Here is a 115,343-nt window from a genome sequence, read left to right on the forward strand (position 1 = left end):
GCAGGGTGGTGGCGCCATTGTGCAGGGTGTTGGCCGGGATCGGTTGCTGGTTCAGCAGTGCCAGATGGGCGATGTGCAGCTGGCGTGCCACCTCGCGGATGGCCGTCACCATGGGCTGGCGGTCGCCTCGGCCACTCTGGCGACGCTGGTAGCCACTGCGTTGATACCCTGGCTCATCGGCTATAAACAAGGGCGAGGGCCAGGCCATGCGGCCGCCTTCGCCGGTTCGATAGGTCCCTTCGCGTTCCACTTCGTTGATGAAGTAGATCAGGCGATTTTCATCCCCGGAAGCCAGCTCGCGAAAGGCGACCCCCACGGCCGCAAAGTGCGAACGTCCGGCCGGGCGAACATGGCGGACCTGGCCGGCAATTTTCAGCTGGGCGCCATTCGGGAAAGTGATGGCAATTTCCGGCAGCCATATATCGCGGCGAAACGGCGCACTGTGACTCAGTGGTACTTCCAGCTGACAGCCGCTGGCGGAGAGATCACGAATCCCCGCTTCAATGGCAGGTTGATCGGTAAATATCCTGACTCGGACGCTGGCCTGCATGCCTCGAATGAAGGGCATGCGCACATTGCGTCGTTTGGAGCTGGTAGACATTCGACCGGGAAAATGACACCGCAGCTCCAGAGTGTCAGCGTTGCGGTGGGCGGCGAGCACTTCGAAGGCGTCGAATTGCAGCGCCTCGGAGGCGGTTTCGGCGCGCAGGATCAGATCGGTCAGATTCAGCTCACTGGCATCGAGCGCCTGGGCATCTGTCAGCGCAAGTGTCAGCGTATTGTGCTCCGGCTCGATCTGGCTGATCGAGGCGGGAAAGGCGATTGCCGCCGCAGACAGGGTGATCGACAGCACATGCGTCTCATCGCTCAGCGACTCGACCACCGTGGCGATATGATGGGTATCGCTGATTTCTATCTGCTGGCGAGGCTGACTTTCGCGCGTCTCCATGACATCGTCCGTGGCTTGCGGGGCAGGGGGCGACAAAGACCCCGAACAGTTTTATCGGCCGATGACAGCAGTACTTTAAACGCCGGGTAAACGATTATTGGGTCGACCAGCTCCTGCCACCGGAGGGTGTCTGTCCGGTGGGACATTGGATGCCGCTGGTGGAGTATTCCACCGAACCATCGGGATGTCGGCAGACTTTGGCGCCTCCCCGGGATTGGCCGTCATACCCCTTGAGGCGATAGCTGTCGGGGATATGGTTCGAGCGCCAGTGCTCGAGCTGGGAAGGCGGCAGCACCACGCCGATGTCGACATCACGACGGGGGTCGAAATGACGATAGCCGTGCGTGCCGAAGTGACGATGTCTCGGTTGTTTCCAGGTGGGGCGCTCGAGCGGCGATGCGGGTGGCAGTATGCCTCCCTCGGTGACCACGACCTGCTGGGCGCTCGCCTGAAGGGGCAGCACAAGCAGCAGAGCAGTCAGCAGCGATAGACCGTAACGGTGGGAGGGACCCGATGACATCGGCATGGTGTTCTCCATGAAGAGTGACCGTCGAACGAGGGCGGTCCATGAGTGCATGATCGGCCGCCGCGGGCGCACCTTGAGCCTGAATGGCCGCGATGGTCTGCCATGATCCGCAAAGGGACATGTTACCCTGGCGCATGGCGCTGCGTGACGCCGTGAAAGTCTACGTCGGAAATTTCTCATGAATGTGCAATCTCCCCAGTCGGAACCTCTGTGGCAGTGGCGTTATCGATTGAGCCTGGCCCATCACCGTGGGCTGCTGTGGCTGTCGGGGTCACCGCACTGGACGCGACAGCAGGCCCGGTTACTGGCCGGGGAAGCGCATGTGCTCTGGGTCGGGGGACAGCCACCGGCAGATGGCGGGATCGAGGCACTCGCTCCGGGGCAGGCCCGGTCACGGCTGGGGGGCGAAAATGATCTGGTGGTGTTCGATGCGCATGACGACCAGGGCAGTGGATTCGATCCTGATGCCTTTGGCGCACTGGCGGGCACCGTGCGCGCTGGCGGCCTGCTGTTGCTGCTCACGCCTGCACACTGGGGCAGTCGGGCCGATGCTGATCACCTCCGGCTCTGCGACGAGGCAACGCCACCTGAGACGCTGAGTCCGCGCTACCTTGCGCGACTGGCGCGGCTGCTGAGGCACTCGCCCAAAGTGGCCCGCTGGCAGCAAGGGGAGGCCACGCTTCATCTGCCGGTCGTGGCGGAGGCCTCCAGACCGGGCGACCAACCCACTGATACGGACTGCCTGACAGCGGATCAGGCCGAGGCCGTACGACTGCTGGGGCGGTTGAGGCGTCGGCGGCCACTGGTGCTGACCGCCGATCGCGGCCGCGGCAAGAGTGCCGCGCTTGGCATCGCTGCGGCCCGGCGACTGCAGGCGGGCGAGAGAGAGCTGCTGGTCACTGCGCCACGCCCGGCAGCGGTTGAACCGCTGTTCGAACGCCTGATGGCACTGCTGCCCACCGGGCAGCGTGAGGGCAATGCGTTCTGCTGGCCGTCGCCGGATGGCACACTTCACCAGGTGCGCTTCATTGCCCCTGATGCGCTGACCGAACAGCTCGAGAGCCTGGGGGGCGCGGGCGCCACACTCCTGGTCGATGAAGCGGCCGCACTGCCGGCACAGCTGCTGACCCGCTGGCTCAGGGCCTTTCCACGCATCGTCTTTGCCACCACCGTGCATGGTTATGAAGGCAGTGGGCGCGGCTTTGCCCTGCGCTTTCGTGATCAGCTTGATCGCCATGCGCCGCAGTGGCGCCATTTTGAAATGACAATCCCGGTGCGCTGGGCGCCCGAGGATCCACTGGAACAGCTCACCGCCGAACTGCTCTGTCTGGATGCGACCGTGACGCCGCTGCCGTGGCCTGTCGAGCTGGAAGCCGTGACGACTCGCCGGCTGGATCGCGACGATCTGGCGCATCACGAAGCTGAATTGCGACGCCTGTTCGGCCTGCTGGTACAGGCCCACTATCGCACCACGCCGGCTGATCTGCGCACTTTGCTGGTGGCGCCCGGGGTCAGTCTGGAGGTGATCGAGCAGCAGGATGTATTGCTGGGCGTGGCGGTATGCAGCGATGAGGGCGGCTTTGAAGCGTCCCTGGCCGAACGGATCGCCCGGGGCGAGCGGCGACCGCGCGGGCATCTGCTGCCACAGTCGCTGGCGGTGCATGCTGGTGTGCAAGAAGCTGCCGAGCAGCGCTGGCGTCGTGTAATGCGGATTGCCGTCCATCCCGAGGCTCGCCACGGCGGTCTCGGACAGGCACTGTTGCAAGCCGTCGCCTGCCGGGCCCGCGACGAAGGGATAGCACTGCTGGGGGCAAGTTTCGGTGCCGAACCCGGGTTGATGCGCTTCTGGCAGCGGGCGGGATTTGCGCCGCTGCGCCCTGGGCTGACGGCGGAAACCTCCACCGGAGAGCATGCGCTGATGGTGGCGCGTGCGCTGACGACTGAGGGTGAGACGCTGCTGGCGGCGCTGCAAGACGCACTGCGTGAGCAGTTGGGCGAGCTGCTGCTGATTGAGCTGGCTGGGCTCGATCCCGGTGTGGCGGCCACGCTGCTGGCGCAGGTCGCCGTGACGCCCGACCCCCTGACTTCAGCTGAGCGCACTCGCCTGACACGTTTTACGCAGGGTCGCGCGCCGCTGGTGCCGGTGCGACCGCTGCTGCGTCGTATCCTGTTGATGGCGCTGATCAGGCACGCACAAGACGCGACTACGAGCGAAGATGACTCGATACAGCTGGCCTCATTGACCGGTGTGCTCTGGCAGGGACGCTCGCTTGACTGGCTGGCCTCGCAGCACGGACTGGCCGGACGGCAGGCAGCGCTGGACTGGTTGCGGGCACGCAGCGGCGAATTGACGGTGTCACCTGTCTGAGTGGGCGGGGCTGATGATGCCTGCGGGATGGCGTATTCTGACATCACCATGGCTGGCACACGGTTGTCGGCCTGTCCAGTCACCCATACCGGTAGCCAGGAGACGGCGTGAACGAACATCTCGAAACCATGGAACCGACGCTGCTGTGGCGTCACTTTCGCACCTTCTGCAATACCCCACGCCCCTCGGGCAAGGAAGAGGCCCTGGCCAGGAAGATTGAAGCCTGGGCCGATGAGCGCGGGCTTCACCACGAGCGTGACGAGGCCGGCAATCTGCTGCTGCGCAAGCCGGCCTCGCCGGGATATGAGCAGGCATCAGGTGTGGTGTTGCAGGGCCATCTCGACATGGTTTCCCAGGCCGCTCCCGGCGTTGAGCATGATTTCGAGCGTGATCCCATCGAAACTCATGAGGAAGGTGGCTGGCTGCACGCACGCGGCACCACCCTGGGGGCCGACAATGGCATTGGTGCGGCCGCCGGACTGGCGATTCTCGATGATGAGCAGCTCACTCACGGGCCGCTGGAAGTGCTGCTGACGGTCGAGGAAGAAGCGTCACTGGTCGGCGCCATCAAACTGCGCGAACAGTGGCTGCAGGGTCGTCTGTTGCTCAATCTCGACTCCGAGGATGAGGGACAGGTCTATATCGGCTGTGCCGGTGGGGCGAGCGTTTCGACCGAGGTCACGTTCGATGAAGCCCCGCTGGGCGAGGGCATGGCCGGCCTGAAGATTGGTGTCCATGGGCTTCAGGGCGGCCACTCCGGGCTCGATATCCACAAGGGGCTGGGCAACGCCAATCGGCTGCTGGCCCGGCTACTCAACCATCTCGCTGTCGAAGGGCTGCAACTGGCCGATTACGACGGTGGCACCATGGGCAATGCCATCACTCGTGAGGCGTGGGCGACGGTAGCGTTCCCCCGAGACCGGCTCGATTACGTGACCGATGAGATCGAGCGCTTCGGCCGGCTGTATCGCGAGGAGCTGGAAGGCGTCGATGAGGGGGTGACGGTCAGCCACGAGCCGGCTGCACCTGACCGGGCGGTTGCCGCTGATGACAGCCGCCGGATCGTGGGGGTCATGCATGCCCTGCCCTACGGTGTGGCGGGGATGAGCCGCTCCGCGCCAGGCGTGGTGGAAACTTCCAACAATATGGGCATCGTGCGGCTGGCGCAGGGGAAATTCCGGCTACAGCTGATGGTGCGCTCGCTGCGTGACAGCGCCCGTGACGAACTGGTGGCGCGGTTGTGCACACTGTTGACCCTCACCGGCTTCGAGCCCCACACCAACCAGGGCTATCCGGGCTGGACCCCGGATCCGCAGGCGCCACTGCTGGCACGATTCGAGCGGGTGCACGAAGCGACCACCGGCGAGGCACCCGAGGTGAAGGTCGTCCATGCCGGGCTGGAGTGCGGCCTGATCGGGGCCAAACACCCCGAAATGCAGATGATCTCGTTCGGCCCCACCATCCGTGGCGCGCACTCGCCGGATGAGCGGGTTGATATCGGCGCGGTGCAGAACTTTTACGCCGTGCTGCGAGCGATGATCGAGGATCTCGCGCAGCAGTAACCGCCGTTCAGCGACCCGGTGCCTGAGCCGCGTCGGGTCGCTGGCGCTGCCTGCTGAGTCACCAGGCCGGGCCCGCCCTCGGCAGTCATGGGCGAAACTTTAGGGTGAAAGCGGAATAAGCCGCAAAATCCTGCCCATTCTCTCTCATGCCATTGCCCTGACTCATGCCAGGCTGTGCATCATCGAACGCTGTCGGTCCGTACCTGTCGTCGGCGGGCATCCGGCGCAGGTCGCTTGTGACAAGTCATGGAGAGAGGCATGGGGGTACAACGTTTCATCGGGATCAATGGGCGTGATGCCATGCGGCAGGTACGCGCCACGCTGGGCGATGATGCCCTGATCCTCTCCAATCGTCCGGTCGAGGGCGGCGTGGAGATCATTGCCATGCCGGAGCAGGATCACGCCCAGTCACTGTCGCAGTTCGAAACGCCACCACCGCCTTCGGACGAAACCCCGCCCTCCGAGCCTCCGCCCAGCGAGGCACCGGTGCCCGTGGAAGCGCCCGCACAGAGCGATCCGGCCCCGCCTGAACCGATACCGCCTTCCGGTGAAGACGACAGCACGCTCGGCATGATGCAGGCGATGAACCGCCAGTTGCTCGAGGAGATGCGCAGCATGCTGCGCGAGCAGGGTAACCCTGCGAGGCAGACGGCTGCCGATGCGCGTCAGCGGCTGGTGGGGGCATTGCGTCGACGACTGATCAATGCCGGTTTCAGCGCTGCGTTGGCCGGTGAACTGCTCGAAGGCCTTCCCGAGGAGCTGCTGACCCCACCGGAGGACGAGCAGGATGAGGCGGCGACCGCGCCGCTGATGGCCTGGCTGGTGCGTCAGCTGGGCGAGCGATTGACCACCCTCGATGACGAGGGCGAGCTGTTTGACGAGGCCGGCGTGTTCGCCCTGGTGGGGCCGACCGGGGTGGGCAAGACCACGACCACTGCCAAGCTGGCGTCGCGTTATGTGATGCGCCATGGTCCCAAAGAGGCGGCGCTGGTGACCACTGACAGCTACCGGATCGGCGCCGCCGAGCAGCTGCGTATTTATGCCCGGCTGCTGGGGGTGGAGGTGCATGCGCTTGATGCCGAAGGTGATCTCGGCGCCCTGCTGGAACGCCTGGCCCAGCCGCGTCGGGCTCTGCTGTCGCGGGGGGCCGGTAAACGCATGATGGTGATCGATACCGTTGGCATGAGTCAGCGCGATCAGCGTCTGATGGGCGAAATCGCCCGCCTGGGCGCCTCTACGGTACCGACGCGGCGGGTACTGGTGCTCGATGCCGCTCGCCATGGTGACACTCTGGAGCAGGTCATCGATGCCTGGCAGCAGGCTTCGACCCGAGCCGGCGCGCCGCTGTGGGGCTGTATTCTGACCAAGCTCGACGAGGCGGCACGACTGGGCAGCGTGCTGGATGTGGTGATTCGCCATCGTCTGCGACTGTGTTATGTCTCCCGCGGTCAGCGCGTGCCCGAGGACCTGGAACCCATTGATGGGGAGGCACTGTTGCGTGAGGCCCTGTCGCTGGATCAGGCCTCTCCCTTTGCCTTCGATGAGGTCGATCTGGCGGCACATCCCCAGGAGAGCCGCCAGCGTTCGCTCTCGCGTGATGTGTTGCGTGAGGGCAGTGCGCTGGAAGCCACTTTTGAAACATTGCGCACCCACAATCTCGGTATGACCCTGCTGGAGCAGGGCTGGCGGCAGGCCGATCGTGATGCGGGCAGTGAGGGCCGCTCCGGATTTGCCCGGCTGATGGCGGCGACGACCCAGCAGACGTTGTTGGCCAGTAGTGATCGGCCTCATGCGCTCTGGTGGTCGAAGGAGAGCTCGGTCAGTGGGGCGGATCAGATGATGCCGCTGGTGACGCTGGATCAACATGGCATGCCTCAGCCGCTGGTGTGGCCGCGGCATGCGCTGCCGGCCGGGGCGCCCGAGCAACTGGCCTGGGCTGAACAACTGGGGGTGGAGTGGCAGCTTTTGATGCAGTTGCCGGATATTGTCGAACTTGATCGACTGGATGGGCAGGGCTGCGCCTGGCTGGCGCCGGTCAGCGGCAGCCGACGTGTACTGCATGGCGGCGCGCGTCAGCCGCTGTCGAAGTTGATGGCGCTGGGCGAGGCGGACGAGCCAATCATGGTGCGCCACCAGGGGAAGCGGGCGGCGCTGCAGCTGACCCGGCTGGAGGTTACCCTGACACCGAATCGCGAGGCCTCGCATGGGCTGCCGGTTACGGCCTGGTATGGAGAGCTGCGTGATCCGGATGAGGGGCGTCGACTGGCGCGTCGTTACTGGCTGGGCACCAGCCGGACGGGGCGTGATGCTGTCTCTCGGATACGCTGCTCGCTGGCACTGGAGCAGTTGCCACTGCTCACCCGTCAGGCATGGCAGGCACTGGAGGCACGCGGCATGGCGCGCGCTGATCGCGAGCAGCGCTGGCAACTGGCCGCGGCACTGGCATCGTTGGCGTTGCGGCTGGGTCTTGAGGAAGCCGACTGGGCCATGGACGTACGGGCGCGCCTTTCACGAGTGGCGCAGCGGCGTTGCGGCCGGCGTCCGAAAGCGCTGCTGGAAGGCCTGCTGGATGCCTTCAATGCCCGCGAGGCTCTGAGTCGCGCAGGCGCGGTACAGCCGATTACGGCAGCGGCTTCGGCATGAGCGATCAGGCCGCAGGACTGAGGGCCTGGCATCAGCGCCAGCGCAGTGCGACACCGGCCACCCCGGTGGTGGTGCTGGGAGATCCGACCACTGATGAAATCGATCGGGCGCTGGCGACGCTGCCCAGCCCGGGCGGCCAGGGCTGGAGACCGGTGACGATCGAGGCAGCGGGCGGCGGCTATCGACTGCTATGGTTTGATGCCTTCTCCTCTGATGTCGCCGAGATCTACCGCTTGCTCAAACGTTTGCCCGGTGAGTATTCGCAATCACCGGTGCTGCTTCTGGTCAGCGCCGAGCCGGATGCGGCGACGTCGCAAATGCTCTCCAATCTGATGGAGACCGCCCATCGTTTTCTCGGGCTGACCCTGACCCGCGACAGCGCGCGCTGGCTGGCGGCCCATCGCTGAATGTCCTGTCATCGGCTGATGGGGTAGACGGCTCGGCAGTTTGATGGAATACTTCGCAGCCTCAGTATTAACGACAAATGCATTCTCCATTCATCCTGCCGACGGATGGCACTGCCGGGCGTTCACGAACGGCAGGCCGGCGGACTCTCTTCATGCAACGCATACCTTTCGATCACTGGCTGCTGGCACTGCGGACGGTACTGGCTGTCTGGCTGGCCCTTTATGTGTCATTGCGACTGGATCTCTCCCAGCCCGCCTGGGCGATCCTGGCGGTCATGATCGTGACCCTGCAGCCGGTCATGTTTACCGGCGGTACGCCGCCGATCGGCATCATTATCGGCCGCAGTCTGGCGCGCTTCTTCGGTACCCTGTTCGGTGCCATCGCCGGACTGGTGCTGATTGCCTGCTTTGCCCAGCAGCCCATGCTCTATCTGCTCTTTGCAGGGGGGTGGCTGGCGCTGTGTACCTATTATGTGATGCTCGAGGCGGATGAAACGGTCGCCTATGTAATGATGCTCAGTGGCTATACCGCGACGCTGGTATCGCTGACCGCCATTGGCACCGGGGTTGATCAGATCTGGTCGGTTGCCCTGTCGCGCTTTACCGAAACCTCGGTGGGTATTGGCGCAGGGTTGTTGATGCATATCGTGATTGCCCCACGCTTCGGTAGCCGCAGCCTGCCGGAGGCGTTGTCCACACTGCTGAGCGAGGCGGCCGGTGATAGCCTGGTGGCGCTGGAGGGTGAGCGTTCACGGGAGACTCGGGATCGGCATTTCACGGCGCTGCTCGGGCACTATCAGCAGTTCGAAAAACTCTGTGGCCTGACCCGGCGTGAAACACGCCGTTATCGGCAGTTCATTCCGGCTCTGGATCGCTTTGCCAGCGACAGTCTGGCACTGATTACGGCTCTGCGGGAGCTGGATGAGGCGCTGCGCCGATTGCGGGCGCGGCCAGGGGGCGAAGACCGGCTCGCGCAGCTGACCGAATACGTCACCCCGCTATTGCATGACATTCGTCACCGACCCGACGGTGAGCCCGCCACCCGGCTGGCGCTGCCCGAGTTCGACTGGTCGCAGGCGGTGCAGGGAGATGCCGATCTGCGCATTGATGCCGAACTGGTTCATCAGCGGCTGAATGAGGTGCTGGGGCTGTTGCAGCATGGACGGCGGCTGCGACATGCGCTGGATAACCCTGGCCAGTCACGCGTCAAGAGTCTGCCCCGGGAGCGGCGTCCGCGCGCTCCTCATAACGAGCATTTCGTGGCTCGCTACAACGCGCTGCGGGTCTTTATTGCCTTCGAGCTACTGGGACAGTTCTGGATTCACAGTGGCTGGCACTCGGGCTATCTGGCCATGATGCTGCTGAGCGTCTTCACCGTGCTCTTTGCCCGGGCGCCCAACCCGGCGGCGATCGTCTATCAGTTCATGTGGGGGTCGATTGCGGCAGTGGTGCTGGGCGGCATTATCCTCTTTCTGATCCTGCCGGTGATCAACGGCTTCCCGCTACTGGCGCTCACACTCGGCCTGCCGGTGATGATCGGGACCCTGGTCACGCCCTATCCCCGCTGGTCATTGCTGGGGCTGTCCGGGGCCGTGACGATGATGACCCTGCTCAATCTGCATACCACCTACAGTTTTACACCGGCGCGCTACATCAACGGTGGCCTGGCATCGATCATTGGCACCATTGTCACCATGATCACCTACTCGCTGTTTCGTCAGCGTACCCCTGCCGAGCGCATGGCCACGCTGCTGGAGGCGTACTGGGCGGGGCTGGCACGCATCGCCGGCACCCGGTGGCTGCCCAATCGGGCACGGCTGGAGAGCCGGCTCTATGATCGTCTCGGTCGGCTGGTGGCGCTGGGAGGAAACGAGCAGTGCCTGCGTGAGGCCATCGATCTGCATGCGCTGGCGCTATGCGTCTGGCGGCTGCGTCATCTGCGCAACACGCTGGGAGAACATCAGACGGCCATCGAAACCTGGCTGCGTGAAGTCAGCGCCCAGCTGGAACGAACGTCACGACATGAGCCGGCACTGTGGCATCGTTTCGCCGCCCAGGCCGAGGCGTGGGCCGCCCGACTGCATCATGAAACACAGCTGCCGGTGGCAGTCATCGGGGAGCTGGTCATGCTGGCACACCTGATGCGAAACGCACCCGGTACCCGATTGGAAGCGGACAGTCGTCGGGGCGCCACCACCGGCGCAACAGTCGCCGGGGGAGAGGCGTAATGTTCGACGAATGGGCCTTCATGGGGTTTCTGATACCGCCGCTGGCCGTGCCGGTCTTCGTGGCGCTGGCGCTCTATCTGCTCACCCGGCGACTGCTCGTGCGGCTGGGGTGTTATCGCTGGCTGTGGCATCCCGCACTGGTGGATGTCGCACTTTATGCATTATTGCTGTGGGCAGTACTGGCGCTCTCCGGTGCGCTGCCCATTGCCGGTACCGGAGAGGGATAAAATGATGGCCTTGCCCCTGAAACTGCGACGCATGCTGCGCATTCTGCTGACCGTGGTCATAGTCCTGGCCGCGCTGCTGGCTGTACGTCAGATCTGGCAGCACTACATGCATGACCCCTGGACCCGTGATGGTCGTATCCGCGCCGATGTCATTCATCTGAGCACGGATGTCTCCGGGCTGGTAGGCACCATCAGCGTCAGGGACAACGACTTTGTCCACCAGGGCGATGTGCTGTTTACCATTGATCGACAGCGCTACCAGCTGGCACTGGATCAGGCACAGGCCAATCTCGAACAGCTCGGTCAGGAGCGTGATGAGGCGAAGGCCAACTACGAGCGGCGGCGTCGACTGCAGAATTATGTCTCCGACGAGGATCGCCAGAACGCCCGCTTTACCATGCTGGCCGACGAGGCGGCGGTGCGTCAGGCGAGGGTCAAGGTCCGTCAGGCGAAGCTTGATCTTGAGCGTGCCACGGTTGAGGCACCGGTGGATGGCTATATCACCAATCAGCATCTGCGGGTCGGTGAGTATGTCACCGCCGGCAGCAATGCCATGACGCTGGTCGATGCACACAGCTTTTACGCGCTGGGCTACTTCGAGGAGACCAAACTTTCCCGGGTTCATGTCGGGGCCCCGGCGCGGGTGCAGTTGCTCTCCAGCGATCAGCCGATTCGTGGTCATGTGGAAAGCTATGCCCACGGCATTACCGATAACAGCCTGAGCAGCCAGTCCGGTGCTCAATCCAGTGGTCTGGCTTCGGTGAATGCGTCATTCGACTGGGTGCGTCTCTCCCAGCGTATCCCGGTAAGGATTGCGTTCGATCAGGTGCCCGAGAATATCAAGCTTTCCAATGGGCTGACGGCGACCATTTATCTGGATGCCGGTGCGGCCGCGCGCAATGACTTTCCTGACTGGCTCAAGCCGTTGCGCCATCTGTGGGAAGCGCTGATCAGCATTTGAGTCGATTCTGATAAAAGCACTTGTTGTCTTGCAGGGTGTTTAAAAACGCACCCTCATGATCAGCATGGCGGGTTGACCCTGGTGGCGGCTGCACAGGTACGCGGCTTTTATCCTGTGGCTACCAGGATGGCTATGGCAGGGCCGCTGTGCCGGTCATGGAGGACCGGTAATTTCAGTCTGGGGAATACAATATCTTTTAATGTATGTCTTTAATATCCGGCGAGTTTCTATTCCCGGTTGATACCATCAGCAGCATACGCAGTATCCTTGCGCTCGGTCACTTTCCCGGAAGAGGAAGACACGACTCCTGAATTTTCGATGTCAGGAACAGAGGTTCCAACCAGCCAATCACTATTCGAAGATGCTCTGATAGCGCCCAACAGGAAGAGAAGCGCCAGAAGGGTCAGTGTTAGATAGATGATGAGAATGGTCAATGTAACACCCCCGATTTTTAATTGATGCAGGAATGCAGTGCGAATTGAACCCGGCGATTTTTCTGAAACAGAAAACAATACTCTGTATTTCAAACGTTATGCCGTTCCGACCTTTTATTATAAAACGATGTTTCTGTATTATTTAATGTAGCTGGGCGGCGCGTTGTATTAATTTTTCATTTTATAAAAAATAACCGTAAATTGATTCTTCAGTTTTAAATCTTTGGTCGTAAGGTTTGACCTTTTCCCTGTTTTTTTAAACCTCTGGTATGAGTCTCGCATTGCTTTTGCACATTGCCGGGTGTTATCAGCACCCGCGCCGGATTGAAGATATGCCAATTGTGCTTTTCGTTTGTATGCCTCTTTTTTTGGCGTCCCTGATGAGTCTATCTTTCAAAGAGTGCGGCTCGCCCGTATGAGTTCGAAGAACAGCAGCTGGCTTTATAAGTAAGCGTCATGAAAAAAGTCCGGGTCGATAATCGACCTGATTTTTCATCATGCCAAAAATATTACCAGCGTACGCCTTTGGCCCATTATTTCCGGGCTTCAGGCAGTCACCGAACATTATCCGAACAAGGGATTCGGCCTAGGGGATAGCCTGAGGATTGACACAATGCAAATGACCTTTCAATCAAGCTATGGCAGGCTGCGCCACTCTCGATGGTATGAACGGATATTGCTGAGTTTCCGTACCAATCTCGTGTTGGGCTTTATACTCACCACGATCGTACCGGCTTTTTGGGAATGGGGAAGGGACTGGAATGCCCTGGGGGCGGTGACCACTATCGTGGCGAGCGGTATCGCTTATCTGGTGGCGATTAGTGCGGTACATGCCATTTCCCGTTTTCCCGGAACTTCCGCCTTTTTTTATATACTACCTTTCATGACAGTAGCCTACCTTTTGATGGGCATACTGCTGGCGGCTTGCCAACTCGCCTTTTCCCCGGAACCCATGATCGTTTCGTATGTGATTTCACTGGTGGCTGTTTACACTGGTTATCTGATCGGAAATCGTTATCGTGTGCGCAAGATCGCAATTGTACCCAGAGGACGGGTTGAGGATTTCTGTAAACAGCACGTTGTAGATTGGCGTTGGTTAAGGGAGCCTGACCTGAAGGATTTGCGTGTTAATGGTATTGTTGCAGACCTGAAAAGTGAGATGACGCCTGAGTGGCAGCGTTTTCTGGCAGATTGCATGATTCGGCGTATTCCCGTTCATGATGCCCAGCGTTTTCATGAAGAGCTGACTGGCAAGGTAGGGCTCGATCATATTTATCAGAATCCGTATGGATTGCTGGTGACCAATAATAATTATGAAATTTTCAAGAGAGCTGTCGATTTTTTTGTAGCGCTGCTGATGCTGCCAGTGATTCTACCTGTAATTGGTATTGCTGCCGTGTTAATCAAGCGTGATGATCCGGGTCCCATATTCTTCAGACAGACAAGGTCGGGGTTTCAGGGGCGTGAGTTTGATGTTTACAAATTACGCAGCATGTATGTAAATCCGGGTGATCAGACACCTACGGCCGATGGAGAAGATCCCAGGATTACGCGTATTGGCAAAAAACTGCGCAAGTATCGAATTGATGAGTTGCCACAGCTTTTCAACGTGTTGAAAGGCGATATGAGTCTTATCGGGCCTCGCCCCGAAACACCTTCGTTGACAGCAGCTTATGAAAGAGACATTCCTTTTTTCCGCTATCGACATGTGGTGCGTCCGGGAATCACCGGATGGGCACAAATAGAGCAGGGATACGTTTCTGAAGTAGAGGGATCAAAACGCAAGCTTGAATACGATTTTTACTACATCAGGAATTTTTCCTTCTGGATCGATATCCTGATTCTGATACGCACTATAAAGACAGTATTTACCGGCTCAGGTGCCCGTTAGGTCCTGTCTGAAAATTACTGCGCTCGGCAATACGGCGTTAAAATTCGGCTCAAGATGCTCATTTGCACGGTGTGAACGGGCACGCCAGCCCGGTCGTGCCTTCGCCGTTTTTTTGCCTTGCCTGGCCATCGCTCGACGGCTTTTCAGACAGGGTCTGGGACGCATGGTTGACGTTTCAAACAGGCAGAGGTCAGTTAGGCATTATCGACTCTGAAAGACTGTTGATAGTGCATCGGGCGGTGTCGTTATCGGAACTTCCTTGGCAACTACGGCAAAGCCGCGCCTCTGTTGCCGGCATGAGCTGCCTTGACTGAGGCATTCAATGCAGGCGTCTGACCTTCGTCGTGAGATTTGGCTGCATCCTGTGCAGTGTTACGCGCTTGAGTACCACCTGATAGGCATCGGGAGGCTGCAGACAGGTCTGCAAGGCAGTGTGACGGGTGACTGGCAGGGGCAGAAGTCGGCAAGGCCTTGATGGACCTGCCAGCATGGGCGCCGATAAGCGATATAAGTCGCTGTGCAGGGCGGAAGGTCAACCAATCAAACGAAAACGCCACGGTGCATCGCGATCCACTGGCTCGGCGTAGTCGATACCCACTCGTGGGCCGGTGCGCACCGCACTGTCTGACACAGGCGTGCCGGCTGCAAACCAGAGTCCCTGGCCGCTGCAGAGATCGGCGCGATTGAAGGCCGAGCGGGTGATGCCCAATGCCTGGGAGAGCTTGCCCGGCCCGTTGCCCAGCTCGCGTCCGGCGCGGCCATTGCGTCGGGCGATCATTGCCGCTTCACCGTGGACCGGCACGATGGCGCGCAGCAGCACCGCACCCGGCTGGCCATCGGCGTCGGTGACCACATTGAGCAGTTCATGCAGGCCATAGATCAGATAGACATAGGCGTGTCCGGGCGGGCCGTAGAGCACTCCGTTGCGCGGCGTGCGCCCGCGCGACACATGGCAGGCGCTGTCGCGCTCGTCGCCGTAGGCTTCGGTTTCGACAATCCGCGCAATCAGCATGCCTTCAGCGCTGTCATGCACCAGCTCACGACCCATCAGGTCGCGCGCTACCGTGAGCGAGTCGCGGGCAAAGAAACTGCGCGGCAGTGGTGTCGGGCGAGCGTCGGGCTCCTGCATGCGTGGCTCCGTAACGCGGAAGGTGAGTCGTTTCAGTGGTCGATGAGGCGAAAGCGCCGCGGTGCATCGCGATCGATCGGATCAGCGTAGTCGATACCGATGCGCGGCCCGGTGGTCACGGCACACTCTGTTATCGGTTCGCCGGCGGTGAAAAAGAGCGCGCCCTGGCAGCAGAGATCAGCACGGTCGAAACACGCACGCTCGATCCCCATTGCCCGGGTCAGCTTGCCGGGGCCATTGGCCAGTTCGCGTCCGCTGCGACCACTGCGCCGGGCCACCATCAAGGCCTTGCCGGCCAGCGGTGTCACGGCCCGAATCAGTACGGCACCGGGTGTACCCTCGGGGGCGACGACCACATTGAGCAGCGTGTGACCGTAGACGCAGTAGACATGTCCATGACCCGGCGGACCGTAAATGGTGGCATGTCGCCGTCGACTGCCCCGGGCAGCGTAGCAGGCGCTGTCCGCTTCGGTGCCGTAGGCCTCGGTTTCGGTGATCCGGCCCACCAGCAGTCCGTCGGCACTGTCATGGACCAGTTCGTGGCCCAGCAGATCGCGCGCGATCCGGTCGGGATCACGATCGAAAAAGGCCGTGCCGAGGGCGCGCCCCCTGAGTGTCGCAACATCGACCATCCGTGGCGGCCGGCTCAGGGCGCCAGCAGATAGCCGCTGCGATGACTGTGATGCCCGGCAATGTCGGCCACAATCATGCCGCGGGTGGCCATGCGTCGCTGGCTGCGAGCATACATCATGCCTCCCTGAGGCGCGCGCAGTGCGTGCACCGTGTCATCGATCGGATCGATGATCTCGGCGAGCAACTGATCCTGTTCGACCACATCGCCGGGTGTGGCATGAAAGACCAGTACGCCAGCGGCCGGTGCCTTGAGAAAGTCCATGGCTGCCAGCTCGGTCGCCGGATAGCACAATTCGGGCAGTACCGGAGCGTCGCCATCAATCAGGCCGGCGTGCATCAGCCAGTGAATGATCGCCTCGGCATCCCGCTCGGCCAGTTCATGGCTGACATCGTCCTGCCCACGTAATTCGAGAGTGATCGACTCGCTGCCATAGGGGATCGGAAAGCGGTCGCCGAAGCGCGTACGCAGCTGCTCCCATACCAGTGTGAAGCACTCATCGAATGACTGGCCGCCGGAATCGGTCGCCAGCATGCTCGCCTTCGAGCCGAAGTAGCGTGCCAACGGCTCGAAGGTCGGCCAGGCGGCGGGCGTGGTATAGAGATGCTCGACGGCGTTGAAGTCGCAGTGCAGGTCAACGATGTAGTCGGACGCGAACGCCAGTTGCTGCAGGGTCAGTTGCATCGCGCCCAGCGCGGATTCCGGCGCGATGGCATTCAGTGCCGCGCCGAAGCGCTCACGAATGATGGTGCGGTTGTGCTCGGCATCATCGCTCAGCCGGGTCTCCAGACCCTCGGCAATGGTATCGACCACATCGATGAAGTGGCGGTTGAAATTGGTCAGGGTTTCCAGCTCGTAGCGTCCCAGCGGCGTATCCATCAGCTGCTGATCAAGGCCGATGGGATTGGCGACCGGTACGACACAGATACGCGCGTGCAATCGATCATGCGCTTCCAGCTCGGCAAGACGCTGTCGCAGCTTCCAGGCCACCAGCATGCCGGGTAGCTCGTCGGCATGCAGTGAGGCCTGAAAGTAGACGCTGCGCTCGGCGTTGGCCGGTCCATAGTGAAAGCTGTCGAGCTGGCGTCGGGTGCCGGGGGTTTGGCCCGGTAGCGGATGGCGGCGATGTTCCACAATAAGTCCTGTCGGGAATGCAAGGTAGGCGGCGAGCCGGCTCTGGCCGACTCGCACCGGGGAGGGTTACTGCTTCGCTTGTGGCGGGGTCGAAAGGTCGTAATCGAAATACTGATGCATCAGCTTGTCGAAGGTGCCATCGGCGTAGACATCGCGAATCGCCTGATTGAATTTTGCTGCCAGATCCTTGTCGCGTGGACGGAAGGCCATTGCGGCACCACGACCGAAGATCGAGGTGGGCGTCTTGATGGACGGTCCGACCTGCTTGAAGGGGGCGTCATCGCCGCGGAAATCGAAATTGGCAATCGCCAGCGGGAAGTCCTCGAAGGCCAGATCGATTCGCCCGGTCTTGAGATCGTTGTCGACATCCTCCGATGAGCTGTAGCGGCGGATATCGAGCACATCGCCATACTCCTGGGTCACGTAGACATCACGGATCGAGCCGCGTTGCACGCCGACTGATAGCCCTTTCAGCGAGGCCTTGTCGCTGATGTCGATATCGCTGTCACGCGGGGCAATCCAGACACTGGGCGTGTTGTAGTAGGGAATCGAGAACAGCACCTGGCGCTCGCGCTCCGGCGTAATCGCCATCGACGAAAGAATGGCGTCATACTTGCGCGCCAGCAGGCCGGGAATGATGCCATCCCAGGATTGCTCGACCCACTTGCAGTTGAGCTCGGCGTGCTCACAAAGTGCATTGCCGAGATCGATTTCAAAGCCCTTCAGCTGGCCATCCGGAGCGCGCTCGACAAAGGGTTTGTAGGGCACATCAATGGCGAGTCTGACGGTATCGGGGATGCGGGCCAGAGCCACTGTCGGCAGCATCATGGCGGTGATCAGTGTCGCGGTAAGAAGGCGTTTCATCGGGGTTCCTTGTTATGGGATCAACCTGCGTTGCGTGTCGTTGGCTTTCGTCAGCAGGACAAAAGGAACGAGGGCAGATCGCCATCCTCGCCCAGTGGGCCGGCTTTTTCCAGAGCGGGCAATGGCCGGCTTAGTGAAGCGTTGTGTGATGCTGTAGCATGTCCGACCAGAAGAGACGAACGCCCGGCGGAGCGTCCATGATCCCGTTTTTCACCGACACATCCGATGATGACAGCGCCCGGGGCTACGGTCGGCGGGGCGCCTGTCCGACACTGAGTGCGCCGATGGCAACCGGTGACGGCTATCTGGCCCGTCTGCCGCCGCTGCCACGCGGGCTCGACGTGGAGGAGACGCTCGTGCTGTGTGAAGCTGCCGAGCGGCTGGGTAATGGCATTATCGAGTTGACCCGACGCGGCAATCTGCAGCTGCGTGGTCTGACGGCGTTGACGGTGGGGCGGTTGCCCCGTGAACTGATGGGGCCCTCCGGCCACGCCTCGGCCTCGAGGCTGGGGCCCGAGCTGCTCGATCAGCGCGTGCCGGCGATCACGCTCGATCCGCTGATGAATCGTGATGGGGCGCTTGATGACACTGATCGGGCTGTGGTGGTTCGGCTGCGTGAGCGACTGCTGGCGGCCGGTGTTGAAGGTCTGGCGCCCAAGCTGGCGGTGGTGATTGATGCCGGTGGCGAGTGGGCCGGGCTGGATCAGCTGAGCGCTGATCTGCGTATTCGCCTGGCGCGTGACAGTGACGGCGAGCGACGCGGTTGGCTGGGCCTGGCCGGTGAGGCTTCAAGCGTGACCTGGCTGGGCGATATCGGTCTGGCACGACTGGCCGAAAGCGCCGAGGCGTTGCTCGAGGCGGTGGCTGCCTGTGGCACACAGGCCCGTGGCCGCGATCTGCTGGACCGATGCGCACCGCTACAGCTGTGTGACGTGCTGGGGTTGCGTCCGGCCATTGCCTGGGTGCGGGCGCAGCCGTCTGCGCGCCCCGTGGCGATGGCTGATCATCATCAGCTCGAGATTCACTGGCCGTTCGGTCAGATCGAGGCGACCACGCTACTACAGCTGACCCGGGCCGCGCGGCAGTGTGGTGCCGACACCTTTGCCCCGGCGCCGGGACGGCGCTGGCGGGTGGCGGGTAACGGCTCGCTGGATGTGGCGACGCTCGCCCGCCGGGCCCGGGCCCTGGGGCTGATTGTCGATCCCGACGATCCGCGTCTGGTACTGGAAACCTGCGTGGGGGCTGCCGGCTGCGCCAGCGGGCATCTGATGACCCGGTCGCTGGCAGCGGATATTGCCACAGCCGCCGCGCCACTGTGTGATGGCAGCGTCTCACTGCATCTGTCCGGCTGTGCCAAGGGATGTGCGCGGCCGACTCCGGCAACACTGACGCTGACCGGTACTCCCGATGGGGTGACGCTGGGGCTGGAAGCTCGCGCCGATGATTCGGGCCGGCTCGTGGTGTTGGCGTCCGAGCGGCTGCCGCAGGCAATGGCGCAGCTGGCCGAGCGGGTACAGCGGCGGCATCTTCATGGCGAAACCATGCGTGAAACGCTGGTGCGACTGGGTGAGGCACGGTTGGCAAGGTGGCTTTCGCAAGCCGATTGAACAATGACAGCTCCGCATGGCGGACAGTAGACAGGGCAGGGGCGCATGACGCAGAGCCTGAACGGTGAGTTCGATTACATCCGCGACGGGCGTGAGATCTACCGTCGTTCGTTCGCGATCATTCGCGAGGAGGCGGATCTCGAGCGCTTCAGCGCGCCCGAGGCCGAGATTGCCATTCGCATGATCCACGCCTGTGGGCTGGTTGAACTGGCCGGGCACATCGAGTTCGGTGGTGATGCAGCGGTCGTGGGGCGTCGCGTACTGCAAAGCGGTATGCCGATCCTGTGCGATGCCGAAATGGTGGATCGCGGTATTACCCGCAAGCGGTTGCCGGCCGACAACCCGGTTGTCTGCACGCTGCGCGACGAGCGCACACCCCAACTGGCGGCCGAGCTTGGCAATACGCGCTCGGCAGCGGCGCTGGAATTGTGGGGCATGCAGCTGGCCGGTGCCGTGGTAGTGATCGGCAATGCCCCAACCGCCCTGTTTCATCTGCTCGAGCGGCTTGAACAGGGGGCTCTGCCACGCCCTGCGCTGATTGTCGGCGTGCCGGTGGGGTTTGTGGGGGCTCGCGAGTCGAAGCAGGCCCTGGCCGAGAGCCAGCTGGGCATTCCCTTTATTACGGTGCACGGGCGTATGGGGGGCAGCGCCATCGCATCGGCCACTGTCAATGCTCTGGCGAGTGCGGCGTTATGAAACCGCTGACCGAGGCCGCCATTCCGAGTGGCGTTCGTCATCCCGAGGGGACGACAGGCCGGTTATTCGGCGTGGGCACCGGTCCGGGTGACCCGGAGCTGCTGACCCTCAAGGCCGTACGCGTGATCGAGCAGGCCGATGTAGTGGCCTGGTTTGCCAAGGCGGGCAATGTCAGCAATGCGCGCCGGGTGGTGGCCGAGCAGCTGCGCCCCGGTCAGCCCGAGCTGGCACTCTATTATCCGGTGACCACCGAACTGCCGCGTCATTCGAGCGCCTATCGTGATGCCATTACCGCCTTCTATGACGAGAGTGCCGTGCGTATCGCCGAGCATCTCGAACGCGGTGAGCAGGTTGCCGTGCTCTCCGAGGGTGACCCGCTCTTTTATGGTTCCTGGATGCATCTGCACGTGCGCCTGGCACCGCGCTATGCCACCACCGTGATTCCGGGGGTCAGTGGCATGTCGGGCGGTTGGTCGAGTGCCGGCCTGCCGATCTGCCAGGGCGATGATGTGCTCAGCATTCTGCCGGGGACGCTCGATGAGGACGGGCTGGTCGAGCGTCTAGGGCGCTGCGAGGCTGCCGTCATCATGAAGGTCGGGCGTAATCTGCCGACCATCCGACGGGCGCTGGCGCGCACCGGCCAGCTGGATCGGGCGCTCTATGTCGAACGGGCGACCATGGCAGGCGCCCGGAGTGTCGCGCTCGCCGAGCGTGACGATACCCCGGCGCCGTATTTCTCGATCGTGCTGGTGCCGGGATGGCACGAGTCGACCTACCGTCCCGAGGCACTACGCCACCTGCTGAACGAGGCACCGCAGGATGAGTGATGCGTCGACGCGCAGTGGCACATTATGGGTGATCGGGCTCGGCCCCGGGGAGTCTCATCTGCTGACGCCGCAGGCGCGTGAAGCGCTGGATGCCGCCGAGCGGCTCTACGGCTACGGCCCTTATCTGAATCGCGTGGTCGATGAACACGATCCGCGCCGAATGGCTTCCGATAATCGCGAAGAGGGTGCCCGTGCTCGTCAGGCGCTGACCGATGCCGCGGCCGGAGCCCGGGTGGCGATGGTGTCCGGCGGTGACCCTGGTGTCTTCGCCATGGCCGCGGCCGTCTGCGAGCAGATCGAACGCGGCCCTGCGCACTGGCGTACCCTGGAGGTGCAGATGATCCCGGGCATCAGTGCGATGTTTGCCGTCGCTGCCGCCTGTGGTGCACCACTGGGACACGACTTCTGCGCTGTCTCGCTATCCGACAATCTCAAGCCCTGGGCACTGATCGAACGTCGACTGAAGGCCGCGGCCGGGGCCGGATTCGTGATGGCACTCTACAATCCCATCTCGGCCTCCCGGCCGTGGCAACTGGGGCGCGCATTCGAGCTGCTGCGCGACACGCTGGCCGGTGAGACGGTGGTCATCTTCGGGCGCGCTGCGGGGCGCGCCGATGAGCACATGCAGATCACAACCCTGGCCGAGGCCCGAGCCGAATGGGCCGACATGGCGACCCTGGTGATGATTGGCTCCGAACAGACCCGGGTGGTCGAGCGGCCGGATCAGCCACCGCTGGTTTACTCGCCGCGATTTGCGCCGGGGTGCGATCCTGAGAGCCCTGCCTGACGCGTCAGCCATTCAAGCGCCTCATCCATACGCTCGATCCGTGGCAGCGCCGGTGCCGGTGGCCGGCGCACCATTACCACCCGAATGCCCAGCTCCCGGGCGGCGGCAATCTTGGCGTAGGTCTCCTCGCCGCCGCTGTGCTTGGTGACGATCACTTCAATGCCATGACGTTTTAGCAGCTCGCGCTCGCTTGCCAGGGTGAAGGGCCCGCGTGCCAGCAGGCTCTGCGCGCGCGGCAGGTCGAGCGCCGGCTCGAGCGGTTCGACGCTGCGGATCAGGTAGTCGTGCTGTGGTGCTGCCTCGAACAGTGCCGCCTGCTGCCGCCCCAGCGCCAGCAGCACCCGGCGTGGGGTATCGCCGAGCAGGGCCGGCGCATCCTCGAGCCGATCACACTCCAGCCAGCAATCCTGTGGATGGCGCGGCCACTCGGGGCGTGCCAGATGAAGCGTTGGCGTGCCGGTACGCTTGGCGGCCTGCTCGGCATGGGCGGCCATCTGTACGGCGAAGGGGTGGGTGGCAAGGATCATGGCATCGATCGATTCGCGCTCAAGCCAGGTGATCAGCCCTGCGATACCGCCAAAACCGCCCTGGCGGATGGCGACCGGTGCCAGACGTGGCGTTCGGGTGCGCCCGGCCAGCGACAGGATGACCTCGAAGCGGTCATCCCCGGCGAGGCGTTCGGCCAGCCGACGCGCCTCGCCGGTCCCGCCGAGCAGCAGCAATCGAAGGGGCATGGTGTCAGTCATTCCGGGAGTGAGGGGCTATCGTGACACGGATCGGGCGCGCATTCGACGCGCCCGATCTGCTGGTAGCCGCCTGGCGGCTAGAGCAGCGTCAGCCCGAGTGCGATGATCACCCCCGTGACCAACAGCTGAATCAGACAGAACCCCATGATGTCTCGCGCCTTCAGGCCGGCGATCGCCAGTACCGGTAGTGCCCAGAAGGGTTGCAGCAGATTGGTCCACGCATCGCCCCAGGCCACCCCCATGGCGACATGCGCGATATCGGCACCCAGCTGCTGGGCTGCCGGGATCATCACCGGCGCCTGCACGGCCCACTGTCCGCCGCCCGAGGGTACGAACAGATTGACGATACCGGCGCTGATGAAGGACCAGAAGGGCAGACTGTTGGCGCTGGCAATCGAGACAAACCATTGCGACATCGACTCGGCCAGGCCGGACTGGACCATGATCGCCATGATGCCGGCGTAGAAGGGGAACTGAATGACGATGCCGGCGCCGCCGCGAATTGCTTCATTGAGGCTGTCGAGCAGTCGGCGCGGGGTGCGATGCAGCACGATCGCCAGAAACAGGAACAGGAAGTTGACGATGTTGAGGTTGAGCCCGCCGCCGCGCAGCAGGAAGTGATCGAGCAGGAAGATCAGCCCGGGAATGCCGACCAGCCAGGCCAGCAGGGTGCTGTTCTCGAGGCGCTCGGCCGGGCGCCGGGGGGAAGGCGAGGGCGTGACGGTGCTGGTATCGTCGAGCTGCTCGGCATCGACGATCACGGCCTCGCTGTCATCGGGCAGCATCAGGCGATTGACCAGTGGCACTGCAATGAACAGGGCCACCACGATGGCCAGGTTGAACAGCGAGAAGATGGTGTCGCCGGTCGGGATTACACCGATCCGGTCGGCCATGAAGTGCCCTTCGGTGGCGATGGTGAGCGGGATCGAGCCGGCCAGCCCACCATGCCAGACTACAAAACCGGAGTAGGCACTGGCCACCAGCAGGCGATAATCCACCCGGATGCGGCGTGCCATGACCCGGGCAAACAGGGCACCCACCACCAGCCCGAAGCCCCAGTTGATCCAGCTGGCTGTGAGTGACACCAGACTGACCAGTACTATGGCACCCCCGGTACTGCGAGGCACATCTGCCAGCCGCTCCAGCAGGCGCTTGACCGGCGGGGTGTTGGCGAACATGAAGCCGGTGACCAGTACCAGCAGCATCTGCATCGAGAAGGAGAGCAGCCCCCAGAAGCCATCGCCCCAGATGCGCATGACCGCCAGCGGCGACTGCTGCTCGAACAGCATCGCCGCGACGGCGGCAATCAACGTAAGCAGCAGCACGAAGATGAACGGGTCGGGCAGGTAGCGCTCTACCAGGCGTACGGCCGGGCGTGACAACAGTCTGAGCATGATGGTGTGTTCCCGTTGTTGTTATGGACGGCGCCAGGCGCCGCCACGAGTTCTTCGGAATGAGAGCACTCAGCGCTCCACTGCCACGGCCACCCCCTGGCCGCCGCCGATGCAGAGCGTTGCCAGCCCGCGATGCACATCACGCCGTGCCATCTCGTGCAGCAGAGTGACCAGAATGCGTGCGCCGGAAGCGCCGATCGGGTGCCCCAACGCAATGGCGCCACCGTTGACATTGACCCGGGCCGGGTCCCAGCCCAGTTCCTGCTGCACTGCCAGCGCCTGGGCGGCAAAAGCCTCGTTGGCTTCGATCAGCTCCAACTGCTCGATTGACCAGCCGGCACGCGTCAGGCAGCGCTGCGTGGCGGGCACCGGCCCCAGCCCCATGACGGCGGGATCAACCGCGGCCCCGGCGTAGCCGGTCACGGTGGCCAGCACCGGCAGGCCGAGCGATTCGGCGCGTTCGCGGCTCATGATCAGCAGTGCTGCGGCGCCGTCATTGAGCGCCGAGGCATTACCGGCGGTGACGGTGCCATTGTTGGCAAAGGCCGGTTTGAGCCGCGCCAGTGATTCGGCAGTCACACCTTCGCGGGGCTGTTCGTCACGCTCGATGGTGGTGGTCTCGCCACGCCGGCCGTGGACCTCGACCGGTGTGATCTCGGCGTCAAAACGCCCTGCATCGCGTGCTTCGCTGGCGCGGCGCTGGGATTCGGCGGCGAAGGCGTCCTGAGTCTCGCGGCTGATGGCGTAGCGTTCGGCCAGATTCTCCGCGGTAACCCCCATGTGGTAGTTGTTGAAGGCGTCCCACAGCCCATCATGAATCATGCTATCGAGCAGCTCGGCATGGCCCATGCGCAGGCCGGTACGTGCCTTCGGCAGTACATAGGGGGCCAGACTCATGCACTCCATGCCGCCGGCCACGATGGTCTCGGCATCGCCGCAGCGAATCGCCTGTACCGCCAGCTGCACGGCCTTCATTCCGGAACCGCAGACCTTGTCGACGGTCATGGCCGGTACGCCTTCAGGCAGTCCGGCACCGATCGCGGCCTGACGGGCGGTATTCTGGCCGGTGCCGGCACGCAGTACATGACCCATGATCACCTCGTCCACCGTGGCGGGATCAAGTTCGCCGAGTACGGCGCGGATCACGGTGCTACCGAGCTCGGCGGCGGGGACCGTGGCCAGTCCGCCCTGAAAGGTGCCAATGGCGGTGCGCGTGGCACCGGCGATCACGACATCACGCATGCTGGCTCTCCCGTCGATCAAGCAGTTCGCAGCCGGTAGCTTCACGAATCTCTGCGAGGGTCACCTCCGGGGCGAGCTCCACCAAAGCGACGCCCTCTTCGGTAATATCCATCACGCCCATGTCGGTGATGATGCGGTTGACCACGCCCACGCCGGTCAGTGGCAGAGTGCATTCAGGCAGGATCTTGTGCTCGCCCTTCGCGGTATGAGCCATCAGTACCACTACCCGCTGAACGCCAGCCACCAGATCCATGGCGCCACCCATGCCCTTGACCATCTTGCCCGGAATCATCCAGTTGGCGAGATCGCCCTTCTGCGAGACCTGCATGGCGCCGAGGATGGCAAGGTTGATATGGCCGCCGCGGATCATCGCGAACGATTCGGCATTATCGAAAAAGCTGCTCCCGGGCAGCGAAGTCACGGTCTGTTTGCCGGCGTTGATCAGGTCCGGATCGACGGTCTCCTCGGTCGGGAAGGGGCCGATGCCGAGCATCCCGTTCTCCGACTGCAACCAGACATCCATCCCTTCGGGAATGTAATTGGCCACCAGGGTGGGCTGGCCGATGCCGAGATTGACGTAGAAGCCGTCTTCAAGCTCGCCGGCGGCACGTTCGGCCATCTGTTCACGTGTCCAGGCCATCTCAGTTTGCCTCCCTGAGTGTGCGCTTCTCGATGCGCTTTTCCGGATGCGGGTTATGCACGATGCGATGGACGAAGATCCCCGGCAGGTGCACATCATCGGGATCGATGGCGCCGGTCTCGACGATCTCCTCCACTTCGGCCACGCACACTCGGCCGGCCATTGCCGCCAGTGGATTGAAGTTGCGCGCGGTTTTGGCAAAACGCAGGTTGCCGGCGCGATCGGCCACCTGGGCCTTCACCAGCGCAACATCCACCGGCAGCCCGTGTTCCATGACGTAGTGCTCGCCATCGAACTCCCGTACCTCCTTGCCTTCGGCAATTTTCGTGCCGTAGCCGGTGCGGGTGTAGAAGGCAGCAATCCCGGCGCCGCCGGCACGCAGCCGCTCGGCGAGGGTGCCCTGAGGGCAGAATTCGAGTTCCAGTTCACCGGAGAGGTACTGCCGCTCGAACTCCCGGTTCTCGCCCACATAGGAGGACATCATCTTTTTGATCTGACGCGATTCCAGCAGCAGCCCCAGCCCGAAGCCGTCAACACCGGCGTTGTTGCTGGCCACCGTCAGTTCGCGTTTACCGGTATCCCGCAGGGCCTCGATCAGCGCCTCGGGAATGCCGCAGAGGCCGAAGCCGCCCACGGCCAGCGTCATGCCGTCCTCGATCAGGCCGTCGAGTGCCTCATGGGCGGAGGCAAAACATTTGTCCATGATGCGATACGCCTCGCAGTGATGAATGATCGACTGTTCGCTTGCCAGCTGTCAGCGTGCGGTAGCGCGCCACCAGCGGCCAGACGATTTGTTTTATGAGTTGATTGATGCCGTTGATACCCCGGAGGCATGCGCCGAGTCGGACCTCATGGATGAAGCAGCGCTGGCGGGCTGGAAGGTTTCCTGCAGCAGGGTCATGAAGGCCTCCAGTGCCGGGCTCTGTTGCAGTGGCCGGCGCAGCAGGATGCCCAGTTCGCGGGCGATGCCTGGTACCGGGCAGGTCTGTACTTCGCTCCCGAGATTGAAGACTTCAATGCAGGAGGCCGGCAGCAGGGTATAGCCCAGCCGTTCGCGTACCATGGCAATGGCACTGCTCATCTGGGCGATCTCCCAGGCTGGAGAGGTGGCCATGTTTGCTGCCTGCAGGGCCCGATCGGCCAGCGGACGAATGCTGGTGTCGGGGGTGAGGGCGATGTAGGGCAACTCGCCGAGCTGGCGGCGCCAATCCGGTGATTGAGTGCCATTTGCCCTGGGTGTCACAGCGATCAGCTCGTCCTGCCAGAGTGGTGTGAAGTTCAGCAGCCCCTCGTGTTCGGGTCGCGAGGTGAGGGCGATATCCACCTCGCCATCGTTGACCCACTCCTGCACAGCGCGTGCCAGGCCATCGCGGATATCGAGATCGACATGGGGGTGGCGCGTCAGAAACGCCTGGGTCAGCCGGGGCAGACAGGAAGAGGCGACCGAAGGCAGTGCGGCAATGCGAATCAACCCGCGCTGAAGATGCGCCATGGAATGGGCGTCATCGAGGGCCTGTTCCATTTCGGCCAGGATGCGACGGGCATGTTCCAGAAAGTGCCGGCCGGCCGGTGTCAGGCTCACGCCCCGGGTGTCACGGGCAAACAGCGACAGCCCCAGCAGGGTTTCCAGCTTGCGAATCGAGGACGAGAGGGCCGGCTGGGAGAGATGAACCCGATCGGCTGCCCGGGTAAAGCTGCCGAGTTCGGCGACGCTGATGAAAGCCTGCAGCTGTCGTCGCGCAAACATGCTCGCCCCTCATAACTGTTTTGGATGTGTCGATAAAATAAAACAGCTGGTCACCCGAGCGGCACTCCACCATGGTCAAAGGCCTTCTGTCTGGCTGAGCTGCATGACCATGAGTGAACCGGAACTGCTTCATATCGGGTATGGCGCCGGTTTTGCCGGAGATCGACCGGACGCCGCGATTGCGCTGGCACACGATCTGGCCGAACGGCCCGGCCCCCGCTATCTGGCCTTTGAACTGCTGGCCGAGCGCACGCTGGCCGAAACACAGCAGCGCCGACTTGCCGATCCCGAGCAGGGCTATGCCGAACGTCTGTTCGATTTTCTTGATCCGGTGCTGCCCATCTGTCTGCCCGCCGGTATTCCCATCATCACCAATGGCGGCGCAGCGCACCCGGTCGCAGCAGCGCGTCGGCTGCGGGCGACGCTCGAGCGGATCGGCCATGGCGGTGCCCGCATTGCCTGTGTGCTGGGCGATGACCTGCAGGACGCACTCGACCCGCATCATCCGCCGGCCTGGCTGCCTCGGGAAGTGCCGTTCGAGGACATCGTCTCCTGTCATGTCTACATCGGCGCCGAGAGTGTCACCCGGGCGCTTGAAGAGGGCGCCGATGTTGTGATCTGCGGGCGTATTGCCGATCCCTCCATGGCGGTCGGGGCGATCCGTCATGCCTTTGGCTGGTCCGCCACGGATTGGCAGCGCACGGCTATCGCTCTGGCCACCGGCCATCTGCTGGAGTGCTGCACCCAGGTCACGGGTGGCTATTTCGCCGATCCCGGTTTCAAGGATGTGCCTGATCCTGCTCATCCCGGTTGCCCGATCGTCGAACTGAAACGCAGTGGCGAGCTGGTGGTCACCAAAACCGCCGGCTCCGGTGGGGTAGTCAATGCCCGGACCGTGCGGGAACAGCTGCTCTACGAGATCCACGATCCTGGTGCCTATCTCACCCCGGATGGCGTGCTCGATCTGAATGAAGTGACGGTCATCGATCATGGCAATGACCGGGTCGAAGTCACGGGCATTCGTGGTCATCCCGCTCCCGATACCCTCAAGGGCAACCTGGGACTCGGCGGGCTGTGGTTCGGCGAAGCGGGCATTTCCTATGCCGGACCGAATGCGCTGGCGCGGGCGCGGCTGGCGCGCGACATCCTGCTCGAACGCAGCCGCGAACAGTGCCCGCAGCTGTCGCCGCGTATCGATCTGATCGGTGTCTGCAGTGTGCTGGGCGATGACCGGGGTGAGGCACTGGAACAGACGATGGCTGAAGGCGCCACGGGGACGGATGTTCGAGTGCGCCTGGGGGTAGTGGATCGCGATCGAGCCGCCATTGCCCGGCTGCTACAGGAGGTCGAGGCGCTTTATACCAATGGTCCGGCGGGCGGGGGAGGCGTGCGCAAGCGACTGGGGGAATCGCTGCGTACCAGCGCCTTCACCATCGATCGGACGCTGGTCTCCACGACACTGCGCTGGTTCTGAACGCCGCACCATAACGCCGGGAGGCTCCATGCAAGAGACATCCACATCCGCTGATGCCGGCATACCGCTGTTCGAGCGGGCGCATGCCCGTGCAGGCGACAAGGGCAACACGCTGAATATCTCGGTCTTTGTTTTCGATCCACAGGACTACGACTGGCTGGTGCGGGAGCTGACCGAGACGCGCATTCGAGAGCGTTTTGCTGCTCGTCGGCCAAAGGCCGTTCACCGCTATCTGCTCCCTCGGCTGGGGGGCATGAATATCGTGCTCGAGGAAGTCCTCGAAGGCGGGGTCAATGCCAGCGCTGCGCTGGATCGGCACGGCAAGACGCTCGGTTATCACCTGTTGGGAATGACGCTGCCGCGCCATTGAGACGGACCTTCATTCATCCCTGAAGCGAGCAAGACAATGATCACAACGCTTGGCTTTGTGATGATGATCGCCATCATCGCCCTGATTCTCACCCGTCGGCTCAGTCCGATTGTCGCCTTTGCCCTGTTGCCGGTGCTTGTCAGCCTGCTGGCCGGGTTCTCGCCCGGCGAGATCGGGGGCTTCGTCAAGCAGGGGGTACTGGCGGTAGCCCCGACCGCTACCCTGTTCATCTTTGCCATCCTCTATTTCGGCATCATGCGTGAGCGGGGTCTGTTCGACCCACTGGTGGCCTTCCTGCTGCGCCGCACTCGTGGCCGCCCGGTGCGGGTCACGCTGTCCACGGTACTGATTGCGGCCATTGCTCACCTGGACGGCATCGGTGCGGCGACCTTCCTGCTGACCATTCCGGCGCTGCTGCCGATCTACAAGCGTCTCGAGATCAGCCCACTGGTGCTGGTCTGTCTGGTTGGCCTGAGCGCCGGGGTGGTCAACATGGTGCCCTGGGGTGGGCCCACGGCGCGTGCCGCTGCGGTCTCGGGCATTGATGCCACGGCACTTTGGACACCGTTGCTGCCGGTGCAGCTGTTCGGGCTGGTACTGATGCTGGCACTGGCCGGCTGGTTCGGTCTGCGGGCACAGCGTCGGCTGCGCGGGCAGGGACTGGGGGCCGATGATCCCGCGCTGTTGACCCTGCCGGAAAGAAGCTCCGGGTTGAGTACGCAGGATTGGCGCTACTGGGCCAATCTCGGACTGACCCTGCTGGTGCTGGTGGCGCTTTTTACCGGGCTTTTCCCGCTTTATCTGACCTTCATGATCGGGTTGGCGCTGGCACTGCTGCTCAACTACCCCGACCCGGCCCGCCAGGGGGAACAGATCAGCGAGCATGCCGCCAGTGCCCTGCAGATGGCGCTGGTCATGCTGGCGGCGGGCATTCTGCTCGGCGTATTGGCCGGCACCGAAATGTCCGAGGGCATGGCCGATACCCTGATTGCGCTGCTACCGGGGCAGACGGCCGGCTATCTGCATCTGATCGTCGGTGTGTTCGGCGTGCCCCTACAGATGATCTTCTCCCCGGATGCCTACTATTTCGCGCTGATGCCTATTGTCCGGGATGTCTCGCAGGCGGCAGGTGTGCCGCTGGAGGCGGTCGCCCGGGCGATGTTGATCGGCGAGAACACCGGCTTCAGTGTCAGCCCCGTGGTGCCGAGCGTGTATCTGGCCATTGGGCTGGCCAATGTCGAGCTGCGCTCGCACATCCGCTTCACTTTCCTGTGGGCCTGGGGGCTGAGCATCGTGCTGCTCGGCTTTGCCGTGCTCATCGGTGCCGTGCCCGTGTAATCACGGGCGCCTATGCTGAAAGGGCAACCGATTTCATCAACCCGGAAGGACGATCATGCAGACAGCGCAGCGTGTGGCACTGGTCACCGGCACTTCGAGCGGTATTGGCAGAGCCGTGGTGGAAAAACTCTGTCAGACGGGCTGTCAGGTACTGGCGGTGGATGCCAACCCTGACGGCAAGTCCGTGGCCGACGCTGCCGGCGCCGAATTTCATTGTGCTGATCTCACCGATGGCGAGCAGTGCCGTGCTGCTGTCGCAAGGGCAGAGGCGCTGTTCGGCGGCGTCGACATTCTGGTCAACAATGCCGGGATTCAGCATGTTGAACGCCTGGAAACATTCGATGAGGGCAAGTGGCGCACCATCATTGATCTGATGCTGACGGCCCCTTTCATACTGACACAGGCGGTCTGGCCGCATATGCGCAGGCAGCAGTGGGGGCGAATTATCAATATTGCGTCCATTCATGCGCATGTCGCTTCGCCGGGCAAGGCGGCCTATGTCAGCGCCAAACACGGGCTGCTCGGGCTGACCCGTACCGCAGCACTGGAGGGCGGTGAGCAGGGGATTACCGTCAATGCGCTCTGCCCGGCCTATGTCCGCACGCCACTGGTCGAACGTCAGATCGCCGATCAGGCGCGCCTGCATGGGATGGATGAACAGGCCGTCATCGAGCAGATCATGCTGGAGGGGGCCGCCATCAAGCGGCTGATCGAACCGGAAGAAGTGGCCGAAATCGCGGACTATCTCGCCTCCGAGCGCGCTTCGGCAGTCACCGGAGCGAGCTGGGATATCAACCTGGGCTGGACGGCGCGTTAGGTCCTGTTCGAAAAGGGCGGCGCTTGCCCATGCCCATGCGGTTTTAAATATCCGCGCCCTGTGGACCGGTACGCCAGTCCGGTCCGTTTCCTTTTCTTTCCTGCCTTGCCTGACCATCGCTCGATGAGGCGCCGGGTGCGTGGGGCCGAGCATGGTCGTTCGGCGCATACCTGTCGCCGTTTCATGATGAGCATATGTATTAACCAGTGATCATTTGAAACTTTCAAAATCAGCTGGGATTCAGTATTGATTCCAGCAATTTCTTCCTGAACTTATTTGAAGTTTAATAATTTCAATGAACTAACCACTAAAGTCTAGATTACAGTGACCGCCCACTGGGATTTACTGCACTTAAAAATAGTATACATATGGTCACATGGTGATCATATGTAGGCTTCCCGGCTATTGATCAGTGAAGAAAATCGCCCCGGATACCTGGTTATTCAGACATCCGATCATTCAGGAACATGGTTAAGTCAGGAGAGAGGCCATGAAAATCATCAAGGCTGGCATGACGCTGGTGCTCAGCGTACTCACTTCCACAATGCTGGCGACCGCAGTGCAGGCTGCGGAAGGTCCGGGCACCAAAACGGCGGATAGTTATCGCTTCGTGGTGGTGCCGAAAGTGGTGCATCCCTGGTTTGACAAGGTGAATGAGGGTGCCCAACAGGCAGCCGCAGCCATCAAGGCGCAGACCGGCACTGAAGTTAAAATTCAGTACTCTGCCCCACAAAGCGCCAGTGTTTCCGAACAGAATCAGATCATCGAACGCGCCATTGCAACCCGTCCTGATGGTTTGATCATTGACCTGCTTGATCCCAATGGCAATCGCAGTGTGCTTCGGGATGCCAGTAGCCAGGGCATCCCGGTGACACTGTTCGATTCCAGTAATCCGGAAGGCATGAACCTGACGACAGTGGGTAGCGACTTCTGCGAACAGGCCAGAATGGCTGCCAACCGATTGGTGGAACTGCTCGATGGCGAGGGTCAGGTAGCGATCATGATGGGCGTTCCCACCGCACCCAATCATGCTGAGCGTGCGCGTTGTGCACGAGATGTATTCGAGTCCACCAAGGGCATCGAGGTCGTGGCAACCGGTGTCGACAATGATGACATCAACACGGCGCAGCAGCAGGCTTCAGCGATCATGCAGGCCAACCCCGGTATCGATGGTTGGGTAGCCTCCGATGCGGCTGGTCCGGTCGGTATCGGTCAGGCGATCAAGGAAGCCGGCAAGACAGGTAAGGTCAAGCTGGTTGGCCTTGATGATCTCAATCAGATGCTGGCTCTGATCAGGGAAGGCGTAGCGGACTCCTCTTCGGCATCTCGCCCGACCATGCAGGGCTACTGGGCGGTCATCAATATGTGGCAGCACGCCACTGGTGCCGTCACGCCTGATCATATCGATACCGGTAATGTGATGATTACACCGGACAATATCGATTCATATAACAAGCAGTAAGTGCTGATGTGGTTGTTCTGTCGGATCCGTTGATTGTCGATGACAGGTCTGAGTCGAGCCCGGACGCTTGTTGAAGCAGGCGTCCGGGCCGAAGTGGCAAGGAGGAACTGATGGCTTATTTGCACGTGGACCACGTCGGCAAGACTTTTCCCGGTGTCACAGCGCTGGATGATATCGAGCTCGAAATCGAGATGGGCAAGGTACATACGCTGGCAGGAGAAAATGGGGCGGGTAAATCGACGCTGGTCAAGATCCTGACAGGGACCGAGCGCCCAACCTCGGGAAAGGTGATGATTGATGGCAAGGATGCGGCCGAGCATCCACATCTTCACAAGACCATTGCCTACGTGCCTCAGGAAATCAATCTGTTTACCAACCTGACAGTGGCCGAAAACCTGTTCATGCCGTTTTCCCGCTCTCATCACGGTGGACTGCTCTTCCGGCGTCGTCAGTTGGAAGCTGAAGCAGAATCCTGGATTGAGCGTTTCAGGATTGCCGCCCGGCCCGGCGACAAGGTGCGCGATATTTCCGTTTCCAACCAGCAGCTTTTGCAGATTGCGCGCGCCTGCACCAACGAATCCATGAAGATTCTGATACTGGATGAACCGACTTCATCACTGACGGAAACCGAGGTGGAACGGGTATTTCGCGTGGTGCGTGATGTGGTGGAGAAAGGGTGCGGCGTGGTGTTCATTTCGCACAAGTTCGATGAAATGTTCGCGATCAGTGACACCATCAGCGTACTGCGTAATGGGAAAAAGGTGGGTTCCCAACCGGCTTCGCAAATTGACCACGATCAGCTGATAAAAATGATGTCGGGTCAGGAAATCAAAACCGATGCCAGGCTACAGCCGAATGAAAATGATGGTACCAGTGAAGTGCTGCTTGATGTTTCGGGGTTAAGCGGCAAGGGATTCGAAAACGTTTCCTTTCAGCTGCGTCGGGGCGAGATTCTGGGTTTTGCCGGCCTGGTGGGGGCAGGTCGTTCCGAAGTCATGCAGACATTATTCGGATTTCATCCTGCCCGTGCCGGCAAGGTGCAGGTCGAGGGAAAGGCATGGCAGCTTGGCGATACCAGTAACTCCGTTCGTAATGGGCTGTTTTATCTTTCCGAAGAACGCAAGTATCACGGCATCTTTCCCGGACAGAGCGTGCGCAGAAACATTGGCATGGCACTGTTCGGTGAGACGGCAGCCGGCGGCGTCATCAATGCTCGCAAGGAGCGCAACCGGGTCAGCACGATCGTGAAGGATTACGATATCAAAACCCCGACCCTTAACAAGGACATTGCCTTTCTTTCCGGCGGAAATCAGCAAAAGGCGATCATTGGTCGGGTGATGGCGTGTAATCCCAAAGTGATCATTTTTGATGAGCCCACCAAAGGCATCGATCTTCGGACCAAAATGGAGATTTACCGGCTAATGAAGGAGTTGGCCGAAAGCGGCGTTGGCATCATCCTGGTGTCATCGGAAATGGATGAAATTCAGCGCTGCGCCAATCGAATCATCACCATGTATGAAGGGCACGTCAGTGGTGAGTTTCATATTGATGATGCCAGCAGTGAAGAGCTGGTAGGTGCCATTCATGGTCACGGTGGAGACGGACATGCTGCGTAAAATGACGGGAGCAATGAGCAGTAATCCGCTCAGTGGTGTGATCGGTGTGCTGGCGATCATATTGATCGCTGCTTCCTTCCTGTCAGAAAACTTTCTGAATAGTTACAACCTGATCATTATCGCCAGAACACTGGCATTCATTGGCCTTATTACCATCGGTCAGTCAATGCTGATGATCCTTGGGGAACTGGATCTTTCCCTGGGCGCTATTGGAGGATTTTGTGGTGTTATCGGCGGCATATTAATGGTGCAGCTGGGCCTGGATCCGTGGCTATCCTTTGCCCTGTGCCTGGTAGTCGGTGCACTGTTCGGGTTGATCAACGGGTTGCTGGTGACATTGTTGCGCCTGCCCTCGCTGGTTTTGACTATCGGTATGGCCGGGGTCTATGGCGGTCTGAACCTGGTGCTGACAAAAGGCGTCGCGATTACCGGTATTCCTTCCGAGATAGGTTTCATGGGGAGTGGGACCTGGCTGGGTATGCCGGTGCCCTTCTGGGTCATGCTGGTGTTTTTGGCCCTGGCCTGCTTTATAACGCTGAAGACCCCTTTTGGCCGCTACATGTATGCCGTGGGCAGCAATCTCCCTGCGGCCAGGATGTTGGGTATCCGTACGGATCGGGTGCGCGTCGGTGTATTCGCCTTTGCCGGTTTCCTGGCCGCTCTGGCGGGCATGCTGATGGTAGCGAGACTGGGCTCGGCGCAACCTTCCATTGGTGATTCCTGGGTGCTGGGGCCAATCGCCGCTGCGGTGATTGGTGGGGTACCCACGACTGGCGGGACCGGGACACCACTGGGAGCAATCTTTGGTGCAGCCATCATTGGTGTGATCAGTAATATTATTGTACTGCTTGGGGTGTCCCCTTACTGGCAGGCGATGGTTACTGGCGCCATTGTGGTGATCGCCATTGCGTTTGATTCAATTTCACGTCGCTATTTCAAGCAGAATTGATGTCTTTCGTGAGTTGATCCCGGCTTAAAAGAGTGTGCACCGAAAAGGGCACCAATACTGATCCGAGGGCCCTGGGGCCACTGGCAGGTCTTCGGTAAAACCGGTAATTGCAATGCAGTGACAGTGCCATGCTCTGTCTGGGAGAGGCAGGGCATGGCCCCCGGTCATGGATGCGTCCTTCACTATCCACCTGGCCGCTACGGTTGGCGGGTCATCCCGACAGAGGGATGGCACCCCGCTGTTGCGGCCGTCAGTGTGCGAAAGTGTGCAACGCCCTGAGCCATGATTTGGGGGAGTGCCAAAGAGGTTGCTACGCTTAACCCGAGTTGAAGACATTCATCAGGGAAGTGTTGAAAGGAGGCCACGGAATGGCTGACGAGCGCAATCCGACCCGCAACTTCGATAAGCCGCAGGTCACTGACGAACCGAAGCCACCCTATCCGAAGCAGCGTCAGCGACAGCCCGGACATGGGCTGGAATCCGAAATGGAGCCGTTGCCGCGCTATCTCTCTCCGCGCTACAAGGCAGCCGGCAAGCTGGAAGGCAAGGTCGCGCTGATTACCGGCGGCGACTCCGGCATTGGTCGCGCCGTGGCAGTGCTCTATGCCCGCGAAGGGGCCGATGTAGCGATCGTTTATCTGCCCGACGAACAGCCCGATGCTGATGAAGCCAGGCAGGCCGTCGAGAACGAGGGACGTCGCTGTCTGCAGATTCCCGGTGATCTCAGCGAACAGTCCTTCTGTCAGGAAGCGATCGAACGAACGGTGAGTGAGCTTGGGGATCTCAATATCATGGTCAGCAATGCGGCCTATCTCAACAGCAAGCAGTCGCTGGAAGAGATGACCGCCGAGGACTGGGATCGCACCTTCAAGGTCAACGCCTATGCCTACTTCTATCTGGTACAGGCTTCGCTGCCGCATCTGAAGGAGGGGGATGCCATCATCGCGACCATTTCGGAAGAGGCGATGAAGGGCAGCCGGGTCATGATCGACTATGCCGCCAGCAAGGCCGCCATGGTGGGCTATACCAAATCGATTGCGCCGCACCTGGCCGAGCGCGGTATTCGCATCAACATGGTCGCTCCGGGGCCGACCTGGACCTCACTTAACGTCGCCGATCAGGGCATGCCGATGGAGCGTATCCACAATCTCGGCGACGAGAAGGCGCAGAGCACCATGTTCCAGCGTGGGGCACAGCCTGAAGAGATGGCGCCGACCTATGTCTATCTCGCCTCGGATGCCGACTCCAGCTTCACCATGGGCGAGCTGATCGCCGTGACCGGCGGAATCACCGCGACCCGCTAGGCAACCCGCCGGGTCTGTTGGCCCGGCGTCACAGGATGGACGGTCAGGCGGCGATCGGCATTGTCGATCGCCGCTTTTGTCTGCCAGCGAACCGGCTCAGACAATATCCAGACGCTGTTTGTGATCCGGTGGGGGGAACGCCTCATCGAGCTGCGCCAGTGCCTCGTCATTGAGTTCAAGCGTCAGCGCGGCGGCGTTGTCACGGATATGCTCGGGCTGAACGGCCTTGGGGATTGCCATTACCGGGCGTCGGCCGGCCTGCTCGCGAATGGTCCAGGCCAGCAGGAGTTGCATGGGGGAGACGGCGTATCGATCGGCGATCTGGCGGACGGCCTCGCTCTCGATCAGATATCGGCTTTGCCGGCCGCCCTGGGCGACCGGGCAGTAGGCCATGACCGGAATGCCCTGTTCGCTCAGCGTCGGCAGCAGATCATATTCGATGCCCCGCGAGCCGAGGTTGTAGAGCAACTGATTGGTCTGGCAGGCAGCACCGCCGGGTAGTTCGAGCAGCTGCTGCATGTCGTCGGTATCAAGATTGGAAACGCCCCAGCGGGCAATCTTGCCCTCATCGATCAGCTGCTCGAAGGCCTCGAGGGTCTCTTCCAGCGGGGTGCCGCCACGCCAGTGCAGCAGGTAGAGATCGATCTGCTCGAGACCGAGATGCTGCAGGCTGCGTTCACACGCCTCGATGGTCCCGCGGCGGGAGGCATTGCTCGGCAGTACCTTGGAGACCACGAAAGCGTCATCGCGACGATCCCGCACTGCCTCGCCAACGACCTCCTCCGAGCGCCCGCTGGCATACATCTCGGCGGTATCGATCACCCTCAGGCCCAGATCGAGTCCCTGACGCAGGGCATCGACTTCCTCCTCACGGGTGTAGCGTCCTTCGCCCATGTGCCAGCTGCCCTGACCAATGGCGGGCAAACTGGTTCCATCCGGCAGCTGAATCTGCGGCAGACTCATGACCTCTCTCCTGTTGCGGGTGACACGATGCCTGTCGTCAGTGTAGCAAGTCGGCCATGACGGCCATTGTGACGGATCGGCGCCCTGGACCCTGGCTGAAAAGTGCCTGACCATCGCTCGACGACTTTTCAGGCAGGGGCCTGGCCGTGTTGGTGGGGCCGGGTCGATGCGATACTGATGGACATGAATGACGCACGACATTTCGATCAGGAGAGGCAGTAATGGACGATAACGCCCGCGCGGCGAGCGAGAAACGCTGGCTGACGCTGGTCGGCATCGGCGAGGAAGGCATCGAAGGGCTGGATGGCCGGGCCCGTGAAGCGATCAGTGCCGCCGAGGTAGTCTTCGGTGGAACACGCCATCTGGCACTGGCCGCCACCCTGATCAACGGTCAGCCGATTGCCTGGCCGTCGCCGCTCAGCGAAGGCATCGAGTGGCTGCTCGGGCATCGTGGTCGGTCGGTGGTGGTGCTGGCCTCCGGTGATCCCTTTCATTATGGCATCGGGGCGACACTGACACGTCATGTGCCGGCCGAGGAGATGCGTGTATTTGCGGCCACCTCGGCCTTTTCGCTGGCCTGTGCCCGCATGGGCTGGCCGATGCAGACGACCCGGCTGATATCGCTGCACGGCCGGCCGCTGGAAGCGATCCACCCCTGGCTGCACGAAGGCGCCCGGCTGGTCGTCCTGACCAGTGACGGAGAAGCACCGGTCGCCATCGCTCAACGCCTGGTCGAGCGCGGCTTCGGCAGCAGCCGAATACGCGTTCTTGAAGCGCTGAATGGTCCACGGGAGCGCAGTCATGAAAGCTCTGCGGCAGAACTGGCGAAAGCCGATCGGGAGATCGATCCGCTTAATGTACTGGCGGTCACGATTGCCGCTGATGCCCGCGCCCGGGTGATTGCGCTGGCGCCCGGGCGGCCGGATGAGGCCTTCGAACACGATGGTCAGATTACCCGGCGCGATATCCGGGCGATGACCCTGGCACGCTTGGCGCCCCGGCATGGCGAGCGGCTGTGGGATATCGGGGCTGGCAGTGGCTCGATCGCCATCGAATGGCTACTGTGCGACGATTCGCTGGACGCGGTGGCGATCGAGGCCGATCACGAGCGGGCCGCGCGTATTGAACGCAATGCCGCCTCCATGGGCGTGCCACGCCTGACGGTGATCGAAGGGCGAGCCCCACAGGCGCTGGCCGAGCTGGCCGAGCCTGATACCATTTTCGTCGGCGGTGGGGCCTCGGATACCGAGTTGCTGGCGCTGTGTATCGATCGGCTCCGGCCGGGTGGCCGGCTGATTGCCAATGCCGTGACGCTGGAAACCGAACTGGCGCTGGGCGAGTGCTACCGGATGCTGGGTGGCGAGCTGACCCGGCTGAGTCATGAGCAGGTGGCACCACTGGGCGGCATGACCGGTTGGACGCCGGCCCGAACCATCGTCCAGTGGTGCTGGCACAAGCCCCACGATTTCAGTGCGGCGCCGTAGGCGTCACAGCCATGTTCAAGCGGAGACCAGGGTGACAGTTCACTTCATCGGCGCCGGCCCCGGCGCTGCCGATCTGATGACCATCCGTGGCCAGCGCCTGCTGGCGCGCTGCCCGGTCTGTTTGTATGCCGGCTCGACCGTGGCCGAAGAGCTGCTCGATTACTGCCCCCCGGAGGCGCGGCGGGTGAATACCGCCCCCCTCGATCTCGAGGCCATCGAGGCCGAATATGTGCGTGCCTTCGAAGCCGGAGAAGAGGTGGCGCGGCTGCACTCCGGCGACCTGTCGGTCTATTCGGCAGTGGCCGAGCAGCTGCGCCGGCTCAAGGCGCGAGGCATCCCGTGGACACTGACACCGGGTGTGCCGGCGTTTTCGGCTGCGGCCGCGGCACTCGGTCGGGAACTGACGGTGCCCGAAGTGGCGCAGAGTGTCGTGCTGACGCGGCTCTCCGGGCGGGCCTCGAAAATGCCCGAGGCCGAACAGCTGGAGCGTTTCGCGGCTACCGGTGCGACACTGGCGATTCACCTGGCGGTCCATCGGCTGGAGGAGATCGTCGAGCGGCTGATGCCCTTTTACGGCGGGGCGTGCCCGGTCGCGGTGGCCTATCGGGCCAGCTGGCCGGATGAGCGTATCGTCACCGCCCGACTGGACGGCATTGTAGAAGCGCTGGTGACCGATCCCATCGAGCGCAGCGCCCTGATTCTGGTCGGCCCGGCGCTGGCGGTCAGCGAGTTTCGCGACAGCGCGCTCTACGAAGCCGGCTACTGCCGGCGCTTTCGACACACCAATGACTGATCAGCGGATGATTTCATGGAGAATGACCTGCCGGACAGCATGCGAGGCGATGACGAAACGCTCTATCGCTTTCGCGAACATCGCCTCTCGTGGCTGGCCTATCTGAACGTATTGCTCAAGGGGGTGATCGCCTGCGCCATCGGCGTCGCCTTCATGCTGTTCAACCGCTGGGTCACCCTGACGCCGCTGATGGCACAGCTGCTGTTCGCCGGTGGTGCGGCCATCGTGCTTTTTGCACTGGGGCTGGTCATTTACCGGGTGCTTTATATCCGGCGCGTGCGGCTCTATTCGGATCGTGACGGGGTCTGGTGCTATCGCGGCATTCTGCCGTGGCGGCGCGGGGTCATCGGCACCAACTGGCGCGATCTGCGTCAGGCCAGCTATGGCACCGGCTTTCTGCGCTGGCTGACGAAGGCCTATCCGATCCAGGTCGACAATCGTTTTACCGATACCGATCCGATTGTGCTGGCGAACGTGCACCGCGGTCACGAGTTCGTCGGCCACGTCAACGCCTGGCGCAATCGCATGCTGCGTCAGGTCGAGCACGAGCCCTGACGCAGTCTCGTTGCATAGGGGCTCAGGCCACCTGCTGGCGCAAATCTTCGAGAACCCGCCGGCCGCGAATGCAGTCGGCTTCGTGGGGTTCATCAACCCAGGGTTCGCGAATGCCCTGTTCAATCCATTCGGCCACAGCCGGTTGGTCCAGCAGCCGCTCGGCATAGGCCATGGAGGCGGGGCCGAGTCTGAGTCCGTAGCCGCGAATGCGCACCGCGACCGGCGCATAAAAGGCATCCACGGCGGTGAAATGCTCGCCGGCCAGCCATGGACCGCCAAAACACGCCAGCCCTTCCTGCCAGAGCGCATCAAGACGCTCGAGATCGCGGGTCAGTGCTTCGCTCGGCGTGCCGAGCTCGATGCGCAGGGCGCAGTTCATTGAGCACTCATCGCGCAGGGCGGCAAATCCTGCATGCATTTCGGCAGTGGCCGAGCGCGCCCAGCTGCGGGCTTCGCGCTGAGCGGGCCAGACGCCGGGATAGGCTTCGGCGAGGTATTCGACAATCGCCATGGACTCCCAGATGACCTGATCGTGATCATGCAGGCAGGGTACCTTGCCGGTGGGTGAGAAGGCCTCGAAGGCACGCTGGCGCCCGGCGCCCTCGAAGGGGGTCAGCACTTCCTCGAAATCGATGTCGAGCGCGCGCATCAGCACCCAGGGACGCATCGACCAGGAGGAGTAGTTCCGGTTGGCAATGAACAGGCGGTAATTCATGAGTGTTCTCCCCTCAAGGCGGTGACGCTCTATCTTCCCAGCCCGGACGAGCGACGGCCAGCATTTCATGAGGGCGAGCTGAAACTCGGCTGCACGAAAGAAAAGACCCCGCCGAGGCGGGGTCACATGATACCGCTGTGCCGATGCTCAGTGCGCGCTGCTGCCGCTGGCGCCCAGACCGGTCTGAGAGCGTACGAACTGCGGTTCGAACAGCGCCTGTTCCTCTTGCGCCGCGCGGGACTTGTCGGTCACCGAGAAGACGTAGATGCCGATGAACGCAACGGCCATCGAGAACAGGGCCGGGTAGTCATAGGGATAGATGGGCTCGGCGTGGCCCAGCACCTTCACCCAGATGGTGGGGCCGAGAATCATCAGTGCGATGGCTGTGGCCAGGCCCATGGCCCCACCCCACAGGGCGCCGCGGGTGGTCAGTCGTCGCCAGTACATGGCCAGTAGCAGTACCGGGAAGTTGCAGCTGGCGGCGATCGAGAAGGCCAGCCCCACCATGAAGGCGATGTTCTGATTCTCGAACAAAATACCCAGCCAGATGGCAATGATGCCCAGCACCAGCACGGCGCCCTTGGAGACCATGACCTCCTTCGCTTCATCAGCCTGATCGCGCTTGATCACGCCGGCATACAGGTCGTGGGAGACCGCCGAAGCACCTGCCAGCGTCAGTCCGGCGACCACTGCGAGGATGGTGGCAAAGGCCACAGCCGAGATGAAGCCGAGGAAGAGGCTGCCGCCTACGGCATCGGCCAGATGCACCGCCACCATGTTGTTGCCGCCGATAATGGCACCGGCTGCGTCCTTGAAGGCGGGGTTGGTGCTGACCAGCACGATGGCACCGAAGCCGATGATGAAGGTGAGGATATAGAAATAGCCGATGAAGCCGGTTGCCACGAACACGCTCTTGCGGGCCTCCTTGGCATCACCGACCGTGAAGAAGCGCATCAGGATATGGGGCAGCCCCGCGGTCCCGAACATCAGCGCCAGCCCCAGCGAGATGGCCGAGATGGGATCGCTGACCAGACCGCCGGGGGTCATGATGGCCTCCCCGTTGGGATGTACCCGGGTGGCCTCGGTGAACAGCTGCTCGACGCTGAAGTCGACATGCCACAGCACCATCAGGGCCATGAAGGTGGCGCCAAACAGCAGCAGCGCGGCCTTGATCATCTGCACCCAGGTCGTTGCCAGCATGCCGCCGAACAGCACATAGCAGACCATCAGCACACCAACGATGATGACCGCCACGATGTAATCGAGGCCGAACAGCAGCTGAATCAGCTTGCCGGCTCCGACGATCTGGGCAATCAGGTAGAGGGCGACGACCGACAGTGAGCCGAAGGCTGAAAGTGTCCGGATCGGCCGCTTCTGCAGACGATACGAGGCGACATCGGCGAAGGTATAGCGTCCCAGGTTACGCAGGCGCTCTGCGATCAGGAACATGATGATCGGCCAGCCGACGAGAAAGCCCATCGAGTAGATCAGACCGTCATAGCCGGACGCAAAGACCAGCGCCGAAATGCCCAGGAAGGAGGCGGCCGACATGAAATCGCCGGCAATGGCCAGGCCGTTCTGAAAGCCGGTAATACGGCCACCGGCGGCATAATAATCGGAGGCAGTACGGCTGCGTTTCGAGGCCCACCAGGTGATATAGAGCGTGGCGGCCACAAACAGCAGGAACATGATAATGGCAGCAATATTGAGCGGCTGACGCTCGACCTCACCCCCGATGGCATCAGCCAGCGCGCCTTTCAATGGCAGTATCAGAGCGATACTGCCCACGGCGGCCACCCATCCCATACGTTGTAGCGTGCCAGCAGAGAAATGGCTCATTGACGGGTCTCCTCGAGAATCTGGTGCACGAGGCGATCGAACTCGCCATTGGCGCGGCGAACATAGATGCCGGTGAGAATGATGGCGGCCAGGATCAGACCGATACCGATGATGATGCCCCATGTGGTCATGGCGCCGGACGCGATCGGCACGCCCAGCAGCTGTGGCGCAAAGGCAATCAGCAGAATGAAGGCGAAGTAGAGCGCCATCATGATGGCGGTCAGCGTGAGAGCGAAACGGCCTCGACGGTGAACCAGGGCCTGGAAGTTCGGGTTGCTGGCAATACGCCGATAGGCGTCGTCGTGGTCAAGCGATGACATAACGATTCCCCTGCCAAGGTATGCCGCTCGTGGCGGCCACGATTTTTTGGTGTCCTCGGCGCCGTCATACCATTGGCAGGCTGTTAAAGCGCATCTCTCTTTGGTCGTAGTGGTGTGGGGGCTTAAGCGATACCACAGGTAGGCGGCGCGGAGAATGACGCTCAGGGCGTCAGCAGGTTTGCCATCCGCTGCGACCCACGCACTCTCCTCGCCGATCAAACACGCAGACTTCCAGGGCCATGCCGCTCTGGCGGATCACTCGCGCAGCGGTTGCCAGCGCCGCCTCGGCAATGGCGTCTCCCAGGGCGATGTCATGGGCTGTGGCCTGTTCAAAGGCATCAAGGCCTGAATTGGCATGGGCGATGGCGTCACAAAGCGTGTCATCCGCTCCCCGCAGGCGTGCCAGTTCGGCCAGCACAGCGAGATCGATCCCGCCGCGACGCGAGTGCACATCGAGCATGCCCTGGCCGAGCTTGGCCATCTTGGCGATGCCGCCTGCCACGGTGACCCGGGGCACGGGATGGGCACGCAGATACTTGAGCATGCCGCCTACAAAATCGCCCATCTCGATCAGGGCGCTCTCATCGAGCGCGTAGAGCTGCTGTACGGCGGACTCCGAGGTCGAACCGGTCGAGCCGGCAATGTGTGTCAGCCCGCGAGCGCGGGCGACATCAATGCCGCGGTGGATTGAGTGAATCCAGGCCGAGCAGGAAAACGGGATTACCACCCCGGTAGTGCCGAGCACCGAGAGCCCCCCGAGAATGCCCAGTCGTGGGTTGAGGGTCTCGGTGGCAATACGTTCGCCGTCGTCGATACCGATGGTGACCTCGAGATCGAGCTGGTGGTGGCCGTCCGTTTCGCGGGCGACTTCCTGCAGTGCTTCCAGAATCATGCGGCGCGGCACCGGGTTGATCGCCGGCTCGCCTACGGGAATCGGCAGGCCCGGCCGGGTGACCGTGCCAACGCCGGGCCCGGCGCGAAAGACCAGACCCGAACCGCCGGGCAGAGCACGAATGCTAGCACGAACCAACACGCCATGGGTGGCGTCCGGATCATCGCCGGCATCCTTGATGACTCCGGCCATGGCCACCGGGGCACCGTCCTGCTCGTAAAGCTCGTGCACGGCCAGGGCAAACGACGGTGTCTGGCCGCGTGGCAGCCGTACCATGACCGGATCGACAAATTCGCCGGTCAAAAGCGCGCCATAGGCCGCCCTGGCTGCGGCAGTGGCGCAGCAGCCAGTGGTCCAGCCGCGTTTGAGGGGAGGGGTGTCGTTCATGCTCCCAGCATACCGGACGTACGCCGATATGGGCATGAGATCGGGTAGCAGGGCAGGGTTGTCCTGAGTGATCAGTCGATGAGGTAGCCATTTTGGCGTTGAAGGCAAAACCATCGCGACTGAAGTCGCTCCTACAAAAGAGGGGCCGGCTGGTTTACAGATGTTGTGGGAGAGACCACCGCCGCCGCGGCTGAAGCTGTCCGCGCTGAGGTTGGTTTTTCTGGTAGGAGCGACTTCAGTCGCGAGAATTCAGCCGCGTCTGAATACATCCGTCCCCATAGAGGGGGCGTGTAGGAGCGACTTCAGTCGCGAAAAGCTTTCAATATTGACGTCTGACAGGACATCCATCGCGCGCGGTAACAGCCATGCGCCATCGAATTGAAACGGACGCAGGCAGACCGGGGCCGGACAGGGCCCCGGCCCTGGTGTTACTGCGTGGTATCGGGATGAATGTCGTAGTCAAAGTACTGATGCATCAACCGGTCGTAGGTGCCGTTTTGCTCGACCTTGTGCAGGGCCTGATTGAACTGCTCCACCAGCGCCCGGTCACGTGGGCGAAACGCCGCGGCGATACCGTCACCGAAGATCGATTTCGGCTTGCTGACAGGCTCGCCGAGCTGGCGGAAGTTTCCTCGATTGATCAGTACATCCTGGGCCAGCGGACCAGTGATGAAGGTCAGATCCAGTCGGCCGGCACTCATGTCGGTGGCCAGATCATCCGCCGTGGCGTAGCGGCGAATTTCGGCCTTCGGATAGTGCTGTGTAACGTAGTTGTCCTGCACCGTAGCGCGCTGAACACCGATCTTTTTGCCGGCCAGATCGCCTGAAACATCATCGATATCACTGTCATCCGGCGCGACCCAGAGCGAGGGCACGGCGTAGTACGGATCGGCAAACAGTACCTGCTTGCGGCGATCTGGGGTGACGCTCATGGCCGAGGCAATGAAATCGTATTTGCGGGCCTGCAGGCCGGGAATGATGCCGTCCCAGCCCTGCTTGACCCATTCGCAGCGGCGCTGCATCTGTTCGCAGATGGCATTGACCAGATCGACCTCGAAGCCGGTAAAGGTGCCGTCGGGGCGCTGCATTTCGAAGGGCTCATAGGGGACATCACTGGCTACCTTCAGGGGCTTCTGATCAGCGGCCTGAGCGGGCAGCATCGTCATCATCCCGAACAGGGCAGGCAACAGCAGGACGGAGCAGCGGGAGAAACGTGTCATGGGTCATACCTCGTCGGTGCGTTGTTGTTATCCGTCATGAACATGCAATGACGTGTCCGTCGATGGCTCGCCGGCCAGCTCGCCCAGCGTCATCGATACCAGTGGCGGGCGTACCTGCAGGTAGCCCACCTGATCAGGCGATTGCTGACAGTGGCCTGCCACCAGTCGCGTGATATTGTCCCCGCACAGTCGGCCCTGGCAGGGGCCCATGCCGCAACGGGTGAAAGCCTTGAGCTGATTGGGGCCGAGACCGCCCTGGTCGATGGCGGTGATCAGCTCATGCCGGCTGACGCTCTCGCAACGGCAGATCAGGGTGTCGGCGGGCTGGCGCTCCAGCCAGTCATCGGGCAGTGCAAACAGGGCTTCCAGCAGCGGCCGAACCGCCTGCTCGTGTCGCCAGCGCTGGTGCAGTCGGTGCTGTTCTTCACGCAGGGCCGATGTGGCCTGGTGCTCAAGCAGCAGGTGGGTGGCGGCCAGCGCGCCTTCCAGTTCGGCATTACGTGCCCCGCCAATGGCCGCGCCATCGCCGACACAGGCAATGCCGGGGGCACCTTCGAAATGCTCATTACGCTCGGTAATGAAGCACTGCTGACCGTCATGCCAGCGCTGCGGCAGATTCAGTGCCCGCGGCAGCTGTGGATCCGGGACGACACCGAAGTGGGTCAACAGCAGTCCGGCAGGCAGACGATGCGTAACGCCGTCGCGGGTAAAGCTGACAGCCTCAAGGGCGCCGTGTTCATCTCCTTCGGCGGACAGTGCAGTGACCTGCTGATGGACCGGTATACCGGCGCGTTTCAGGGCCGCGATCATGCGCACGCCCTTGTAGAGATACGTGCGGCCCTGCAAGGCGCGCCGAGGATGGGCCAGGACCTGACGATAGCGTTCGGGACCGGCCAGATCGAGCACCGCCAGCGGCCGTACGCCGGCACGTAAGTACTGCCAGGCAAGCAGGTAGAGTAGTGGGCCGCAGCCGGCCAGCACGACCGGCACATCCGGGATCAGCCCCGCCTGCTTGAGCAGGATCTGACCGGCACCGGCCGTCATGACCCCGGGGCGTTGCCAGCCGGGAAAGGGCCAGCCACGCTCCATGGCACCGCCGGCGATCATCAGTCGACGGGTGTGCAGCGTACGATTGTATTCGCCGGTCAGAATACCCAGCCAGCAGCCCTGGTCGCCGCGCTCGGCCCACCACAGATGGCTGGCGGGACGGTAGTCGATGTCGCCTCGCGTGCAGGCCGCCATGAAGGCCTCATGCAACGCCCGTCCGCGGACATAGTCCGGCCCCAGCAGTGCATCACGCTGCCGAGTCGTGCCGATGTCGCGATAGATCTGACCGCCGGCATTCATGGCGCGATCGAGCACCACCGGTCGCATGCCTGCCCGGGCCAGCCGCGTGGCGGCGGCCATGCCGGCCGGGCCAGCCCCCACGATGGTCACTGCCTGTTGCTCATCCGCCGCACGTGGATCGTTCATGGTGCGTCCTCGTCGAGCCTCTGTCGGCGTAGCCTCATGCCGGGTACCACCGTTTCAAGACAGCCCTGGCGATTGGGGCGGCCATCGATCTCGACCAGGCAGTCGTGACACACCCCCATCATGCACCACGGTGCCCGCGGCGCCCCATCGGCCAGATGACGACGATAACCGGCGGCGCCATCCAGCCATAGCAGGGCAGCCGCGACCGAGAGTCCGGGCGGTACTTCGACGGGCCGCTCGTCGAGCATCAGGGCGATACGCTCGCCGTGGTCGTCATGCAGTCGAAACATCAAAACGCGCTCCGCTGAATTCGGGTAACTCCCGGGCGAGGTGATCATTGGCGATGGCTTCGGCCAGCTGTTTGGCATGAAAGGCCGCGAGCGTGATGCCGCTGTGACAACTTACGCTATAGGCGCCGGGATAGCGGGAAGAGGCTTCGTAGACCGGATGCTCATCCGGCGTCATGACCCGTAACGCGCCCCAGGCACGGACCATCCGGCGATGCCGCAGGAACGGGTAGACACGTAGTGTGTCGCGGGCGATGGCCTCCATGAGGGCCGGGGTGGTCGCCTTGTCGAGCCCGGCTCGTTCATGCGTCTCGCCGCACTGGAAGCTGCCGCTGTCGGTCTGGCGCACCTGGGGGGTTGGCAAGCGCGGCGTGATCGGCAATCGCTCGGTGACCAGCACCTGGCCGCGCAGGGCAAACACATCGCCGAACAATCCCAGCGGCGGTGCCAGACTCGCATTGCCCAGACCGGCAGCCAGAATCAGACGGGTGCCATGGAATCGGCCCTGCGCCGTATGCACCTCGAACCCGGTGGCCAGCGGGTGGATACTGTCGACGCGATGGTCGAAGCGATGTTCCACCCCGAGACTGCGACACGCCGCGTGCAGAGCGCGCAGCAGCAACAGGGGATTGCAGTGTCCATCGTGGGGAGACCAGGTACCCCCGGGGATATCGGGGCCAATACCGGGCAACCAGTGTTCGAGCTGGTTGCGGTCCAGCCACTCCCAGTGAAAGCGGCGGGCCAGCCCGGGAGATGCCTGCTGCGAGCGGCGGTAGTCATCCAGCCGAGGGGCGACTTCTTCCGGTGTCATGCACAGATCGATGCCACCACCGCCGCGGAACTGTACATCCACGCCGGTACGTTGTTCGAGCTCGGCGGCAAAGGTGGACCATTGCGCACAGGAGGAGAGGCTGATCTCGGCATAACGCGGCATCGCCACGCCCTTGCCCTGACCCCAGATCAGGCCGAAGTTGCCACGCGAGGCACGAAAATCGCGGTCGCTGCCATCGAGTACGATGACCCGCTCACCGCGACGTGCCAGGCCGAAGGCCAGCGCCATGCCGACCACGCCGCCGCCGATAACAAGTGTGGTGTCCTGAGTCGAAGCCATGGGCAGTCTTCCGGGTCGAAGAACAGGCTGATCAATGGATATTCACCAGAGTGTCACGGGGCAGATCATACGATCCAATACTCATTGTCGCGGTATCGATAACACGATGTGATAGGCTGCAATGCCCTGACGGCTTCGGAGATCCGCCATGCCTGCCCGCCTCAGTGATCGCCAGGTGACAGCCTTTCGCCACTTCATGGCCTGCGGTAGCGTCTCTGACGCCGCCCGACGCATGATGACGGCTCAGCCCGGCGTTACCCGGCTGTTGCGTGAGCTCGAGCATGACGTGGGGTTTGCGCTGTTCGAGCGCGTGCGTGGTCGACTGGTGCCCACTCCCGAGGCGCGGCTGTTCCAGCGTGAGGTCGAGCGTGCCTGGATCGGCATGGAGCAGCTGCGCGAGACTGCCGAGCGCATTCGAACCCGGCAGCTCGGCGGGCTGCGCATCAGTGCCATGCCGCTGCTGGGCATGACCTTCCTGCCGGATGTAATCGCCGCCTTTCGCGCCACGCATCCCGGGGCTTTCGTACAGCTCTCCAACTACCGCTCGGCGCAGGTGGTCGATGAGGTGATCACCCAGCGCTGTGACCTGGGGCTGGCGATCGTGGGCGACAGCGATGAGCGCTTCGAGACCCGCCGCTTCACGCTCCCCGGCGTCTGTGTGATGCCGGCCGATCATCCGCTGGCGGCGCGGGACATGCTCGAACCGGAGGATTTTCGTGGCCGTGAACTGATCGTTTTCGAGACGCACGATCCACTGCGTCAGGCGCTGGAGCGCTGGCTGAATGCGGCGGGCGTCGGCTTCGAGGCCGTGCTCGAGGTGTCACTGGCGCTTCAGGCAGTACGGTTGGTGATGAATGGGCAGGGCATTGCCGTGGTCGATCCGATCAATGCAGCCGTTCTGGCCGGGGCCGGCGTAGTGCAGCGTCCGATCGCCGGGGCGCTGGATACCGACTTCTGTATTCTTACCCCGCGCGAGCAGCCGCTGTCGCAACTGGCACAGGCGTTTATCGCGCTGTTTGAGCGTGAGTATGAGCGGGCCATCGCGACTTCAACTGCGACGGATGACAGTCGCCAGCGTTTGAAGTGAGGCGGTAACGGTCTGCCGGGCTAACCGTCGATGGATGGCCGGCCCCCCCTGGAATACCGAGCAGATCAGGGCCGGCTGATATCGCTATCAATCCTGAAGATGGGTGCTGTCCAGTGCTGCCGTTGGCGGGCGTTCGCTGTCCTCTTCCCTGTCCAGCCATTCCATGGCCACAAGACTCAGAAAGGCAAACGGCAACAGCGCGAGCAAAGGGGATATATCCGCAAGTGATGACCAGAGTCCGATCAAGAGGTGTCGCTCCCTGACGAGGCATGAATTTACCGGGTCTTCCCTGACTCGGAACAGACAAAGCCTGGTAGCGAGGGAGCGATTGTCAAATCATGTATCAGTGGCCATGGGCGTGCCTGCTCGGAAAGCCGCGGTTGGCTTCCCATCGTCTTCATACCGCCTGCTTCACGCCTCGGGCGGATTCAGGGCGCGCTGCCGGATACCGTTGATTTCATCGGCGATGATCTCGGGATGATCTTCCGGCGTGAAATGATATCCCTCCGGGATACGCCGTACCGGTGCAGTGCCGAGCAACTGCGAGAGCCGCTCGCCGGAGGCGATATCGAGCAGATCGTGCTCACCCCACACCAGGCCGATCGGGCAGCTCGGCGTAATGCTCAGCCGATCGGCGATCGCCATGGTATCCCGGGCATCGAGATGGCGTAGCTGATTGGCCAGCCCGGCCGGTCCGGTGGCCTGATTATAGGGTGACCAGTGCAGCAGCGCCGATGCCTGGCCGCGGCTTTCATCCGCATGACCGTACTTGCTCAGACAGTGCGTAAAACCGGGGCGCAGCAGGGCGGGAGGCGTCGTGGCGACCACCCGGTTGAAGCGCTGGCCCCAGGCCATGGCCGGCACCGGCCAGTTATCAAAGGCCACCGAGTCGACCAGTACCGCGCCGGCGCAGTATTCCGGATGTGCGGCCAGCATGGCCTGAACGACTCCGCCGCCAACGTCATGACCGACGAAGATGGCGCGCTCGATGCCCTGGGCTTCAAGCCAGGCCGCGAGATAGTCGGCCTGGGCGGGAATGGAAATATCGCGGCCCAGCCCCTCATCGATCGACCAGCCGTAGCCCACCATTTCCCAGGCAAGACAGCGGCTGCCGTCCTGTACCAGATGCGGGATCACATGACGCCACAGGCGTGGGCCGGTGGGGATGCCGTGGATCAGGATCACCGGTAACGCTTCACTTTCGCCGTGCTCCTCCCAGCGCATGACCATGCCGTTGATCAATGCGCTGCGAGAGAGTTCCGGTGCAGTCGGTGTCAGACTGTCCCAGCGGCGCGCGTGCAGCGCCTGACGTTTCTGCCAGGCCGTCCAGGCCATCCATGTCGCCGTGCCGGCCATCAGCCAGCGCCCATAACGTGGGCGGCGGGGTTTTTCCTTGTCGTCGAAGCGTTCGCGATCCATGTGAGCCCCCATGCTTGTCGGCCCCAATGGACCGCGCTGGAAAATGATCGTCCTGTTCTGAGCGTAGCTTGCCATCATCGACACGCAACGGTTTTGCAGCGCCCGGGCGCAGGGGCGTGCTGACCGTGCAGAGTATCGAAAGGATGCAGTAGAGTGTTGAAAACAGGCGTGCTGAAAGCGCCTCTCATCGCAACGACAAGGACTTCCCATGCGCTCGCAAACCATCCTGATGGCCACCCTGGTGGCGCTGCTTGGTATCACACTGGCCACGCCGGCGCTGGCGCATCCCGCCCTGCTGCCGCACTCCCATGGTGGGGGTGGCTTTACTGCCGGCTTGCTGCATCCGCTGACCGGGCTCGATCACCTGCTGGCCATGGGCGCCATCGGCCTGTGGAGTGCACGTCAAAGCGCGACGCTGCGCCGCTGGATGCCGCTTTTGGTTGCCCTGGGCATGCTGGCCGGTGCCGGGCTCGCCTGGGCCGGCGTACCATTGACGGGCGTCGAGTTCGGCATCGCGATGAGTGTACTGCTGGCCGGCATTCTGATCGCCGCCATGGTGCGCCTGCCGACCGCTGCGGGGGGCGCTCTGGTATTCGCTTTCATCCTGCTACATGGTCATGCTCATGGCAGTGAGCTGGCCCCGGAGGCGTCAGCGCTTTATTACGCGCTCGGTTTTCTCGCCTCTAGCGTGACGATCACCCTGGCGGGCCGTGGCCTCGGCGGCTGGCTTGCGCGTCGTGACAATCGCCTCAGCCGCGTACTGGGTGGCGTCATTGTCATGGCCGGTGGTGCGTTGGCTCTGGGCTGACACCGCCCTTGTGGTTCCATGCCGGTCTCCTGCAGGGCCGGCATTTTATTTTCTCCTGCATCGGAAGCCTGCGTCATGAGTGCCTATCAGCAACTATCGAGCCTGTTTCAGCGTCTCTTTCACTATGAACATCTCGGGGCCATGGCCGGGTGGGATCAGCTCACCATGATGCCAACCGGCGGCAGTGATGCCCGCGCCGAGGCGATGGCTGAGCTGGAAGTATTGATGCATCGTACGCTGACGGCACCGGAGGTTGGTGAGTGGCTGGCAAGCGCTGATGCGGAATCGCTGGATGATGCCCAGCGGGCCAATCTGCGCGAAATGCACCGTGCCTGGCATGATGCCGTGGTGCTGCCGGAACGACTGGTCGAAGCCCGCTCACTGGCCGGTGCGCGCTGTGAGCAGGCGTGGCGGCGACAGCGGCCGGACAACGACTGGGCAGGGTTCGCCGACAATCTGCGTGAAGTGGTGCGTCTCTCGCGTGAAGAGGCCACCATTCGCGCTGAAGCGACCGGGACGAGCCGCTACGAGGCTCTGTTGAACAAGTTCGAACCGGACATGAATGTTACCGAGCTTGATCGCCTGTTCAACGATCTGCGGGACGGGCTGCCGGGGCTGCTCGCGCAGGTGGTCGAGCGCCAGCGCTCGTCTCCGGCACACACCCCTGAAGGGCCATTCGATATCGAGGCGCAGCGCCGGCTGGGGCAGGAAACCATGCGTCGGCTGGGCTTTGATTTCGAGCATGGCCGGCTCGATGTCAGCCTGCATCCGTTCTGTGGCGGGGTGCCCGAGGATGTGCGTCTGACCACGCGTTATCGTGAGGATGAGTGCCTGAGCTCGCTGATGGGCATCATTCATGAAACCGGGCATGCACGCTACGAACAGAACCTGCCTGCGCCATGGCGTGGTCAGCCGCTCGGCCGGGCACGCTCGATGAGCATTCACGAGTCCCAGAGTCTCACCTTCGAGATGCAGCTCGGCCGCAGTGAGGCCTTTGTTCGCCAGCTGGCCCCGCAGCTGGTAGCGCATTTCGGTAACCGCCCGGGCTTCGAGGTCGATAACCTGGTACGGCTGGCGCAGCGTGTCGAGCCGGGGTTGATCCGGGTCGATGCGGATGAAGTCTCCTATCCGGCGCATATCCTGCTGCGCTACGAGATCGAGCGGGCGCTGATCGAAGGCGAGATCGAGGTCGACGATATTCCGGCGCTGTGGGATGAAAAAATGCAGCACTATCTGGGCCTCGAGACTCGCGGCAACTACCGCGATGGCCCCATGCAGGATATTCACTGGACCGATGGCTCGTTCGGTTATTTCCCGACCTACAGCCTCGGCGCGATGCTGGCCGCCCAGCTGATGGCGGCCGTACGACGCGATCATCCCGAGCTCGATGAGCGCCTGGCCGCGGGCGAGCCGGGTATTCTGTTTGACTGGCTGAAAGCGCAGATCTGGCAGCAGGGCAGCCGCTTCGAGACGCCCGAACTGATTCGCCGGGCGACCGGTGAACCGCTCGATGCCGGCTATTACCGGCGCCATCTCGAATCGCGCTATCTCGGCGAACCGGCCGGCCGCTCTGGCGGCGTCGCGAAACGTGCGCATCAGCCCATTGGGTCGGGCAATGAAGATGATTAACGGGGCAGAGCGCTGCTGTTTGCTAAGCTTTGGTTCAGTACATTCGCTCGTGCGTCAGTGACTGCCTGGAGCCCTCGGCAGTCATTGTGCCCGGGCATGGATGAATCCATCGTACCGGCAAGGCAAGGAGCCCTTCATGTCGACACTCAAGGACAGCGATCTGCATGGCAAGCAGGGAGAACATGATGCGCCTGGCGGCGGCTGGCAATCGGTAGCGGCCACCGAAAAGCATTTTCTGCGCGAGCGGGTGCCCTGGCATGGCAATCGGTTGATGCTGAAGATCAATCAGCCAGACGGCGGCTTCGAGTGCCCGAGCTGTGCCTGGCCCAACCCGAAGGACCCCGGGCCGGCCGAATTCTGCGAAAACGGCGCCAAGGCCGTGGCGTGGGAGGCGACAGCGGCACGCACCACTCCGGAGTTCTTCAGCAAGCACACGGTGACCGAGCTGCGTGAATGGTCGGATCACGACCTGGAGAAGCAGGGTCGGTTGACCCACCCGATGCGCTATAACGCCGAGACCGACAAGTACGATCCGGTCGACTGGGAAACAGCGCTGCGTGACATCGGTCAGCAGCTCAATACCTTCGATCCCTGGAAGGTCGAGCTCTATACCTCGGGGCGCACCTCCAATGAAGCGGCTTTTCTGTGGCAGCTGTTCGGGCGCATGTATGGCATGACCAACTTCCCGGACTGCTCCAACATGTGCCACGAGACCACCACCGTGGCACTGCCGCAGAGCATCGGCGTGGGCAAGGCGACCACCACGCTCGAGGATTTCGAACATGCCGATGCCATCTTCATCTTCGGACAGAATGCCGGCACCAACAGCCCGCGCATGATGGGGCATCTGCACGAGGCGAAAAAGCGCGGTGCGGCCATTATCACCTTCAATCCGCTGCGCGAGCGGGCGCTGGTGAAGTTCGCCAATCCGCAGACCCCGCGTGATATGGCCACCAATCATGGCGAAACGATCAGCTCCCAGTACCATCAGGTACGTATCGGGGGGGATATCGCGGCCATCCAGGGCATGTGCAAGCTGATTCTGGAAGCCGATGATCGAGCCCGCGAGAACGGTGACAAGCCGGTGATCGATCACGAGTTCATCGAGATGCACACCGATGGTTTCGAGGCCTTTGCCGACCACTGTCGGTCGCTCTCCTGGGAGCGGATCGAGCGCTACAGCGGGCTGCCGAAGGAGAGCCTGCAACAGGCTGCCAACGCGTGGATGGCATCCGAGCGGGTCATCTGCTGCTGGGGCATGGGGATTACCCAGCACATCCATGGCGGCGATAACGTCCACCAGATTCTCAACCTGCTGTTGATGGGCGGCCATATCGGTCGGCGTGGTGCCGGTGCCTGCCCGGTACGCGGACACTCCAATGTGCAGGGGGATCGTACCGTCGGCATCTTCCACAGGTCGGGTGAAAAATTCCTGTCGAAGATGGATGAGGTATTCGGCATCAACTGCTCGCGTGAACACGGTCACGATGTCTCACTGTGCTGCGAGGCGATCCTGCGCGATGAGGTCGATGCCTTCATCGGCATGGGGGGCAATTTCTTCCGCGCCATTGCCGACCAGAAGCGCGTGGCCGAGCACGTTCCCAATCTCAAGCTGACCGTCCAGATTTCCACCAAGCTCAACCGCAGCCATCTGATCCATGGCCAGTCGGCATATATCCTGCCGGCACTGGCGCGCACCGAGCGCGACGAGCAGGCGGGTGTGGTGCAGAAGGTGTCGATCGAGGATGGCATGTGCAACGTTCAGGGCTCGGTGGGGCAGCTGGAGCCGGCCTCGAAGCATCTGAAATCGGAAATTGCCATCGTCTGCGACATGGCCCGGGCAACACTCGCCCCCAACCCGAAGGTCGACTGGGCATGGTTGTGCGAGGATTACGCCCGTATTCGCGACAGGATCGAAGCGACGCAGCCGGAGACCTTCCCGGACTACAATCGTCGGCTGGAGGAGGAGGGTGTCTTCCACCTTTATATTCCCGCTCGTGATCGCATCTGGAATACCGAGTCGGGCCGGGCCCACTTCCTGTTCCCGGGCAACGTACTGGCCGAGGATGAGAGCAAGCCGAACGATCCGCATTTTCAGCTGCTCACCACCCGCGGACACGATCAGTTCAATACCACGGTGTACTCCTATGACGATCGTTACCGCGACATCTACGGCACGCGCAGTGTGCTGATGATGAATCCGAAGGATATCGAAGCCCACGGCTTCGAAGCGGGCAATATCGTCGAGCTCTCCAGCGTCAATGAGGATGGCATTGAGCGAAAGGTCTCGGGCTTCAGGATCATCGCCTATGACATGCCGGAGAACTGCCTGGGGGCGTACTATCCGGAGACCAACGATCTGATCCCGATCGGCAACCGCGATCAGCAGAGCGGCACCATTGCCGGCAAGTCGGTGCCGGTCAACATTCGGCTGATGAATACCGAAGAGGTGGAAGAGGCGACCGGCAGGCTGGCGACAGCTTAAGCGACAGACGCTACTGCGGTCTCACGCGACGCCCGGCTTCGGCCGGGCGTTTTAGCGTGGGCGCTCAGCCCCGGCGAGGGCGTTCAAGCGGCAGCCAGCGCAGCACCCGCTGAATCTGACGATCCCAGTAGCGCCACTGGTGATCGCCGGGCCCGTCGCTGTATTCCAGGGTCAGAGTTGTCTCGCGGCAGGCATCGCGAAAGCGGAGATTGGCCTCATACAGGAAATCCTCGCGGCCGCACCACTGAAACAGTGCCGGCTGATACGGCCTGGGCTGGCGATAACGTTCCAGCAGCGCCAGCAGATCGTCATCGCTTCCGGCGGGAGGATGTTCGAAAATCCACGGATACTCCGGCGGCGGTGCCTCACGCTGCCCCACGGCCACGATATCCAGTGACCCGGAGAGGCTGGCGGCAGCCGCGAATCGCTCGGGGTCACGCAGCGCCCATTTGAACGCGCCATAGCCGCCCATCGACAACCCGGCCACAAAAGTCTCCTCGCGACGCTGGGAGATCGGGAACAGACGCTGGCTGACAACGGGCAGCTCTTCGCTCAAAAAGCGATACCAGGCCGGGCCACGGGCCATGTCGGTGTAATAGCTGCGTTCCACCCGGGGCATGATCACGGCCAGGCCGTAGGCCTCGGCGTAGCGCTCGAGCGAGGTCTGGCGCAGCCAGCTGCTGTCATCATCGGAAAGCCCGTGCAGCAGATAGAGCACCGGTGAGGGGCGTTCGGCATGCTCCGGCACGAGTGCCGTGAGCGTGGTTTCCATATCCAGTACATCAGAGTGAAAGCGACAGTTCAGCAGGGCCATGGCAGGTATGAATCAGGCGTTGACGTTGCGATAGCGCGCATTGACGAAGCAGTAGATGCCATAGGCCACCAGGCCCAGCGCTACCACGCCCAGAATCCAGGGCCCAAAGGGCTGATCGGCCAGGGTCTCCAGTGCCCCACCCAGACCGCGGGCACGCTGCGGATTGGTATGCAGTGCCGCAAGACAGATGAAGCCCGACATGATCAGAAATACCAAACCACGGGCGGTCAGGCCCCAGCGGGCAATGACATCGGCGATGTGCAATTGATGCGCAGGCATCTCCTGAGTATGCCAGTTCTTGCGATAGCTCTGCTTCCAGGCGCGCCACCACTGGCGCAGGCCGACGAAACCGAAGATGACGCCGATCACGAAAACGGCAATCAGGCCGCCGGGATGGCTCATCAGCTCTGCGGTACGACTCTGGGTGGAACCGCTGCCGCTGCCGCCGCTGCTCAGCAGCAGTTTGATGCTGTTGATGGCCAGCGCCCCATAAATCAGGCCGCTGATCACGAAACCACCGCGGGTGCACAGGCCCTTGAAGCCGCGGCCCTTGTTTTCGGCATCGAAGATGGCCTGAATGATGCGCCAGGCCGTATAAGCGAGCAGACCGACCGCCATCGCCGCCAGCATGAACCCACCGAAGGGTTTGACGGCGAGTTCGTGCAGGGCTTCGGAGGTACCACCGCGCTGCCCACCCAGGCCGATGGCGGCCATGAACGCCAGCCCGCCGATCAGGATGTAGACGACGCCCTTGGCGACGTAGCCCATTCGAGCGGCGATGGTGATGATTCTTTGTGTGTTGCCGGTAGGGTGATCCAAATCAACTCCTGTTGTGGCACTAAGGCCCGAATCCATCCATTGATTCGATCCGGACTGGTGAGACGTCGTCTTGACCGGCATCATCAGGGCCTTGCCCCGTGGAAATGCGATTATCGATGGCCGGTCACAGAAAAGTAACCATTGCAGACGTGGCACGCCACGTCGGATTGACCAATATTACCGTCTCCCGGGCGCTCAATCGTCCCGAAATGGTCAAACCGGCGACTCGTGAGCGTATCCGTCAGGCGGCGCTGGAGCTGGGGTATGTCCCCAATGCCTTTGCCCGTGGCCTGAAACGCAGCGACAGTCGGCTGATCGGAGTGGTCACGGCGAGTCTGGATAACCCGTTCTACGCCGAGATGATCAAATCCATCTCGCGTCATGCCAAGCGCCATGATTACGCCATCATGCTGTTTGATACCGATGGTGAAGCCTGGCTGGAAGAGACGGCCATTGAAACCCTGCTGAGCTATCAGGCGGCTGGCATCATCCTGTCGCCGGTCTCCGATGAGCCGGAGTATCAGCCTGCCTATATTCACAGGTTACAGGCCAGTGATGCTGCTGTGGTACAGCTTGATCGTACCCTGCAGGGCAGTGGGTTCAGCGCCGTGGTGCTTGATAATCTCTGGGCCGGTGAGCGGGTGGCTCAGCATCTGCTTACCAATGTCTTCGCCGGACAGGCCGTTAATGGCAGATTGCTGGTGGCGGCCGGGCCCGAGCATTCGCTGATTTCAAGGCAGCGTCTGGCGGGCGTGCGTGAAGCCCTGGCCCGGCATGACAGTGACGTCGCCGTCGACGTCCTGTGGGGCGACTACACCTTTGAACCGGCTTTCGAACAGGTCGGCGACTATCTCGATCACTTCGGCGCGCCCCGGGCCATCTTCGGCCTCAACCAGCTGATTACCCTGGGCGCGCTCAAGGCGCTGCGCTCGCGCGGTATTGCCCGCGATTCGCTTGGCGTGGTCGGCATCGATCGGCTGCCCTATCTCGATATCTTCGATATCACGGTGCCCTGCGTGGTCCATGATGGTTATCGCGCTGGTGAGCAGGCCGTGGAACTGCTGCTCGAGCAGATCCATGATCCGCATGCCGCGCCACGCTCCCTCACTGTGCGGGGGGAGTTGGTGCAGTAATCATGGCGGTCTGGTCATTTCAGACATGACCCAAGACATACCCCTGCCCAAACCCGGATAATGGTGGCAATTCGCCGCGTGCGACACTCGCTACCAATCCGGTTTGTGCTCATGGAAATCAAGGTCAACTATCTCGACAACCTCCGTCAGGAGGCGAAGTTCGACGACTTCACCGTCATCACCGATCAGCCGATCCGCTACAAGGGCGATGGTTCCGCGCCCGGGCCGTTCGATTACTTTCTGGCCTCCACGGTGCTGTGCGCGGGGCACTTCGTGCGCGTCTACTGCAACGCCCGCGATATCCCGACCGAGAACATCCGGCTCTCCCAGAACAACATCGTCGACCCGGAAAACCGCTACAATCAGATTTTCCGCATTCAGGTCGAGCTGCCGAACGATCTCTCCGAGAAGGATCGTACCGGTATCCTGCGCTCCATCGAGCGCTGCTCGGTCAAGCGGGTGATTCAGAATAACCCCGAGTTCCGGATCGAGGTGGTCGAGAACATCGACGAAGATGCCCAGGCACTGCTGATGGGCGGCACGGTCGAAGGGGAGAGCACCTGGATCGAGGGCAAGGATCTGCCGCTGGAGCAGACCATCGCCAACATGACCGGCATCCTCGAACGCCTCGGCATGAAGATCGAGATCGCCTCCTGGCGCAATAGCGTGCCGAATGTCTGGTCGCTGCACATCCGCGATGCCGCCTCACCGATGTGCTTCACCAATGGCAAGGGCGCGTCGAAGGAAGCGGCACTCTGCTCGGCGCTGGGCGAGTTCATCGAGCGGCTCTCCTGCAACTTCTTCTACAACGATCAGTTCTTCGGCCCCGAGATCGCGAATAGCGACTTCGTGCACTATCCCCATGAGCGCTGGTTTCAGCCGGGCGCTGATGATGGCCTGCCCGAGGGGCTGCTCGATGACTACTGCCGCGCGATTTTCGATCCGGACGGCGAGCTGCGCGCCTCGCACCTGATCGACACCAACTCCGGCCGAAGTGACCGTGGCATCGTCGCGCTGCCGTTCACCCGCCATTCGGATGGCGAGACGGTCTGGTTCCCCTCGAATCTGATCGAGAACCTGTACCTCAGCAACGGCATGAGCGCGGGCAATACCATTGCCGAGGCGCAGGTGCAGTGCCTCTCGGAGATCTTCGAGCGGGCGGTGAAGCGCCGCATCATCGAACAGGAACTGGCGCTGCCGGACGTGCCCGATGAAGTACTGGCACGCTATCCCGGCATCAAGGCCGGCATCGATGCGCTGGAAGCCCAGGGCTTCCCGGTACTGGTGAAGGATGCCTCACTCGGTGGGCGCTATCCGGTGGCGTGTGTGACGCTGATGAATCCGCGCACCGGTGGCGTGTTCGCCTCCTTCGGCGCCCACCCGAGCCTCTCGGTGGCGATCGAGCGCAGCCTCACCGAGCTGCTGCAGGGCCGCAGCTTCGAGGGCATGGATGATCTGCCCCAGCCGACCTTCAACTCGCAGGCGGTGACCGAACCGAACAACTTTGTCGAGCACTTCATCGACTCCTCCGGCGTGGTCTCCTGGCGCTTTTTCAGCGCCCGCGCAGACACCGCATTCTGCGACTGGGACTTCTCGGGCGATACCCACGCCGAGGCCGAGCAGCTGTTCGCGATCCTCAAAGAGGACGGGCTGGAGGCGTATGTCGCGATCCATGAGGACCTGGGCGCGCCGGTCTGCCGCATTCTGGTGCCGGGCTACTCCGAGGTCTATCCGGTGGACGATCTGGTGTGGGATAACACCAATATGGCGCTCAACTACCGCGAGGACATCCTGAATCTGCACGCGCTGGAAGATGATCAACTGGCCGATCTGCTCGAGCGGCTGGAGCAGAGCGAACTCGACGAGCAGATGAAGATCGTCACGCTGATCGGCATCGAGTTCGACGACAACACTGTCTGGTCAGAGCTGACGATTGCCGAGCTGAAGCTCTTGATCAGTCTCGCACTCGGCCAGTACGAGGATGCGCTCGACCGCACGCAGATGTTCCTCCAGTTCAACGACAACACCCGCGATCGCAGCCTGTTCTATCAGGCGCTCACTGCCGTGCTCGAGATTGCCATCGATGACGAGCTCAAGTTCGAGGACTACCACCGTAACCTCGTACGCATGTTCGGCGAGGAGAAGATCAACGCCGCGGTCGGCTCGGTCAACGGTGATGTGCGCTTTTACGGCCTCACGCCGACCAGCATGGCGCTGGAAGGCATTGACCGGCACCAGCGGTTGATTACCAGCTACCGGAAGCTACATGCCTGGCGGGCGGCCAACGCCGAAGGCTGATTGTCGGATCATCATGTTGTGTACAGCGCCCATCCCCGAGTGGGCGCTGGTGTGTTGGACTTCGTGATCCCGGCGAGCCTCACCTCTCCCGATTGATCCTGCCAGCTCGTTCAGAGTGATACTCGGATCATTTTCAATGACGGCTCCCCTGGCGCAGAGACAATCAGCCGCCGAAGAAGACCCTGAGCCCTGAAGCACCTGCTCCAGAGCAGCAGGGCGATCGCCTGCCTGATCTCCATGATCGATTCACTCCCGGGATTTCATCTGCGCGTCATGGATCGCCGCTAGCCTGCTTTTTCCGAGACCCGTCGACCAGCGCTAGAGGAGTTCATCATGGCATCGCCGAACGATTCACTGACACGACGCCATTTTTTAGCCACCAGCGGCCGGCTGGGCGCAGGCCTTGCCGGAATAAGCCTGCTTGGTGCGCCGGCCATCGTGCTCGCCGAGAGCCGCCGGCCGATGATGGAAGGTGGAGTCATGAGTGGTGATGTGCTCCCCGACCGCGCCATGCTATGGGCCCGCGCCGACCGCCCGGCGCGCATGCTGGTCGATATCGCCGACAATCCCGAGTTTCGCGGCACCCGCCAGCTCGCGCCGGTCGATGTCCTGCCGGGTAGTGATCTGATCGGCAAGCTCGACGCCACTGGTCTGAGGGGGATGAAGGACGTCCATTACCGGGTGCATTTTGCCGCGCTGGGGGATAAACGGGGGCTGAGCGAGCCGGTCGTCGGGCGTTTGCGCTTGCCGCCGAGCACGCCGCGCAACCTGCGCTTTGTGTGGTCCGGTGATGTGGTGGGGCAGGGCTGGGGCATTGATGAATCGCGCGGTGGCATGCGCACCTGGGAGGCGATGCGCCGGGTCCAGCCGGACTTTTTCATCCACTCCGGTGACAGCGTTTATGCCGACGGCCCGCTCGAACCAGAGGTCGCGCTGCCCGATGGTGGTACCTGGCGCAATCTGGTGACGCCGGCCGAGCAGAAGGTGGCCGAGACGCTGGCCGAATACCGGGGCCAGCATGCCTACAACCATCTTGATGCCAACTTCCGCCGCTTTGCCGCCGAAGTGCCGATACTGTCGCAGTGGGATGACCACGAGACGGTCAATAACTGGTATCCGCAGGAAATTCTTGATGATGAGCGCTACACCGAGAAAAACGTCGCGCTGCTCTCGGCCCGCGCCCGGCAGGCCTTTATCGAGTACATGCCGATTCGCATGACCCCCGAGGCCCCGCAGCGCATCTACCGGCGTTTCTCCTACGGCCCGGGCATGGAGGTCTTCATGCTCGATATGCGCAGCTACCGCGGCCCCAACAGTCCCAACCTGCAATCAAACGCATCAAGCGCGACGGCGTTTCTGGGCGAGAACCAGTTTCGCTGGCTGCGTCAGGCGCTCAATGACTCCACCGCCACCTGGAAGATTATCGCGGCCGACATGCCCATCGGCATGGTGGTGCCGGACGGTGACCACTTCGAGGCGATCGCCAACAATGATCCCGGCCAGCCGCTGGGTCGCGAGCTGGAGCTTGCCCGACTGCTGCAGGCGATTCGTGATGACGATATCCGGAACGTGGTGTGGTTCACCGCCGATGTGCACTACACCGCGGCCCACCACTACGCGCCGGAGCGCGCCGCCTTCAAGCAGTTCAAGCCGTTCTGGGAGTTCGTCAGTGGCCCGCTTCACGCCGGCACCTTTGGCCCCAGCGAGATGGATGCCACCTTCGGCCCTGACGTCGTCTTCTACAAGGCGCCGCCCGAGGGTCAGAAGAACCTGCCGCCCTCGGCGGGCTATCAGTTCTTCGGGCAGGCGGATCTCGACGGCGAAAGTGACGCGCTGACGGTGACGCTCAAGGACAGCGACGGTGCCACCCTGCACACGCAGGTGCTGATGCCGGAGGGGCGAATCGACCGGACGTGACCCGGGGAGGGCGCCCTGGGCCACGACCGGCGGGCGCAGCGTCCATGACCAATGCCGTCGGGCTCAACGTGTCGGGTGATCTGGTGCCGGCGTTTCGAGCACCACCATGTCGCCCTCAAGGCGCACCGGCCAGACGGTGAGGCGCTGCTCGGGGTCTTCGAGGCAGACGCCGTCGCGCAGCCGGAAGTGCTGCTTGTAGATCGGTGAGGCCACGACCGGTTCGCCGCCCTTGTCGCCGATGATGCCGCGGCCGATCACGTTGGCGCCGGAGAAGGGGTCGTGGTTGTCCAGCGCGAAAATTTCGGCCTCGCCCTGGCGGTCGTGCCCCTGGGGGAGATAGAACAGGGCGATCTGATGTCCCTGATGCAGCGCAACCACGCCGGACCAGGCCACCAGGTCGGCAGTGCAGCAGAGTTCATGAATGTCGATGTCGGAGCGGATGGCATTGGCGGCTGTCATGACGAGATCTCCACGGCCAGGGATTCGGGGCGTTCATCGGCGCGGGCCGGACGCGGCTGACCGCGTTCGGTGACATTGACGATATCCGGGTCGCCGCATTGGTCGTTGACGAAGGTGCGAAAACGCTTGAGCTTTTCGGGGTCGCCCAGGGCATTGGCCCACTCGCACTCGTAGGTATCGATGACATGCTTCATCTGCGCCTCGAGCTCTTCACCGAGCCCGAGGCTGTCATCGATGATGACCTCCTTCAGATAATCGAGCCCGCCTTCGAGGCTCTCGCGCCACACCGAGGTGCGCTGGAGCTTGTCGGCGGTGCGCACGTAGAACATCAGAAAGCGGTCGATGTAGCGAATCAGGGTGTCGCTGTCGATATCGGTGGCGAACAGCTCGGCATGGCGCGGACGCATGCCGCCATTGCCGCAGACATAGAGATTCCAGCCGGCTTCGGTGGCGATCACGCCGATATCCTTGCCCTGGGCTTCGGCGCACTCACGGGTACAGCCGGAGACTCCCATCTTGATCTTGTGTGGTGTGCGCAGCCCCTTGTAGCGGTGCTCCAGTTCCAGCGCCATGCCGACACTGTCCTGCACCCCATAGCGACACCAGGTGTTGCCGACGCAGGACTTCACGGTGCGAATCGACTTGCCATAGGCGTGGCCGGTCTCGAAGCCGGCACTGATCAGTTCCTGCCAGATATCCGGTAGCTGATGCAGTTCAGCGCCGAACAGGTCGATGCGCTGGCCGCCGGTAATCTTGGTATAGAGATTGTATTTGCGGGCCACTTCGCCCAGCACCACCAGCTTCTCCGGGGTGATCTCGCCGCCGGCCACACGTGGCATCACCGAATAGGTGCCATTTTTCTGCATGTTGGCCATGAAGGTGTCGTTGGTGTCCTGCAGCGCCACGTTCTGCGGGTCCATGATCGGTTGGTTCCAGCAGGTCGCCAGAATCGAGCCGATGGTGGGCTTGCAGATATCGCAGCCGAGCCCGTGGCCGTGCCTGTCCAGCAGCTCCTCGAAGCGGGTAATGCCCTCGACGCGCACCAGGGCGTAGAGCTCCTGGCGGGTATAGGCGAAGTGCTCGCAGAGGCTCCGGTCGACTTCCATGCCGCGGGACTCAAGTTCATTCTCGAACACCTGCTTGAGCAGCGCCGTGCAGCCGCCGCAGCCGGTGCTCGCCTTCGTCTCGATCTTGAGGGCGGCGATATCGGCGCAGCCGGCATCGACTGCCTGACACACGGCGCCCTTGGTAACGTTGTGACAGGAGCAGATGGTGGCGGTGTCGGGCAGGGCATCAGCCCCCAGTGTTGGCACGCCGCCCTCGCTTTGCGGCAGAATCAGACTGGCCGGGTTCTCGGGCAGGTCGATACCGTTCTGGGCGTACTGCAGCAGGGTGTCGTAGTAGCTGTTGTCACCGACCAGTACCGCACCCAGCACCTTCTTGCCATCGGCAGAGACCACCAGCCGCCGGTAACCGCTCCCGGCTTCGTCGATCCAGCGGTAGCTCTTCGCACCTTCGGTGACACCATGGGCGTCGCCGATCGAGCCGACATCGACTCCCAGCAGCTTGAGTTTGGTGGACATGTCGGCGCCGCTGAAGCGCTCTTCGCCGCCGGTCAGACAGCCCGCCACGGTACGTGCCATGGTGTAACCCGGCGCCACCAGTCCGAAGAGGCGTCCCTGCCAGAGGGCGCACTCCCCCAGGGCGAAAATCTCGGGATCGGAAGTGCGGCAGCTGTCATCGATGACAATGCCACCACGTTCTCCGATTTCCAGGCCACAGTCGCGGGCGAGCTGATCCTGGGGGCGAATACCGGCAGAGAAGACGACCATGTCGGTATCCAGCGTCTCGCCACCCTTGAAGTGCATGCGATAGCGGTAGTCGTCACCCGCCGAGAGGGCAGCGATCTCCTCGGTGGCCCGCCCGACATGCACGCCCACACCAAGTCCTTCGATATGCTCGCGCAGTGCAATGCCGCCCTGTTCGTCGAGCTGAACCGGCATCAGTCGTGGTGCAAACTCCACCACATGGGCTTCCAGCCCCAGCGACCTGAGCGCGTTGGCCGCTTCCAGTCCCAGCAGGCCGCCGCCGATCACTACGCCCCGTCGAGCGGTCTTTGCATGGCTGCGGATGGCATCAAGATCATCGAGAGTGCGATAGACCAGCCGTGCCTGCGGATGCATATCGCTGTCCGGGCCTGGTACCGGGGGCACGAAGGGATACGATCCGGTGGCGATGATCAGGCTGTCATAACCCAGCCGGCCCTCCGGGGTGACGACCTCGCGGGCATCGCGGTCGATGGCGCTGATGCGTGTCCCCAGATGCAGCTCGACGCCATGGGTTTTGTGCAGATCGGGTTCGCCCAGTGCCAGCGCGTCGGCATCCTTGCCGGAGAAGTATTCCGAGAGATGAACGCGGTCATAGGCGCGATGGCGCTCCTCGCCGAAGACGTGAATACGGTAGTGCTCGGTGGCACCGCGCTCGATGAGCTGTTCAACGCAGTGGTGGCCCACCATGCCATTGCCGATGATGACCAGCTGTTGCCTGCTGTCGTGGGTTGGGTTGTGAGCCGTCATGCAGCCTCCTCGAGCTGTTGTGTCGCGTCCGTGGCGCCGAACAGCAAGATGTCGCGGCACCGGGTCAGGTCACGCTGTTCCAGACTCTGCTGGAAGTACCAGGGGCCATCGCGGGTATCGCCGTAGAGCACGGCGCCCACGAGGATGTTGTGGCGCAGGATCAGGCGGCGGTAATCGCCGTGTTCGGCATCGACGTAGCGCAGTATCTCGTCGCCGGGTTCGGGGTCGAGCGGACCGAACGAGTAGAGATCGATGTTGCTGACCTTGAGTCGGGTGGCAGTGGGCGAGAGATGGTAGTGGGCCTGCGTGCCGCAGAGCCGGTGGGTCAGTACCTCGACCTGGGCCCGGATCGGCTCGACCAGGCCGAAGGTGGCGCCCTGAAACTCACAGCATTCGCCCAGTGCCATGATGGCGGGGTCACTGGTGCTCAGGGTGTCATCGACGGCGATGGCATGGTCACCGGCAAGCCCGGCTGCGAAGCCGAGTGCAGCGTTGGGCACGATGCCGGCAGCGACGACCACGCAGTCAGCGGCCAGCGTGCGGCCATCGGTCAGGGTGAGCGAGCGCACGCGGCCGTCATGATCGCCGTCGAGGCGGGCCACCTGAGCGCCGGTCTCGACCGTAATGCCGCGCCGGGCCAGTGTTTGTTCGAGCCAGCCTGCGGCCGTGGTATCGAGCTGGCGGTTCATCACTCGGTCACTGCGCTGGAGCACCGTGACCCGGACGCCGCGCTTGCGCAGTCCTTCGGCGGCCTCCAGCCCCAGCAGCCCGCCGCCAATCACTACTGCCGACGAGTCGGGCGGGCACTGCATCAGCCACTGAGCGTCCTTCTGAGTTCGAAAACCGCCAACGTTATCCAGTGTGATCCCCGGGACATCAGGCAGTAGCGGGGTCGAGCCGGTAGCAATGACCAGCCGGTCGTAGGCCAGGCGCTCACCGGTTGCGAAGGTGAGCGACCGTGTGGCGCGGTCGATCCGGATCACCCGCTCACCCGGACGATGCTGTACGCCCTCGGCGTCTAGCGCGGGCAGGGCGAGCGCGTCCCGGTCAATTTCGCCGGCAAGCCAGGGCGAGAGCAGGATGCGGTTGTAGGCCCCGGTATTTTCTTCGCCGAGGATCGTGATGTGTTTCGGGCGATCGTTGCGGGCCAGCAGAGCGGTGACGAGACGGTGTCCGGCCATGCCATTGCCAATAATGACGAGATGCTCGTTGGGCGGGGCGGTGTCGAAGGTCATATCGATCTCCGTGATGGCGGGCGAACCTGGTGCTGCGCCGCGGTCGTCGGGTCGAACCCATAAAAAAAGCGCCTGATGACATAAAGCGGGGGCTTCATGGCATCAGGCGCCGTTGCCTGACATGAACGTATGTTCGGTCTGTGGTCGATCCTGATGCCTGGGGCGTTCGGATCGGTATGGCCGTCGTTGGCCGTTGATTCGTCAAAAGCCAGTAGCGTGCCAGGTCAGGTCATGCCCTTTTTATTCAATCATTTGGGTCAGCGAGGTGGTGCCGGAGTCGTGCGCTCAGGCAGCTCCTGTGCCCGATGGCGGTGCAGGGCGACGGCTACATGCACCATGGCCAGGCGTGATGGAGCGCATTCGCTGATTCGGCGCCGAAGTCATTTTCGCAATAGCTTGTTTTCAAAGAGAAACCGGATATCTGGTGCGGCATTTGCGTTAGCAAAAGGTGTCGCGGCCGTGGTCGCGATCCTGCCGGGGCAACGCCGTCCCGAGCCGGATCGGCCAGCTTGCACGTCGTGACGGCGCGCCGTTTGCAGCGTGCCAGAGTACATCTCGGTGTTGATCCACCCGCGCGGTTGGTAGCGGCCGTCGCGGATGGATTCGGCAACAGGCACAGGGGCCTGACCTCACGCTCGCGTGACGTCAGGCCCTTTTGCGTTTAAAGGAGGCTCCATGACCGATGCGCCCCATACCGGCACGATCCCGTCTCGCGATATAGGCGACGCCAGGCGCCCGGGCAGTACGACCTGCCCCTATTGCGGCGTCGGATGCGGCGTGCGCGTTACGCTGGATGGCGACACGATCAGCGCCGTCGCCGGGGAGGAGAGGCATCCGGCCAATCAGGGGCGGCTGTGCGTCAAGGGCAGCGCCCTGCATGAAACGCTGGGCCAGTCGGGGCGGCTGCTTGAGCCGCGTGTCGATGGGCACACGGTCGGTTGGGGCACCGCACTCGATCAGGTGGCGTCACGCCTGCGTGCCATTCAAAACGCGCATGGTCCGGCGTCGGTCGCTGGCTACCTCTCGGGGCAGCTGTTGACCGAGGACTATTATGTGGCCAACAAGCTGTTCAAGGGCTTTCTCGGCACCCCGCACCTGGATACCAACTCCCGCCTGTGCATGGCCTCCGCGGTGGCGGCCTACAAGCGCTCGTTCGGTGCCGACGCCGTGCCGTGCTGTTATGAGGATCTCGAGCAGGCCGAGCTGGTCGTGCTGGCAGGCTCCAATCTGGCCTGGAACCACCCGGTGCTCTATCAGCGCCTGAAAGCGGCGAAAGCACGCAACCCGCTGATGCGTGTGGTGGTGATTGATCCGCGCGTGACCGACAGCTGCGACATCGCCGATCTCTATCTGGGCATCGCGCCGGGCAGTGATGCGCGACTCTTCAACGGGCTTTTGGCCTTCATGCAGCGCACCCACCGGGTGGATCACACCTACCTGGCCCGCCATACCGAAGGATTCGAGGAGACGCTCGACGCTGTCTTCGAAGATGACACCACGCTCGAGGCCATCGCGGCAGAGTGTGACCTCGATACCGAGCGCCTGGAGACGTTCTACTACTGGTTTGCGACGCATCTGCACGTGGTCACGCTCTATTCCCAGGGCATCAATCAATCAAGCAGTGGCACCGACAAGTGCCAGGCGATCATCAACTGTCACCTGGCCGGCGGCAAACTTGGCCTGCCTGGCGCCGGGCCGTTTTCGATCACCGGTCAGCCCAATGCCATGGGCGGGCGCGAGGTCGGCGGGCTGGCCAACCAGCTGGCGGCCCACATGGATTATCACACCCCCGGGGCGATCGAGCGGGTCTCGGCGTTCTGGCAGAGCGATGCGCTGCCGACCGCGCCCGGCTACAAGGCGATCGAGCTTTTTGATGCCATCGAGCGCGGCGAGATCCTTGCGGTGTGGATCATGGCCACCAATCCGGTGGTGAGCCTGCCTGACGCTGCGCGCATCAAGCGCCTCCTGGCCGAATGTCCGCTGGTCATTGTCTCCGAATGCATGGCCAATGCCGAGATTCTTGATGTGGCGGATATCGTGCTGCCGGCAACGGGGTGGTCGGAAAAGGACGGCACGGTCACCAATTCCGAGCGCTGCATCTCGCGCCAGCGTGGCCTGCTCCCTGCCCCGGGTGAGGCGCGCCACGACTGGCAGATCATGACCGATGTAGCCTGTCGGCTCGGTTTTGCAGAGGCTTTCGATTACGCCCATCCGGCGGAGATCTTCGACGAACACGCCAGGCTCTCCGGTCTCGACAACGACCGAGCACACGGTGACTGGCGTGTCTTCGACATTTCCGGGCTTGGCGGGCTCGACCGCGAGGCCTACGACGCGCTGGCCCCCATCCGGTGGCCGGTCAACGCCGCCCATCCCGAAGGGACGGACCGACTGTTCGCGGACGGGCGCTTTCCGACCGCCTCCGGCCGGGCCCGGCTGTTGCCGGTGCGGCCGCAGGCGCCGCAGCAGGCGCTGAGTGCGTCGCGTCCATTGCGTCTCAATACCGGACGGGTGCGCGATCAGTGGCACACCATGACCCGCACCGCCCGCTCGGCCCGGTTGATGAACCATCGCGCCGAACCCTTCGTCGAACTCCACCCCGAAGACGCCGCAGTGGCCGGGATTCAGGAAGGCAGGCTGGTGGCGCTGACCGGTGCCGGAGGCCAATACCTGGGCCGGGCGCGTCTCAAGCGCGGTCAGCGGCGAGGTGAAGCCTTCGTGCCGATGCACTGGAACAATGCCTTCAGCGGTCGCGCCAGGGCCAATGTCCTGATTGCCCCTATCGTCGATGCCATCTCCGGCCAGCCGGAATCGAAACATGGCGCCGTAGGGGTGCAACCGCTCCCGCACGGTTGGGAGGCGACACTGATCGTGGCCGGGGCGTTGGCCGAGTCGATCACGCCGACCGAAGGCTGTGCCTACTGGTCGCGAATCCCGATGGAACACGCCCTGCGCTGGCAGCTGGCGGGCCAACCCGAGACCCGGGCGCGAGACTGGATGGCCTGGATCAAGCGCACCTTACCGGGCCCGATATCACAGTGGAGCACCGATGACGCCCGAGGGCGGCTGCGGGCCAGCGGTCTCATCGAGGGTCGGCTTCAGTGGTGGCTGATGGTTGGCCCGCCCGCCGAGTTGCCCTCGCTGAACTGGCTGGATGCCTGCTTCAGCCCCACGGATGACGTGCCGCTCGATGCAGCCACGCGGCGGCGTATTCTGGCCGGCGCTGCCAGTGGCGCCGTAGATGAGGGGCCTGTCGTCTGTAGCTGCCATCAGGTGGGGCAGTATGCGATCCAGGCGGCCATCCGTGACGGCCATCGAAGCGTCGAGGCGCTGGGAGCGAAGCTGGCGTGTGGTACCCAGTGCGGCTCCTGTCAGCCTGAACTGAAGGCATTACTGGAAGAGGTGTGTGATCATGTCGAGCTGTAATCCCTCGCGCACCGTGCGTCTCGGTGCGCCCCGCTGGATGATGCGGCTTGGTCACGCCGCGACTAGGGCGCTGTTGCCGACGCGTACCCCGACTCCTGAAATTGCTGCGAGCGCGCAGAGAGCGCCAGCCGGGCGGGTGGCACTGGTGGGCGCCGGTCCGGGGGCGGCTGATCTGTTGACCGTGCGGGCGCTGACGCGCCTCCAGGCGGCTGATGCCGTGGTGTATGACCGGCTCGTGGGTCAGGACATTCTGGCGCTGTTGCCGACCGGGTGCGAACGCTACTATGTCGGCAAGGCCTGTGGTCATCACAGCGTGCCTCAGGCCGAAATCGGTGAGCGGCTGGTCGCGTTGGCGCGCGAGGGCAAGCGGGTGGTGCGGCTCAAGGGCGGCGACCCCGGCGTGTTCGGCCGCATGGGCGAGGAGCTGGCGGCTCTGAGCGAGTCCGGTATCGAAACCGAGATCGTTCCGGGCATCACCGCTGCCTCCGGTGCGGCTTCGGCGCTCGGTCTGCCGCTGACGGATCGAGCCCACGCCCAGTCGCTGCGCTTTGTGACCGCACGCCAGGCACAGGCCGAACTCGACCCTGACTGGCGCGCCCTGGCCCGCCGGGACGAGACGCTGGTGTTCTATATGGGCCTGGGCCGGGTCGCAGAGATCTGTGACGGCCTGATTGGCGCCGGGTTGCCCGCCAACTGGCCGATCATGCTGATCGCCCACGCCACACTCCCGACGCAGCAGATCCGCGCCGGCACGCTGGCAACGCTCCCGGCCCGGCTGGCCGAGGCGCCGATGCCGTCGCCATGTCTGATCGTGGTCGGCAGCGTTGTGTTGCTGTATCGGGGTGGTGACGATGCCGGTGTGGAGGATGCTGATGTGGAGATTGAGCCCCGGCCCGCAGGCGCGCCTCTCACCTGAGTAGCGCGTGTTGAACTCCAGACCACGAAGAACGCCGTCATCCGAGGATGACGGCGTTTTCGATGGCGGGCACTGTCGAGCGCTGGGCGAGTGCGCTTACCGCGCAGCGATCGGCGCCGCTCCGGCCTTGTCGTCATCCGCATCGGCCGCCTGACGGTAGGCGGCCTCTTCCTCGGCCTCGACCGCCGGCGTGAAACGCACCGCCAGCGCCGCCACGGAAATCAGCACGACCGCGATGCCGAGATAGAACAAGCCTTCCTGATAGGTCAGCGACTCGCTTCGAAACAGAAAGCCCGCGGCAACAGCCCCTGCGTTGCCGCCGGCGCCGACGATGCCGGCCACGGCGCCGAGTGCCTGTTTGTTGATGAACGGCACGACCCCGAAGGTCGCCCCCTCGGCCATCTGCACGAACAGGCTGAACACCAGCATGATGCCGATGGCCATTGCCAGCACCTGCATCTGGGCAAAGCCGATCAGGGCGACGCCTTCGCACAACATGGCCAGAAACAGCCAGCGCACGCGGCCCTTGAGTCCGCTCTTGCGGGCGAACAGGTCCGAGAAAATGCCGCCCAGTGTTCGGGCGAACAGGTTCATCAGCCCGAACAGCCCTGCGATGAGACCGGCCGTGGCCAGACTCAGCGAGAAGGTGTCAAAGAAGTAGATGGCGGCGATGTTGTTGATGGTCAGCTCGACCCCGAAGCAGGCCGCGTAGACCAGAAACAGTGCCCAGACGCGGATATCCTTCGCCGCTGCCGCGAAGCTTTGAAACGCGCCGTGCTCGCGACTGGCCTCGGGCAGTTCGCCGCGGGCCCGCAGCTCGTCGAAGTTGCCGTCCGGGGCATCCTGGGTCAGGCGGTAATAAGCGATGCCGGTCAGAAACAGCACGATGCCGGGCACGACCATCGCCAGCCGCCAGCCCAGGGTTTCGCTCACGCCCAGCATCAGTACACCGGAAAATACCAGCGGCATCAGGATCTGAGTGGTGCCGCCGCCCAGGTTACCCCAGCCGGCGGTGGTGGCGTTGGCCGTGCCGACCACATTGGGCGCGAACATGATCGAGGAGTGGTACTGGGTGATGACAAAGGAGGCCCCAATGGCCCCGATGGCCAGGCGCGCCAGCAGAAAGGTTTCGAAGCTGTCGGCCAGGCCGATCAGCATGACCGGCAGCGACCCCAGGCACAGCAGCCAGGTATAGGCGCGGCGGGGCCCGATGCGGTCACACAACAAACCAATGACCAGCCGCACCACAATGGTGATGGCGACCGAGGCGATGATGGTGTTGCCGATCTGGGTCTTGGTAAGGCCGAGGTCATCGCGTACCACGGCCATCAGTGGGGCGATGCCGAACCAACCGAAAAAACAGATGTGAAAGGCGAACCACGACAGGTGGAAGGCGCGCATTTGGGGCGTGGAAAAGCTGGCCAGGCGTATCCTGTTGGCCTTGTGGCGGATGTCCATCACTCGTTCTCCGTGGTTGACGACACTACCGGCGATGACGGCCCACAAACGACAACGGCGCCCATCGGCCCCCGGGGATAGGGAGGGTCGATGGACGCCGTTGTCCAGTGAGTACGCGACCGGCAGGACGCGATTGGCGATGTCAGGGCTGGGCGTGGCTATGGCCCGATCGAGCCGCCGTTGGCCCGAGTACCCAATCCCGAGCAGGACCAGTGCCACAATCGAAAGAACGCTGGAATTTCAGGCAACTATCGGCCAGTAGAGGAATTGCGTTGTGACGTGAAAGAGGGGAGGTGGCCGCTTGCGGTGCATATGAGAGCTGGTGTGCACTGAAGCTGAGCCTTGAGCCTTTCGGGTTAGCGGTCGGCAAGCTCGATCATGGCCCGGGCGACCGCGACCAGCGGCTGGCTCTGGTCCATCGCGGTCTTGCGCATCAGGCGATAGGCGCTGTCTTCATCAATGTGTTGCTGCGCCATGAGCAGCCCCTTGGCACGCTCGATCAGCTTGCGCTCACGCAGCGTCTTGCGCGTGTCTGCCAGTTCATCACTCAACTGCTGGAGCCGGCTGTTCTGCGCCTGTACCAGCTCGAGCAGCGAGCGGTCGAAATGCCGCGCCATCGCCTGCTCTGCCGAAGGCGTGGTGTGGGTGCCAGCGCTCGGGGACATCGGTTCGGCGCCTGTCGTCACGCTATCGATGTTGCGCTGGTGTGCTCGCTCAAGCGCCTCACGACAGCTTTGGTGCAGCGCCTCGACGAGCTGATCCTCGAGCGCCTTCATGGCGTCGATGCGCTGAGTCGCCAGGGCGTACCACTGTTCGCCGGGCGCTGTGAGCTCGTCCGGCAGTGCTGCATCGGTCAGCGCCAGTGAGCGAAGATGGTTCAATGTGGTCAGCGCCGGATGCTCCATGAGCGCTGCCCACCGGGTCTGCAGCGTCTCGTCGGCAAACTCGGTGAATGTCTCGAAACAGTCGTTCTGGGTATCGATTAGTGTTTGCAGGGTGTGGCGATGCGGTTCATCAAAGTGGCCGAGGGTGAAGCCCAGTGCACCGCAGGCGCGCTCCTGCCCGGCCAGCTCCTTGCCCTGAATGAAATGGAAGAGGCTGACCAGTACGCGGGTAATGTCCGCATCGCTGGCGGTATCGGCCACCTCGAACACCACCGACAGCAGCGTGCCGATGGTGCGGTTGTACAAACGCGTGGCTTCGTCGGCGGTCACCTGCTGCTGCTCCACCCGGGCGCGCAGCCGTGCGAGCGCTTCGGCTTCGTTCACGGCATCTGCCAGGCGCCTGAGCAGGCGAGGATCGCGCGCGTGCACCTCGTGCGCGGCCTCGCCGGGCGCGGTCATCCAGTGTTCCAGCGCAGCATGCAGGGCAGCCTCGGCCGTTTGGCTGTCGGCAACGTGCGTTTGATAGCGGGTGATGAACCGCTGGCCACGGGAGCCCAGCACGATGCTGGAGGCCCCGCGCTCGCGTTGCAGGGTATGCACCAGCTGGCAGAGCGGCCCCACCAGCGCGCAGAGGGCGGTCAGTTGATGCAGTCGATCGATATCGGAGGCATTGGCGGCCGCCAGCAGCCGCTCGAGGGTCGAGCTGGTCACGGTCATATCCTCGGGCCTCGCCCTGGGTCAGGTGAGACGGTCTTGTTGTCGGTGTTATCCGAGTGTACCAGCACGGCTCGCGTCGTCATCAGGGCCGTATTTTAATGTGGCCTAACCACGTACATGCGGCCTGTTTTATCGGGAGGGGAGGTGTACGTTCAAGGGTGACGATCAAACCTCTCATGCATGTTTGGTGAGGAGAAGATTCTCGGCGCGATCAACGGTGCCATACGCTTTTATGGCCTAACTAAGATCAATATGAACTAGAAGGTATCGACCGGCACCAGCGTCTGATCAAGAGTTACAAGAAGCCCACGCCTAGCTTAGGGCGAAGGCCTGACGCTGATTACTGTGTCATTATACAGAGCGATGCTTAAGCCAGCGAGGAAGGGTGCCGTCGGTTTCATACGAGGCCGCGGTCTGAAGCTGGGACTGGGCATGCCCATTAACCCCTTAGCGGATAGTGAGGATGAGATTCTTCGCTACATACACTTTGTCGCACAGGATAAGGACTTCTTGGGGATTTTGTACATATAGGAGGATGGTAGCGGCGAATATACTTGCATTCAGCGGGAATGGCGCATGGATCAATTCCCAGAAACGGAATTGACTCAACTTGCTGCTCAAGCTTGGGAGCGAGTCTCGAAGCTTGCCCTGGACACTGCTACTAAGTTGGGGCCAGTGTCATTGAGCCGAAGTTTGAGCTAAAAAATCCCAACAGGATTCAAATCGAAATATATTGGCCAGAATGGGTTAAGGAACAATTGGAAGCTGCAAAAGCGAGGTTCGGAGTAAGTGAAATCTAACAATGCTGTAAACTAGGACGCATTTTTCTCTCGCTTCGCTCTCTACAAATGCGATGGTTACGGCTGGCGTTAATTTGCACGAGGAGTCATCGTGACATTCTCAAACATGCTAAATTCTGAAAAGGGTTGTCAGAAAATCAATAGGTTTTCAAGTAAAAAGTTATACTTCTCACTTCGAATATCAAAGATACTTGGGGCGAAGTATGAAAATGAAGATAAAAAGAGACGGTGTGTTTGCAGGCGTTTACGAGGCGTAATTTTAGTCTGAGACACCCTCTCAAAGCTATTTATAGCTATAACGATATGACCTAAGGCGCAATTCTAATCTAGAATGACAACTATATGGCTAGGATAATTTTTTTATTTGAGTGTAATATTTTGAATATAGCTTGTTATAAAAAACTGGGTCGACCGACCTTATGTAATTTAAATGTCCCGTTAAAGCCGGGATTTCTTCTTTTTCTAAAATTTCTTTCGCATAAAGTGAAAACAGCAGTCTCACTTTGTCTTTGTACTTTCTAGGAAGTGTTGTTCTGCCATCAGAACAAATGAGCACCCCTGTAATGATTGTGCTCCCGCCACTTCTAGTGGTCGATTTTGTTTTAGTTGCTTTCAGTTTCAAGGCGCCGTCAAATTTTTGTTCTAGGCAGTTGTGTAAAATTTTTAGAACTTCAGTTTTGTTACCCTTGTTTTCGCAAGATACTACGATATCATCTGCGTATCTTGTAAAGTTGAAAATTCCTAACTTTCCTGAAATTTCATTTAATTCAGCAACAACGTTTTCGTCAAAGGCTTTCAGTATATAGTTTGCTATGTAAGGCGAAGCGGGATAACCTATCACGCACGTGCCATTGTAAAAAATGGACTGATTGAAAGAAGCGTCATTTGTGGCTTCTAGAAGGTATCTGATGACTTCGTTCTCAGGATTCGACTCTAAATCTTTTTTTAGCGATGTGATAAAAATATCCAACGTAAGGGAAGGGAAGAAGGACTCAATGTCCACTTTAACAAAGTAACTTCCTTTTCTATGAGCTTGTGCATTTTTTATTATGCTTGCGCCTTTATAGTATGCAGTCGCTGACTCGCTGGCTGGTAGTTTTCTCAAATAGTTAAGTATAACCCAGTACTGTATAATTTTAAGCTCCCATGAAGGAATTATTATTTCGCGTGTAGTTTTATCTTTTTTCTTTATCTTAGCCTTTTTCACTCTTTCTCTAGCATCATCGACGTAAACCGTAAACTCTTCTTCAGGAAGGCCCATTTCGTGGCAAAAATCTCTAATTAACTTCATAGCTAGGCCCTCATTTTATCTTTAAGGTTTGATAATTGAAGGCCGGACTTTATGCGCCTTTCTTTCTCACCATATTTTAAAAACGGGGTTTGTTTTTTGCTTTGAATCAACCCTGTGTCCCGGTCGTAGCTTACAAAGTTAAGAGACGTTAGTATCGCAATTATATGTCGCACCATGTCGAGTCTTTTATCTTTCCCGAATATCTCTTTAAGTATTTCAATTAATGCTTTGTAATCGGCCGGCTTGTAGAAAAGAATAATATCGTGAATGAATAAAGCTTTCATAAGATTAGTGGGGCCTTCAGCAGGGCTCACTTCTACACGGGAACCAATCTTAGTAGCAGATTTGCCAATGCTACTCTCTAAGGCTAAGAAAATCGACGCTACGCTGTCCTCCTCGTCCACTTGACCTTTCATTTCGTACCATAATACACGCTCCAGCCCGTAGCTCTCAGTGAGCGCTAATAGAGGACCTGTATTTATGAAGGAAGGTGTTTCTCTATGGCGCGAGTCGTTAATTACAAGCAACTTATCGCGTAAGGTTTTATGAGAGAACGCCCCTAGCTCGCAAAAAGAGCTATGGCTTTCTAAAACAATCAAAACTTTTTCTGATATTTGAGTCAATACAAATTCGAAGTCCAGCGAGTTTTTATAGTCTCCTTTTACCCGGTGGTTCATAATGTAGTTTTCGAAGAAGTGTTCGGCAATAACCACGATTGAGTTGTCAATTGAATCTTCAATGAACTCTTTTATACGTTGTCTTCTGATTGAAAGCGTACCTTCTCTTATGTTTGCTCCACATAAGAAAAACAATCTTGGAGTTGACCCTGCAATAGTTATTTCTTTTTTTTGTACAGCTTCTCGTAAAAAAGAAATGGCCCTGCTGTGAGGACCATCGTAAACATTACCATTATGTTCTTGTCTCGAGCGAAGCATTTAAGCCTACATTCAGCGCGGTGGCTTTGGTTCGGAGTCCAGCCGTGACTACGGCTGGACTCCGAACCAAAGCCACCGTAATACGAGCTGTCATCCACTCAATGCAAGGTATGACTCATACCCCGAGACCCATTGTCGAGGACAAAGGTCTAATTGCTAGGCAATTTGAAGCTAGCATAGGATTGAGAGAAAATCAATACTATTATCGGTTGGTAGTTAGTTGAATACACGCACTGATTTTATTTAAATCGCATTAAATAATGTTCATATTACAATTAAATAAATGGTTGAGATAAAGCAAGCATACACAGAGACTCCTCGTTTCGCTCGGTTGTCTCAGTGTCGCTTGCTCATGGGCTTCGCTCCCAAGACCTACAACGCAATAATAAAAATCACACGGAGGTGGTTATATGAAAAGAATAGAGTTAGTAAAAAATAAGGCTGTCCGAAATTGAGAAAGCTCAAATTACCGAAAATGCCAATGGTTCGAAAGTCGCAGTATGGCTGAGAGAGTTAGCGCTTGGTAATAAGTTAAACTCAAAGAAGCCCATTCCCAAAGCCGGCCCGGCATTAGTTCGAGAGTTTGCAAAAATTGGAAATAAAATAAACCAGATTGCGCGACTCGCGAACGAGGACAAAAAGAGCGGTTTCGACTTCAATACTTTCGCAGTGCTTCAACAGCTTCGAGCTATAGAACACGATTTGGAGTCGCTGAAATGATAGTCAAGTTTTTTCGACACGGTGCTAGGTTCTGTCTTAAAGGTCGGCTCTCATACACCGCTCGATACAGGCCAGTGTTACCATGGCCCTGAAGCTGCTGGCCAGCTTGTCGTAACGGGTATTCAATCGGCGCTTTTCCTTCAGCTAGCCGAACAGGAGCTCCACCACGTTACGCTGACGATATTTCGGTCGATCGAATTGATGTGGCAGGCCGGGACGCGGGCGTCCTATGGTCTGCGGGGGAGAAAAGATATCCTCGATCATCTGCCAGCGCTGATTGGAAAGCTCGTAACGGCCTGCCATGGCGGGCTCCTGCTCAGTGGACAGAAGTAGTGTAACAACCACGACTTTTCAGACAGAACCTAACAAGTGCAGGCTCGGCGACGCCCACTACATTGCGCCTTCGGCTCCATTACATGGGCGCGCATGCTGCAAGCGTTGGGCTTTTCGTATGAAGCTAAACCAAATATCCGTTTCGTTACTTGAGGATGGCCCTGTTCGGAAGATATCAAGAGGGTTGGTGTACTATGTCCATACTGGACGAAATGCTTGGCATAGTACATGTATGACGCGGTATTCCACTGGGTGTATGCACTCAACGTTAGAGTCAGCTAAGAATTATGCAGAAAAGCGAAGAATAAAAGGTACTGTTTTCTATATAAAAAAACTACCTTGCCTGATATTATGAAGCCCTAAGAAGACCATTTTGGTGACAGAAATTAGCAATAAAAACCCTCTGTTCGGATATTCTTTAAATGCAATAACAGAAGAAGTTGCATATAACTATAAAAAGATTGAGGGCGCCTTAAATAATTATCTAAAAATTGAATCATCCTTGAATGGAGTGGCAATGCCATTCTTGTCCAATAGTCGTTTCTGGAATGTGAGGCCTAGTTCTAGAGACTCCATCATAATTTTGGGTTTAGCCGATCCGTCTATTCCCACAGAGAATGTCAGCTCAGATAATCTGGATGCTTATAAACCTTTCTCACATGGAATTAATTATTATTTAGTCTGGTCATCAATAGAGTCTGAGATAAAAAGACTCGCCGTTTTACAGCTCTACCGAATGGCCAAGCCTGACAAATCAAGCAAGAAGGACGCGCAAAAAGCGCGCACCTCTTTTTGAAACGTTAGGTATATGGTGCCGTAAAGCAATACTTCGCGCCATGCGCGTTCATGGTAACTTCGCCGAACCGCCCCATAGCGTCATGCACTTCCCTCCAGGACCCTGCGCCCTGAAGCTCTAGCCTCAGGGCAACAGCCCAACCCCTACCTCGCCGTATACCCCCCATCGATCGGCAGACACACCCCACTGATCATCCCGGCCTCGTCACTGAGCAGAAACAGGATCGGGGTGACCACATCCGCCATCTCGGCAAAGCGGCCCAGCGGAATGGCGGCGAGCATCGGTTCGCGTTTCTCCGGCGCCGACCACACCTTTTCGGCCATGGGTGTCATCGTAACGGTCGGGTTGACGCTGTTGACCCGGATGCCGGCCGGGCCGAGCTCCAGGCAGAGCGCTCGGGTGATGGCGTCCATCGCCGCCTTTGAGGCACTGTAGGCGAGATGAGCATCCAGCCCGACCAGCGAGGCCTGGCTGGAAACGTTGACGATGCTGCCGGCCCGGCCGGCCTCGATCATGTGGCGTGCCACGCAGCGTGCGGCAATGGCAGCGGCGCGGGCGTTGGCCTGGAAGACGGCGTCGATGCGCTCGGCGGGCAGGGTCAGCGCCGATTCCACGTGGGTAATGCCGGCGCTGTTGATCAGGCCATCCACCACGCCGAGGCCGCCAATCATCTGTTCCAGCTGCGCGCTGTCGGTGATGTCGAGCGGGTGCGTCTCGCAGCCGTACTCGGCCAGCCGGGAGAGCGCCTCGGCATTGCGGCCGAGCGCTACCACGCGCGCGCCCTGGTCGATCAGGGCGCGTGCGGTAGCCTCACCAATGCCGCTGGTGGCGCCGGTGACCACATAGCACCGGCCGTTGAGTGAAGGGTAGTGGCTCTGCTCGCTCATGGAATCAGTAGCACCTTGATGGATTCGGCTGCGGTCGCCATGCGGAAACCTTCCTCGAACTCGGCCAGCGGCAGCTCGTGGGTGACGATGCCATCGGTCGTGACCAGGCCGCGCGCCATCAGGTCAATGGCCACCGGGAAGGTGCGTGGCGAGAGGTGGGCGCCGCGCACGTCGAGCTCCTTGCGGTCCCCGATGATCGACCAGTCCACCGTGGTCTCCTTGCCGAACACGCTGAACTCCACAAAGCGCCCCAGCTTGCGAATGATATCCAGCCCCTGACGCACCCCGCTCGGAGAGCCGGTCGCTTCGATGTAGACATCGCAGCCGTAGCCGCCGGTCAGCGCGCGAACCTCCTCGCCCACGTCATCCCGAGAGGGATTGAGTACCACATCGGCCCCGAACTTGCGGGCCAGCTCGAGACGCGCATCCAGCATATCAATGACGATCAGCTGTTTGGGCGTCTTGAGCCGGGCGACCTGTACCATCGCCAGGCCGATCGGGCCGGCGCCGGCGATCACTACGGTGTCGTCGAGCTGGATATCCCCCCGGTTGACCGCATGGATGCCGCAGGCGAGCGGCTCGATGAAGGCTGACTGGGCCAGCGACAGGGCCTGGGGAATGCGATGCAGCCGGGCATTGGCAGGCACCAGCATGTATTCGGCCATGCCGCCATCGGCCACCTGACGCTGGAAGCCGAAGATATTGTGAACCTCGCACATCCAGTAGTGGCCGCTGTCACAGTAGCGGCACTTGCCGCACGGCACGATCTGCTCGGCGATGGCCCGATCTCCCCGGGCAATATTGAAATGTTCCTCGGCACCCGGGCCCAGCTCGACCACTTCCCCGAAGAACTCGTGCCCGGCGATGACCGGCGCCTCCACCCAACCGGGCTGATACTCGCCGCCCCAGAACATCTCGGCACCGGAGCGGCACTTGACGTCGCTGGCGCAGATGCCGCAGGCGCCGATCTTCAAAAGGATCTCGTTAGGCCCGGGGCGTGGGCGCTCGACGCTTTCCAGGCGATAGTCCTCGGGGGCGTGACAGACCACGGCCTGCATGGTGGTGCTGTCGGTAGCGGTGTCGGAGGTGGCGTTGTTCCGTGACATTGGGATGCTCCTTCCATGCGATCAGCTGTTGCGAGAGCGGCCGATGTAAATGGCCAGCAGGATAATGGCGCCCTTGACGACGTCCTGGAGGTAGGGAGAGACCCCCAGCAGATTGAGCCCGTTGTTGAGAATGGCCAGCAGCATGGCGCCCACCAGCGTGCCGAGAATGGCACCGCGACCGCCGGAAATGGCCGCGCCGCCGAGCACCACCGCCGCAATGGCATCGAGCTCGAAACCGGTACCGGCGTTGGGCTGACCGCTCATCAGGCGTGAGGTCAGGACCAGCCCGGCAATGGCAGCAGTCAGACCGCTGACGGTGTAGACCAGCACCTTGATGCGCGAGACACGAATACCGGTCAGGCGGGTGGCTTCCTCGTTGCCGCCGATGGCATAGATGTAGCGACCGATCGGAGTGTGATGCATCACCAGCCAGGCGATGGCGTACACCAGCAGCATGATCAGGATGGGCACTTCGAGCCCCAGCAGCTCGCCGCGGCCGAAGAAGGAGAAGCCCATCGGCAGCCCGGAAATCGGATAGCCGCCGGTGTAGATCAGCGCCAGCCCGCGTGCCATGCCCATGGTGGCGAGCGTGACGATGATCGGTGGCATGCGCCCGAAAGCGACACAGCCGCCGTTGAAGGCGCCCAGCGCCATGCCCAGCAACAGGCCGGCGATTACGGCCAGCGTCGGAGGCCAGCCGGCGGCCATCAGTCCGGCCATGATGGTGCCGGAAAGCGCCATGACCGGCCCCACCGAGAGATCGATACCCCCGGTGAAGATGGCAAAGCTCATGCCCACCGCAATGATCGCAATGATCGAGCCCTGGCGAGCGACATTGGTGAGGTTGTTGGCACTGAGGAAGTTGTCGTTGACCAGCGCCATGGCGATGAAGACCACCACGAAGCCGATTACGGGATAGAGCACCGGGGATCGCCGGTAGCGGGCCAGACGGCGGCGCAGTCCAGCGCGCGAGGCCCGGGGAGAGGCTTCAGCTGACTTTTGCATCGGAATGTCCTCGGGTGGCGTGGGTCATGATCGTGTGGGCGTCGATGGCATCGCCTTCGAGTTCGGCGACGATATGGCCCTTGCTGAATACCGCGACGCGATCGCACAGGTGCGTGATCTCGGGCAGCTCCGAGGAGATCATGATGATCGACACACCGCGCTCGGTGAGCTGCTTCATCATGGTGTAGATCTCGGATTTGGCGCCGACATCGATACCCCGGGTCGGCTCATCGAAAATCAGCACCCGACAGCCCCGTTCAAGCCAGCGGGCAATGACCACCTTCTGCTGATTGCCGCCGCTGAGCTTGCCGACCGGCGTATCCGCATCGGGCGCCTTGATGCGCACGGTCTGCATCAGGCGTTCGACGGCGTGCTGTTCACGGCCGCGATGAATCAGCGGGGCGGGGCGATAGAACTGCGCCAGGTGATTGAGGGTGATGTTGTCGGTGCAGGAGAACGGCAGGATCAGCCCCTGTCGCTTGCGATTTTCCGGCAGCAGGCCGATCCCGCGGGCCAGCGCATCTGCCGGGGTGCGAAACGTGACCGGCTGCCCATCCATGCGGATGTGACGCTCAACGACCGGATAGGCCCCGATCATGCCCAGCGCCATTTCACTGCGCCCGGAACCGACCAGCCCGGCAAAGCCGAGAATTTCGCCCTGATGCAGGTGAAAGCTGTCTGTCTGTTCGCCTGCCACCATGCGGATCGATTCGACCTCCAGGATCACCTGCTCGGGATCGGCATGGGAGTGGCGCAGCGGGAAGACATTATCGACCCGGCGGCCCACCATCATTTTCACCAGCTGGCCGTGGTCGGCTTCGGCGACTTCACGCGTGCCGACATAGGTGCCATCGCGCAGCACGGTGACCCGATCGCAGATCTCGAAGATCTCTTCCATGTGATGCGAGATGAAGACCATCCCCACGCCCTGCTGGCGCAGCTCGCGCATGATGCTGAACAGGCGCTCGGTTTCGCCGGGGGTCAGTGGGGCGGTGGGTTCATCGAGCACCAGCAGGCGGGCGTTGAGTGAGAGCGCCTTGGCAATCTCGATGAACTGCTGATCGGCCACGCTCAGCGAATCGATGGGCACGTCGGTGGCAATGTCGATGCCCAGGCGCTCGAACAGCTCGGCCGTTTCACGGCGCATGCGGCGATGATCGATCAGCCCCCAGCGATTGCGTGGTTCGCGGCCGAGAAAGATGTTGTCGATGGCGTTCAGCCACGGAATCAGGCTGAACTCCTGAAAGATGATGCCGATGCCGGCGGCGCAGGCATCGCGATAGTTGCGAAATTCGACCGGCTGATCGTCCAGGCGTATCTCGCCGCTGTCGGGGGCGTGAATACCGCACAGGATCTTCATCAGGGTGGATTTGCCGGCCCCGTTTTCCCCCAGCAGGGCATGAATCTCGCCGGCCCGGACTTCCAGGCTGACCTCGCTGAGGGCCTGAACGCCGGGAAACGACTTGCTGATGTGGTCGAGTGTCAGTAGCGGCATGGGACCTCCCGGTCCTTTCCATGACGTGCGGTGCCGGAGCCGCTACAGCCAGCGCGGCTCCGGTCAGCATCGCTTACCAGTGGAAGCTGTCTGCGTTCTCCTGCGTGATCAGCTCGACATCGATCGGGACCGTTTTGGGCACGTCCTTGCCGTGGTAGCTGTCCACGGCCACCTCCAGCGCTTTCGTGACCATTTCACGCGGATGCTGGGCCGAGGTGGCGATAAAGGGCGAGCCCTTTTTGGCGATTTCCGACACCGCTTCGGGGTTGCCATCGACGCTGACCAGCTTGACGTCGCCGCCGCTTGAGCGAATGGCCGTCAGTGCGCCCAGCGAGCCGATGTCGTTGACGCTGAACAGACCAGCCAGATCGGGGTGGGCCTGCAGCATGTTCTCGGTCACGCTCATGGCCTGCGCGCGTTCCTGATGCCCGTTCTGCTTGTCGACCACGCTGATGCCGGAGTACTCCTTGAGTGCGGCCTGGCAGCCCTCGACGCGCTGCAGGATCGGCACTACCGGAATGCCATCGAGAATCGCGACCTTGCCCTTGCCATCGAGCGACTCCGCCAGGTAGTGGCAGGCCTGATAGCCGGCATCGCGGTTTTTCGAGCCGACAAAGGAGGTGATCGGTCCTTCCGCCTGGGCATCCACGGCGACCACCGGCACCTCGGCATCGCTGGCGGACATCACCGCCGACTGCACGCCGACCGAGTCGGTAGGATTGAGCAGCAGAATATCGACCCCGCGCTGCAGCATGTCCTCCACATCACTGACCTGCTTGGAGACATCGTGGCGAGCATCGGTCACGATCAGCTGGGCGCCCATGTCGTTGACGGCCTTCTTGAGGGCATCCTGCATGGTGACGAAGTAGGCGTTGTTGAGCTCCTGAAAGGACATGCCGATGACGAGATCGCTGTCGGCCTTTTTGTCCTGATCCGCGGCCTGGACCGCTGGGCTGGCGGCCAGCGGCAGCATGGCGGCGGTCGTGACGGCAAGCGCCAGACGGGTGCGATGGGCAATGCTCCTGAACATGATGCGTCCCCCTGAAATAGCGGTTGAGTGCTTGTTGAGCGCTGTGTCGATGCCGATGGACATGAGCATGTCCTGAAAAATGTTATCGTTGTCATTTTCCATTCAGACGCTGTTGGCGAGCCGCCGCAATTCGTCTTTGGCGTAAAAGACCAAAGTCGTGTGTGCGATCACTGGCGCTGCACAGCAGTCGGCGCCAGGGTAGAGCCGAATCGAAACGCAAGCTCTGGCCCAGCAGGGGGAGTCAGTCAATGCCGCACTACCATGTGAGCGTAGATGTAGGATCGGCCAGCGTGCGCGCCGGTGTCTTCGACACGGCCGGGCAATGCCTGGCGCAGGCCGCCCGCCCGATCGAGCAGTACCGGCCGCAGGCCGATTTCGTCGAGCAGTCCAGCGACAATATCTGGACGCAATGTGTGGCCGCGGTGCGTGACGCCGTGGCGCGCTCTGCGGTGAACGCAGCCGATATCGCCGGGCTGGGCTTTGACGCGACCTGCTCGCTGGTGGCGCTGGGTGACACCGGTCATCCGGTTTCGGTCTCGCCGACCGATGAGGACGCCCACAACATCGTGATGTGGATGGATCATCGCGCCATCGGAGAAGCGTCAGAGATCGCTGCCACCGGCCATGAGGCGCTGAAGTATATCGGCGGCCAGGTCAGCCCCGAGCTGGAGCTGCCCAAGCTGCTGTGGCTGAAACGCCAGCGCCCGGATCAGTTCGAGCGGGCCGCTCTCTATCTTGATCTCGCCGATTTCATGGTGGCGCGTGCCATCGGTGATTTTGATCACGAACAGGTCGGCGAGCCGGGTCGCAGCGTCTGTACCCAGGTCTGCAAGTGGCTCTATCTCGCCCATGAGGGGCGCTGGCCGGAAGATCTGCTGGCAGAGCTGGGGCTGGAATCACTGCTGGAAAAGCCGGCCATGCAGGGAGCAATTCGCGAAGTGGGCTCGAGCGCCGGCACGCTGTCGGCGGCAGCGGCCGAGGCGATGGGGCTGCATGACAACGTGGTGGTCGCGACCGGGCTGATCGATGCCCATGCCGGGGCACTGGGCATGCTGGGCAATGATCCGGAAGGCTCGCTTGCGGTCATCGCTGGCACCTCGGCGTGTCACATCGCCTTTTCGCGCGAGCCCTGTTTCGTGCCTGGCGTCTGGGGGCCTTATCGCGGCGCGGTACTGCCCGATGGCTGGATCAACGAGGGCGGCCAGAGCGCGGTCGGTGCCCTGATCGATCACGTCATTGCCGACAGTGCGGCCAGTGCCTCCCTGAAATCGGCCGCCGAGACCGCCGGGGTCAGCCACTTCGAGCTGCTCAATCAGCGCCTCTCGGAACTCGAGCGCGACCAGGGGGAACTCACCGCAGACGTGCATCTGCTGGATTATCATCATGGCAACCGATCACCGCGGGCGGATGCCTCGCTGCGGGGCATGGTCAGCGGGCTCGATCTGAACGAGGATATCGATGCGCTGGCAGTGCGCTATCTCGCGACCCTTCAGGCGATTGCCTATGGCACCCGGCATATCGTTGAGGCGCTCAACGGCAACGGTCACACCATCGAACGGCTACGCCTGTGCGGTGGGGCGCTGAAAAACGAGCGCTGGTTGCAGGAGATGGCGGATGCCACCGGGCTGACCATCGAGCTGCCGAGCGAGCCGGAAACCGTGCTGCTGGGCGGGGCGATGCTGGCGGCGACCGCCTGCGGAGATTATCCGGGGCTGCGTGAGGCGGCGGCGGGCATGAGTGGTACCGATCGACGACTCGAGCCGAACCCGTCGCGTCGCGCCTTTCACGATGCCAAATACCGGGTGTATCACGAGCTGCATGCCGATCAGCAAAAGTACCGCGAACTCATGAACCCGGAGTAAATGGCACCATGGCCGGCGCTGATGGAGTCTGCGGTTCAGGCGTCGGCCGTGTCGGGTTCTTCCAGTGCCAGGCGGGTGACTTCCTCGATATGCTCGACCCAGTGGAAGGTCAGCTGTTCGCGTGCCTGCTCGGGAATGTCCTCCCAGTCGCGCCGATTGCGCGCAGGCAGTAGCACCGTGTGTATCCCGGCGCGCTGTGCCGCCAGAACCTTCTCCTTGATGCCGCCGACCGGCAGTACCAGACCCCGCAGCGTGATTTCTCCGGTCATGGCCAGATCGGCATGCACGCAGCGCCCGGTCAACAGCGACATCAGTGCTGTATGAATGGCAATCCCGGCGCTGGGGCCATCCTTGGGTATGGCGCCGGCCGGCACATGCACATGAATATCCGATTGACCCAGCTGCCTGGCATCCAGTCCCAGTTCGGTTGCGCGGGCGCGGATCAGACTCAGCGCCGTTTGAGCGCTCTCCTTCATGACGTCGCCCAGCTGGCCGGTGAGGATCAGGCGACCACTGCCTTCGGCGCGACTGGCTTCGATGAACAGGATATCGCCGCCGACCGGGGTCCAGGCCAGGCCGGTGGCCACACCCGGCACACTGGTGCGCATTGCCAGTTCGTTATCGAAGCGTGGCGCCCCGAGAATCGTGGCCAGATCGCCGGTATCCACGGCCAGGGCCGCCATCTCGCCTTCGGCAATGCGCACTGCGGCATGCCGCGCCACGGCGCCGATCAGCCGTTCAAGATTGCGTACACCCGCTTCGCGGGTATAGGCGGTCACCAGCTGATACAGGGCAGCATCGGTCAGGGTGAGCCGGGTCTCGTCGAGTCCACACGCCTGGCGCTGACGGGCGATCAGATAACGCCGGGCGATTTCCACCTTCTCTTCCGCGGTGTAGCCGGGCAGCTCGATGACCTCCATGCGATCACGCAGCGGCCCGGGGATCTGGTCGAGCACGTTGGCGGTGGCGATGAACATCACCCGGCTGAGATCGAATGGCACGCCCAGATAGGTGTCGCGGAAGGTGGCGTTCTGTTCGGGGTCGAGCACCTCGAGCATGGCACTGGCGGGGTCGCCCTGGATGCCGGCGCCGAGCTTGTCCATCTCATCAAGCATGAATACCGGATTGCGGGTGCCGGCCTTGCGCAGCCCCTGGAGGATGTTGCCGGGGAGCGCGCCGATATAGGTGCGCCGGTGCCCGCGTATTTCGGCTTCATCATGGACACCCCCGAGGCTGGCGCGAATGAATTTCCGCCCCATGGCCCGGGCGATGCTCTGGCCCAGTGAGGTCTTGCCTACCCCGGGTGGCCCCACAAAGCAGAGAATGGGGCTGCGTCCTTCGGGGTTGAGCTTGTGTATGGCGAGATGCTCGAGAATGCGCTTTTTGATGCGCTCAAGCCCATAGTGATCGGCATCGAGGATGCCTCGGGCGGCGGTGATATCAATATGTTCCTCGTCGAGGGAGGACCAGGGCAGCTCCAGCAGCCAGTCGAGATAGGTGCGCGCCATGGTGTACTCGGCTGCCCCCTCGGGCATGCGAGCCAGCCGGGCGAGTTCACGACGTGCCTGACTCTCGGCCTCCTCGGGCATGTCTGCCTCGTCGATGCGCGTCTCCAGCGCTCGCAGTTCCTCGTCGTGCTCACTGCCTTCTCCCAGCTCCTGCTGGATGGAGCGCAGCTGTTCACGCAGCACGGCTTCGCGCTGTCGTTCCGACATGCTCTCCTGGGTACGCTGACTGATCTTCTGTGACAGCCGAAGCACTTCCACCCGATAGTCGAGACGCTGCTGAACGCGCTCCATGCGAGCGCGTAGATCGGTCAGTTCGAGAATCTCCTGCTTTTCATCCGGTGTGAGATCGAGATAGCCGGCAATGGTATCCGCCAGCAGCGCCGGGCGGTCAATGGCGCGTACCGCCCGGATCAGTTCTTCAGGCGTCTGGGGGAGCAATTGCAGGGCTTCCAGCGCTTGCGAGCGCAGGGTGAGCAGTCGGGCTTCGATCTCGGGGTCGTGTATCTCACGGGGAGAGATGTGCTCCACCCGGGCGAGCAGGAAGGGGTAGCCATCGATATAGTTGAGAATGCGAAAACGCGACTGCCCATGGCAGATCAGGCTGTGGCCATCTTCACCGACGATGTAACGCAGGATCGAGGCCATGGTGCCCACCGAATACAGATCATCCGGACCGGGATCGGTGACGTCGGCCTCGCGCTGCAACACCAGCCCCAGCGAGCGTCCACTCTTTACGGCTTCCTGCACGGCCGCGACCGAGCCGGGGCGGCCTACCGAGATGGGAAGAACAAGCTCCGGAAACAGCACCACATTACGCATCGGCACAATGATCAGTACATCATCGGGCAGCCGATGTTCGCTGCCGCTTGTGGTTCCGGTGGATGAGTCGGTGTCATTCATGGCACGCCTCCTCGCTCAGCTTGAACGCAGGTCAAGATACAGACAGCCATCACGCCATTCGCGTCTTGCCATTCGGTATTGACCGGGCGGCAGGGGGACCCGGCGCTCGAAATGACCGAACGGGATCTCCAACCGCTGCATGGAAGCACCGGCCGCCGCCGTGGGTAGCGGTCGTTCGGCCCGCACCAGCAGTGCTTCCGCTTCGGTATAGACCTCGATACTGTCGCCATCGGCCCCGGGCAGGGCGACGATCAACCAGAGCCCACCGGGGTAATGGTAGAGATCCACCGGTGGCTCCCAGTTCGGCAGCGACGCAGCACGGCTGGGGCGGTAAAACTGGCGATGCAGCCGTTCGGCACGATCCAGCAGCTCGCAGGCTTCCGCCCACATCAGACGACTCAGGTCCCGTGAAGGCATGATCCCTCCCGCCGAAAGCGCGTCATGGATGAATATTGTCGAAGATAGCGCCGGTTGCGTGTCACTACCATGGCCGAATGCGACCTGCGACATCAGGTAGCATTCGGCCTGGTCCGGCGAGGGCGTCAGACGTCAGGCTGGGGCGCGCTGGCGAGAATCTTGCGCAAAAAGGCGCGGGTACGTTCGTCGTCGGGTTGGGTGAACAGCCGGTCGGGCGGGGCCTGTTCGACAATGCGTCCGCCATCCATGAACACCACCCGATCGGCGACTTCGCGGGCAAACTGCATTTCGTGGCTGACCACGATCATGGTCTGGCGCTCGGTTGCGAGCTGTTTCATCAGCCCCAGCACTTCCTCGACCCATTCGGGATCAAGCGCCGAGGTCGGCTCGTCGAACAGAATTACTTCGGCACCGGTTGCCATGGCCCGACCGATGCCGATGCGTTGCTGCTGGCCACCGGAGAGGGCCGCCGGGTAGGCGTCTGCCCGATCGGCCAGGCCAATGCGCTCGAGAATTTCGCGGGCGCGATGGTGCGCCTCGGCCTTGGCCATGCCCTGTACCACGATCATCGATTCGGCGATGTTTTCCAGCGCCGTCTTGTTGGCAAACAGGGCGTAGTTCTGAAAGACGAAGGCGGTCCGCCGGCGCAGCGCGAGGATGTCCTGCTTCGTGGCACGCGTGACATCGAGATTCAGGTCACCGACCGTCAGTTGCCCTTCATCCGGCGTTTCCAGAAAGTTGATACAGCGCAACAACGTCGATTTACCGGTGCCGGAAGGCCCGATCACGACAATGATTTCGCCACGCTCGAGTTCAAGATCGATGTGATCCAGTACGGTGTGATCACCGAAACGCTTGGTGATACCGGAAAGTGCAATCATCGCTGATACGCCCGGTTGAGTCGTTGCTCCATCCATTTCTGCAGCCAGGAGAGCGCCTCCACGACCACCCAGTAGATGACGGCCACCACCAGAAAGGCTTCGAAGTAGAGAAAACTGCCCGCTGCTTCCTTCTGAGTAGCGCCCATCAGTTCGGTGACCCCGAGCGTGAAGGCCAGCGAGGTCGATTTGATCATGTCGATGAAGTAATTCATCAGCGTTGGCGTGGCGACCCGGGTGGCCTGGGGGAGGATAATCCGGCGCATCAGCTGGGCGCGGGTCATGCCGATCGACAGCGCCGCTTCGGTCTGGCTGCGGTCGATGCCGATGATGGCGGCGCGGATCGATTCCGCCATGTAGGCCGAGAAGTGCAGGGTCAGGCCCATGATGGTGGCGGTAATGCCATTGATCGAGACCAGAAAGGAGAAGATCTGTGGCAGACCGTAATAGAACAGAAACAGCTGCACCAGCAGCGGCGTGCCACGAAAGAACGAGATGAACAGCATGGCCGCGCCATTGAGGACGGGAATCCGCGAGACGCGAATCACGGCCAGCAGACTGGAAAGAATCAGCGCACACACCATGGCGGCGGCTGCCATTTCCAGCGTCAGTGGCAGGTAGCCCAGCAGGATGGGCACCAGACCTGCCATGTAATCGAAATCAAGTGCGTGCATACCTGCAAACCCGGCTGACAGAACGCGAGCGCTCAGGGCTCGCGTTCCGGTATGGCTTGATCGACAGCGTCAGGACTGGCTGGCGGTCGCTGGCTGCTCGCTCTCTTCGGGGGCGCTGGTGATATCGCTACCGAACCATTTTTCGGAGATCCGGCTCAGTGTGCCGTTCTCGCGCAGCGTCGTCAGGGCCTGATTGACGCGATCGCGCAGCGCACGGCCCTGTTCGTCATCGCGGAAGGGCAGGGCGTTTTCGATCTTCGAGAACGGCTGGCCGGCAAGCTGCAGTGGCAGGGGCTTGTCCTTGATTACCTGCGTGGCGCTGACCCGGTCCATCACGAAGGCATCGGCGCGTCCCAGCGCCACATCCTGCTCGATATTGGAATCATAGGTCTTGATGTTGATCTGATCGGCATACGGCAGTTCGTTGAGCAACTGCTCGTAATTGGACCCCAGGTTGACGGCCACCGTCTTGCCCTTGAGATCCTTGACGCCATGAATCTCATCGTTGCCCTTGCGCACCACCACCTGAGCACCATCGTAGACGTAGGGTTGAGTGAAGGCGTATTTGGCCTTGCGCTCCGGTGTGATGGTGATCTGATTGGCGATGGTATCGATACGACCGGAATCGAGCATGCCGGCCAGACCAGAAAAGCTGGCGGTCACGAATTTGATGTCATCGCCGGTCTGTTCACCGATGGCCTTCATGACATCGACTTCGAAGCCCTTGAGCTGGTTGTGATCGACAAAGGTGAAGGGGTAATACTTGCCCGACATGCCGACCTTCAGCGTGTCAGCCTGGGCCAGGGCGCCCGTGAACAGCGTACCGAGCCCCAGGGCGGTAATGGCCAGGGTGCGGGTCAGGGTAGAGGTCAGTGACATGTCATCCTCCGAATCGATTAAGCCAATGATGGCAGCGTTGTGCGATAGCGTAACGCAAACCTTACATTGAGTAATAAGAAAAAGAATTCATATGCGATCAGGTTTTTATCTATGAGGGCACTCCGGCACAGGATACCAGGGACGCCGGAGGAACATGTTGTCGTGCAGGGTCGGTTTCCGGAGCAGGAGCACCGTCACAGCGGTAGGGCGCCATCGGCCTTGACCTCATCAAGCACGAAGAAGGTGCGCACCTGGCGCACCCCGGGCAGCGCCACGATCTTTTCGCTGTGGAAACGGTTGAAGGCGGGCAGGTCGCGTACCCGTACCTTCATGAAGTAATCCACGTCGCCGGCGACCAGCCAGCACTCCAGCACCTGGGGCAGGGCACGGGCCGCTTCGGCAAAGCGCGCAAAGCTGTCCTGCGTCGAGCGATCAAGGACGACCCCGACCAGTACGGCGGTTTCGCGCTGTACGGCACGTGGCTCGATCAGCGCCCGCACGCCACGAATCACGCCCTGATCGAACAGGCGTTTCGTGTGTTGCCAGCAGGCCGATGCGCTCAACCCCACTCGCCGAGCGAGATCGGCGTTGCTCAGCCGGCCGTTGTCCTGCAAGGCCCGCAGGATGCGGCGATCATGTGAATCCAGCTCGGGCCAGACGGGGCGTTGTTCATCGTCCATGTAATGATCCTTTTGTTATTGGGTGATCATGACGCCATTCATTCGGCTATCGAGCGCTGACCAGCAGGGTCGTGTCAATTATCGCTTTAAAGGAAAAGCACCTTCATCAAGCGTTTCGATAGGATGACAGGGGCGTGATACCGGCTTCGATCCGGCCAATAACAAGATTCCGATCACAGGAAGCAATTCCCATGACACTCGATCTCGAAACGCGTTTCACCCGTACGCCGCTGGGCTTCTTCCCTTCTCCCGTGCATCCTCTCAAGCGACTGTCGAAGGCCCTCGGCATCAACCTCTGGGCCAAGCGCGACGATGTCTCTTCCGGGCTGGCTTTCGGGGGCAACAAGGTACGCAAGCTGGAGTGGCTGGCCTCGGAGGCCATCGCGCAGGGCTGCGATACGCTGGTGTCGATTGGCAATATCCAGTCCAATCACACCCGTCAGGTGGCGGCTGTGGCTGCAGCGCTGGGCATGAAGTGTCGGCTGGTGCAGGAGGCGTGGACGAAGTGGGAGGACCCGGCCTACGAACAGGTGGGCAATATTCTGTTGTCACGGTTGATGGGGGCGACCACGGTGCTGGAGGGCGAGGGGTACTCCACCGAGATCAAGGAGACCTGGCAACGCGCGCTGGAGGAGGTTCGGCGTGAGGGCGGCAAGCCTTATGCGATTCCGGCCGGCGCCTCGGACCACCCGCTGGGCGGACTGGGCTACGCCAGTTTCGCTGATGAAGTGGTGCGTCAGGAAGCCGAACACGACATCTTCTTTGATACGGTCATTACCGCGACCTGCACCGGCTCTACCCAGGGCGGCATGATTGCCGGCTTCCACGGCCAGCAGCGGCCGAGGCGCCTGATCGGTATCGATACCGCCTGCAACGAGTCGATGACCCGCGCAGCGGTCACCAAAAGTGCCCGCCAGACGGCGGAACTGATCGGGCTGTCGGGTGAGGTTCGTGACGAGGATGTGATCATCGATCCGCGCTTCGCCGGCCCGGACTACGGCCTGCCGGATGAGGCCACCCTCAGTGCGATCCGCATGGGCGCACAGATGGAGGCGATGCTGACCGACCCCGTCTATGAGGGCAAGTCACTGGCCGGGCTGATCGCCATGGCGCGTTCGGGGGAGATCGCGCCGGGGTCGAACGTACTTTATGTTCACCTGGGCGGGGCACCGGCGCTCAACGCCTATCATCGGGCCTTCGAATAAGGCATGGCAGCTCGCCTGAGCCGGCCACTGGCCGGCTCAGGCGCCGCAGCACTTCTTGTACTTCTTCCCGCTGCCGCACGGACAGGGTGCGTTGCGCCCCACCGTGGCGCGTGCCGGCGGGTCGATCACACCATCGACATAGAGCCACTGGCCGCGGCTGCGGCGAAACTGGGCGCGCTCGTGCAGCACCGAGGGTGTGGTGGTCGTCTCGTCACTGTCGTGCTCAAGGCCGTGCTCCAGATAGTGGGCGCGAAACTCCACCATCCCCTGAGCGCCGTGTACGCTGCTGTCGAGAATCTCCAGCCCGGTCCAGTCCACTGTGCGCCGGTCCAGCATCTCGGCATCTTCCGGCGGTCGACCGGGAGCGTCGGCGGCCCAGGTGGCGAGCAAATAGTCGCCCAGTCCGCCCAGCGCAAAAGCGCTGTAGCGCGAGCGCATCAGCGCTTCGGGGTCGGGCGGGGTCGCCAGGCCCTGATGATAACGGCCGCAACAGTCGCTGTAGTTCAGTCCACTGCCGCAGGGGCATTCGGTGAGGGTCGGGGCGGTCATGCTCTCTCCACTGGCAGGCGCGAGTGCGCATTCTAACAAGCCGGGCGGGGCTTCGGGGCCACCGGACCCGCTTTCCTGCAGGGCTCCTGACGTCGGAAGTGGCCTGCTATCATGCCCGCCTCGCCTGACTGCTACCGGAGGGGGCATGCCATCGACATTCGTGAGGCCAACGAGTCGGCGCGGCTGGCTGTTGCTGATTGCTTTTATTCTGATCATTGCGGCCGGCTGCTGGCCGATCATCGCACTGGTCAATCATCCCATGCGCGTGCTGGGGCTGCCGCTGATTGCGCTGTGGGCCTATGTCATCGTGCTGGCCAGCGTGGCGGTGATGGCGCTGGGCAATCGCTGGCTGGCCCGGCGTGAGCGCGACGCATCATCCGATGCCCCGCGGGATCGCTCATCATGAACGCATCGGTGTCTCTTGCGATCACGCTGGTGTATCTGCTGGTGGCGCTGGTCATCGGCATTCGTGCCCGCGGCGGACGTTCCATGGCACGGCTCGAAGAGTGGGGCGTGGCCGGACGCAGCATGAGCGGAATCGTGCTCTATCTGCTGATCGGTGCCGGCAGTATCAGCGCCTATACCTTCATGGGCGCGCCCGGCTGGGCCTATTCGAAGGGCGTGCCGGTCTTCTATGTGGTGATCTATCTCAGTTATCTGGCGATGGTAGCGTGGTACTTCGGGCCAAAAGTGTGGGCGCTGGGTGAGCGTTTCGGCCATGTGACCCAGGCGGATGCCATCCGGGATCGCTATCAGAGTCCCTGGCTGGGGGCGCTGGCAGCGCTGGTGATGTCGATCGGCACACTCGCTTACGCCGTGCTGCAGACCATCGGTGCGGCCTACATCCTCAACGTGATGAGCGGCGGCGCCATCCCGCGCTGGGTCGGGGTGATCGTGGTGCTGAGCATCATGGCGATCTACCTGTGGCTCAGCGGTCAGCGGGCGATCGGCATGACCAATGCCTTCCAGGGCGCGCTGATGCTGGTGATTGCCTGGCTGATCGGACTCTGGGCGACTCACCAGAGCACGGGCGGCTGGTGGTTCGGCGCGGTATTCGACCGGCTGGCCGAGCAGCGTCCCGAATTTCTGACCCTGCCCGGGGCCGATGGCCGCATGAGCTTTGCCTTCTGGACCACGTCGATTCTGGTATCGATGGTGTCGTTCATGCCGCCGGTGTGGATGCAGTGGATGAGTGCCCGCTCGCCCGATACGCTGCGCCGCAGTGCGACCTGGCTGCCGACCTACTATGTGGTCATTCTGCCGATGGTGGTGGTGGGCTTCATCGGTATCTTTGCCCTGCCGCAGCTTGAGCGCGCCGATACCGTGGCGCTGACACTGGCGATGCAATCGATGCCGGCAGCGCTGGCCGGGTTGCTGGGCGCCGGGACGCTGGCGGCAGCAATGTCTTCATGCGAGCCCTTCATTCATGCCACGGCGGTGACCTGGGCAAGGGATGTGGTGCGTCCGGCGCTTGATCTCTCCGAGACGGTGACCGCCCGGCTGGCGCGCTGGCTGCTGTTGGCAATCATGGCACTGATCGTGACCCCGCTGGCGATCGTTTCGCCGGGCAACCTGATCATGATCCTGCTGATCGGGCTGGGCTTTGCCGCCCAGGTACTGCCAGCCTTCATCGGCATCTTCCTGTGGCCCCGTGCCACCCCGGCCGGGGTCACTACGGGCATTCTGGCCGGCTTCGTGGTCACGGTGCTGTTGACCGTGGTCTGGCGCAATCCACTGGGCATCCATGCCGGTTTCTGGGGGTTGATGCTCAATCTGCCGCTGTTCGTGATGGTCTCGCTGAAGACCCGACCGGTAGCCCGCGAGGTGACCGAGCGCTTCTTTGCCGTGATGGAACATGTCGGCCCCGGCAGGCAGCGATCATGAGCGTGATGTGATGCAGGAGAACGCATAACCATGAGCACTCTGGTGCACTGGCTGGATATTGCCGGCGTGGTGGCCTTCGCGCTGTCCGGCGTGATTGTGGCGTGCCGATCGCATATGGACCCTTTCGGCATGCTGGTGCTGGCCGCGGTGACCGGGATTGGCGGCGGCACACTGCGCGATCTGATTCTGGGACACCATCCGGTGTTCTGGGTGGCCCAGCCGATCTATCTGTGGAGCATCCTGATCACGGTGATGCTGGCCATGCTGGGGTTTCATCATATCCATCGGCTGGATCGCCGGCTGCTGCCGGCGGTGGATGCCTTCGGTCTGGCGCTCTTCACTGTACTGGGCGCTCGTCAGGCTCTGGATGCGGAAACGCCGGTCGAAGTGGCAGTGCTGATGGGGCTGCTGACCGGCATCGCCGGTGGCATGGTGCGTGATGTACTGGCGCGGCGAGTGCCCATGGTGCTGCGTCGCGAAATTTATGCCACGGCCTCCATCGCCGGCGGTTGTCTCTATGTCCTGTTGCGCCGCCTGGATATCGATGATGCGCATGCCATGTGGCCGGCCCTGCTGGTGACCCTGATCCTGCGACTGGCCGCCATTCGCTGGCACTGGTCGCTGCCGACCTTTGCCTGGGTGACCACGGGCGGGGAAGAGGGCGATGCCCGGTGGCCGATGCACCGACAGCGCCCCCGGGTGCGGATCATTCGGCCGCAGCGCTCGCGAGACGAGGCCTCCGATGATGACTGAGCGATGACAGGCACTGGAGAGTGCGGGCATTCTCGCCCACGCTGAAGACATGGAAGAGATTGCTACCGTACTCGAGCGCCTGCGTGGCTCGACGTTTCGTCGGCGCTTTCACCTCAAACCGCGAGAGCGCGACTACCTCGAAACCCGCGGTCGCGCCGCCGTGAATACCCATGCCCGTGAATTCATTGCTCGCCGTCTTGCACCCGCCGAGCCGCCTCATGATGGCCGCCAGACGCCATGGCGAGGTCATCCGGTGTTTGTCGCCCAGCATGCCACGGCGACCTGCTGTCGCAGCTGTCTGGCACGCTGGCACGGCATCGAGCCGGGTAGAGTGATGAGTGACGACGAGCAGGCTCGGGTAGTCGAGGTCATCATGGCCTGGCTCACCCACGAGGCGCCGCAGGCGAGTGAGCAGGGCAGTGCACCGCAGCAGGGCGCACTGCCGTTCTGAAGTCGCCTCAGTGCTTCACCTGGCTGCCGCCGGCGCTGGTCAGCGCGGCCTCGGCCAGATCCACCTCCCGTACCAGTCGTCTGAGCACATCATCGTTGATGCGATGGCGTCCGCGCAGCTTGTAGTATTCGCGACGCTCGGCGCGCAGCGCCTCCAGCCGGGTCTCGCGTTCGAGCTGACGGGTCGCTTCGAGCAGTGGCGTGGGCGTGTCGTGATCCCCCAGCTTCAGCCGCTGGCGATAGTAGGTCATCAGTCGAGCACTGATCTCGTTGAAGGCCACCAGCAGCTCCTCGTTGTGCTCGTCGCGGGCGAAATCCAGATTGCGGTCGTGGTGGTAGCGCTCGATGCGATAGATCGCGGCTTCGGCGCCGGCAATGCGGGCGCGGCGCTCTTCTTCGAATTCGTGCGTGTCGCGAGGCAGGTCCAGATTTTTCAGCAGCAGTGGCAGGCCGATGCTCCCGGTCATCAGGGTGAACAGGATCACGCCGGTCGCCAGAAAGATCAGTAGCTCACGGGCCGGAAAGGGCGTGCCATCGTTCATCAGCTGGGGCAGTGAGAGCGCTGCGGCCAGGGTGATGGTGCCGCGGATGCCGGCCAGAGTGGCGGCCAGAATCACCCGCATCGAGGCAAAGCGTCTGGCCCGATCGGGGTGTCGCCAGCGCGAAAGCTGATGTGAAACGCCGGTGGCGCCGACAATCCAGATAAAGCGCAGAATCAGCAGCGCCAGCGAGATCACTACCACATAGCCCAGCAGACGCAGGAATTCGTAGTCGCCGACATCATGCAGTGAGTGATTCAGTGCGCCGCCGATGATCTCCGGCAGCTGGAAGCCGAGTAGCAGGAACACCAGCGCATTGAGTACGAACTCCACCATCTCCCAGACGCTGTGTGCCTGCATACGGGTATGGAGCTGACTCTCGCGCTTGAGATCGGTGCGGTTGATGACCATGCCGGCGGCGACGGCCGAGAGAATGCCGGAGCACCCCAGGTGTTCCGCCAGCAGAAAGGCGGCGAAGGGCAGCAGCAACATCAGCAGCACGATCTGAATGGTGGTGGCCTCACCCAGGTGATGCTCGATCAGCCGGGTACGGACGATATTGAACAGCCATGCCACGGCTGCGCCAATGACCAGCCCGCCAACCGAGATGATGAAAAAGTCCAGCGTGGCATCCGCCAGCGAAAAGGAGCCGGTCAGTGCGGCGGCGACAGCGAACTTGAAGGCGACCAGACCCGAGGCATCGTTCATCAGCGATTCGCCTTCGAGGATCCGCATCAGTCGTGGTGGTACCGGCAGCCGCCCTGAAATGGCGGCCACCGCCACGGCATCGGTTGGTGAGAGGATCGCTGCCAGGGCCAGGCAGATCGGCAGCGCCAGGCTCGGCAGCAGCCAGTGAATGAAGTAGCCCACCCCGATGACGGTAAACAGGACCAGCCCCAGCGCCAGTGCCAGGATCGGGCCGCGCAGTACCATGAACTCCCGCTGGGGAAAGCGTCGGGCATCGGAGAACAGCAGCGGCGCGATAAAAAGCAGCAGGAAGATTTCCGGTTCCAGCTCGACATGCAGGCCGATGGCCGGCCAGGCCAGCAGGGCACCGAAGGCAATCTGCACCAGTGGCGTGGGCAGCGACGGCAGAAAGCGAGCCGCGACCCCGGTGGCCGAGGCAACGAGCAGCAGGATCAGAACGAGCAGCAGGGTATCCATGGCACTCCGCGATGCAGCGTGATTCGGCAAACGGACCGAGCATACGTCAGATGCAGGCGGCTAGCTCGATTCCCGTCGCCTGACATTCAACGCCATTTCGGCCAGATCCAGCTCCTGAACCAGTCGCCGCAGGGTGTGATCGTCAATGTGGTCGCGCCGGCGCAGGCGATAGTACTCCTGACGTTCGGCGCGCAGTGCTGCCAGGCGCGCCTGGCGATGCAGGCCACGGTCATGTTCGAAGCGTCGGGAGCGCAGGCTGCGATCGTCAATGGTCAGGCGGCGGCGGTATCCATCGATCAATTGGGTCGAGACCGCTTCCAGCGCGTTGCGACGGTCCTGGTCCTGATCGTCATCATCCTGCTGCGAGTATTGCTCCAGAGCCCTGATGGCTGCACGGGCAGCGGCCTGGCGGGCGCGTCGCTCCTCTTCAAAGTGCTGATGATCGGGCGCTGAGGCCAACCCGCGCAGCAGCAGGGGGAGACCGACACTGCCCAGTATCAGGGTCAGCAGAATCACCCCGGCGGCAATGAACACGACCAGCTCGCGTCCTGGCAGGGCATCGCCGCCCGGCAGCTGTACCGGCAGTGAGAGCGCGGCAGCCAGGGTGATGGTGCCGCGAATGCCGGCCAGGGTGCCGATGGCGACCACCCTGGGTGAGGCGGGCACCCGGGCGTTGCCGTGCCGGCGTGACGAGAGGGATGACAGTCGGATCACCCCGGTGACCCACAGGGCGCGCAGGCTCAGTAATACCAGCGTGGTCCCCAGCACATAAAGCGAGAGGGTGCCGAGTCCGAAATTACGGCCATCGAGTATGGTGGTGCTCAGGGCGTCGCCGATGATATGCGGTAATTGCAGCCCCAGTAGCAGAAACACCACGGCGTTGAAGACGAAGGCGAGCACTTCCCAGAGATTGTCGAGCTGCATGCGCGTACGGGTCTGATCGTGGTGGCGCAGCTCGGTGCGATTGAGCGTGATCCCGGCGGTCACGGCGGCCAGAATGCCGGAGACATTGAAGTGTTCGGCCAGCAGATACGCGGCAAATGGCATGACCAGCATCAGCAGCACAATCTCGGTGGAGGCTTCCGTGCCGCGCAGGGCCAGCAATTGACGACGTACCAGGCTGAAGGCCAGGGCCAGCAGGGCACCGATGCCGCTACCGCCCAGGGCAATGGCGAAAAACGAAAGCGAGGCCTGGCCCAGTGAGAAGGCGCCGGTCATCGCGGCGGCTACGGCAAAGCGGAAGGCCACCAGCGCCGAGGCGTCGTTCATCAATGATTCGCCCTCGAGCATATGCATCAGGCGAGCAGGGATCGGCAGGCGGCCGGAGATGGCCGAAACGGCTACGGCGTCGGTGGGGGAGAGGATCGCGCCCAGCGCAAAGGCGACCGGCAACGGCAGGTTCAGCAGGGCATGTCCCAGCCAGCCGATGCCCGCCACGGTAAACAGGACCAGCCCCAGTGCCAGAGCGATGATCGGTCGGCGCTGTAACATCAGCTCGCGCTGAGGAAAGCGCCAGGCATCGGCAAACAATAGCGGGGGCACAAACAACAGCATGAAAATGCCGGGATTCAGTGCCACATCGAAGCCTGTGCCCGGCATGGCCAGAGCGGCCCCAATGGCGATCTGCAGCAATGGCAGTGGCAGCCAGGGCAGGAATCGGGCAATCAGCCCGGTACCGGCGGCAATCAGCAACAGAATCAGAACAAGCAGAATGATCGACATGCAGGTCTCACACCGGTGATGAATCAGGGTAGCGCCTGAGGCGCCATGCTCCCCCTGTGGGACAGTCGTGATGCATTCCCGTGCCCTGCATACAGGAAGGGCGCTCGTTGGAGCGCCCTTCGCAAAGCTTCATGGCAGTCGACGCATCAGGCGTGCTGCTGGCGGTGCCGGCCTTCCTTGATCTCTTCGATCAGCTTGTTATTGAAGGCATGCAGATCGTCCGGCGTGCGGCTGGTGACCAGCGCGCTGTCGCAGACGACTTCGCTGTCTTCCCATTGGGCACCGGCATTCTTCAGATCCTGAGCGATCGAATGGACCGAGGTCATGCGGCGACCTTCGACCACTTCAGCGTTGATCAGAATCCAGGGCGCATGGCAGATGGCGCCGACCGGCTTGCCTTCACGGAAGAAGTCACGCACGAAGCTGAGCGCTCGCTCGTCGAGGCGCAGCTCATCCGGGTTGAACAGGCCACCCGGCAGCATCAGGGCGTGATAATCATCGGCACTGACTTCATCGATCACCTTGTCGACGGCGTAATCATCGCCCCAGTCGGTTTTCGCCCAGGCACGGATGCCATGTTTTTTCGGTGCCACCACGTGGACTTCGATGCTCTGCGCTTCCAGCGCCTTTTTCGGCTCGCTGAGCTCCAGCTCTTCGAAGCCGTCGGTGGCCAGAATGGCGACTCGGGTACCCTTGAGTTCGGTCATGATGTAACGCTCCTTGTCGTCACCGTGTGATACGTCGCTCGCCCCTGAGGGCGGTTGGTTTCCGGCTCAGGCATGCTGCTTGCGGTGGCGTCCTTCACGAATCTCTTCGATCAGCTTGTTGCAGAAGGCGTCCAGATCGGCCGGCTTGCGGCTGGTGACCAGTGCGCTGTCGCAGACGACTTCGCTGTCTTCCCACTTCGCGCCAGCATTTTCCAGATCCTTGCGCAGCGAGGGAATCGAGGTCATGCGGCGACCTTCGACCACGCCGGCGTTGATCAGCGTCCACGCGGCGTGGCAGATGGCGCCGACCGGCTTGCCTTCCTCGAAGAAACCGCGCACGAAGGTCATGGCCTTCTCATCGGTACGCAGGCTGTCGGGATTGATGACGCCACCCGGCAGTACCAGAGCGTGATAATCGTGAGAGCTGACCTCATCGAGGGATTTGTCGACGGTGTACTCATCGCCCCACTGGGTTTCGGCCCAGGCGCGGATGGTGCCGTGTTTGGGGGCCACGATATGCACTTCGATGCCTTGTTGATCGAGCATGCTGCGCGGCACGGCCAGCTCGGATTCCTCGAATCCGTCGGTGGCCAGAATGGCCACGGGAATACCGGTAAGGCTCTGACTCATGATGACTGACTCCTTGTCGTCCGAATCGTTGGCTTGCTCGTTCTGGCGCCCGCAGGCGCAGGTGCTTCAAGTGTAGTCGGCGTGGCCGAATTGTCAGTCGACTGCTGACCGAATCGCGGCTGAAGCCGCTCCTACGGGTACTCAAGGCCTGTTTTGCAGGGGCGGCTTGTGTGCGACTCGGCTGTCGGTTGCTTCATCGCGGCTGAAGCCGCTCCTGCGGGTACTCAGGGCCTGTTTTGCAGGGGCGGCTTGTGTGCGACTCGGCTGTCGGTTGCTTCATCGCGGCTGAAGCCGCTCCTGCGGGTACTCAGGGCCTGTTTTGCAGGGGCGGCTTGTGTGCGACTCGGCTGTTGGCCGCTTCATCGCGGCTACAGCCGCTCCTGCGGGTGCTCAGGGCATGTGTCCAGGGTGTCCGAGACATATGCCTGTAGGAGCGACTTCAGTCGCGATCATGACGCCTCATCCATCATCGTCGGCGCCATGCTCTCTGCAGGACCTTCATGGCACCTTATGAGGCTTCGTCCCTCGTCGGCGGTGCCATGAACTCCGGCCCCACCGGATCGGTGATGCACTCATTGAGGATGGCGTCGATATCGCGCATCGCCTGATCGTTGAGCGACCAGCCCATGACCTCATTGGCGGGATCGAGCTGATCCGGACGACGAGCCCCCCACAGGGCGACCGAGACACCCGGCTGATCGAGCAGCCAGCGCAGTGCCAGATGCAGTACCCGCTTGCCGTAATGCTCTTGCGCGTAGGCATCGAGCTTTTCGACGGCGCTGATGTACTGGTCATAGCGCGGCTGCTGGAACTTGGGATCGTTGTTGCGCAGGTCATCGCCCTCGAACTTCGTATCCCGCTTCATCTTGCCGGAGAGCAGACCGCGGCAGAGCGCTCCGTAGGTCAGGGTGCCAACGTTGTCTTCGCGCACCGCGGGCAGGATGTCACTTTCGATCTCGCGCTCGAAGAGGTTGTAGGGCGGCTGCATGGTCGACAGCGGGCAGATCTTCTCGAACGCTCGCATCTGCTCGACCGAGAAGTTGGAGACACCGACGGCGCGAATCTTTCCGGCTTCACGCAGCTCGCGCAGGGTTTCGGCGGCTTCGCTGATGTCGCGAGTCGGGTCGGGCCAGTGCAGCTGATAAAGATCGATACGGTCAGTCTGCAGTCGGCGCAGGCTGTCTTCCACTTCCTTCTGAATGCGGGCGCGGCTGGCATCACGATAGGGGCCGTTGTCATTCCAGTTCAGCCCGCATTTGGTGGCCAGTACCACCTGATCGCGGATGCCACCTTCCTTCAGTGCGCGACCGACGATCTCCTCGGAGCGGCCGAAGCCATAGACCGCTGCGGTATCGATACAGGTAATGCCTCGTTCCACGGCACTCTGGATGGTATCGATCGACTGTTTCTCGTCGGTACCACCCCACATCCAGCCACCGATGGCCCAGGTGCCCAGGGCAATGCGGCTGGGGGTCAGATCGCTGTTCGGTAGGGTCACCGTTTCCATGGCATACCTCCTGTCGGATGAATCCTTAGCCATCTATCCATTTCATGGAGACAGCGTAGACGGTTTCAAGGGATATGCCGGTAACGAAGCGCAACGCCGGGGACGTCAGCTGTCGAAGAAAATCGTCATGACATCATCGAGATGTGCCGTCATCGCCTGGCGGGCGTCCTCGGGATCACGTCGGATGAGCGCTTCGAGAATCTCCTGATGCTGGCGTTGCGAGCGCGATTTCATGTCGGTGGTCAGATAAAGATCCTGCAGACGCCGGAACATGACGCCGTACTGATGACCGAGCACATGGCGAATCAGCAGGGCATAGGCAGGGTTGCCGCAGGCATCGGCAATACGGATATGAAACAGCCGATCACCGGTGTGGTTGGCCGCATAGGGCTGCCCCTGCTGACGCGCATCGACCTCGCTGCTGTTGTCGGCCACATTGCGCTCGAAGGCTTCCCGGATACCGGCCAGCGCTTCTTCCGACATATGTTCGGCGGCCAGTGCCGCCGTTTCCGGCTCGACCAGACGGCGGGCTTCCAGCAGGGCATGCGGCGGAATTTCGGCATCCGGATCGAGGGTGAATGCATCACTCAATTCGGGGTCGGGCTGCCAGGGGTGGCGCTGTGCGGCAGCGCCCAGTACCGGCTGCTCGCCGCGTGGTACCAGCGGACCGACGAGTACGCCATGACCGACCCGGACCTCGACCTGGCCGATGACTTCCAGGGCGATCAGGGCCTCGCGCACCGAGGCACGGCTGACCCCCAGCGTCTGGGCCAGCTCCCGTTCGGGGGGCAGCAGGGCGCCAGGTGGAAATTCACCGCGCTCGATGAGCTGATGGAGCTGATCGGCTATCTGGCGATAGAGCCGTTGCTGGCGAATGGCCTGAAGCGGCATGCATCAATCCCGTGAAGAAATCATTGTCTGGCACATTCTGCGATATTAGTGGGTCGTTGTAGCTGCGACCAATGGTTAAAGGTCAGGCCATTGGTCGTCTGATTTAATCGCTGGCAGGGCAGGTGTCGATCGAACCGACAAGGGAGGCGATATGCCGTCTGAAGCCACGCGGTTGTCGGGCAAAACGGCTCTGGTGACTGCCGCCGGACAGGGCATCGGCCGGGCCGCAGCGCTGCGACTGGCCGCCGAAGGGGCGCGGGTGTTTGCCACCGACCTGGAGCCGAGCCGGCTGGCCGGGCTGGAAGCACTGAACCCCCGTCCGCTGGATGTCCTGGATAATAGTGCCGTGTGTTCGCTGGCCGATGAGCTGGGTGGCGTGGATATCCTCTTCAACTGTGCCGGTTACGTGCATCACGGTTCGATTCTGGAGTGCGACGAGCGCGCCCTGACCTTCTCCCTGGATCTCAACGTGCGCTCGATGTTTCATACCATCCGCGCCTTTTTGCCAGCGATGCTCGAGCGCGGTGCTGGCAGCATCATCAACATGGCCTCCCTGGCCTCGAGCGTGAAGGGCATTCCGGATCGCTTCGCCTACGGTACCAGCAAGGCCGCCGTGATCGGTCTGACCAAATCAGTGGCCGCCGACACCATGACCCGTGGTATCCGCTGCAATGCCATCTGTCCCGGCACGGTCGACTCTCCTTCATTGCGTGAACGCATTCGCGAGCGCGCCGCCGCGCAGGGGCGTGACGAGCAGGCGGTGCATGATGATTTCGTGGCGCGACAGCCGATGGGGCGGCTGGGGCGCCCGGAGGAAGTGGCCGCGCTGGTGGCCTGGCTGGCCAGTGATGAGTCGGCCTTTATTACCGGTACCACGCAGATGATCGATGGTGGCTGGTCGAACTAGGTCTGGCCGGTAGCGTATCGGCGCTGTTCGCCGCGCCAGGGCCACCGCAACGTTGCAAGCCATTCCCATATAAAGGAGACACGCCTGATGAAACTGTTGCGCCATGGTTCGCGCGGAAACGAGAAGCCGGGGCTGGTCGCTGCCGATGGCAGCGTGCGCGATCTTTCCGGTCGGGTCAGTGATATTGCCGGAGACACCCTGTTACCGGAACAGCTGGCCACACTGGCAGCTCTCGATCCCATGGCGCTGCCGACTGTCGAGGAGGGTGTCCGTCTGGGTCCCTGCGTCGGTCGGGTCGGCAAGTTTATCTGCATCGGGCTGAATTACGCTGATCACGCTGCCGAAACCGGTGCCGAGCTGCCTGCCGAGCCCGTGGTGTTCAACAAGTGGACCAGTGCCATTTGCGGACCCAATGACAATGTCGAAATCCCGCGCGATTCGCAGAAGACCGACTGGGAGGTCGAGCTGGCGGTGGTGATCGGCCAGCCCGGGCGCTATATCGAGGAGCGTGATGCCATGTCGCATGTGGCCGGTTACTGCATTGCCAATGATGTCTCCGAGCGGGAGTTCCAGCTTGAGCGTGGTGCGACCTGGGACAAGGGCAAGGGGTGCGATACCTTCGGCCCGCTGGGGCCCTGGCTGGTCACGCCTGATGAAATTGCCGATCCGCATCGGCTGGCGATGTGGCTGGAAGTCGACGGCCACCGTTATCAGGATGGTTCGACCGAAACCATGGTGTTCCGGATTCCTCGGCTGATTGCCTACCTCAGCCGTTTCATGAGTCTGCAATCCGGTGATGTGATCTCTACCGGCACGCCGCCGGGTGTGGGCATGGGGCAGACCCCGAAGATCTTTCTGCAGGCTGGTCAGACCATGCGACTCGGCATCGAGGGGCTGGGGGAGCAGTGCCAGCGTACCGTGCAGGCCTGAGTGTGACGCATTCCTTCATCAGCGGGAGATGAGCATGACCAATCCGACGATTGTCGGTTTTCGTGTCGAGGACATTCGCTTTCCTACCTCGGCTTCCCTGGACGGCTCGGATGCGATGAATGAAGCACCCGATTACTCCGCCGCCTATGTGATTCTCGAGACGGACGGCCGCAACGGGGAAGGACAGCCGCTGGAAGGCCATGGCATGACCTTTACCTGTGGGCGTGGCAACGAGCTTTGCTGTGCGGCCATCGAAGCGCTGGTGCCGCGTGTACTGGCGTGGTCGCTTGATGATGTGCGTGCCGATATGGCCGGTTTCTGGCGGCATGTGGTGGGGGATAGCCAGCTGCGCTGGACGGGCCCGGAGAAGGGCATTATCCACCTGGCCACCAGTGCGGTGATCAATGCTGTCTGGGATCTGTGGGCAAAGGCCGAGGGCAAGCCGATCTGGCAGCTGGTCTGCGACATGACCCCGGAAGAGCTGGTGCGCTGTATCGATTTCCGCTTTCTGACGGATGTGATCACACCGCAGGAGGCGCTGGAGATGCTCCGCCGCCAGCAGCCCGGTCGTGATGAACGGCTGGCTCGGCTCGAAGCGGAGGGCTTTCCCTGTTACACCACCTCCGCGGGCTGGCTCGGTTATGACGATGACAAGTTGCGCCGGCTCTGTCGCGAGGCGATCGAGGCGGGCTTTACGCACATCAAGCTCAAGGTGGGCGGTCATCTCGAGGATGACATCCGCCGGCTCACCATCGCCCGCGAGGTGCTGGGCGAAGAGGGCGTGCTGATGATCGATGCCAATCAGGTCTGGGAGGTCGATCAGGCGATCGACTGGGTACAGCAACTTGCCTTTGCCCGCCCCTGGTTCATCGAGGAGCCGACCAGCCCTGACGATATTGCCGGTCATCGCGCGATTCGCGAGGCGGTGGCGCCGATTCGGGTCGCGACCGGCGAGATGTGTCAGAACGCGGTCATGTTCAAGCAGTTCATCGCCGAAGGCGCGCTGGATCTGGTGCAGATCGATGCCGGCCGTCTGGGCGGGCTCAATGAAGCACTGGCCGTCATGCTGATGGCGGCGAAGTACGAGCTGCCGGTCTGTCCGCATGCCGGTGGCGTGGGGCTGAGCGAGTACGTTCAGCACTTCTCGATGATTGACTATGTCTGCATTGCCGGCACGAAGGAAGGGCGCGTGCTGGAGTATGTCGATCATCTGCACGAGCATTTCCTGGACCCGTGCAACGTCCATGATGCGGCCTATTGGCCACCGCGCCGACCCGGCTTCTCGATCGAGATGCATCAGCACTCGCGGGAGCGCTATCGGCATCGAGCCACGACCGGCTGAGCCATCGCCTTCAGCGATGTGTATGCCCCATCCGATGGCCGGATGGGGCTTTTTTACGCCTTTCAGCTACTCACTCGATGGGCTGCCACCTTCGTCTCATAGCCGATTGGTCAATTGAGACGCTCCGGTGAGTCGACCATTGTGTGCCCAGTGGTCAGGCCATTGATCGGAGCATTGCAGGGGCCGATCAGTCGGTCTGACACCCTCGATGGTAGCGGTGACATTGATGGCCCTACCTCGAAATAAACGCAGGGAATGCAGATCGTGGCTCATGCTGCCGGCCGTTCTCGACTGCCTTTATTTGCCTCACGGAGACAGATCATGACAATCAAAGCCATTCTCAAGCCGTTGGCACTGAGTTGTGCCCTGGGCGCCGGCGCCCTGGCGACCACAGCAGCACATGCGCTCGAATTCCCGCCTCTACCCGAGGTCACCGGCAAGAAGGTGACCGCCGATGACGACAAGACCTATACCATCAAATTCGGTATCGGCCTGACCGAGGAGAGTGGTCAGTATCGCGGCGTACAGTACTTCAAGAAGTACGTGGAAGAGCGCAGCGATGGCAAGATCAAGGTCAACATCTTCCCCAATGCCCAGCTGGGCGGTGACCTGAAAATGGTCAGCGCGCTTCAGTCCGGCACCCTCGAGATGACGTCGCCGTCGACCTCGCCGCTGGTCAACATGGAGCCGAAACTGGCGGTCTTCGATCTGCCCTTCCTGTTTGACGATTACGAGCAGGCGGACAAGGTGCTGGATGGTGATATCGGCCAGGGCCTGCTGAAGAAGATCAGCGATGACAACAACGGTCTGGTTGCACTGGGCTGGTCCGAGAACGGCTACCGTGAACTGACCGACAGCACCGGGGTGGTCGACTCGCCCGACGATCTCAACGGTCTGAAGATCCGTACCATGCAGAACCCCATCCACCTGGATATCTGGCGTACCCTCGGCGCCAATCCGACGCCGATGTCGTTTGCCGAGCTCTTCACCGCGCTGGATCAGGGTACGGTTGATGGCCAGGAGAACCCCTGGATCACCATCCTGTCCTCCAGGTTCTATGAAGTGCAGTCCAACGCCACGGCGACCGATCACGTCTACACGCCGTTCATTACACTGATGTCGGCACGTTTCTGGGATCGTCTGCCGGCGCCTTATCAGCAGCTGATCCGTGATGCCAGCGATGAGATGAAAACCTATCAGCGCAAGGTCAACCGTCAGCTGAACAAGGAAGCTCGTGAACAGCTCAAGCAGGAAGGCATGACGATTACCGAGCTGACCGATGAGCAGCGCGACGCGTTCCGCCAGAAGGTGCTGCCGGTTTACAAGGACTACAAGGACAAGATCGGCCAACCGCTTTTTGACAATGTCATGAAGGCCACCGGACATCAGATGTCGCAGTAACACGGTGCTGCCTGACCCGACCATCCGCCTGCCTGCCGGGCGGATGGTCGCTGTCGGTACGGTGGGCGGCAGCCTTGCGCAGCCGCCTGATCGGGTGCGGGCCCCTGAGGCTCCTGGGCGATTCAACAGTGGCGATCCGATATGAGTAACGGGCTATCCGACAAGCGGGGCTTCATCGGCGGGGTCGAAAAGGGCCTCGAGTATATGCGGAAGTTTCTCCTCGTTATCGTGGGACTTCTCACCATTGCCGTCTTCTTCTGTGTGACGGCCAATGTGTTCGGGCGCTTTGTGCTCAACAGCTCCTATCCATGGGCTGAAGAAATGTCGCGTTTCTTCTTTATCTGGACGGTGCTGCTGGGGGCCGGCGTGGCTTGCCTGGGCAATGAAAACGTGACCCTGGAATTTGTCCGTGAACGGGTGCCCGCCATTGTCGGGAAACTCTTCGATCTGATTCGTATCGCGGTGATCTACGCCATCTGCATCGTGATCTTTCTGGCCTGGCAGGATGTGCTGGCCGGCTTTGTCAGCTTCACGCCGATCCTGGGGATTCCGCATACCTGGATGTTCGTGGCCATGCTGGTCTTTGCCGTGCTGATGTTCCTTGCCAATACCCTTGACCTGCTTCGGCTGGGTGCCGGGCTGAAGAAGGAGCACTGAAACATGTTCATGCTATCCATTCTGGTTGGATTGCTGGCGCTGATCGCCATCGGCGTGCCGATCGCGATTGCCCTGGGGGCGATCAGCGTCTATCTGATCTGGCATTACGATTACGCGCTGTCACCGATCATTCAGCAGGCCGTCAATGGTCTGGACTCCTTCCCGCTGCTGGCAATTCCGCTGTTCATCCTGGTGGGTGAGGTGATGAGTCACGGTGGTATTGCGTCCCGACTGGTCAGACTGGCCAGCGCGCTGGTGGGGTTCGTGGCCGGTGGTCTGGGACAGATTGCGGTGCTGACGTCGATGTTCTTCGGCGGCATCAGCGGCTCGGCGGTCGCTGACGCCTCTGCCATCGGCAGCATGCTGATCGATCCGATGAAGCGCCACAATTATTCTGCGGGCGCGGCCACGGCCATCATCGTGGCAGCTTCGGTAGTCGGCATCATCGTGCCGCCCTCGATCCCGATGATCCTGTTCGGGGTGGTGACCGGTACGTCGATCTCCAGCCTCTTCCTTGCCGGGATCGTGCCGGGGATCATGATTACCGTGGGTCTGATGCTGACCACCTGGCTGACCTCGCGCGCCAGTGGCAAGGCACAGTCCTTTTCGCTGAGCGAGCTGTGGCATGCGTTCTATTCGGCATTCCCGGCGCTGCTGCTGCCGATCATCATCGTTGGCGGCATTCTCAGCGGTGTCTTTACGCCGACCGAGAGCTCGGCCATCGCGCTGATCTACGCCGTGGTGGTGTCGGTCTTCCTCTACCGCAGCCTGACCGTGAAAAAACTGTTCGAGCTGTGCATGAACACCGGCAAACTGACCGGACTGGTGCTGTTGCTGCTGGCATTTGCCAACGTACTGGCCTGGCTTTTGACCGCCAACATGGTGCCGCAGCAGATCGTGGCGGTGCTGACCTCGCTGACCGAAGACAAGCTGGCGATGCTCGGGATCATCACGCTGTTTCTGCTGGTGGTCGGCTTCTTCATGGACCTGACGCCGGCAATGGTGATTCTGGCCCCTCTGATGACGCCGGTTGTGGTCAAGCTGGGTATCGATCCGGTCTACTTCGGCGTGCTGATGTCGTTCATCCTCGGCATCGGGCTGATCACGCCGCCGGTGGGCACGGTGCTCTACGTGGGCTGTGGGGTAGGCAACGTCAGCATGGAGCGGCTGTCGCGCAGTCTGATTCCTTACTACATCACCTTGCTGGTGCTGCTGGCGCTGTTCATTATCTTCCCCGGCCTGATTCTCTGGTACAAGTAAGCGGCCGATCGATCGGAGAGGCGGGCATGGCCCGCCTCTTTTTTTGTCGGTTCGGCGCAGGTTGCCTGTCGCTTTCCTCGGCCTTTCCTGCCGTTTTAACCTCTGCGCGCGTCCCCCCCACTCCCTTGGTCTTATAGCCGATTGGTCAATTGAGCCCGGTCATCGGGCATCGCACTATCGAGTCAATGGTCAGGCCATTGAGCCTGAAACTGACAGCGGAGCGTGGCGATGCGCGTACTGGAGTGTACGACCCCCGGCAGCATGACGCTGGTCGAGCGAGAACGACCCGAGCCCGGACCGGGGGAGGTGCTGCTGGACATGCGTCGGGTCGGCATCTGTGGCACCGACATTCATGCCTTTGGCGGCAATCAACCCTACTTCAGCTATCCCCGGGTGCTGGGTCACGAACTGGCGGGCCGAATCGTGGCAACCGGCAGTACGGCTGACCGCGGATTGATCGGGCACGACGCCTGCATCATTCCCTATCTGCACTGTGGCCAGTGTGCTGCCTGTCGGCGCGGTCGTACCAATTGTTGTCAGTCACTGGAGGTGATTGGCGTGCATCGCGATGGCGGTATGGCGGAAGCACTGGTGGTACCGACCCGGCATCTGATGACCTCGGAGATACTGAGCGTCGATCAGCTGGCACTGGTGGAGTGCCTGGCCATCGGGGCGCATGCCGTCAGGCGCAGTGAACTGTCAGCCGGTGAGCTGGCGGTGGTGGTGGGCGCCGGGCCGATCGGTATGGGCGTCATTCAGTTTGCCCGCAGTTGTGGTGCCCGAGTGATGGTGATCGATACCAATCGTGAGCGCCTTGCCTTCTGCATCGAAGAGCTGGGGGTCGAAGAGACTTGTCATGCCACCGAGGATGATGTCATGGCGGCGCTGGAAGCCCTCTCTGAGGGGGCATTGGGCGATGTGGTGTTCGATGCTACCGGCAATCCGGCTGCCATGAACCGCGGTTTCGATTTTGCCGGACATGGCGGTCGTTATGTGCTGGTCAGTGTGGTGCGCGCGGATATCACTTTTCATGATCCGGATTTCCATCGCCGCGAACTGACGCTGCTCGGCAGCCGCAACGCTACGTACGAGGATTTCGCCACCGTGATGACGGCAATGGAAGCCGGTCGACTGCATGAGCAGGCGATGATTACCCACCGCTGCACTCTGGCCGACATGCCGGACACCATGGCGCGCTGGTGTGCCCCGGCCAGTGGCGTCATCAAGGGGATGATCGAGATTGATGCAGCCGCTCGTTCAGGCGCAGGAGTATCGGCATGAGTGACATGATCGCGACCCAGACACCGCGGAGAAGTTTGCGCATTCATCGTGATGACAATGTCTGCGTGGCGCTGGTGGACCTGCCCGCTGGCGCCACCCTGGAGGAGGGTGGTGTCACCATCACTCTGGCCGAGCCTGTCAGGCGCAAGCACAAGTTCACGCTCGAAGCGCTCTCGACCGGCGATATCGTCACCATGTACGGCGTGACAGTGGGACGCGCCACCCGGCCGATCCCGCTCGGTGGCGCTATCGGTACGGGCAATGTGGAGCACTCCACCGACAGTGCGCGCGACACGACGCGACGCAGTGGGTGGCAGTCGCCGGATGTCAGCGCCTTTGCCGATCGCACCTTCGAGGGCTATCACCGCGCGGATGGCAAGGTCGGCACCGCCAACTACTGGCTGGTGGTCCCGCTGGTGTTCTGCGAGAACCGCAACATCGAGGTGCTGCGCGAGTGTGTGCGCGACGCCCTGGGGGATGATCCGCATCGGCGCTACAAGCGCATGGCGCGCTCGCTGCTCAGCGGTGAAGCACTGCCCGAAATGGACGATGAAGCCCCGACGCTCGAGCGTCCGTTTCCCAATGTGGATGGGGTGCGCTTTCTGACCCACTCGCTGGGGTGTGGGGGGACCCGTGAGGATGCCCGAGCACTGTGCCAGCTGCTGGCCGGCTATATCTGTCATCCCAATGTGGCCGGCGCGACCGTGCTGAGCCTGGGCTGTCAGAACGCTCAGGCCAGCCTGTTGAAAGAGGCGCTGGCCGAGCACGACCCTGATGGCGTGCGCACGGTGGCGTTCTTCGAGCAGCAGGCGCTGGGCGATGAAGAAACGCTGATGCGCGAGACGCTGACGGCCATCTTCGATGGGCTGCGTCAGGCCGATCGGGTCGAGCGCCAGCCGGCGCCGCTGTCGAAGCTGGTGCTCGGGGTGGAGTGCGGCGGTTCGGATGGCTTTTCCGGTATTTCCGCCAATCCGCTGGTCGGCGCCGTCATGGACCGGCTGGTGACGCTGGGCGGCTCGGGCATGCTGAGCGAGTTCCCCGAGCTGTGCGGCGTCGAGCACGAGCTCAGGAGTCGCTGTGTCAGTGACGAGACAGCCGAGCGCTTTCGCGAACTGATGGCGGCCTATCAGCGGCATGCCGAGTCGGTGGGGGCCGATTTCTCGATGAATCCTTCACCCGGCAACATTCGCGATGGCCTGATTACCGATGCGATGAAATCGGCCGGTGCAGCCCGAAAGGGCGGCGATAGCCCGATCGTGGATGTGCTCGATTACACCGAGCCGGTCCGCCAGTCGGGGCTGAGCCTGCTCTGCACGCCGGGTAATGATGTCGAATCGACCACCGCACTGGCCGGCTCCGGCGCGAATCTGATTCTTTTTACCACCGGGCTGGGCACACCCACCGGCAATCCGGTGGTGCCGGTACTCAAGATCGCCAGCAACAGTGAACTGGCCACACGCATGCATGACGCCATCGACTTCGATGCCGGGCCGATCGTCGAGGGGCGTGCCGGTATCGACGAACTGGCTGATGAGTTGCTGACGATGTGTCTCGACGCCGCTTCCGGGCGCTATCGCAGCTGCGCCGTGCGCCTGGATCAGCAGGACTTCATTCCCTGGAAGCGGGGAGTGTCGCTGTGAGTGAGGCCAAACCGAGCATCCTGCAGTTCGGGGTCGGACGTTTCCTGCTCGGCCATGTTGATGCGCTGATCAGTGATTCGCTGGCGTGGGGCGAAAGCGAACAGCGGATCATGGCAGTCCAGGGCTCGCCGCGTCCTGAAGGTCGTGAAAAGGCTCGCCAGCTGATGGCGCAACCGCACTATCCGCTGCACATCCGTGGTCGCCAGGCAGGGCGGGAGATTGATGAGTGCCAGCGGATAAAGAGCGTGGCGGGTTGTCTGATCGCCGATGAGCAGTGGCCGGAACTCGAGCGATTGTTCGTGGAAGCGACCACCCATGTAGTTTCCAATACCGCCGATCGCGGCTTCGAAATCCCCGAGGGGGATTCGCCCCTGCACGATCTTCCGGCAAGTTTTCCCTGCCGATTGATCCGCTTGCTGCATACGCGCTATCTCGCCGGTGGGGCCGGCGTCACGCTGCTTCCCTGTGAGCTGATCCCGCAGAACGGTCGAGTGCTTCAGGCGCTGATGCGCTCGCTGGCCACGCGCTTTTATGCCGATCCCGCGTTCGAGCGCTGGCTGGATGAGCGCTGCCTGTGGGTCGACACCCTGGTGGATCGCATCGTGTCCGCGCCACTCGAGCCGATCGGGGCGGTGGCTGAAC

The 115,343-nt window shown here is 61.9% G+C and carries 100 protein-coding genes and 1 pseudogene (2 of these 101 running past the window's edge); 49 read left to right on the plus strand and 52 right to left on the minus strand.

All coding sequences use genetic code 11. From position 1 onward, the window contains the following. Both FY550_RS01020 and FY550_RS01025 read right to left on the minus strand, forming a co-directional pair. A protein-coding gene (locus FY550_RS01020; protein WP_149054297.1) for an HD domain-containing phosphohydrolase crosses the window boundary here: on the minus strand, positions 1 to 949 show its 5' portion. 782 nt of this gene lie to the left of the window's left edge; only the first 949 of its 1,731 coding nucleotides appear in the window; it begins with the start codon at positions 947 to 949; its stop codon lies off the left edge, out of view. A gap of 94 nt (positions 950 to 1,043) precedes the next feature. Beyond that, positions 1,044 to 1,475 carry a hypothetical protein gene (locus tag FY550_RS01025; protein ID WP_070980764.1) on the minus strand — a complete coding sequence of 144 codons (432 nt, stop codon included), beginning with the start codon at positions 1,473 to 1,475 and terminating at the stop codon, positions 1,044 to 1,046. Between the two features lie 178 nt (positions 1,476 to 1,653). On the opposite strand from FY550_RS01025, the gene FY550_RS01030 reads away from it, so the two are divergent. The 7 genes from FY550_RS01030 (at position 1,654) to FY550_RS01060 (ending at position 11,871) form a co-directional block, all read left to right on the plus strand. After that, positions 1,654 to 3,843, plus strand: a complete 2,190-nt coding sequence (locus FY550_RS01030) for a tRNA(Met) cytidine acetyltransferase TmcA (protein ID WP_070980766.1) — start codon at positions 1,654 to 1,656, stop codon at positions 3,841 to 3,843. Between the two features lie 107 nt (positions 3,844 to 3,950). Continuing rightward, on the plus strand, positions 3,951 to 5,405 hold the full coding sequence (locus tag FY550_RS01035; RefSeq protein ID WP_149054298.1) for an aminoacyl-histidine dipeptidase: 1,455 nt from the start codon (positions 3,951 to 3,953) through the stop codon (positions 5,403 to 5,405). A 258-nt stretch (positions 5,406 to 5,663) separates the two neighbouring features. Further along, entirely contained in the window at positions 5,664 to 8,048 is a 2,385-nt protein-coding gene (gene flhF, locus FY550_RS01040; RefSeq protein WP_168169355.1) for a flagellar biosynthesis protein FlhF, read from the plus strand. Then, the gene (locus FY550_RS01045; protein WP_070980810.1) at positions 8,045 to 8,455 is read left to right on the plus strand and encodes a VOC family protein; all 411 of its coding nucleotides are present in this window, start codon (positions 8,045 to 8,047) and stop codon (positions 8,453 to 8,455) included. The genes flhF and FY550_RS01045 overlap by 4 nt, the downstream gene beginning before the upstream one ends. A 152-nt stretch (positions 8,456 to 8,607) precedes the next feature. Next, positions 8,608 to 10,683: an FUSC family protein gene (locus tag FY550_RS01050; protein WP_168169356.1), complete on the plus strand. Its 2,076-nt coding sequence runs from the start codon at positions 8,608 to 8,610 to the stop codon at positions 10,681 to 10,683. Continuing rightward, a complete protein-coding gene (locus FY550_RS01055; RefSeq protein ID WP_070980812.1) occupies positions 10,683 to 10,910 on the plus strand; it encodes a DUF1656 domain-containing protein in 228 nt (75 codons plus the stop codon). Before FY550_RS01050 ends, FY550_RS01055 begins: the two co-directional genes overlap by 1 nt. Before the next feature lies 1 nt (position 10,911). Beyond that, positions 10,912 to 11,871 carry an efflux RND transporter periplasmic adaptor subunit gene (locus FY550_RS01060; RefSeq protein ID WP_070980813.1) on the plus strand — a complete coding sequence of 320 codons (960 nt, stop codon included), beginning with the start codon at positions 10,912 to 10,914 and terminating at the stop codon, positions 11,869 to 11,871. A 227-nt stretch (positions 11,872 to 12,098) separates the two neighbouring features. Here the strand turns inward: FY550_RS01060 and FY550_RS01065 are convergent, their stop codons facing one another. Further along, positions 12,099 to 12,398 carry a hypothetical protein gene (locus FY550_RS01065; RefSeq protein WP_139148746.1) on the minus strand — a complete coding sequence of 100 codons (300 nt, stop codon included), beginning with the start codon at positions 12,396 to 12,398 and terminating at the stop codon, positions 12,099 to 12,101. Positions 12,399 to 12,918: 520 nt separating this feature from the next. On the opposite strand from FY550_RS01065, the gene FY550_RS01070 reads away from it, so the two are divergent. After that, positions 12,919 to 14,196, plus strand: coding sequence for a sugar transferase (locus tag FY550_RS01070; RefSeq protein WP_084388243.1), 1,278 nt, complete (start codon positions 12,919 to 12,921; stop codon positions 14,194 to 14,196). A gap of 532 nt (positions 14,197 to 14,728) precedes the next feature. On the opposite strand, the gene FY550_RS01075 is transcribed toward FY550_RS01070, so the two are convergent. The 4 genes from FY550_RS01075 to FY550_RS01090 form a co-directional block, all read right to left on the minus strand. Next, on the minus strand, positions 14,729 to 15,325 hold the full coding sequence (locus FY550_RS01075; RefSeq protein WP_070980815.1) for a DNA-3-methyladenine glycosylase: 597 nt from the start codon (positions 15,323 to 15,325) through the stop codon (positions 14,729 to 14,731). Positions 15,326 to 15,357: 32 nt separating this feature from the next. After that, positions 15,358 to 15,957 (minus strand): DNA-3-methyladenine glycosylase, encoded by a 600-nt coding sequence (locus FY550_RS01080; protein ID WP_070980817.1) that lies wholly within the window; start codon positions 15,955 to 15,957, stop codon positions 15,358 to 15,360. A gap of 14 nt (positions 15,958 to 15,971) precedes the next feature. Next, on the minus strand, positions 15,972 to 17,090 hold the full coding sequence (locus tag FY550_RS01085) for a succinylglutamate desuccinylase/aspartoacylase family protein (RefSeq protein WP_070980819.1): 1,119 nt from the start codon (positions 17,088 to 17,090) through the stop codon (positions 15,972 to 15,974). A gap of 66 nt (positions 17,091 to 17,156) precedes the next feature. Continuing rightward, positions 17,157 to 17,954, minus strand: a complete 798-nt coding sequence (locus tag FY550_RS01090; protein WP_070980820.1) for a transporter substrate-binding domain-containing protein — start codon at positions 17,952 to 17,954, stop codon at positions 17,157 to 17,159. Positions 17,955 to 18,151: 197 nt separating this feature from the next. Here FY550_RS01090 and FY550_RS01095 point away from each other — a divergent pair, with 197 nt between their 5' ends. Genes FY550_RS01095 through FY550_RS01110 form a run of 4 tightly spaced genes read left to right on the plus strand, consistent with a single transcriptional unit; the run spans position 18,152 to position 21,871 of the window. Next, complete coding sequence (locus tag FY550_RS01095; protein WP_070980821.1) at positions 18,152 to 19,561, plus strand: hypothetical protein; 1,410 nt, start codon at positions 18,152 to 18,154, stop codon at positions 19,559 to 19,561. Between the two features lie 45 nt (positions 19,562 to 19,606). Continuing rightward, entirely contained in the window at positions 19,607 to 20,257 is a 651-nt protein-coding gene (locus tag FY550_RS01100; protein ID WP_070980823.1) for a precorrin-8X methylmutase, read from the plus strand. Further along, on the plus strand, positions 20,254 to 21,084 hold the full coding sequence (locus tag FY550_RS01105) for a precorrin-2 C(20)-methyltransferase (RefSeq protein ID WP_070980824.1): 831 nt from the start codon (positions 20,254 to 20,256) through the stop codon (positions 21,082 to 21,084). Before FY550_RS01100 ends, FY550_RS01105 begins: the two co-directional genes overlap by 4 nt. Then, positions 21,077 to 21,871, plus strand: coding sequence for a precorrin-3B C(17)-methyltransferase (locus FY550_RS01110; RefSeq protein WP_070980825.1), 795 nt, complete (start codon positions 21,077 to 21,079; stop codon positions 21,869 to 21,871). Before FY550_RS01105 ends, FY550_RS01110 begins: the two co-directional genes overlap by 8 nt. On the opposite strand, the gene FY550_RS01115 is transcribed toward FY550_RS01110, so the two are convergent. The 6 genes from FY550_RS01115 to FY550_RS01140 form a co-directional block, all read right to left on the minus strand. Then, on the minus strand, positions 21,823 to 22,605 hold the full coding sequence (locus FY550_RS01115; RefSeq protein ID WP_139148747.1) for a cobalt-precorrin-6A reductase: 783 nt from the start codon (positions 22,603 to 22,605) through the stop codon (positions 21,823 to 21,825). The two genes, FY550_RS01110 and FY550_RS01115, sit on opposite strands and share 49 nt — an antisense overlap. An 89-nt stretch (positions 22,606 to 22,694) precedes the next feature. Further along, the gene (locus FY550_RS01120; RefSeq protein ID WP_149054299.1) at positions 22,695 to 24,011 is read right to left on the minus strand and encodes a short-chain fatty acid transporter; all 1,317 of its coding nucleotides are present in this window, start codon (positions 24,009 to 24,011) and stop codon (positions 22,695 to 22,697) included. A 69-nt stretch (positions 24,012 to 24,080) separates the two neighbouring features. Beyond that, complete coding sequence (locus tag FY550_RS01125; RefSeq protein WP_149054300.1) at positions 24,081 to 25,253, minus strand: acetyl-CoA C-acetyltransferase; 1,173 nt, start codon at positions 25,251 to 25,253, stop codon at positions 24,081 to 24,083. Continuing rightward, positions 25,246 to 25,893: a CoA transferase subunit B gene (locus FY550_RS01130; RefSeq protein ID WP_070980842.1), complete on the minus strand. Its 648-nt coding sequence runs from the start codon at positions 25,891 to 25,893 to the stop codon at positions 25,246 to 25,248. The genes FY550_RS01125 and FY550_RS01130 overlap by 8 nt, the downstream gene beginning before the upstream one ends. A gap of 1 nt (position 25,894) precedes the next feature. Beyond that, positions 25,895 to 26,596, minus strand: coding sequence for a CoA transferase subunit A (locus FY550_RS01135; RefSeq protein WP_070980845.1), 702 nt, complete (start codon positions 26,594 to 26,596; stop codon positions 25,895 to 25,897). 93 nt (positions 26,597 to 26,689) lie between these two features. Further along, the gene (locus FY550_RS01140; protein WP_070980847.1) at positions 26,690 to 27,640 is read right to left on the minus strand and encodes a LysR family transcriptional regulator; all 951 of its coding nucleotides are present in this window, start codon (positions 27,638 to 27,640) and stop codon (positions 26,690 to 26,692) included. Between the two features lie 109 nt (positions 27,641 to 27,749). Between FY550_RS01140 and FY550_RS01145 the strand changes: the two genes are divergently transcribed. The 8 genes from FY550_RS01145 to FY550_RS01180 all read left to right on the plus strand — a co-directional run bounded on the left by FY550_RS01145 (position 27,750) and on the right by FY550_RS01180 (position 36,970). Further along, positions 27,750 to 29,114, plus strand: a complete 1,365-nt coding sequence (locus tag FY550_RS01145; RefSeq protein ID WP_199287829.1) for an acyclic terpene utilization AtuA family protein — start codon at positions 27,750 to 27,752, stop codon at positions 29,112 to 29,114. 28 nt (positions 29,115 to 29,142) lie between these two features. Next, entirely contained in the window at positions 29,143 to 29,484 is a 342-nt protein-coding gene (locus tag FY550_RS01150; protein WP_070980853.1) for an AtuA-related protein, read from the plus strand. Positions 29,485 to 29,520: 36 nt separating this feature from the next. Then, complete coding sequence (locus FY550_RS01155) at positions 29,521 to 30,822, plus strand: CitMHS family transporter (protein WP_070980855.1); 1,302 nt, start codon at positions 29,521 to 29,523, stop codon at positions 30,820 to 30,822. A gap of 55 nt (positions 30,823 to 30,877) precedes the next feature. Next, on the plus strand, positions 30,878 to 31,639 hold the full coding sequence (locus tag FY550_RS01160) for a 3-hydroxybutyrate dehydrogenase (protein ID WP_070980858.1): 762 nt from the start codon (positions 30,878 to 30,880) through the stop codon (positions 31,637 to 31,639). A gap of 490 nt (positions 31,640 to 32,129) precedes the next feature. Further along, positions 32,130 to 33,101, plus strand: coding sequence for a substrate-binding domain-containing protein (locus FY550_RS01165; RefSeq protein WP_199287830.1), 972 nt, complete (start codon positions 32,130 to 32,132; stop codon positions 33,099 to 33,101). A 110-nt stretch (positions 33,102 to 33,211) separates the two neighbouring features. Then, on the plus strand, positions 33,212 to 34,717 hold the full coding sequence (locus FY550_RS01170; RefSeq protein WP_149054301.1) for a sugar ABC transporter ATP-binding protein: 1,506 nt from the start codon (positions 33,212 to 33,214) through the stop codon (positions 34,715 to 34,717). Continuing rightward, positions 34,707 to 35,666, plus strand: a complete 960-nt coding sequence (locus tag FY550_RS01175; RefSeq protein WP_084388245.1) for an ABC transporter permease — start codon at positions 34,707 to 34,709, stop codon at positions 35,664 to 35,666. The genes FY550_RS01170 and FY550_RS01175 overlap by 11 nt, the downstream gene beginning before the upstream one ends. A gap of 368 nt (positions 35,667 to 36,034) precedes the next feature. Beyond that, positions 36,035 to 36,970 carry an SDR family oxidoreductase gene (locus FY550_RS01180; RefSeq protein ID WP_070980865.1) on the plus strand — a complete coding sequence of 312 codons (936 nt, stop codon included), beginning with the start codon at positions 36,035 to 36,037 and terminating at the stop codon, positions 36,968 to 36,970. 96 nt (positions 36,971 to 37,066) lie between these two features. Here FY550_RS01180 and FY550_RS01185 read toward each other — a convergent pair whose 3' ends face one another. Further along, a complete protein-coding gene (locus FY550_RS01185; protein WP_149054302.1) occupies positions 37,067 to 37,933 on the minus strand; it encodes an aldo/keto reductase in 867 nt (288 codons plus the stop codon). A 221-nt stretch (positions 37,934 to 38,154) separates the two neighbouring features. Here FY550_RS01185 and cbiE point away from each other — a divergent pair, with 221 nt between their 5' ends. From cbiE to FY550_RS01200, 3 genes are read left to right on the plus strand one after another with little or no spacing between them, the layout of a single operon-like run. Next, entirely contained in the window at positions 38,155 to 39,417 is a 1,263-nt protein-coding gene (gene cbiE, locus FY550_RS01190; protein ID WP_070980867.1) for a precorrin-6y C5,15-methyltransferase (decarboxylating) subunit CbiE, read from the plus strand. A 31-nt stretch (positions 39,418 to 39,448) separates the two neighbouring features. Further along, complete coding sequence (cobM, locus tag FY550_RS01195; RefSeq protein ID WP_070980869.1) at positions 39,449 to 40,210, plus strand: precorrin-4 C(11)-methyltransferase; 762 nt, start codon at positions 39,449 to 39,451, stop codon at positions 40,208 to 40,210. Between the two features lie 15 nt (positions 40,211 to 40,225). Continuing rightward, a complete protein-coding gene (locus tag FY550_RS01200; protein ID WP_084388246.1) occupies positions 40,226 to 40,765 on the plus strand; it encodes a hypothetical protein in 540 nt (179 codons plus the stop codon). 22 nt (positions 40,766 to 40,787) lie between these two features. Here the strand turns inward: FY550_RS01200 and FY550_RS01205 are convergent, their stop codons facing one another. From FY550_RS01205 to FY550_RS01240, 8 genes are all read right to left on the minus strand, one after another. After that, on the minus strand, positions 40,788 to 41,480 hold the full coding sequence (locus FY550_RS01205; protein ID WP_070980871.1) for a glutathione S-transferase family protein: 693 nt from the start codon (positions 41,478 to 41,480) through the stop codon (positions 40,788 to 40,790). A gap of 147 nt (positions 41,481 to 41,627) precedes the next feature. Next, the gene (locus FY550_RS01210) at positions 41,628 to 43,319 is read right to left on the minus strand and encodes a cation acetate symporter (RefSeq protein WP_070980873.1); all 1,692 of its coding nucleotides are present in this window, start codon (positions 43,317 to 43,319) and stop codon (positions 41,628 to 41,630) included. Continuing rightward, positions 43,316 to 43,639 (minus strand): DUF485 domain-containing protein, encoded by a 324-nt coding sequence (locus FY550_RS01215; RefSeq protein ID WP_070980876.1) that lies wholly within the window; start codon positions 43,637 to 43,639, stop codon positions 43,316 to 43,318. Before FY550_RS01215 ends, FY550_RS01210 begins: the two co-directional genes overlap by 4 nt. Positions 43,640 to 43,808: 169 nt before the next feature. After that, the gene (locus FY550_RS01220) at positions 43,809 to 44,918 is read right to left on the minus strand and encodes a cobalt-precorrin-5B (C(1))-methyltransferase (RefSeq protein WP_070980879.1); all 1,110 of its coding nucleotides are present in this window, start codon (positions 44,916 to 44,918) and stop codon (positions 43,809 to 43,811) included. A gap of 428 nt (positions 44,919 to 45,346) precedes the next feature. Further along, positions 45,347 to 46,138 (minus strand): transporter substrate-binding domain-containing protein, encoded by a 792-nt coding sequence (locus FY550_RS01225; RefSeq protein WP_084388247.1) that lies wholly within the window; start codon positions 46,136 to 46,138, stop codon positions 45,347 to 45,349. 27 nt (positions 46,139 to 46,165) lie between these two features. Further along, on the minus strand, positions 46,166 to 47,611 hold the full coding sequence (locus FY550_RS01230; protein ID WP_070980881.1) for an FAD-dependent oxidoreductase: 1,446 nt from the start codon (positions 47,609 to 47,611) through the stop codon (positions 46,166 to 46,168). Continuing rightward, entirely contained in the window at positions 47,608 to 47,901 is a 294-nt protein-coding gene (locus tag FY550_RS01235) for a (2Fe-2S)-binding protein (protein ID WP_084388248.1), read from the minus strand. Before FY550_RS01235 ends, FY550_RS01230 begins: the two co-directional genes overlap by 4 nt. Continuing rightward, on the minus strand, positions 47,885 to 49,009 hold the full coding sequence (locus FY550_RS01240; RefSeq protein ID WP_070980885.1) for an NAD(P)/FAD-dependent oxidoreductase: 1,125 nt from the start codon (positions 49,007 to 49,009) through the stop codon (positions 47,885 to 47,887). The genes FY550_RS01235 and FY550_RS01240 overlap by 17 nt, the downstream gene beginning before the upstream one ends. Positions 49,010 to 49,157: 148 nt before the next feature. Here FY550_RS01240 and FY550_RS01245 point away from each other — a divergent pair, with 148 nt between their 5' ends. Further along, positions 49,158 to 50,096 carry a LysR substrate-binding domain-containing protein gene (locus tag FY550_RS01245; RefSeq protein ID WP_070980888.1) on the plus strand — a complete coding sequence of 313 codons (939 nt, stop codon included), beginning with the start codon at positions 49,158 to 49,160 and terminating at the stop codon, positions 50,094 to 50,096. Between the two features lie 87 nt (positions 50,097 to 50,183). Here the strand turns inward: FY550_RS01245 and FY550_RS16820 are convergent, their stop codons facing one another. Both FY550_RS16820 and FY550_RS01250 read right to left on the minus strand, forming a co-directional pair. Further along, complete coding sequence (locus tag FY550_RS16820) at positions 50,184 to 50,342, minus strand: hypothetical protein (protein ID WP_168169357.1); 159 nt, start codon at positions 50,340 to 50,342, stop codon at positions 50,184 to 50,186. Positions 50,343 to 50,507: 165 nt separating this feature from the next. Beyond that, entirely contained in the window at positions 50,508 to 51,515 is a 1,008-nt protein-coding gene (locus tag FY550_RS01250; RefSeq protein WP_168201474.1) for an alpha/beta fold hydrolase, read from the minus strand. Between the two features lie 208 nt (positions 51,516 to 51,723). On the opposite strand from FY550_RS01250, the gene FY550_RS01255 reads away from it, so the two are divergent. From FY550_RS01255 to FY550_RS01265, 3 genes are all read left to right on the plus strand, one after another. Beyond that, a complete protein-coding gene (locus FY550_RS01255; RefSeq protein ID WP_070980890.1) occupies positions 51,724 to 52,323 on the plus strand; it encodes a HupE/UreJ family protein in 600 nt (199 codons plus the stop codon). A 75-nt stretch (positions 52,324 to 52,398) separates the two neighbouring features. Continuing rightward, positions 52,399 to 53,952, plus strand: a complete 1,554-nt coding sequence (locus tag FY550_RS01260) for a carboxypeptidase M32 (RefSeq protein ID WP_084388250.1) — start codon at positions 52,399 to 52,401, stop codon at positions 53,950 to 53,952. A 136-nt stretch (positions 53,953 to 54,088) separates the two neighbouring features. Beyond that, a complete protein-coding gene (locus tag FY550_RS01265) occupies positions 54,089 to 56,437 on the plus strand; it encodes an FdhF/YdeP family oxidoreductase (RefSeq protein ID WP_149054304.1) in 2,349 nt (782 codons plus the stop codon). Between the two features lie 64 nt (positions 56,438 to 56,501). On the opposite strand, the gene FY550_RS01270 is transcribed toward FY550_RS01265, so the two are convergent. Both FY550_RS01270 and FY550_RS01275 read right to left on the minus strand, forming a co-directional pair. Further along, a complete protein-coding gene (locus FY550_RS01270; protein ID WP_070980892.1) occupies positions 56,502 to 57,251 on the minus strand; it encodes an alpha/beta hydrolase in 750 nt (249 codons plus the stop codon). Between the two features lie 12 nt (positions 57,252 to 57,263). After that, the gene (locus FY550_RS01275) at positions 57,264 to 58,070 is read right to left on the minus strand and encodes a DUF1206 domain-containing protein (RefSeq protein ID WP_233350244.1); all 807 of its coding nucleotides are present in this window, start codon (positions 58,068 to 58,070) and stop codon (positions 57,264 to 57,266) included. A 116-nt stretch (positions 58,071 to 58,186) separates the two neighbouring features. Here FY550_RS01275 and FY550_RS01280 point away from each other — a divergent pair, with 116 nt between their 5' ends. The 3 genes from FY550_RS01280 (at position 58,187) to FY550_RS01290 (ending at position 63,418) form a co-directional block, all read left to right on the plus strand. After that, positions 58,187 to 59,203, plus strand: coding sequence for a LacI family DNA-binding transcriptional regulator (locus FY550_RS01280; protein WP_070980896.1), 1,017 nt, complete (start codon positions 58,187 to 58,189; stop codon positions 59,201 to 59,203). 111 nt (positions 59,204 to 59,314) lie between these two features. Then, entirely contained in the window at positions 59,315 to 61,501 is a 2,187-nt protein-coding gene (locus FY550_RS01285) for an OsmC domain/YcaO domain-containing protein (protein ID WP_070980899.1), read from the plus strand. A 333-nt stretch (positions 61,502 to 61,834) separates the two neighbouring features. After that, positions 61,835 to 63,418 (plus strand): alkaline phosphatase D family protein, encoded by a 1,584-nt coding sequence (locus tag FY550_RS01290; protein WP_070980902.1) that lies wholly within the window; start codon positions 61,835 to 61,837, stop codon positions 63,416 to 63,418. A gap of 63 nt (positions 63,419 to 63,481) precedes the next feature. Here the strand turns inward: FY550_RS01290 and nirD are convergent, their stop codons facing one another. The 3 genes from nirD to FY550_RS01305 are packed head-to-tail and all read right to left on the minus strand — an operon-like array spanning position 63,482 to position 67,688. Then, positions 63,482 to 63,877: a nitrite reductase small subunit NirD gene (gene nirD / locus FY550_RS01295; protein WP_070980905.1), complete on the minus strand. Its 396-nt coding sequence runs from the start codon at positions 63,875 to 63,877 to the stop codon at positions 63,482 to 63,484. Then, positions 63,874 to 66,453, minus strand: a complete 2,580-nt coding sequence (gene nirB / locus FY550_RS01300) for a nitrite reductase large subunit NirB (protein ID WP_149054305.1) — start codon at positions 66,451 to 66,453, stop codon at positions 63,874 to 63,876. The genes nirD and nirB overlap by 4 nt, the downstream gene beginning before the upstream one ends. After that, positions 66,450 to 67,688 (minus strand): NAD(P)/FAD-dependent oxidoreductase, encoded by a 1,239-nt coding sequence (locus tag FY550_RS01305; protein ID WP_149054306.1) that lies wholly within the window; start codon positions 67,686 to 67,688, stop codon positions 66,450 to 66,452. The genes nirB and FY550_RS01305 overlap by 4 nt, the downstream gene beginning before the upstream one ends. Before the next feature lie 675 nt (positions 67,689 to 68,363). Here FY550_RS01305 and FY550_RS01310 point away from each other — a divergent pair. Both FY550_RS01310 and cobA read left to right on the plus strand, forming a co-directional pair. Beyond that, the gene (locus tag FY550_RS01310; RefSeq protein ID WP_149054307.1) at positions 68,364 to 71,111 is read left to right on the plus strand and encodes a nitrate reductase; all 2,748 of its coding nucleotides are present in this window, start codon (positions 68,364 to 68,366) and stop codon (positions 71,109 to 71,111) included. Positions 71,112 to 71,184: 73 nt separating this feature from the next. Then, positions 71,185 to 72,027, plus strand: a complete 843-nt coding sequence (gene cobA / locus FY550_RS01315; protein WP_233350245.1) for a uroporphyrinogen-III C-methyltransferase — start codon at positions 71,185 to 71,187, stop codon at positions 72,025 to 72,027. Positions 72,028 to 72,123: 96 nt separating this feature from the next. Here cobA and FY550_RS01320 read toward each other — a convergent pair whose 3' ends face one another. The 4 genes from FY550_RS01320 to FY550_RS01335 form a co-directional block, all read right to left on the minus strand. After that, on the minus strand, positions 72,124 to 73,485 hold the full coding sequence (locus tag FY550_RS01320; RefSeq protein ID WP_070980909.1) for a NarK family nitrate/nitrite MFS transporter: 1,362 nt from the start codon (positions 73,483 to 73,485) through the stop codon (positions 72,124 to 72,126). Between the two features lie 356 nt (positions 73,486 to 73,841). After that, positions 73,842 to 75,080, minus strand: coding sequence for a nitrate regulatory protein (locus FY550_RS01325; RefSeq protein WP_168201475.1), 1,239 nt, complete (start codon positions 75,078 to 75,080; stop codon positions 73,842 to 73,844). 1,152 nt (positions 75,081 to 76,232) lie between these two features. Continuing rightward, the gene (locus FY550_RS01330) at positions 76,233 to 77,177 is read right to left on the minus strand and encodes a retron St85 family RNA-directed DNA polymerase (RefSeq protein WP_070980911.1); all 945 of its coding nucleotides are present in this window, start codon (positions 77,175 to 77,177) and stop codon (positions 76,233 to 76,235) included. A 2-nt stretch (positions 77,178 to 77,179) separates the two neighbouring features. After that, positions 77,180 to 78,112 carry a retron St85 family effector protein gene (locus FY550_RS01335; protein WP_139148750.1) on the minus strand — a complete coding sequence of 311 codons (933 nt, stop codon included), beginning with the start codon at positions 78,110 to 78,112 and terminating at the stop codon, positions 77,180 to 77,182. A 441-nt stretch (positions 78,113 to 78,553) separates the two neighbouring features. Here FY550_RS01335 and mobC point away from each other — a divergent pair, with 441 nt between their 5' ends. Beyond that, the gene (gene mobC / locus FY550_RS17195; protein ID WP_407657383.1) at positions 78,554 to 78,832 is read left to right on the plus strand and encodes a plasmid mobilization relaxosome protein MobC; all 279 of its coding nucleotides are present in this window, start codon (positions 78,554 to 78,556) and stop codon (positions 78,830 to 78,832) included. Between the two features lie 36 nt (positions 78,833 to 78,868). Here mobC and FY550_RS01345 read toward each other — a convergent pair. Continuing rightward, a pseudogene (locus FY550_RS01345) lies at positions 78,869 to 79,057 on the minus strand (transposase); the annotation flags it as partial. 484 nt (positions 79,058 to 79,541) lie between these two features. Between FY550_RS01345 and FY550_RS01350 the strand changes: the two are divergent. Beyond that, complete coding sequence (locus tag FY550_RS01350) at positions 79,542 to 79,961, plus strand: hypothetical protein (protein WP_139148751.1); 420 nt, start codon at positions 79,542 to 79,544, stop codon at positions 79,959 to 79,961. Between the two features lie 143 nt (positions 79,962 to 80,104). On the opposite strand, the gene FY550_RS01355 is transcribed toward FY550_RS01350, so the two are convergent. From FY550_RS01355 to FY550_RS01375, 5 genes are all read right to left on the minus strand, one after another. Next, the gene (locus FY550_RS01355; protein WP_070980915.1) at positions 80,105 to 80,848 is read right to left on the minus strand and encodes an SDR family oxidoreductase; all 744 of its coding nucleotides are present in this window, start codon (positions 80,846 to 80,848) and stop codon (positions 80,105 to 80,107) included. Continuing rightward, on the minus strand, positions 80,845 to 81,954 hold the full coding sequence (locus FY550_RS01360; RefSeq protein ID WP_233350246.1) for a zinc-binding dehydrogenase: 1,110 nt from the start codon (positions 81,952 to 81,954) through the stop codon (positions 80,845 to 80,847). Before FY550_RS01360 ends, FY550_RS01355 begins: the two co-directional genes overlap by 4 nt. Positions 81,955 to 81,975: 21 nt before the next feature. Further along, a complete protein-coding gene (locus tag FY550_RS01365) occupies positions 81,976 to 82,959 on the minus strand; it encodes an ABC transporter permease (RefSeq protein WP_070980917.1) in 984 nt (327 codons plus the stop codon). Then, a complete protein-coding gene (locus FY550_RS01370) occupies positions 82,943 to 84,454 on the minus strand; it encodes a sugar ABC transporter ATP-binding protein (protein WP_149054309.1) in 1,512 nt (503 codons plus the stop codon). Before FY550_RS01370 ends, FY550_RS01365 begins: the two co-directional genes overlap by 17 nt. Positions 84,455 to 84,527: 73 nt before the next feature. Then, positions 84,528 to 85,547, minus strand: a complete 1,020-nt coding sequence (locus tag FY550_RS01375; RefSeq protein ID WP_233350247.1) for an ABC transporter substrate-binding protein — start codon at positions 85,545 to 85,547, stop codon at positions 84,528 to 84,530. Between the two features lie 185 nt (positions 85,548 to 85,732). Between FY550_RS01375 and FY550_RS01380 the strand changes: the two genes are divergently transcribed. Beyond that, positions 85,733 to 87,346: an FGGY-family carbohydrate kinase gene (locus tag FY550_RS01380; protein WP_070980964.1), complete on the plus strand. Its 1,614-nt coding sequence runs from the start codon at positions 85,733 to 85,735 to the stop codon at positions 87,344 to 87,346. 35 nt (positions 87,347 to 87,381) lie between these two features. On the opposite strand, the gene lon is transcribed toward FY550_RS01380, so the two are convergent. The 6 genes from lon to FY550_RS01410 all read right to left on the minus strand — a co-directional run bounded on the left by lon (position 87,382) and on the right by FY550_RS01410 (position 93,282). Beyond that, positions 87,382 to 89,754, minus strand: coding sequence for an endopeptidase La (gene lon / locus FY550_RS01385; RefSeq protein WP_149054310.1), 2,373 nt, complete (start codon positions 89,752 to 89,754; stop codon positions 87,382 to 87,384). Positions 89,755 to 89,769: 15 nt separating this feature from the next. Beyond that, complete coding sequence (locus FY550_RS01390) at positions 89,770 to 90,171, minus strand: Hsp20/alpha crystallin family protein (RefSeq protein WP_070980968.1); 402 nt, start codon at positions 90,169 to 90,171, stop codon at positions 89,770 to 89,772. 125 nt (positions 90,172 to 90,296) lie between these two features. After that, positions 90,297 to 91,052 (minus strand): amino acid ABC transporter ATP-binding protein, encoded by a 756-nt coding sequence (locus tag FY550_RS01395; RefSeq protein ID WP_070980970.1) that lies wholly within the window; start codon positions 91,050 to 91,052, stop codon positions 90,297 to 90,299. After that, positions 91,049 to 91,723, minus strand: coding sequence for an amino acid ABC transporter permease (locus tag FY550_RS01400; protein ID WP_070980972.1), 675 nt, complete (start codon positions 91,721 to 91,723; stop codon positions 91,049 to 91,051). The genes FY550_RS01395 and FY550_RS01400 overlap by 4 nt, the downstream gene beginning before the upstream one ends. Before the next feature lie 69 nt (positions 91,724 to 91,792). Next, positions 91,793 to 92,602, minus strand: coding sequence for an amino acid ABC transporter substrate-binding protein (locus tag FY550_RS01405; protein WP_070980975.1), 810 nt, complete (start codon positions 92,600 to 92,602; stop codon positions 91,793 to 91,795). A gap of 194 nt (positions 92,603 to 92,796) precedes the next feature. Beyond that, positions 92,797 to 93,282, minus strand: coding sequence for an Lrp/AsnC family transcriptional regulator (locus FY550_RS01410; protein ID WP_070980979.1), 486 nt, complete (start codon positions 93,280 to 93,282; stop codon positions 92,797 to 92,799). 191 nt (positions 93,283 to 93,473) lie between these two features. Between FY550_RS01410 and FY550_RS01415 the strand changes: the two genes are divergently transcribed. Next, complete coding sequence (locus FY550_RS01415; protein ID WP_149054311.1) at positions 93,474 to 94,487, plus strand: 1-aminocyclopropane-1-carboxylate deaminase; 1,014 nt, start codon at positions 93,474 to 93,476, stop codon at positions 94,485 to 94,487. Positions 94,488 to 94,523: 36 nt separating this feature from the next. Here the strand turns inward: FY550_RS01415 and FY550_RS01420 are convergent, their stop codons facing one another. After that, the gene (locus FY550_RS01420) at positions 94,524 to 95,036 is read right to left on the minus strand and encodes a YchJ family protein (protein WP_070980983.1); all 513 of its coding nucleotides are present in this window, start codon (positions 95,034 to 95,036) and stop codon (positions 94,524 to 94,526) included. A 145-nt stretch (positions 95,037 to 95,181) separates the two neighbouring features. Between FY550_RS01420 and FY550_RS01425 the strand changes: the two genes are divergently transcribed. The 4 genes from FY550_RS01425 to FY550_RS01440 are packed head-to-tail and all read left to right on the plus strand — an operon-like array spanning position 95,182 to position 98,124. Beyond that, positions 95,182 to 95,442 (plus strand): hypothetical protein, encoded by a 261-nt coding sequence (locus FY550_RS01425; RefSeq protein WP_070980985.1) that lies wholly within the window; start codon positions 95,182 to 95,184, stop codon positions 95,440 to 95,442. Beyond that, positions 95,439 to 96,920, plus strand: a complete 1,482-nt coding sequence (locus FY550_RS01430) for a sodium:solute symporter family protein (RefSeq protein WP_070980987.1) — start codon at positions 95,439 to 95,441, stop codon at positions 96,918 to 96,920. The genes FY550_RS01425 and FY550_RS01430 overlap by 4 nt, the downstream gene beginning before the upstream one ends. A gap of 30 nt (positions 96,921 to 96,950) precedes the next feature. Then, entirely contained in the window at positions 96,951 to 97,673 is a 723-nt protein-coding gene (locus FY550_RS01435; RefSeq protein WP_070980989.1) for a trimeric intracellular cation channel family protein, read from the plus strand. A gap of 49 nt (positions 97,674 to 97,722) precedes the next feature. Beyond that, positions 97,723 to 98,124 (plus strand): DUF4186 domain-containing protein, encoded by a 402-nt coding sequence (locus FY550_RS01440; RefSeq protein WP_070980991.1) that lies wholly within the window; start codon positions 97,723 to 97,725, stop codon positions 98,122 to 98,124. Between the two features lie 7 nt (positions 98,125 to 98,131). On the opposite strand, the gene FY550_RS01445 is transcribed toward FY550_RS01440, so the two are convergent. From FY550_RS01445 to FY550_RS01470, 6 genes are all read right to left on the minus strand, one after another. Next, positions 98,132 to 99,826 (minus strand): Na+/H+ antiporter, encoded by a 1,695-nt coding sequence (locus FY550_RS01445; protein ID WP_070980993.1) that lies wholly within the window; start codon positions 99,824 to 99,826, stop codon positions 98,132 to 98,134. A gap of 60 nt (positions 99,827 to 99,886) precedes the next feature. Then, the gene (locus FY550_RS01450; protein ID WP_070980995.1) at positions 99,887 to 101,548 is read right to left on the minus strand and encodes a Na+/H+ antiporter; all 1,662 of its coding nucleotides are present in this window, start codon (positions 101,546 to 101,548) and stop codon (positions 99,887 to 99,889) included. A 146-nt stretch (positions 101,549 to 101,694) separates the two neighbouring features. Next, positions 101,695 to 102,255: a type 1 glutamine amidotransferase domain-containing protein gene (locus FY550_RS01455; protein ID WP_149054312.1), complete on the minus strand. Its 561-nt coding sequence runs from the start codon at positions 102,253 to 102,255 to the stop codon at positions 101,695 to 101,697. A 66-nt stretch (positions 102,256 to 102,321) separates the two neighbouring features. Then, the gene (locus FY550_RS01460) at positions 102,322 to 102,885 is read right to left on the minus strand and encodes a type 1 glutamine amidotransferase domain-containing protein (protein WP_070980997.1); all 564 of its coding nucleotides are present in this window, start codon (positions 102,883 to 102,885) and stop codon (positions 102,322 to 102,324) included. Positions 102,886 to 103,393: 508 nt separating this feature from the next. Further along, positions 103,394 to 104,392 carry an aldo/keto reductase gene (locus FY550_RS01465; RefSeq protein WP_070980999.1) on the minus strand — a complete coding sequence of 333 codons (999 nt, stop codon included), beginning with the start codon at positions 104,390 to 104,392 and terminating at the stop codon, positions 103,394 to 103,396. A gap of 105 nt (positions 104,393 to 104,497) precedes the next feature. Next, entirely contained in the window at positions 104,498 to 105,283 is a 786-nt protein-coding gene (locus FY550_RS01470; RefSeq protein ID WP_070981001.1) for a FadR/GntR family transcriptional regulator, read from the minus strand. A gap of 151 nt (positions 105,284 to 105,434) precedes the next feature. On the opposite strand from FY550_RS01470, the gene FY550_RS01475 reads away from it, so the two are divergent. The 9 genes from FY550_RS01475 to FY550_RS01515 all read left to right on the plus strand — a co-directional run. After that, positions 105,435 to 106,190 carry an SDR family oxidoreductase gene (locus tag FY550_RS01475; RefSeq protein WP_070981003.1) on the plus strand — a complete coding sequence of 252 codons (756 nt, stop codon included), beginning with the start codon at positions 105,435 to 105,437 and terminating at the stop codon, positions 106,188 to 106,190. A gap of 87 nt (positions 106,191 to 106,277) precedes the next feature. After that, positions 106,278 to 107,120, plus strand: a complete 843-nt coding sequence (locus FY550_RS01480; protein ID WP_070981005.1) for a fumarylacetoacetate hydrolase family protein — start codon at positions 106,278 to 106,280, stop codon at positions 107,118 to 107,120. A 34-nt stretch (positions 107,121 to 107,154) separates the two neighbouring features. Then, positions 107,155 to 108,462, plus strand: a complete 1,308-nt coding sequence (locus FY550_RS01485) for an L-fuconate dehydratase (RefSeq protein WP_070981007.1) — start codon at positions 107,155 to 107,157, stop codon at positions 108,460 to 108,462. A 321-nt stretch (positions 108,463 to 108,783) separates the two neighbouring features. Then, positions 108,784 to 109,863: a TRAP transporter substrate-binding protein gene (locus FY550_RS01490; RefSeq protein ID WP_070981009.1), complete on the plus strand. Its 1,080-nt coding sequence runs from the start codon at positions 108,784 to 108,786 to the stop codon at positions 109,861 to 109,863. Between the two features lie 141 nt (positions 109,864 to 110,004). Next, positions 110,005 to 110,520, plus strand: coding sequence for a TRAP transporter small permease (locus FY550_RS01495; RefSeq protein ID WP_233350248.1), 516 nt, complete (start codon positions 110,005 to 110,007; stop codon positions 110,518 to 110,520). 3 nt (positions 110,521 to 110,523) lie between these two features. Next, on the plus strand, positions 110,524 to 111,780 hold the full coding sequence (locus FY550_RS01500; RefSeq protein WP_139148756.1) for a TRAP transporter large permease: 1,257 nt from the start codon (positions 110,524 to 110,526) through the stop codon (positions 111,778 to 111,780). Positions 111,781 to 112,008: 228 nt separating this feature from the next. Continuing rightward, positions 112,009 to 113,061, plus strand: a complete 1,053-nt coding sequence (locus tag FY550_RS01505) for a zinc-binding alcohol dehydrogenase family protein (protein ID WP_070981010.1) — start codon at positions 112,009 to 112,011, stop codon at positions 113,059 to 113,061. After that, positions 113,058 to 114,701, plus strand: coding sequence for a UxaA family hydrolase (locus FY550_RS01510; protein ID WP_070981011.1), 1,644 nt, complete (start codon positions 113,058 to 113,060; stop codon positions 114,699 to 114,701). The genes FY550_RS01505 and FY550_RS01510 overlap by 4 nt, the downstream gene beginning before the upstream one ends. Further along, a protein-coding gene (locus tag FY550_RS01515; protein WP_070981014.1) for a mannitol dehydrogenase family protein crosses the window boundary here: on the plus strand, positions 114,698 to 115,343 show its 5' portion. It continues 467 nt past the right edge of the window; 646 of the gene's 1,113 nt are visible here — the first part of the coding sequence; its start codon is at positions 114,698 to 114,700; its stop codon lies off the right edge, out of view. The genes FY550_RS01510 and FY550_RS01515 overlap by 4 nt, the downstream gene beginning before the upstream one ends.

Source organism: Kushneria phosphatilytica (assembly GCF_008247605.1).
GTDB lineage: Bacteria > Pseudomonadota > Gammaproteobacteria > Pseudomonadales > Halomonadaceae > Kushneria > Kushneria phosphatilytica.

Coding starts and splice junctions, on each gene's coding strand:
- FY550_RS01330 (WP_070980911.1), bottom strand. CDS start 77,177: ATGAAGTTAATTAGAGATTTTTGCCACGAAATGGGCCTTCCTGAAGAA.
- FY550_RS01415 (WP_149054311.1), top strand. CDS start 93,474: ATGACACTCGATCTCGAAACGCGTTTCACCCGTACGCCGCTGGGCTTC.
- FY550_RS01130 (WP_070980842.1), bottom strand. CDS start 25,893: ATGGCCTGGACACGTGAACAGATGGCCGAACGTGCCGCCGGCGAGCTT.
- FY550_RS01410 (WP_070980979.1), bottom strand. CDS start 93,282: ATGGACGATGAACAACGCCCCGTCTGGCCCGAGCTGGATTCACATGAT.
- FY550_RS01025 (WP_070980764.1), bottom strand. CDS start 1,475: ATGCCGATGTCATCGGGTCCCTCCCACCGTTACGGTCTATCGCTGCTG.
- FY550_RS01095 (WP_070980821.1), top strand. CDS start 18,152: ATGATCCCGTTTTTCACCGACACATCCGATGATGACAGCGCCCGGGGC.
- FY550_RS01280 (WP_070980896.1), top strand. CDS start 58,187: ATGGCCGGTCACAGAAAAGTAACCATTGCAGACGTGGCACGCCACGTC.
- FY550_RS01420 (WP_070980983.1), bottom strand. CDS start 95,036: ATGACCGCCCCGACCCTCACCGAATGCCCCTGCGGCAGTGGACTGAAC.
- nirB (WP_149054305.1), bottom strand. CDS start 66,453: ATGACGGCTCACAACCCAACCCACGACAGCAGGCAACAGCTGGTCATC.
- FY550_RS01285 (WP_070980899.1), top strand. CDS start 59,315: ATGGAAATCAAGGTCAACTATCTCGACAACCTCCGTCAGGAGGCGAAG.
- FY550_RS01075 (WP_070980815.1), bottom strand. CDS start 15,325: ATGCAGGAGCCCGACGCTCGCCCGACACCACTGCCGCGCAGTTTCTTT.
- FY550_RS01215 (WP_070980876.1), bottom strand. CDS start 43,639: ATGTCATCGCTTGACCACGACGACGCCTATCGGCGTATTGCCAGCAAC.
- FY550_RS01320 (WP_070980909.1), bottom strand. CDS start 73,485: ATGGACATCCGCCACAAGGCCAACAGGATACGCCTGGCCAGCTTTTCC.
- FY550_RS01155 (WP_070980855.1), top strand. CDS start 29,521: ATGATCACAACGCTTGGCTTTGTGATGATGATCGCCATCATCGCCCTG.
- FY550_RS01115 (WP_139148747.1), bottom strand. CDS start 22,605: ATGCCCCTTCGATTGCTGCTGCTCGGCGGGACCGGCGAGGCGCGTCGG.
- FY550_RS01200 (WP_084388246.1), top strand. CDS start 40,226: ATGGAGAATGACCTGCCGGACAGCATGCGAGGCGATGACGAAACGCTC.
- FY550_RS01395 (WP_070980970.1), bottom strand. CDS start 91,052: ATGATTGCACTTTCCGGTATCACCAAGCGTTTCGGTGATCACACCGTA.
- FY550_RS01495 (WP_233350248.1), top strand. CDS start 110,005: ATGAGTAACGGGCTATCCGACAAGCGGGGCTTCATCGGCGGGGTCGAA.
- FY550_RS01260 (WP_084388250.1), top strand. CDS start 52,399: ATGAGTGCCTATCAGCAACTATCGAGCCTGTTTCAGCGTCTCTTTCAC.
- FY550_RS01445 (WP_070980993.1), bottom strand. CDS start 99,826: ATGGATACCCTGCTGCTCGTTCTGATCCTGCTGCTCGTTGCCTCGGCC.
- FY550_RS01425 (WP_070980985.1), top strand. CDS start 95,182: ATGCCATCGACATTCGTGAGGCCAACGAGTCGGCGCGGCTGGCTGTTG.
- FY550_RS01355 (WP_070980915.1), bottom strand. CDS start 80,848: ATGAGCGAGCAGAGCCACTACCCTTCACTCAACGGCCGGTGCTATGTG.
- FY550_RS01175 (WP_084388245.1), top strand. CDS start 34,707: ATGCTGCGTAAAATGACGGGAGCAATGAGCAGTAATCCGCTCAGTGGT.
- FY550_RS01430 (WP_070980987.1), top strand. CDS start 95,439: ATGAACGCATCGGTGTCTCTTGCGATCACGCTGGTGTATCTGCTGGTG.
- FY550_RS01170 (WP_149054301.1), top strand. CDS start 33,212: ATGGCTTATTTGCACGTGGACCACGTCGGCAAGACTTTTCCCGGTGTC.
- FY550_RS01205 (WP_070980871.1), bottom strand. CDS start 41,480: ATGAATTACCGCCTGTTCATTGCCAACCGGAACTACTCCTCCTGGTCG.
- FY550_RS01135 (WP_070980845.1), bottom strand. CDS start 26,596: ATGGACAAATGTTTTGCCTCCGCCCATGAGGCACTCGACGGCCTGATC.
- FY550_RS01270 (WP_070980892.1), bottom strand. CDS start 57,251: ATGGCCCTGCTGAACTGTCGCTTTCACTCTGATGTACTGGATATGGAA.
- FY550_RS01440 (WP_070980991.1), top strand. CDS start 97,723: ATGGAAGAGATTGCTACCGTACTCGAGCGCCTGCGTGGCTCGACGTTT.
- FY550_RS01060 (WP_070980813.1), top strand. CDS start 10,912: ATGATGGCCTTGCCCCTGAAACTGCGACGCATGCTGCGCATTCTGCTG.
- FY550_RS01450 (WP_070980995.1), bottom strand. CDS start 101,548: ATGTCGATCATTCTGCTTGTTCTGATTCTGTTGCTGATTGCCGCCGGT.
- FY550_RS01145 (WP_199287829.1), top strand. CDS start 27,750: ATGAGTGAACCGGAACTGCTTCATATCGGGTATGGCGCCGGTTTTGCC.
- FY550_RS01335 (WP_139148750.1), bottom strand. CDS start 78,112: ATGCTTCGCTCGAGACAAGAACATAATGGTAATGTTTACGATGGTCCT.
- FY550_RS01110 (WP_070980825.1), top strand. CDS start 21,077: ATGAGTGATGCGTCGACGCGCAGTGGCACATTATGGGTGATCGGGCTC.
- FY550_RS01360 (WP_233350246.1), bottom strand. CDS start 81,954: ATGTCACGGAACAACGCCACCTCCGACACCGCTACCGACAGCACCACC.
- FY550_RS01365 (WP_070980917.1), bottom strand. CDS start 82,959: ATGCAAAAGTCAGCTGAAGCCTCTCCCCGGGCCTCGCGCGCTGGACTG.
- FY550_RS01380 (WP_070980964.1), top strand. CDS start 85,733: ATGCCGCACTACCATGTGAGCGTAGATGTAGGATCGGCCAGCGTGCGC.
- FY550_RS01265 (WP_149054304.1), top strand. CDS start 54,089: ATGTCGACACTCAAGGACAGCGATCTGCATGGCAAGCAGGGAGAACAT.
- FY550_RS01455 (WP_149054312.1), bottom strand. CDS start 102,255: ATGACCGAACTCAAGGGTACCCGAGTCGCCATTCTGGCCACCGACGGC.
- FY550_RS01150 (WP_070980853.1), top strand. CDS start 29,143: ATGCAAGAGACATCCACATCCGCTGATGCCGGCATACCGCTGTTCGAG.
- FY550_RS01210 (WP_070980873.1), bottom strand. CDS start 43,319: ATGAGCCATTTCTCTGCTGGCACGCTACAACGTATGGGATGGGTGGCC.
- FY550_RS01370 (WP_149054309.1), bottom strand. CDS start 84,454: ATGCCGCTACTGACACTCGACCACATCAGCAAGTCGTTTCCCGGCGTT.
- FY550_RS01090 (WP_070980820.1), bottom strand. CDS start 17,954: ATGAAACGCCTTCTTACCGCGACACTGATCACCGCCATGATGCTGCCG.
- FY550_RS01255 (WP_070980890.1), top strand. CDS start 51,724: ATGCGCTCGCAAACCATCCTGATGGCCACCCTGGTGGCGCTGCTTGGT.
- FY550_RS01045 (WP_070980810.1), top strand. CDS start 8,045: ATGAGCGATCAGGCCGCAGGACTGAGGGCCTGGCATCAGCGCCAGCGC.
- FY550_RS01390 (WP_070980968.1), bottom strand. CDS start 90,171: ATGCCTTCACGGGACCTGAGTCGTCTGATGTGGGCGGAAGCCTGCGAG.
- FY550_RS01080 (WP_070980817.1), bottom strand. CDS start 15,957: ATGGTCGATGTTGCGACACTCAGGGGGCGCGCCCTCGGCACGGCCTTT.
- FY550_RS01490 (WP_070981009.1), top strand. CDS start 108,784: ATGACAATCAAAGCCATTCTCAAGCCGTTGGCACTGAGTTGTGCCCTG.
- FY550_RS01310 (WP_149054307.1), top strand. CDS start 68,364: ATGACCGATGCGCCCCATACCGGCACGATCCCGTCTCGCGATATAGGC.
- FY550_RS01500 (WP_139148756.1), top strand. CDS start 110,524: ATGTTCATGCTATCCATTCTGGTTGGATTGCTGGCGCTGATCGCCATC.
- cbiE (WP_070980867.1), top strand. CDS start 38,155: ATGGACGATAACGCCCGCGCGGCGAGCGAGAAACGCTGGCTGACGCTG.
- FY550_RS01290 (WP_070980902.1), top strand. CDS start 61,835: ATGGCATCGCCGAACGATTCACTGACACGACGCCATTTTTTAGCCACC.
- FY550_RS01230 (WP_070980881.1), bottom strand. CDS start 47,611: ATGAACGATCCACGTGCGGCGGATGAGCAACAGGCAGTGACCATCGTG.
- FY550_RS01305 (WP_149054306.1), bottom strand. CDS start 67,688: ATGACCTTCGACACCGCCCCGCCCAACGAGCATCTCGTCATTATTGGC.
- FY550_RS01465 (WP_070980999.1), bottom strand. CDS start 104,392: ATGGAAACGGTGACCCTACCGAACAGCGATCTGACCCCCAGCCGCATT.
- FY550_RS01405 (WP_070980975.1), bottom strand. CDS start 92,602: ATGTCACTGACCTCTACCCTGACCCGCACCCTGGCCATTACCGCCCTG.
- FY550_RS01510 (WP_070981011.1), top strand. CDS start 113,058: ATGAGTGACATGATCGCGACCCAGACACCGCGGAGAAGTTTGCGCATT.
- FY550_RS01180 (WP_070980865.1), top strand. CDS start 36,035: ATGGCTGACGAGCGCAATCCGACCCGCAACTTCGATAAGCCGCAGGTC.
- FY550_RS01435 (WP_070980989.1), top strand. CDS start 96,951: ATGAGCACTCTGGTGCACTGGCTGGATATTGCCGGCGTGGTGGCCTTC.
- FY550_RS01070 (WP_084388243.1), top strand. CDS start 12,919: ATGCAAATGACCTTTCAATCAAGCTATGGCAGGCTGCGCCACTCTCGA.
- FY550_RS01220 (WP_070980879.1), bottom strand. CDS start 44,918: ATGAACGACACCCCTCCCCTCAAACGCGGCTGGACCACTGGCTGCTGC.
- FY550_RS01375 (WP_233350247.1), bottom strand. CDS start 85,547: ATGTCCATCGGCATCGACACAGCGCTCAACAAGCACTCAACCGCTATT.
- FY550_RS01505 (WP_070981010.1), top strand. CDS start 112,009: ATGCGCGTACTGGAGTGTACGACCCCCGGCAGCATGACGCTGGTCGAG.
- FY550_RS01460 (WP_070980997.1), bottom strand. CDS start 102,885: ATGAGTCAGAGCCTTACCGGTATTCCCGTGGCCATTCTGGCCACCGAC.
- FY550_RS01245 (WP_070980888.1), top strand. CDS start 49,158: ATGCCTGCCCGCCTCAGTGATCGCCAGGTGACAGCCTTTCGCCACTTC.
- FY550_RS01240 (WP_070980885.1), bottom strand. CDS start 49,009: ATGGCTTCGACTCAGGACACCACACTTGTTATCGGCGGCGGCGTGGTC.
- FY550_RS01165 (WP_199287830.1), top strand. CDS start 32,130: ATGAAAATCATCAAGGCTGGCATGACGCTGGTGCTCAGCGTACTCACT.
- FY550_RS01485 (WP_070981007.1), top strand. CDS start 107,155: ATGACCAATCCGACGATTGTCGGTTTTCGTGTCGAGGACATTCGCTTT.
- FY550_RS01185 (WP_149054302.1), bottom strand. CDS start 37,933: ATGAGTCTGCCGCAGATTCAGCTGCCGGATGGAACCAGTTTGCCCGCC.
- FY550_RS01160 (WP_070980858.1), top strand. CDS start 30,878: ATGCAGACAGCGCAGCGTGTGGCACTGGTCACCGGCACTTCGAGCGGT.
- FY550_RS01250 (WP_168201474.1), bottom strand. CDS start 51,515: ATGGATCGCGAACGCTTCGACGACAAGGAAAAACCCCGCCGCCCACGT.
- FY550_RS01030 (WP_070980766.1), top strand. CDS start 1,654: ATGAATGTGCAATCTCCCCAGTCGGAACCTCTGTGGCAGTGGCGTTAT.
- FY550_RS01140 (WP_070980847.1), bottom strand. CDS start 27,640: ATGTTTGCGCGACGACAGCTGCAGGCTTTCATCAGCGTCGCCGAACTC.
- FY550_RS01055 (WP_070980812.1), top strand. CDS start 10,683: ATGTTCGACGAATGGGCCTTCATGGGGTTTCTGATACCGCCGCTGGCC.
- FY550_RS01105 (WP_070980824.1), top strand. CDS start 20,254: ATGAAACCGCTGACCGAGGCCGCCATTCCGAGTGGCGTTCGTCATCCC.
- FY550_RS01125 (WP_149054300.1), bottom strand. CDS start 25,253: ATGCGTGATGTCGTGATCGCCGGTGCCACGCGCACCGCCATTGGCACC.
- FY550_RS01235 (WP_084388248.1), bottom strand. CDS start 47,901: ATGTTTCGACTGCATGACGACCACGGCGAGCGTATCGCCCTGATGCTC.
- FY550_RS01050 (WP_168169356.1), top strand. CDS start 8,608: ATGCAACGCATACCTTTCGATCACTGGCTGCTGGCACTGCGGACGGTA.
- FY550_RS01470 (WP_070981001.1), bottom strand. CDS start 105,283: ATGCCGCTTCAGGCCATTCGCCAGCAACGGCTCTATCGCCAGATAGCC.
- nirD (WP_070980905.1), bottom strand. CDS start 63,877: ATGACAGCCGCCAATGCCATCCGCTCCGACATCGACATTCATGAACTC.
- FY550_RS01400 (WP_070980972.1), bottom strand. CDS start 91,723: ATGCACGCACTTGATTTCGATTACATGGCAGGTCTGGTGCCCATCCTG.
- FY550_RS01225 (WP_084388247.1), bottom strand. CDS start 46,138: ATGACACGTTTCTCCCGCTGCTCCGTCCTGCTGTTGCCTGCCCTGTTC.
- lon (WP_149054310.1), bottom strand. CDS start 89,754: ATGAATGACACCGACTCATCCACCGGAACCACAAGCGGCAGCGAACAT.
- FY550_RS01100 (WP_070980823.1), top strand. CDS start 19,607: ATGACGCAGAGCCTGAACGGTGAGTTCGATTACATCCGCGACGGGCGT.
- FY550_RS01120 (WP_149054299.1), bottom strand. CDS start 24,011: ATGCTCAGACTGTTGTCACGCCCGGCCGTACGCCTGGTAGAGCGCTAC.
- flhF (WP_168169355.1), top strand. CDS start 5,664: ATGGGGGTACAACGTTTCATCGGGATCAATGGGCGTGATGCCATGCGG.
- FY550_RS01480 (WP_070981005.1), top strand. CDS start 106,278: ATGAAACTGTTGCGCCATGGTTCGCGCGGAAACGAGAAGCCGGGGCTG.
- FY550_RS01475 (WP_070981003.1), top strand. CDS start 105,435: ATGCCGTCTGAAGCCACGCGGTTGTCGGGCAAAACGGCTCTGGTGACT.